The following is a 115,343-nucleotide window of genomic DNA, read 5'->3' as shown; positions in this document are numbered from 1 at the left end:
CGAGAAGACTACGTGATCGCCCACTTTGACTCGACCAGCGGTGATGCGACCGGTGATGATCCTGCGCGCATCGAACTTATAGACATCTTGTACCGGCAACCGGAGGGGCTGCTCCGAACGAGCGGCTTCCTTCTTGAAGGCACCGAGTGTGTCCAGGACGGTAGGGCCGCTGTACCATAACATCTGCTTGCTGCGATTGGCGATATTGTCGCCGAGTTTGGCGCTCACTGGGATGAACTGTGCCGGCACGGCTTTGAACTGTCCCAAAAATTCCCGATACTCTTTTTCGATCCCCTCAAACACGTCCTGCCGATAGCCGACCAGATCCATCTTGTTGACGACCACGGCAAACTGCCGGACACCCAGCAGCGACAAGAGATACCCGTGCTTCTTTGACTGCTCCTTGACCCCTTCCAACGCATCGATCAACAGCAAGGCTGCCTCAGCACGGGCCGCCCCGGAAATCATGTTCTTCAGAAACTCTTTGTGCCCTGGGGCATCGATGATGATGTACTGCCGGCCCTTCCACATGAAAAACGTTCGGGCCGTATCGATCGTTATCCCCTGCTCTTGCTCCTCCAGAAAAGCATCAAAGAGAAAGGCATACTCAAATTCCTTGCCCTGCTGCTTGCAGATAGCCTGCACCTTTTCCAGTTTGCCATCCGGCAATGAATTGGTATCGGCATACAACCGTCCCAGTAACGTCGACTTGCCATGATCCACATGGCCGACGATAACGATGTTCAAATTTTCCTCTGGCTTCGAGACTGCTCGCGCAGCCGCAGCCGTAATGGTCGTATTCCCCATTACATGTACCCGTCCTTCCTCAGCAATTCCATTCCGCGGCCTTCGTCCTGCGCTCGTCCCGAGCGTTCAGCTACGGTCGTATGCCGCAGTTCCTCGATAATGTCGTCCACGGTCTTGGCTGTGGATTTGATCGGTGTCGTACAGGGGGCGCAGCCGAGGCTGCGATAGCGCATTCCATCACCTTTGTCGAGATACAGATCGATGAAGGGAATGTTTTCGAGCTTGATGTATTCCCAGATGTTGATTTCCGTCCAATCCAGCAACGGGTGAATGCGAATGTGCGTGCCAGGCGGGAAGGTGGTCTTGTATTGGTCCCAGAGCTCCGGTGGCTGATCCCGAAAATCCCAGTCTCCATGCTTATCTCGTGGCGAGAAATAGCGCTCCTTAGCCCTTGTTCCTTCCTCATCGGCGCGGACTCCAAGGATGACCCCGGTGTATCCCTTGTTTTCCAGCAGTTGTTTGAGACCGTTCGTCTTTAACGCCGTGCAACAGACCACACGACCCATTGTGTGGTTCATACCCGCCGCCAACGCTTCTTTATTTTGACCGACAACCAAATCCAATCCCCACTCCCGCGCGAGACGGTCGCGATATTCGATCATCGCCGGAATCTTGTAGCTGGTATCGACATGAAGCAGTGGAAACGGTACGTGCCCGAAGAAGGCCTTTCGAGCGAGCCACAGGAGCACCGTGGAATCCTTGCCCATCGACCAGAGCATGGCGAGATTGTTGAAATGCTTGTAGGCTTCTCGCAGAATGTAGACGCTTTGATCTTCCAACTGACGCAGATGTTTCATGACCTCTGTTCTTTCCAGTTCTTGTTCTAGGCTGGCACCGACTGCTTCACGAGATCCTCCAGCTTACGAGCCGCAGCACCTCCCTCAATCGCGGCGCGAACCACCGGGAAACAGGCAGCAAACGATGTTCCTTTTCCTGAGGCATACAGTAGCATCGCCGCATTCATCAGCACCCAGTCCTTTTGACCGCCTTGCACACGATTCTGCAGTATTCCACGAAGGAGATCTGCTTCCTTCTCCCTCTGGTCCGGTTGAAATCCTGCCATCTCGCGGGAGGGAGCAAAGGCCAGGCCGAAATCCTTTGGCGCCACACCGATCGGGGTGATTCGCTCCTCGCGCAATTCCAATACTCTCGTTGCCATCGAGGCCGATAACTCAGGGTCGCCCTCGACTCCCCGCACAACCAGGGCATGGGGACAGCCAAGGATACGTAAGGCTTCGGCTGTCTTTTCAAAATGAGGGGGATGCGACAACCCCACCACTTGCACCTTCGCCCGAGCCGGATTGAGTAGTCTTGCAATCGGATGGAACACATTTCTGACGCCAAGCGTCTGGCGCATTTCCAGAAAACGATAGATCGGTGGGTGGTACAGTCCGATGTCTAAATACGCGAAGCGGTTTCGGTTCACCTCTTCGGCGACCTGCTTGGGTTCGGCATCCACCCGAATTCCTAGCGCTTTTAACACCCCGGCCGCACCAGGCCGTCCAGGGATTCCATCATAGCCGTGCATCAAAACTGTGGCCCCGGCTGCTGTCGCCACGATTGAGGCCGCGACAATCGCGTGAAAAGTGTCCTGTTTCCCGGCGTAGGTCGGCACATCCACGGCAGCCAACTCCCGTGAGACCGCGAGCGGTGGCACATATTGCCGAGCGGCGGCGGTCAATCCCGCCAATTCCGTGACGGACTCCATTTTGAATCGCATAGCGATGAGGAATGCCCCGACTTGAGCCGGGGTTGCTTCGCCCTCGACTAAGGCTTTCATCGATTGCTTACACTCGTCCCACGTCAGGTCTTTGGACGCTTTGGGGCCCTTGGCAATTTTTGCGAGAATTTCGTGAAATGGCATGTTACGACTTATGAAGCCCGCACTCGGTTTTGGCATTACCCTGCCAACGGCCGGATCGAGGATCTTGCCCCGGCATCACTGGTTTCGTGCAATGGGTGCAGCCAATGCTGGGGTAATTCTGATCATGCAGTGGGTTGTAGGGAACTTCGTAGATCTTGATGTAGGTCCAAACATCGGTCCAGCTCCATCGCGCCAGTGGGTTGACCTTGACCAACTTGAACTTGTCGTCCCATTCGATCAATCCAGCATTGGCTCTAGACGGGGCTTGATCGCGCCTAATTCCGGTGATCCATGCATCGTACCCCTGCAGCACACGAGTCAACGGCTCAACCTTTCTTAATTGACAGCACTGATCAGCTCCAGGCTTGGTTGCCCAAAGCGCTTCCCCATACTGCCTGGCCTGCTGCTCAGGCGTCAGCAACGATTTCCCTTGAATCACCTGTGCCGGCTTTAGTCGATACCTTTCGACAATCTGATCTCGCGTGGCATAGGTTTCAGGAAATAAAAAATCGGTATCGAGATAAAACAACGGAACCGAGGGATTGATGCGATGTACCATGTCGACAAGAACCACGTCCTCGGCCCCGAAGCTGCACGCGAGGACAATGTTCCCGTATCGCTCGATGGCAGCCGTCAGGACATCTTGGGGTTGCTTCGTCTCAAACGAGGCACCCCAGGCCTGAAGTTCTGCAAGCTGTTCGGATTGACCGCTCACTGTCACAGTTGACCTGTCTCCGTTACCCTTCGACCTTCTCAACCAGAATCCGATAGTGCGATGCTTCCGCCTCCAAGGCCTCTTGGATCAATACCTTATGTCCGTCGTTCTTGAGGCTCATCGGCACGTTCTTGATTGGCTCTCCCGCATCTAACCAGACTTCCAGTTTCTCTCCCGCATCCATCATTTCGAGCTTCAGCTTGGTCTTCACATAGTTCATTGGACAGGCGACGCCACGGAGGTCGTAGACCGGCGCACCGGTCGGAGCCGGAGTCGCCGGCTTCACCTCGGTGGCGATTGGAGTTACCGCTGCGGCGACTTCCTGTACAGGAACCGCCGTCTCCTGAACCGGGGCAAGCTTCAAATCTTTCCCCATCTGTTCCGTTGCGGCACGGCAGGCCTCGACGAAGCCTTTGGCAAATGCCATCTTCTCACGTGCCGATTCACCAGACGTGTCTTTTGGCCCGAGATCGCCGACCTTTTTATTGAGTTCGCGATACTGCGCAGGGATGACCCCTTTCTGCGCAATCCGACTGTCAAATTCAATGAAGGTTTCTGAGTCAGTCGACGGTTCAAGCCCCTCGGTCACCAACATCGCCTTGGCGGCAGCCAACACGGCGCGATACGATTTATTGACCGACACAGAATACTGATGCTTTTCGACCAGTAACTTGGCTTGATACAGCTCTTGATCCGCCTCCAGAATGCCGTTTTCAATCATCTCCAGTGCGCCGCCGGCACATTCACCAGGGCCGAGGTCCTCAAGAATAAACTCATCTTCCCCTTCCCAGTCGTAATAGAAGGTGGCATCCGCTTCGTAAGACGGGACGATCGTGTAGGGAATCAATTCGTCCTTCAGCTTGATCTTTCCCGCACGGGCAATGAATTTCGGTAGGCCTTCATTCGCCTGACGATCACGCCGATACACGTCGATCAAATGGGAGAGCGCCGCTGGAACCGCTTTTGCCGGCAGCTTCACGATCATCTGACCAATCCTGGCCGCGCCATTGACCGACCCGCCGAGGTGCAATTCATAGTGCGGCGCGACATGTTCACCGATTCGCTTACCAACTCCATGCAACCCGATCGTGGAGATATGGTGCTGAGCGCAGGAATTGTGGCAACCACTGATTTTGATATCCACCCCCGCCAAATCTTCCGGTACCCGCCCGGCAGGAAACACCTCGGCTAATGCTCTCGCCAACCCTTTGGATGACGTGATGCCCAGCCCACACGTATCGGTTCCCGGACAGGCAATGATGTCTTCTACGAGTTCAGCGCCTGGATCAGCCAATCCGCGAGACGCCAGGTCCTCATAGAGGTGTGGGATCTGATCGGCGGAAATCCAGCGGATCACCAGGTTCTGATTAATCGTGGTGCGAAGATTCCCGTTGGAGTACCGTTCAGCCAGATCCGCGACAAATAAGAGTTGCTGCGAAGTAATATCACCCATGAAGAGCTTGATCGCCGCCGTTACATACCCATCCTGCTTTTGCCGGACCACATTGGTCCGCTTCCACATCTCAAATGGGGTTTCTTGGCCGACCGGATGCGTTCCATTCCCGTTCCCATTTCCATTGGCGACACCGTTGCGAGTCGGCATGATGAGGGCTGGAGGCGCATCCTCATAGGGCAGTAAAGCGATAGCGCCGTTTTTCGGAAGTGCGTGCCCCATTGAAGCGTAGGCGGCCTCCCATCGTCGCTTGAATTCATCAAAACCTAGTTTATCGATCACAAACTTCATGCGGGCTTTGTTCCGGTTCTTCCGGTTGCCGAGGGTATCGAAGACCTTGATGACCGCCTCGATGCTTGGAATCAGTTCCTCCATCGGGGTGAAGTCTCTGAGCAGCTGGGCAATCCGAGGCGTGGAACCCAGGCCTCCACCGGCCACCATACGAAAGCCGATGATACCGTCCGCTCGCTTCACCGCCAGTAAACCGATGTCATGGATCGGCGTGAGGGCACAATCGTGGGCACAGCCGGAAAAGGCGATTTTAAACTTTCGCGGCAAACTTTGGTTTAATGGGTTACGCAGTAAATGGTACGCAACCGTCTTTGCATACGGCGTCACGTCGAAGACTTCGCCTTGGCACACACCCGCCAGATGACATGCGGTCACATTTCGTACGGTATTCGCACAGGCCTCGCGAGTGGTCAGGCCGACTTCAGCCAGACCGCGCATGATGGTCGGCACATCTTTGAGCTCGACAAAGTGCAGCTGAATGTCTTGCCTGGTTGTGACATGACCAACGCCCGTCGCGTAGCGGTCTGCTAGTTCTGCCACTCGGCGGAGTTGGTTCGCCGTAATTCCACCGAACGGAATCTTGACCCGCACCATCTGGACCCCCGGCTGGCGTTGACCATAGATGCCATATTGAAGCCGGAAGGGTTTAAACAGGTCCGTCGAAATGTCTCCTGCCAACGTCCGCATCGCCTCGGTTTCAAAGGTTTCGATTTCCTCCAGGATGGCAGGCGGGATGGGTTTCGTTTCAATGTGCGGAATGGTAAGAGAATCGACCCGATTCATAGCTCTACTCCTTCGTCACCGATTAGGAATCAGCTTCTCCAATCAAATGTGGTACATGGGATTGCGTTGAGCATCGATAGACCGTTGGTTCGTAGCCAGCTGTTCGATCGTGACGCTTTCCAGAACTTTTCGCTCTGCCTCTTGCACCTTCTCCCACACGTCATCCAGCAGAAGTTCAGGCCTTGTCACATGCCGGTTTCGTGCTCGCGGATCGCCAAGGGTTCGATGAAAAACAGGCCCTTCCAAGGATTCGAATATGTCGGCAAGTGAGATGGCTGCCGGCTCGCGCGACAGAAGATAGCCTCCTTGTGCCCCTCGATGGCTTTCTACAAGACCGGCGTTCTTCATGGCATGAAGAACCTGCTCAAGAAAGCGAAGTGGGATCCCCTGACGTCGTGAGACAGCCCTCGCTTGAATGGGCGCCTCAGTGGCATTGATTGCAATATCAACAGCTGCCAAAATCCCATAGGTTGCGCGCTTGGACATCTTCATTCTTTACAATTCCTGTAGGAATTAGAGCTCGACACTCTACCTGCCTGGTCAGGGAGCTGTCAAGGCTGATCCCTTCACATCGGCCTCGTGAACGACCTGCATTGTAAGTATTTCTACCTTTCGACCTTGCGTGATAACCGCCTCCCACTTCCATGCCTATGCCGATCTCCAACCCCGCAGTAACTTGACCGTTCTCCACACATCACGTCTTTCTCGACGCTGTCCGGCAGAAGGCCCTGGCCGAAAATCAGATTGACATCGATTATGCCCCGGGCAATAATCCGCGCTCTTCTTCTCCATGGTGTCTTCATGCCAACATCACCAGCGACTTACAATATCGTATTGCTTACGACGGACACGTCCGTCCATGCGCAGGTTCAACAAATTTTTATGAACTCCTCCATCAGCATGTTCCCTGATGCCGCCACCTTTCACAGCGCAGCATCGAACCATCAGCAGATGGATGTCCTCATTGAGGAAGTATCCGACACCCAAGGACCTGTCGCTCCAAAACCCGATCACCTTGATTTCACTCGTACCCTTTTCATTCAGGGTTCACGCGCCGTCTTACGACAAACCTTGACGATGATCCAAACCATGCTCACATCAACCAACCCTGAGGTGAGCAAAACCCGTGACGGGTCTCTCGAAAATTATTTGGAAGTGAAAATGGGCGAATTCGTCAAAGGGATGCGCAACGGGGCCGCAAGAAACCTTCACCCCATCCTCATCTCCGCCGTGGAGCGCCCGCTCATCACATCGGCACTACAAGAAACGCGAGGCAACCAGATTCAGGCGGCCGAGTTGCTTGGACTGAACCGGAACACGTTGCGAAAAAAGATCGTGAATCTGCATATCCCGCTGAAACAGACCAAGTTGAGGGCAAGTCGTAGTGCGTGAGTGTGCCAATGCAGTGTCACCGCAGTCATTTTCTCCATTTCTTCACTACCCATTAAGGAGGGACATGATGACAAAGGAAGAGCTGATCGCGAAGATGGCCGCTTCGGCTGGAATTACCAAAGTCGCGGCGGGAACTGCCCTTGAAGCATTCACCGGTGCAGTCACCTCCTCACTGAAGAAGGGGCAACGTGTCTCCCTCGTCAATTTTGGCACCTTTACGATTTCCAAGCGAAAAGCACGCATGGGAAGAAACCCGAGAACAGGCGCGTCACTTCGGATACCGGCGGCGAAAGTACCAAAGTTTTCAGCCGGAAAAGAGCTGCGCATCGCAGTAAAGTAGATTTTCCCGGGGGTGCCGACGATAGGAGAAAGAGAAGGTAGTGGCTCCTTCAGTTCCCTGAAGGGCGACTGTCTTCTCTTTCGTTTTCTTGACAGTGTCCTTGGGGCTATATTAGCATGCCTCCTCTTCTTGATAGGCGCGTAGCTCAGGGGGAGAGCGCTACCTTGACACGGTAGAGGTCGACGGTTCAAGACCGTCCGCGCCTACCATAGTTGAAATGAACGATTCGACGTGTCGTAACCGACGCTCAGCGTCTGTGTTTTTCCTCGTGCTCTCGGTTGTGTATTAGACTCGATGAAGATCGCGCTCAAGGACGGCCACAGTACCGATACGAAAGCGGGCGACACCGCAGCAACTGCCCTTTCTGCGTTGGGGGTGTCGGGACCGGATGTGCTCGCAGCCAAGGTTGACGGGGCCGTTGTGGACCTGTCGCGACCTCTTGCTGGTGGTGGATTGATCGAGCCGCTTCGGTTTGATAGCGCAGAAGGTCGGGAGGTCTACCGCCACAGCAGTACCCACGTCATGGCTCAAGCGGTGAAAGAGCTGTTCCCTTCGGCTCAACTGACGATCGGTCCCGCGTTGGACGATAGTTTCTACTATGACTTCGCCTTCGACCGTCCCTTCACGCCGGAAGATCTGGAAAAGATCGAAGCTCGTGCAGCGGACATCATTCAACGGAACCTCCCCATTACACGGAGAGAATTCTCCAAGCAAGAGGCCATCGATTTTTTCACTGCTCGTGGTGAGCAGTATAAGGTAGAGTTGATTCAAGGCTTTCCCGATCACGAGCCGATCACCGCCTATACGCAGGGTGATTTCGTGGATCTTTGCCGAGGTCCCCATCTCCCAACGACAGGCCACATCGGTGCCCTCAAACTGCTCAATCTCGCCGGCGCCTACTGGCGCGGGGACGAGCGGAACCCGATGTTACAGCGAATCTATGGAACCTCTTTTCCGACGAAAGCCGAGGTCGATGCCTATCTCGCCAGGTTGGAAGAGATTAAGCGCCGTGACCACCGGAAAGTCGGGAAAGAACTGGATTTGATCAGTATTCAGGATGAAATCGGCCCTGGTCTCGTGCTCTGGCATCCAAAGGGGGCGGTCGTCCGTCTGTTGATCGAAAACTTTTGGCGCGAGCAACATATTCGCGATGGGTACAACCTGGTCTATTCCCCGCATACGGCCCGTCTCGATCTTTGGAAAACCAGCGGACACCTCGATTACTATCGGGAAAACATGTTTCCCGCCATGAAGCTGGAGGGCAGCGAGTACCAACTCAAGCCGATGAATTGCCCGTACCACATCATGATCTATCAATCTCACCTACGAAGCTATCGAGATCTCCCCATTCGATATGGCGAGCTTGGCACCGTCTACCGGTACGAACGAACCGGAGTCCTCCACGGCCTCATGCGAGTGCGCGGATTCACGCAGGATGATGCGCACCTCTTCTGCAGACCCGATCAAATGGAAGCTGAGGTCAGCCGGGTACTGGACTTTACGTTTTTTGTGCTTCAGACATTTGGATTTACTGAATTCGAAGTGTTTCTCTCCACAAGACCGAAGGAATCGGTCGGCGGAGATGAGCATTGGACATTGGCCACCAACGCCTTGGAAGCCGCACTGAAGAGCCGTCTGATTGCCTTTCAATTGGATCCGGGAGGTGGGGCGTTTTATGGCCCCAAGATCGACATTAAGATAAAAGACGCATTAGGCCGTTCATGGCAATGCTCCACAGTCCAGGTGGATTTCAACAATCCCGAGCGGTTTGACTTGAGCTATATCGGAGAAGACGGGAAAGCCCATCGCCCGATCATGATCCATCGTGCCCTGATGGGATCGATTGAACGATTTTTCGGCATTCTGATTGAGCATTATGGCGGCGCCTTTCCGACATGGTTGGCACCCGTACAGGCAGTGGTCATCAACATCACTGATCAGCAACAGGACTATGTCAGTGCCGTGACGGCGCAATTAAAAGCAGCCGGCTTCCGAGCCGAAGCGGATCTTCGAAATGAAAAGATTGGGTTCAAGATCCGGGAAGCTGAAAAAGCGAAAACCCCCTTTATGCTGGTGGCAGGGAATCGAGAAGTCCAGAATGGAACGCTCTCGGTTCGTGGCCGAAGTGGAGCCACGTTAGGCAATATGACCGTGACTGAGATCGTGAATCTGTTGCAATCTGAACTCAAGCAGACGCAACATGAGCTTCAACACACTCAATAAGAGAGAGGTGGCCTATCGTCCCCAAATTACGCGTGAACCGTGAAATTCGAGTCCGAGAAGTTCGTGTCATTGGCCCAGAGGGAGAACAGCTCGGTATCCTTCAGACGGCGGATGCCTTTCGTCAGGCCCAAGAGACCGGCCACGATTTGGTGGAAGTCGCTCCTACTTCGGTCCCCCCGGTCTGTAGAATTATGGACTTTGGGAAGTACAAGTATGAGCTGAGCAAGAAGGATCATCAAAACCGTCGTCACCAAAAGTCCACGCAGGTGAAGGAAATCAAGTTGCGCCCACGGACCGATAAGCATGATCTTGAAATTAAAGTCCGACAGATGAAAACGTTCCTTGAAGAGGGCAACAAGACCAAAGTCACCCTCACGTATCGTGGACGAGAAATGGCGAACCAAGAGATGGGCCGTGCTGTGATGAATTCCGTCATTGAACAGTTGGCTCAAGCCGGCACGATCGAGTATGCTCCTCGGATGGAAGGCCGTAGTTTGATCATGATTGTCGCTCCAAAACATTGACAGACAACTAGCTCAACAAAAGGAATTTCGATATGAAAATGAAGACGCACTCAGGGACGAGCAAACGATTCAGCAAGACGGGAAGCGGCAAGATTGTCCGCCGCAAGGCAGGGAAGCGGCACATACTGACCAGCAAACGGCACGATCGGAAGCGACGCCTGAGCGGAACTGCAGTGGTGGATTCCACGGTTGTTTTGACATTGAATCGACTCTTGCCGTACGCATAAACGGCGATTGTGCAGTGTTGTGAATTTTAAGACCCCAAAGGAGTACTGAACCATGCCTCGCGCAAAAGGTGGACCAAAAACAAGAGCTCGACGAAAGAAGCGGATCAAGCTAGCATCAGGCCAGTACGGCGGGAAAAGCCGATTGTTTCGTTCAGCCACGGAAAGCGTTGATAAAGGCTTAACCTATGCCTACACCGGTCGCAAGAACCGGAAGCGGGATTTCCGGCAATTGTGGATCGCCCGCATCAGTGCCGCTGTACGAAATCACGGACTGACCTATAACCGGTTTATTAACGCCCTCAAGAAAGCCAATGTGCTGTTGGATCGTAAGGTTCTCTCAGACATGGCCATCAAGGACGCGACCGGGTTTGAGAAATTGGTCGGCGTAGCAAAGCAACACGTGCCCGCAGCGGCATAAACCAGCCTTTCAATCTCGACCAGAAACAGAACAAGGGGGAGCAACATCCGGTTGCTCCCCCTTGTTAATTTTCCAGTGTCTAAGATTCGGATGAGGCTCAGCCGATCGATGTCTGCTCTCCGCTGATCATCTTTGACCGATCAGCTGCGAGAGGTTGAGATCGAAGGCTACAACCGGCATGGCGATCTGCCAACGCTCGAGCACTTCTGGATGGACCTCACCGATAATGCCGATGGGCTTATCCTCAATCAGGATACGCCCTGCGCGCCCCTCCAGGAACGAGGGATGCGGGACCGGCTCCAACCGATACTCCTTCCCCAGGTGATAAAACAGCGTATCCAAGCATGAATGAATTTCCGAAAAATGCGCGGAGGCATGGGCAATCACTGCCCCTAAGACGGTCTCGGTTCGAGACCCCACCTCGTGAGTAGGGTCCGGAATAGCAACATCGCCGGCCTCAAAGAGGCGGTGAGGATAGAAGGCGCGGCTCGAAGCGGCTTCGATGCGCAACAGCGAGGGTAACATCCACTGTCGTAGGCAAGAGAAGCTCAACGTCATCACATTGTCGACCGTCACTGCCTGCCCCCATTCCGTCTCATCAATTCGCATATGCCCAGAATACTGTTCTGGTGAACCAAGGATATTAGAAATAATCTCCTGAAAGCCTAACCCTACCATCAACTCTCGGGCGCGATCCGAGACTTGTTCAATACGAGATAACCCACCGACGGTAAACTGTGCCGGCATGACGGGTGTAAATTCGGCATAGCCACGGCTCATCGCGACGTCCTCTACCACATCCATCGTGTGCATCAGATCCTGACGATAGGGCGGTAGTTTGACCCGAACCGAGCCCTTCCCAGCCGACACCTCATACCCGTAGTCCTCAAGTGCTTTCTTGACGACCTTGAGGCCAAGTTCTTGGCCAAGCGCATGCTCAATCGTCGGAATTGGAATCGTCTTGCTCCTCCTCAAATCCTGTGGCGTGGTCACGCGTTTGCCCATCGAGGTACCCTTGGAGTACTCCACAATGATCGGCTCGATCGTCGCCCCGCGGTCGGCAAGGTTGGTCGCAAAAATGTTCAAGGTCAACACCACCATCGGCAGGTCCGTCCCGGTGACTTCGACGAACAGCTGATCGTCACCCACCTGCACTTCACCGACTTCCCGGCTATTAATGATGGGAGGGAAGGACAGCGGTTGGTTGGCCGCGTCCCGCAAGATCGGAACCAGACTCGCTCCCGCCAGGATGCCCCCATATTCCACCCCCTTTGGATGGACCATGAGCATCTCCGCCAGGGTCATCACGGTCTCCATTCCCAAGGGAGTAAAGCGAGTCTCACCGGGTTTCACCAATTCATAGGTCACAGGGAAGGTAATCTTGGGCAGTTGGTAGATGCCGATGGAAACTGTTTTGCGTTTATGGCCGAAGATTTCGGCCAATTTTTCCTGTGTTTGAATCAACTGGGCCAACCCTTGCGACGTCACCTGATACCCCCTGGCTGCACAGGCGGCCACATAGGGACGAACCTGTTCCATACCAGGCTTCACGATGACCTTTGCTTTGGGCTTTACCTTCCCGGTCAAGAAGGGATATGGCGTACTCTTTCCCTGCTGCTTGATCCGAATCTGCCGTGCGATACCCTCACAGCACCACAAATCCGGTCGATTACTGTCTTGCAGCTCGACGCGCAATTCTCCGGTCTCAGGATTGTGGCCCTTGAGTTCACCCTTGACGAGCATCAACCACTCTTCCACCTGCTCAATCGAGACCGGGCGATTTGTGGCACGAGTTCCCTTCAACAGGGATTCGAAATCGTCTTTAAAAATGCTGATCGTGGGCATGGCGGCAACTAGAACAATCCTCGGGTGGTCCGAATCAACTCTAAATTATCCGTGAAAAGCTCTCGAATATCATGAATCCCGAGAGCCACCATCGCCATCCGATCCAGCCCGAGTCCCCAGGCAATCACTGGTGCCGTGACGCCAAGCGGTACGGTCACTTCCGGTCGGAATAGCCCGGCTCCCCCTAGTTCCATCCAACCCAAACGCGGGTGGCGAACGTGGAGCTCAACAGATGGCTCGGTAAAAGGGAAGTACGCAGGCAAGAACTTGACCTCTTTCGCTTGCGCCACCTCATGGGCGAACAAATTGAGCAGTCCCAAGAGCGTACGGAAGTTGATGTCCTCCCCAAGCACGATCCCTTCCACCTGGAAAAAGTCCGTCGCGTGGGTGGCATCCACTTGGTCATAACGAAAACATCGGGCGATCGAAAAATACTTCCCTGGGATGTTGGGCGAGGCCGCCAACGTACGCGCTGAAACCGCCGTCCCCTGACTGCGCAACACCAGCCGTTTGGCGCGCTGCAGATCAAACCCATAGCCCCACCCGGAGGAACCCGTCTTGCCACCGTTTTCATGTACCTTGCCGACTTTCGACAGAATCGATTCATCAGCCATAGCCGCATGGGTCGGCTGTTTCACGAAATACACGTCATGAATGTCGCGAGCCGGGTGGAATTGCGGCATGAACAGCGCGTCCATGTTCCAAAACTCAGTCTCTACTAATGCTCCGCGCATCTCTTGGAAGCCCATGCTCACAAGCTTCGCCTTGACGGTATCGAGAAACTCTCGATACGGATGCTTTTTCCCAGTTCCGACACGTGGCGCTCGAAGGCTGATGGTGTACTTCCGGAATCGCTTCTGACGCCAACTGCCGTCCTTGAGCAGTTCGGGGCTCAGTTGGGAGACTTCCTCCACCAGTCCTTGGTTCATCAATTGCTCAACGGCGCTGGTCCCGGAAGGGGACAAGACAAAGGAGCGTGTCACACGTTCATCGACGCGGAAAGGCTCCTTGGCGTTCCCACGCTTCACCGAATAGTCTTCGATCAGTTGTTGACGCTCGGGTGAAAAGCTCGTCAGTTCGCGAGAGGACCCATGAACCTCCTCCAAGAGGGGCCGAAGCGCTTCAGTAGTCGGGCTCGAACGTCCTGTCGTCTCGATGCACCCGCCCTGAATGATCAGCAAGACTCCTTCCTTTTTCAGCCGCCCCACGGCTTTGCTGACATCAGAGGATTCCAATCCCGGTTGAGCTTGAAGATCGCCGATCGTGAGTCGCTTTCCTGTGCCGGCTGCATCGCGTGCGGCCGCCAAAATGCGTTCGATCGGAGCGGCCGTTTGATAGTACTCTTCCCCGATCTTTGTCAGCGAGACGACCGGCGTGACGATCTCGGCTTGGATCTCGATCAAGGCTTTCGCCAAGAGCCACTCAACCGCCATACTAAGTTGAGACGGCTCCAATTCGGCGGCAACGGCTAATTCTTCGCTCTTGAACGCGACGGCAGGCTGACGCGCACCCAAAGTCATCAAGACTTTGATCTCGAGGGGATGCAGGCTGTCGATGATGTTGGAGATTTCCACGCTGAATGACCTATCGATTGACTGCCGTAGGCAGCGTGGAGGGACCGGCTGTCTGGGCGGCCGCCCGCAGGGCTGCGATCGTCGCCTTATAGTCGTGCTGGGAGAAAATCGCTGACCCTGCGACCAACGTCGTTGCGCCGGCCGCCACGATCTCCCTCGTATTATCCACCTTCACTCCGCCGTCGACTTCGAGCAGTGCGTGGCTGTTGATCCGATCCAGCATGGTCCGTGCGTCGGCAATTTTCTTGAGGACCGACGGGATGAATTTCTGCCCGCCGAACCCCGGATTGACGGACATGACCAAGACGAGATCCACATCGCCCAGGATATCGTGCAGGAAGGAAATGGGAGTGGCTGGATTCAGGGTCACCCCAGCCTTGATCCCCCGCTCCTTGATCGACTGAATCGTGCGATGGAGGTGCGGACAGGCCTCAACATGCACGGTCAGATAGTCAGCCCCGGCGTCTACAAATTCAGGAATGAAGGCATCCGCATTGGTGATCATGAGATGGACATCAAGCGGGAGCTTCGTGACTTTCTTCAGGCTTTCAATGATGGGGGGCCCCACTGTCAGATTGGGCACGAAATGGCCATCCATCACATCCACATGCAAGAGATCGGCGCCGGCCTGTTCCACGGCGGCGATTTCTTCCGCCAGTCTGGCGAAATCGGCTGAGAGTATCGATGGAGCGATAAGGATCGGTTGCGCCATTAGCTCATATTCCTCAACCGAACGGCATAGAATCCGTCCATTCCAACGCGATTACACATGGTGGAGAGCGCCCCCTGTTCCGTCACGAAAGGAAGCGCAGCGGGAGGCAGCCAGGGAGCCACAGATTCACGTATCCATCTTGGATAGGCCTTGCAAAACCGGCTCACGACCTCTTCGGTTTCTTCAGGTTCGTTTGAACACGTACTATAGACTAGCACCCCGCCGGGCCGCAAGCAGAGAGCGACCGATTCAAGAATCTGACTCTGTAATATCTGATGTCGAGCGAGTGTGGATTCCTGTCGCTGACCTTTCGAGTCTGGATGACGACGCAAGACGCCAAGCCCACTGCACGGGGCATCGACCAGAATACGGTCGAAGATGGGTAATCCTGCATGACGAGACACCGTACGTTCAATCGGCCAGTCGGATGGTCGCCTCGCGTCACCTACGATCGGGACAATACAGTGCAACCCCAGCCTTCGACAATTGTCCCGGAGCAGTTCCAGCCGCGAGGGCTTGAGATCTAATGCGACAATCGCTCCCCGATCCCCCATAAGCTCAGCAAGATGAGTGGCCTTCCCTCCGGGAGCGGCACAAACATCTAAAATCGACTCACCGGGCTGCGGGGCAAGGATCGATGGAATCAGTTGTGCGGCTTCATCTTCGACATAGTAGTCACCGGCTTCAAATCCCGGGAGCGAGGAAACATCCTGCCCCTTGTCCAGCTTGACTCCCACTGAGCTGATAGCCGTTGGATGGGCTGTGATTCCTGCTTTCACGAGCTGCTCCAAGAGACTCTCCCTCGTCTGTCGAATCCGGTTAGCCCGGAGAGTAATTGAGGGGATCGCGCTCGCGGCCTGACAAGCGCACTCTGCCTCTGTATATTCCAGGCGTGTCAGCCACCGCTGACTCAGCCACAGCGGGATGCCGTAGCTGATCGACAGATGCTCCGCCGGATGGATAGCTGGATCAGGAAGGTTTGGTACGGGCAACCGAATGAGGTTGCGCAAGACCGCGTTCACGAGCGCACTCCAATCCCGTCCCAGCTGTTGTGTCGAGACCTTGGCCAGCTCAACGGTTTCATGAACCGCAGCCGACGCGGGGATACGATCGAGAAAGAGAAGTTGATAGGCGCCGATCCGAAGCAGCATCTGGAGCAAGACCGGAAGCCGAGGAAGCGGCTTGGTGAGCACTGCGCTCAGTCGCCAATCGAGAGTTTCCTGCCTTCGAAGTACCCCATAGACGAGCTCCATGATCAGCGAACGATCACGCGGGTCCGACACCGACTTCACCCGTTGATCCATCACCTCATCAAGAGCACGATCTTGTCGCTGACTTGCGAGAAGGATGGACAGTACGACAGACCGTGGTGAAGATTTAGCGGAATTCAATGGCTTGCTGGTGCCTGGCATAGGATGTGGACGAAGTCGAGTCGAGGGAAAGCTTATCCGAGCGGGGGCGTTGGTGAGGAGCCCAACTGTTGTCCGACCACCACCCGATGGCCCGCCAGAAATTGGGCTACCGCCATACGTTTCGAATTGGCCGTCTGGATTTCGCGGATCTCAAGAAGCCCCTCGCCCGTCGCCACCAAGATTGACTGTTTATGGACCGCGACGATCATCCCTGGTGTATCAGTGGTCGCACTCACCTGTGTGACCGCCTTCCAAATGTTCCACCGCTCATCACCCAGAAATGTATAAGCCCCAGGCCAGGGAGACAGTCCTCGCACCCGATTGGCCAGCGACGTAGCACTCAGCGTCCAATTGATGAGCCCGTCTTCTTTTTTGAGGAGCGGGGCCATCGTCGCCTGCTGGTCGTCTTGTTTTGTCGGCACCAATATTCCGCCTTTTAACTGTGTGAGCGTTTCGATGAGCAGACGTCCACCCAGCGCAGCCAGGCGTGGGGCCAATGTGCCGGCCGTATCCTCTGGCAGAATCTCCAACTTCTCCTGGAGCAACATGGCACCGGTATCCATGCCTTCGTCCATGAGCATCGTCGTAATACCCGTCTCGGTCTCCCCATTGATGACGGCCCATTGCACCGGAGCAGCTCCGCGATATTTCGGCAAGAGCGACCCATGCACGTTCACACAACCCATGGGAGGGAGCTGAAGAATCGGCGCGTGCAAAATGCGACCATACGCAGCAACCGCAATCACATCCGGCTGCCAGGATGCCAAGGATTGTAAGAACTCCGGCGTCCGAATCTTGAGCGGCTGCAGCACAGGAATCCCGGCACGTTCTGCCACCAGTTTCACAGGCGGCGCGACCAGCTGATGCCCCCGCCCTTTGGGACGATCCGGCTGACACACGACCCCTACGACCTGATCGCTTGAGCTCAGGAGTGCTTCAAGCGACGGGACCGCGAACTCTGGTGTGCCCATGAAGACGATACGCATGCTATGGCTTTAACATCGTGGTTCTAGGAATGCAATCAGGCAGCAGCTTGACCCGCATTATTCATGGCGGTTCATCACGAAACCGACAAGACGCCTTGCAAGACGGTCAGGCAGAGGGACGAGCCTGGCCGCTGCACACGCGCGCCAGCCTTACCGCAGCAGCGTCTTGGCGGGTGCAGTAGAAGTGTTCATGAATAATGCGGGTGAACTTGACTTGTCATTCAACGCTTTGTTAGTCTCCCTTCGCGGGGTGGAGCAGCCTGGTAGCTCGTTGGGCTCATAACCCAAAGGTCAGAGGTTCAAATCCTCTCCCCGCAACCAAATCTTACCCTGTTCTCTTTATCCTGATTCAAGATCAGCTGCCAAAGCAAAGCCGAAGAATTCTTCCGTTCAAATCTCGCTATGCAAAAAAGTAGCGGGCGGGTTCGGATTGGAAGATACAGGTGCGTCCTTTCTCCGTGACGCTTTTCCGGGGAAATATTGAAGCCGCGCGAACCGAGGAGAAAGCCGATTCATCGGGAGCGCCACCTGCGGCCTCGGCGCGGACTATAGCGTAGGGATTCGCGAAAGGGAAACAGGGAAGAAAAGATGGGTAATACGGCGCAAAAATCTACTTCCCACGATATGGTGTCTCGGAAGTAAGCACTTCCGCATTGACAGTGTGCTCCCGGAGGAGAAGTTCGACGGCTCTTTTTCGATCCACCTTATCTGAATGAGGGCCAACTATGACGCGGCGTATTGGTAAGGCATCCAACTTCTGATCCTCAAACAGGTGAATACAAGGCACCGACACACCGTTTCGAATGTAGCTCCACACTTTACGATAAGGCCGTCCACTTTGACTCTGGATATCCTGACCCATATTAAGAGAAGGTTCCCTGACTACTATTCGAACCTCCTTCTCTTCTTCAAAACCTCTGTGTTTGCAGAGCATCGACAACTTGCACACATTCTCAGCAGCGTCCGCATAATCTATGCGCTGATTCCTTAATTGGGCATATACAGTCTTCTGCAAATCAACAATACACTTCCTGGTTTGTACCGACTTTATGTCTGAAAACTGGGCAAGGTTGTATTCAACCTCAGTCTCATTCAGTTGTTCCTCATAATATAGCTTGCCTTCAGCTATGAGTAAGGAATGCAACTTCTCAGCATCGAATACGATGGCGTATCCCCCATCCTCCCCATACGCTCGCCACTGACTAAGAAGCCCATTCCGGGAAATCCAATCATTAGTTGTGGTGCAAAAAGAGGTCACGAAGTAATCTTGTGCCCTTGCCAATTCCTTAAGTCTTTCAATCCATGTTTTCACTGTATAATCGATCAAGTCTATTCCTAGCCGACTCGCATTTTTGACGTTCCCAGAAAAATCCCCAGAGTCGATGACTAATTGCTCAAGCTCCTGCTTTAGAAGCATTGGAAGAACACGGTTATAAAAGCCCAGTATTTCCTCTGTGTCATTCATAAATGATGTATGGCTAGCCCAAAGTGTCCTGCTTGAAATTATTCCATGCAGGCCACCCGCACCGGTGTAGTGCATCAGCTCTTTGTGCTCTTCCAGCGCTTCACTCATATCACTCATCAAAAGCTAGATGGATTCAACAATTCGCCTTTCGCAAATGCAATTCATATTCTTCCAACGTGGAGAAGCTACGGAAGAAAGGAAGCTAAGTGACAGAAACTTCCGTGCTTCCGGCACCTGAGAGAGATGATGTTGCAACGCGAGCCTCGGCACAGAAACCATCTCTCCCCTGTGGGCCCAGACTTGCCCTTTTGTTCGTAGCCTTCTAGACTGTGCCACCCTGCGAGGGATCCTCATGTTCATCACTATTGTTTGGTCGCTGCTCGCCTTCATTTTCTTGAATTGTGTTCCAGCCCATGCAGAGTGGCGTCCGATTAGTTACGCCGCAGGCTCTGGAGGCTTTTCGATCTACATCGACCCTGCCGCGGTTGTTCGTCAAGGAGACCTTGTGAAGATGTTGGTGCTGTATGACTTCAGGTTTGTACAAACCATTAAAAACAAATCATATTTATCTTCCACATGGCAGCAGCAGTTCAACTGCGCAGAACACCGCTCCCGTCAGCTTTCCTTTAGGTATCACTCAGACAACATGGGAAATGGGAAGGTCATGCTCGCAGGTGATGACGAAAGCAACAAGTGGAGTCCGGTTGCACCAAAAAGCACCGCTGCCATTCTATGGAACATTGCATGCAGCAAAGATGAACGGCCCATCTGAGTCTTAAGCTATAGCTCGATGAAACCCAATCAGCCTGAACACCTTTCGGTCTGGGCTTGATCCTCTTGGGATTGACCGTGAAAGAGTAAGGTCTTCACTCCGTCAACGCGATGGTCACCGAAGGGTTAAATCGTGGCCGAATCGCCTCCCCGCAACCAACCAAGCTTTCTGAGTCCATCCCATCAAAACTCCACACCACCCATCGTCCAGAGTGTGTTCGTTACTCCAGTATCGCATGGTCCACAAACGACACGGCCCGGCACCCCTTGAGGAGTGCCGGGCCGCTCGATCCGACTGAATCCTTCTCGCTTAGTACACGCTCTTGGCGCTGGCGCTCTGCACCTGGGCCGGGAACGGATCCAAGATGCTCTTCGGGGCGTTGTTCCAGATCACGTCCGCCAGATTCGACATCCGGCTCACGATCTGCGCCGCCACGCCGCCCGCTGCGCCGAACAACCCGCACCAACCCAACGTCACAAAGCCCCAGTGCAACGGCGCCGCAAACAGCTCATCCACAAACCAGAACGCATGGCCCCACTCGTTGAGCCCCACGTTCGGTAGAATGAACATCGGCCCCACCACCGCCGCCACCAACGGGAATGACGTCGCTTGGCTATACAGCGGCAACCGCGTCTGCGCATACAGGTAGCTCGACACGCCGCACGTAATGTACAGCGGGAACGTCCCGTAGAACGCCACGATGTGGCTCGCCGTAAAGCTCGTGTCCCGGATGATCACTTGATGCCACGCCGCATCCTGCTCCAACGTGTAGCTCCCCGCGTAGTACACGCCCCAGATGTAGCACACCAACCAGCCCATCCAGTAAAAATACCGCTTCAGCTCCAGCTTCGGGTCCAGGTTCGTCAGGTTCCGATCCCGCGTCACCCAGATCCACCCGATCGAGACGGCAAAGAAGATGGCGTTGGCCAAAATGTTAAACCGCCACAGCCCCATCCACACCGACTCAAACTCCGGGGTCATGGAATCCAGCCCATGCGAATACCCGAAGGTTCGCTGGTACAGGACCCAAAACACCCCGATCGCCAACATCGCAAACCAGCCGATCTTCACCGGCTTTGAATCGTACCACTGCGAGACGTCATACCCTCGCTCACTTGATGCTGCCATGATGATACCTCCTTGTTAGACGCACTTCTCCGCAGACTAGTTTAGGCACGACTGGAAGCCCACCAGCTTCTGAGTCGCGTTGATTTTGAGACCTCATAGCCGATCACGATGAGCAGCAGGAGTACGGTCAAAGGTCCAATCGCTGTTTTTGCCACATTTGCATAATCAATCTGCTGGACTCGTAATAGATACGACGAGGGGCTGAACCCTTCTGGCGTGATGATTACCCGATAGAGCCCCTTGGCTAATTTGGCTTCTCCTCGTAGGACTCCGTCCGGATGGATCCTGGGTGGCCAGTAGGCAACGGTCGCCTCCTCTGTGGCCTCACTCATTCCCTTGATCACCCGCACTCCTATTGGGAGATTTCGCAGGATCGGATCGACGAGATCCAGCACGAGAAAGGTGTCCCCTTCAGCCGGGATGTCGGTACAATACTGAGCCTTTGCGGCATGTTGCGGCTGATAGGCGTTGAAATGGACGAGATTCCCCCCGACGCGTTGAACACAAACATCTTCCTCTAGAGTCACATTGCCATGCGCACCAGCCAGACCGGGTGACATCAGTGGAAAAACCACGAGTACGCTACACAGTTTTTGGAATTGTGTTACTCGTTTGAGTTTGATGGGGACAAGAGTGACGGTCGGCCGATATATGATCGCGGTGATAATGCTCAGAGCAACAATTGCAATGAAGATCGTCAGCATCGATTTTCACCTCCTTCCACACCTACTCGTGAAGCATACCCTTCACAAGATGAAGGCCCCCTTAGATTCTCATGAAGAATTCTTCATGAGCATGGGTTCAAGCTGAATCTATTTTACGGTGGCAGCCCGCTTCACCTATCGCTCTGGGTGTCTCATTAATCGGACGATCACGCTCTTGTAATAGCGACGTCTGAGCAGATCGAAATCTATTGCATAACTGCTGACACCAGAGCATTTGGTGGCCCCCCCCCTGCATTTCGTCAGTTAAGCCACACCAGTTTTCATAATGAGGAATGTCTGGATGTATTACTATCACGATGTCCATGGTTTGTCAAGTTTATAATTGACAAACCATGGACACTAAGGTTATCTTGGGAAGCATCCCAGTTGCTAACCATAGATAAGGAGGCCTTCACCATGCCGATCTACTCAAAAGTTCTCTTTGCCCTCTCCGGCCTCGTCCTGCTCGAACTTGGATTCATCGCACTGTCCACCTCGCAAACCTACGCACTGGAGAAACAACCCCTTGCGCCCTCACGCACCGGTGCCACGATGGCACCTCTATATGGATTTCGCCTCCCGGACATTGATGGCCAACCCGTCGATCTCAAGACATTCAAGGGTAAGGTGCTGCTCATCGTGAATACCGCGAGCATGTGCGGCAATACGCCGCAGTACGCCGGCCTCCAGGAAATGTATGAGCGATATCAGGAGCGGGGGTTCGAAGTCCTCGCATTTCCGGCGAATGATTTTGGGCAGCAGGAGCCGGGGACTAATCAAGAAATCAAAGGATTCTGCTACACACGATACAGCGTCAGTTTCCCCCTGTTCTCAAAAATCAGCGTGGTTGGGAAAGATAAACATCCACTCTACCGCTACCTGACCGAGCAAAGCGCCTTCCCTGGCCGTGTGACGTGGAACTTTCAAAAATACTTGGTCGATCGCTCAGGCAACGTCATCGGGAAATATGACCCAGGAATGAATCCCTTGTCGCCCACCATTCTGGCCGATCTCGAAAAAGCCTTGGCGGCAAGCTAACGTTCTGCACCCATAAGGGAAAATGCATGCGGATGAATCAGCGACATCTCTTAATTGGTCTTAGCCTCGGCTTCTTTCTCTGTCAGGCACCAGTTGCTGGCTTAGCAGCGGATGAATGGGTGCGAGTGGGGGGAACCCATAAATACGACCGCTACGTGAATATGACCAGTATTGGAGTGTGGGGCCCAACGGTTACCCTCTGGACGCTTCGGGACTTTCGTGTGCAGCGAGCTATCCCAGGCGGTCCCTACCGGTCAGTGAAGATCAAACGTCAATACCATTGCGACCAGAGAAAAAGCCGACCGCTCCATGTTCGGTACTACCCGCAAGCTTTGGCACAAGGCCCGGTCCTCTACGCGGCGCCGGCCACGCGTGAGTGGTCACGGGTGGTTCCCGGCAGCGACGATGCTACAGAAATGCAGGTTGCCTGTCGTACGGTTCCGTCGACGCTGCATTCAAATAACAGGGGGTAATATGCAACGACTATTGATGCTGATCGCGCTCTCTTGTGGGATGATGACCGCCTGTACGGGAAGTGAGACGCCGTCCGCTTCCTCACCCAGTGCCGCAGCGGAATGGACGAAGATCGGAGAGACGGAAACCTACCTCTATTATGCGGATCACGGCAGTATTCGGAAGGCAGACGAGACCGTCATGATGTCGGATCTCTTCGACTATAAGACGACTCAGGCGGAAGCTGGCAACTCAGCACTCTCAAAAATCACACTGCGAGAATATGACTGTCAGAACCGCAAAAGCCAACCGGTGAAAACCACTTGGTATGCGGAGCATATGGGTTCAGGAGCTGCAGGGCGCACTACCGGAGCAACAGGCCAATTGACAACGTCGGCCACCGGCACGGCTACTGCCGCGCTCATGACAATCGCCTGCGGGCGTTGAAGAGTTACGCAAGACTTTGGATCAGAATCCACGGAGGCTCCGGCTGCTGATCAGATACACCAAGGAAACACCGACCGTTCAAGTCACGACAAGCCGAAATCAGCCAGTATGGCTTCCGCCGCTTTCCGTCCCGACAGCAGGGCGCCATCGAGTGTCCCACTTTCCCGGTAATCCCCACAAAGATACAGCCCTGCAGCCAGGCGCGGTGAGGTGGTGCGGTTCCCGGTTGATAGTACGTCGAGTGGGGGCAGCGCACGTTGAATGCAATCCGTTCGTAGATGACGCCACTCGTTGACTTGCGAGCCAAACCAGGATTGAAGATGTTGTCGTACCGCTTGAGAAATATCACCCTGCGCACCAACCTGTTCAGTCGCAGTCACTGAGATCAAGGCTCGCCCAGGCGGCGCGTATGATGGCGCTGCCTCACTCAGAACACAGACAGTCCGGGCCACCCCATCGTTTTCCCCATTCACCATCAACCAAGGTCCGCGTTGTGGAGCAGCCGGCGCATCAAAATAGAGCGTCACCGAGCCGCGAGCTAGGGCGTTTGATCCATTCTCTCCACGCAATCGTGCGGCGGTCGCGTCATCAGTCGCCAATACCAACACATCGGTCCGGAGCGACTCCCCGGACTCCAATACCACGCTCGCAGCATGAATCTGTTGGACGGCGTGGTTCAGGCGAATCGTCCCAGGCGGTAACGTACCCGCGAGTTGTTGTGCGATAGCGCCCATACCGTCTCGTGGTACAGCAGTGACTCCTCGGCAGAACGCCCCCCAGACCAGTTCAAAAATCCAGCAAGGGGTTTTTAATTCTGTCTCCAAGAACACACCACTGAGAAACGGTCGGAAGAAATGCATCACCATGGCGTCAGAAAACTCATAGGCCTGCAGCACAGCACGAGTCGGCCCTGTGGGGTCCTTCATCACAGCACAGAGATGCTGCCGCAGGGTGTCCCGTCGCATACGCAGCATCCTGAACTTGTCGGCAAGCGTGCCGATGGGACTGAGCATCATCTGTGGAACGTCTTGCGGCCGGCGAAAGGGATCGCTCATCACATGAAAGCGTCCCGCGTGACGAATGAGCGCTCCGGCATGAAACGGCATGAGCGCCAACGCAGGATAGTTGAGCGTTTCCCGCGCTTCCGGATATCCGGCAAGGAAGACCTGAAATCCGCGATCGAGTTGAAATCCTTCGACACGATCCGTGCGGACACGCCCCCCAATGCCGTCGGACGCTTCAAGGACCGTGCACGCGAGACCAGCGTTCGTCAGGCGACGCGCACAGGCCAATCCGGCAAGGCCGGCACCGACAATCAGCACATTGGGAGTTGCAGCCATGATGAGTTATTTCACCTTTTGAGCCGTTGCGGACATGAAGTCTCCTAGGCCGTCACCCTCGCCCTGCTTTACCACAGAAGTTCATATCATGCCCATCTCCTTAGCTGCTCTGATAGGGTCTTTGCGATCAGCTGCAAATCGAACGGCCACGCATAGCGCAGTTCAACAGCGGGATACAGCGGTCGCAAGTGGTCCAAGATCTCCGGTATCTCGACCTCCGAATGAGAGCCACCCGGCGTGAACATCGTCGTCAGGACGGTGATGGATGTCACGCCTTGTTTCACCAAATCCTCCACGGCTTCTTCCAATGTCGGCGCGCAGAATTCATTGTAGGCCATGGCAAACAACGCCCCATTCAGGTGTGGACGCAACATGGCCCCCACGGCTTCCAGGCCCGATTGGTAGGGATCGGTCTCTTTGGTTCGTGGCCAACGACGGATCTTCTGATCCAATTCAAGTTCTTCCTGGGACGGCTGCTGTTTGGCCGCACGCCGTTGAGCTTCCAATCGTTTCAATTTCGTTACCAGATCTTGCGGGCAGTCCTTTGGGATGCCACCATGACCTACGAGGACAACCCCCTTCATTGAATCATTCATGAGTTTCTTCTCCTATAGCTAGTACGCACGGCGTCTCGTGGCCGCGCAATTGTGGGAGGACTGACCGATTCTGTACCACACACGTCAACGCGTCTTTTGGAGAGGCACATCATCACAATAGGTCACGGCATCGGATTTCGCCCAGAGCCCGACACGCCCTTTGGCAAACGTGTGATCACAGAGTCTAAAGACGGCTTGCTCGTCAAACCATACACGAACATCGCACCCGCGCATCTGGACGCGGAGGCGCGTGCCACTGGCGGATGTCGATCACATGGTCAAAGTTTTGGATCATATGCCTCACACCGTTGACCACCTGATAAATCCTGATGTGCTGCCCTAAATGATACGGAAAGCCATGCTCCCTACCCAAAGCAGATGTGTGCATCACGCTCATCACTGATGACTTCCAGTGAACCATATTTCAATGCCGTCTTGGGCAACCAACACCGGTTCTCACAATTACCCTGGCCATTCTTACCAGGTTCCGATCTATCGAGGCTACGTCTTCACGCTTTGGGAGAGTCCATCATCGTTAAGTATTCCTGGAGATTTGTCTTTCCATAGCGACTCTCCGGATAGACGGTTCGGATAAACCTGGCTACGAGGGCCATCACCTTCTTGACTCCCGGAGTTTTTTCAGGATCGGTCGCGGGCAGCAACCGAACGGTGATAGCCTTGTCGTGTAACTTGAGCTGGACAAAGAAATTGCTCGACGTGCCTTGCTCGATCGCCACACACTCGAGCAAGGCATCCTTCCCGTTTCTGGACATGTAGAATTCCTGAATTTTGAGTATCTCGGCTCCCGTCCGCTGAAGCGTCGGTGTGAAGTTCTGATACAACGCCTGAAGTTCTCCGGTTTCTTCGATGACAACGTGCGGCATGTGCGTCCCTTTCTACACGTGATTCCGTAACATCAGTTCCTTGGGATGTGGGTTGAGATACACCTGGTCACGGATGTAACTCATGTCGAATACATGGACATAGTGCTTGATAAGCGTCAGCGGGACGATTAACGGAGTCAGCCCTTGATGATAATCATTGATCACGCCCATCAGCTCGGCCTTCTCACATGGGTTCATCAGCTTTTTGAAGTGGCCCACGATATGTTGCAAGACATTCACGTGTTTAGAGACTGTCGCTCTCACGGCCAACGTCTTCATGAAGAGATCCGCATATTTCACCGTCAGGTCCTTGGGTCGATACCGTTCGGCCTGAGCGACGAGCTGTCCCAGCGTCTTGTAATGTTGTGGACTATGGGACAACAGCAAGTACTTATGGATGGTGTGAAAGCGAATGAGCTCCTGCCTGTTGAGCCCACTCTGCAGGAGGTCCTGCAGCCGACGATAACAAAACACTCGCTCGATAAAGTTCTCTCGAAGTGACGGGTCACAGAGTCGGCCTTCTTCCTCGACAGGAATCAACGCAAATTCCGCCATAAAGGCTTTTGCAAAAATTCCGATGCCGCTGTGACTCGGCATTCCTTGTGCCGTGTACACACGCACCCGTTCAACCCCGCAACTGGGAGAGCCTCGCTTGAAGACAAAGCCGGAGAGATCCAATTCGCCGAGCGACTTGAGACGCTCGTCAATCATGGTCTCCATGGCTGAGGTGTGATCGTCCTTGCTCGTAATGGTCATGAGTCGCGGGTGCCGCGGATCCCCGACTAGCCGCATGGCTTCCCGAGGGATACCCAATCCTGCCTCGACCTCAGGACAAACCGGCACCCATTCGACGTAGCGGCCCAATACATCGGTCAAGAATCGGTCCTGCTTATGCCCTCCGTCAAAGCGGACTTCATCACCAAGGAGGCAACGGCTGATACCGAGGCGAAGCAGGGAGGTTGTCATCTTGTTGTCTCCTGCCGTCCGAGGTTGAGATATTCCTGACGCGCAAGTTGATGATCCACCACCGGTGACGGATACTCTATCCCGATTCTGCAATGTGCCTGTTCTTGCTCCTCAGGAGTCATGAGATGTGGCTCATGAATCCTTTTCGACGAGACCGAAGCAAGTTCAGGGACATATCGACGAATGTAGCCCCCATCAGGATCAAACTTCCTACTCTGAAGCGCAGGATTAAAAATCCGATAGCCCGGCATGCTGTCTGTGCCGGTTGAGGCACACCACTGCCAATTCCCGTTATTGGCCGCCACATCAGCATCGAGCAGGTGGCGCATGAAGTACTGCTCACCACTCCGCCAGTCGATCCGAAGATCCTTGATGAGAAAGGACGCCACGATCATGCGGACGCGATTGTGCATCCATCCTGTCTGATTGAGCTGCCGCATACCGGCGTCGACAATCGGATACCCCGTCCGTCCACTGCACCACGCTTGGAACAAGACATCACGCTCCGCGCTATGGTCTCGCGGCGGAGGCACGGCTGTCCGACGGAATGGTCCCTCAACGACATGCGGAAATGCCGCTAAGACTTGCTGAAAGAATTCACGCCAGATCAATTCATCGATCCAGGTAAACACGTCTGTTCGAGAGACCGGACCTCTCTGGGAGAGACTGTGTAGCGCTGTCTGTACAGTCTCCCTCGGGGAGAGGGTTCCGAACCGCAAGTGAGGAGACAACTTTGCGCTCCCATCGATCGCAGGACGATTCCGACCATCGGCATACCGGTGAATGGGGCTCTCGATGAACCACTGCAATTGTTTGCGGGCATGACGCTCTCCCGGTGCAACCCACGGAACGAGATGCTCGTAGCCCAGCTCCTCGGCGGTTGGAAGGACCGATGGAGATAACCGGACGGCTTTCCTTGTCGTTATTGAGGGATGTGGGATGGCACGGACTGTCGGTTTGACCGCATGCCACTTGGCCCACCAGCGAGCACGATACGCGCTATAGCGCTGCATCGGCTCTCCAGTGGCGCTCCGCACTTCCTCTGCCTCAAACACCACGTGGTCTTTGAAGCTCTTGGCAACGATACCTTCCCGAGCCAATCGCTCCTGCATCCCTTGATCTCGTATGAGCGCACGCGGCTCATAATCTCGGTTCCAATACACGGCATCAGCTTCCCATTCGAGCGCCGCTCGTAACACTTCGTCGACTTGGACCCCACGCCGCCACTGCAACACCAGTCCGAGCTCCGCAAGCGATGATTGAAGCTCCTCCAAACACCCCAGCATGAAGTTCACGCAGGCCGCCCCGAACTCATGCGATTGCAGTAACGGCTCATCGAACACGAACAGTGGAATGACCTCGTCACATTCTTCACAGGCCGCGATGAATGCCGATTGGTCGGCAAGGCGAAGATCTCTTCTGAACCAGACGATTCCACGCATGTGCTGTCCTACTTCCCTATGTGGTTACCGTGCAGGGTTTCCGTGCGTTCCGGCTGGTCCTTTCGGTAGCTTGTCGCCGGCCACACGCGTGATCGACAGCTCACGAAGACCGTTTTCCCCCTTTACGCCGACTTTCACAGCGGTTCCTGGCTCTCCTCGAATCATGCCAACCACCTCTTCATACCGTTTTCCTTTCACCGATGCCCCATCAACACTCACCACCTCATCCCCATGTCCAAGCCCCGCCTGCTGAGCTGGTCCCTCAGGATGAACCATGCCGACATACAGGATGGCCGGATCGCCGATTCGCTCTGCCCCTACCTGGAGAGAAATGCCGATGACACCGTGAGGAAGTTTTACATCGTCTTTGTACCCGTGATGAGCCTGGCTCGTGTGTTGGTCGGCCATGGCTATACCGGAGACGATAAGGCTCATCACCAATCCTAACGCGATAAGAATGCTTGGGATTCGCATACGCGTACCTCCTATTTATTATGCTGCCGATCGCATGAGCACATCCCGCAATGCTTCTTCTAACGTTGGATATTTGAAGCAATACCCTCCCGCCACGGCTTTCGCCGGAATGACTCGTTGTCCGGTTGTCATCAATGTGCCTAACTCGCCAAGAAGTACATGTAACGCAAACATCGGAACAGGAAGCCAAGACGGTCGGTGAAGCACCTGTCCAAGAACTTCACAGAACGTCTTCATCATCACGGGCTCTGGAGCCACGGCATTGATCGGACCAGAAACCGTCGGTGTACTGAGCGCCCACTGGATCAGACCAACATGATCATAGCGGTGAATCCAGGAGACCCACTGATTCCCCGGCATGATGGGACCTCCGGCAAAGAATCGGAAGGGCAACAGCATCTTGGGCAAAGCCCCTCCGTCTTGCTCCAGCACCATTCCAGTGCGTAGCATGACGACCCGCGCCCCACATTCTGCAGCCTGCAACGCCTCTGATTCCCATGCAAGACAGAGATCGGCCAAGAAGCCATCGCCTCGCGCCGCACCTTCATCCAGGCGGCGATCGTCGGTGGCACCGTAATATCCGATGCCGGATGCGCTGATGAAGATAGTGGGTTTCGACGACCAGCGTGACAGCGCCCGAACCAGTAAACGGGTGGTCAGGATTCGGCTATCGGTAATGAGTTGCTTGCGCACATCCGTCCAGCGCGTGTCGGCGATGGATGCACCGGCTAGGTTGATGACCGCATCGACTCCTTCAAGGACCTGCTCCCAGGGGCCTGAGTCCCGTGCGTTCCATTCGACAGCTTGCACCGGCAGCTCACGACGAGAATGGACCCGGCTTGCTTGCCTAGTCAAAATCGTAACCCTATGGCCTCCCTGGTTAAGCGCGGCATACAGAGCTCGACCAATGAATCCTGTACCTCCAGCGATAACAATCTTCATGGGTTTATCCTTCGGTACTACTCTCCTTCAACATTGTCGATATTTCAGACATGTGCGCAACCGAGTCCGATCCGTAGCCCTCTTATCTCATTTGTGCGTAGCCGATTTATTGTGACTCACCTATCGTGCGAACTTCCTTTGTTTCGGGCCTTCGAGGGCCTGAGGCGCCGGCTTCAGTCGATTCGCCAGTACCATCTGATCGATGAATTCTCCACAATTGGTGCAGCGTAATTCTTTGAACATAACCCCGCCTGCATGGCCCTGCAAATCCACATAGTGCGCGACAACCATCAGCCCGTCGCACCGCGCACATATATCGTGCCTCGTCGGATCAGAGAGAGCCGATACCTTGTTTGGCTTCCCGATGATCTCCATGGGAACCCCCGATAGGGATAACATGACACTCGGGCATTTCTTACTTCCGCGTGGACCTTCTGTCTTTCTCCCGCCGAATCACTGCCGCGCTCAGAGTCTGAAAGAGCCCGGCCACCAGTGCACAGGTCAAGAATCCCATGGCAACCAAAAAGACAACGCTCATATCCATGATGCACTCCTTTCACCTGTCGAAAACGGAAACTGCCCTTTATAGAGCTTCCAGCTCGCCAAGGAGGCAGGCCCCTCTATCACGAGGGGACCTGCCTGCCTCAGCGGGTGACGCCGTGCGGAGTTCAGCGTCACCTGAACAGAATATGAGACCGGCCTCCGGCAATCTGTTGCGTCTAGTCCAATCCCTTGCAGCGCCATGCGGGAGATTTGAGACAAATGGAAGCATCCCATGGTCGTCATTGCTTCGACTCCCTGCTTCCTTCAATCGCGTGGGTCGTATGGATGCGCACTTGTTTGACGAGTGACGCCACCCGACCGGTGTCCCCCTGGTTGACCTCTTCTTGGGCCTGAGTAATAAGCGTGCGCGCCTGGTGCAAGTGCTCTTCGATCTCGGCCTGCAGCTTGGGGGAGGCTACCGTTCCCCCCAGAGCCGCCCGGTGATACACCTCCCACGCATGATCTACCTCGTGTTCCACTTCGTGAACCAGGCGAAACGTGCTCTGATCAGAATGGTCTGGGATGTCGATGGGACCAGCCTGCAGAAATGAGGCTGTCAGGAGTATGCTGAGCAGGAGGATCCCCAGGCGTAGCGTCATCTTAGTGGTGACTCCAGAAGGCTTCTGACTTGCGTGGTTGAGAGTACCGGGAGATTTGGAATGATCCGCTGATTGAGTATCGCTCGAAATTCCGTATGAACGGCCGATCCTAGACTGAATACGCCTGTTGTCGATGGCGCCTACTTCGCGCAAGGCAGCTCGTGCGATCCCACGTATCATCCCGTTGAATACGAATTCGTGGGGGACATAGAGGGAGTACCAATAAAGTTGCCCTTTCAGTCCCACCGGATCAAAGATCGCCGTTTGGCGGATCTGGGTGACTGAGCCGAGCTCAGTCACCTCAAACTCCAACCAAGCCCGTCCCGGCAGTGCCATCTCGGATTTCAGCCGCAGGCGGCGATTCGGCTCAATCGCCTCAACCCGGAAGGTGTCGACCGTATCGCCGACGCGGAGAGACGAGGCCGATGGCCGTCCGCGTCTCATGCCCACCCCCCCTTGAAGCAGATCGATAAAGCCACGAAGATGCCACAGCCAGTTCCATGCGTACCAACCATGGTCCCCGCCAAGCCTTTCAATACACTTGAACACCGCTGATGCAGGTGCATGAACGGTGAGGGTCCGTGAATCAACAATGCGTGTACCGAATCGAACTCCTCCCCACGATGGCAACCGCCCCGATGATGAGATAGCGTCTGACCAGCGCGTAGCCGAAAAATGTTTTTCTTCCTGGGCAAGGGCTCGGCGAATCGCCTCATCAATGCCCATCGGTCGCACAGGAAAAGTCGTCAGCGCAGTACGGTCCCGCACCACCGTGACATGGACGATGCTTGCAATGATCGCTCTTCCGATTCGAGCGTAGAGCGGCGTGACCAGTCCAAGCCAGAGCGCAGACAACCACGGTGTGAGGACTGGAACTGGGATGATCAGAGGACTGAGGCCACGTTGACGACCATATGCACGCATCATGTCCGCATAGGATACTTGGTCGGCACCGCCCACCTCATAGATCCGGTATTCGGCGACGGGAATCCGAAGCGCTTCCATCAGGTAGTCCAACAGATCATCGATGGCGATCGGCTGCGCCTTTCCCTTGACCCACTTGGGCGTGAGCATGATCGGGAGACGCTCGACCAGGCCACGAATCAGCTCAAACGAGGCGCTGCCGGAGCCTATGACCGCCGATGCACGAAATTCACATACAGGCAATCCTGACTGCCTCAGGATGTCCCCCACCTCATGCCGACTGCGCAAATGAGCCGAAAGTTGTTCATCGTCTCGTCCAAGGCCACCAACATAAATGAGGCCCTTGACCCCCGCCGCTTTCGCAACCTCACCGAAGTTTCTAGCAGCCCTCCGATCCGTGTCTTCAAAAGAACCGATTGAGCTCATGGAGTGGACCATGTAGTACGCCACGTCCACCCCGCGCAATGCATGCTCCAGACTCGCTCGATCAAGAACATCACCCGCGACAACTTCCGTAGAGGGGCCGACTCTCGGTTTCAGAATCTCGGGATGTCTCGCCAAACAGCGTAAGCGATATCCCTGTTGCTCTAACGACGGCAGGAGACGTCCACCTATGTAGCCGCTGGCTCCCGTCAGAAGGATGAGGGAGGCTCTGGGAGTCGCCGCTGGGCTCTCATTCGACTGTCCTCTGTCCACGGTGCTGCCTGTATTCACTTGAGCCCCCCCCATCACGCCTGCCGACTGAACGATACGGCACCAACTTCTGCCCTCGCCTGTCGTCTACTTTTTGCTGAGACTTTTATTGATGAGTTCTTTGGTGGCCAGATATTCCGGGTTGCCGGGATCAGCCGCCAAGGCCTTGTCGATGGCCGCGAGGGCTTCGGCATGCTTTTCCGCCCCCATCGCGACGAGCGCCTGGATGAAGGCCTCCCGGCCCGATTGCACCGCTTCGTCCGAGATGCTTACGACCGACTTCGCACAGCGGAACCCCAATCCGACCCCATAGGAGTTGTTGTCCGGCTGATTCCAGAAGCGATGGCTCGTATGCAGGGAGGTCTCCGGGGCCAGCCACGACCCGCCCCGCAGGACCTTCACAGGCCCTTGATTGGCGAAGTTGTAGCCCTTCTCCGCCCCGCGGGGATTGAGCGCCGGACTGTCCTTGTAGTAGGTCAGGTCATACCAATCCTCGACCCACTCGAAGACGTTGCCGGCCATGTTGTACACCCCAAACCCGCTCACCCCTTCCGGATATGAATCGACCGGCATCGTACGGCCCACGTTCTGGCCATAGTTGGCTTTCTTCGGGTCCAGCTTGTGGCCCCAGGGATAGTGATTGTCCCCGTCGGGGCCTTTGGCCGCATGTTCCCACTCGGCCTCCGTGGGCAGGCGCTTGCCGTCCCACTTGCAGAAGGCATGGGCGTCGGTCCAGCTGACGCCGACGACCGGCTGGGTGGGCTTACTCAGACGGGGATCGTCCCAATAGGCGGGGGCGGGATGACTGGTGGCCTTCATAAACTCTTTGTACCGGGCATTGGAGGCTTCATACTTGTCGATGAGATAGGCGTCGAGGACGACCTGATGCTTGGCTTCATCCGCATGTTCGCTGCTCCCCATGGTGAACTCGCCCTTCGGGATGAGCACCATATCCTTGTCGCTGGTCGGTAGGTCGGCGGCTGTGGCCAAAGTGATCGTCCCGGCCGTAAGGACGACCCCCACGGCTAATTGTCTGAGCGCTGGTCTCCGCATGATGGCCCCCTTCTGTGAAATGTCACCAGGCTAATCCTGGTAGAGCAAAGATGTTATTTGATCGCTTCAGAATGTCCACTGTGTGTCCAATGTATGTCTACCGTATAAGCAAATATGTCCAATCTGTCAAGTGTTATTTTCTAAATCAATTGACAAACATTGAACATCTTATTGTATGATTGAGTCACTGAGTATTAATCTTCATATAATTCATGTAGTTAGAAAACTTGCGTCATCTTAAGAGATTTAGTTCCAGTATGGGAGTGGCGGTTTGAGATCCTCAAATCAACGAGAACAACCAATCGTTACAGTAATTACTCTGCTGAAGATGTCGCGTTGCTGCGGTTCTTCAAGCAGCAGCTGAATACCGGAGCCTCCATTGGAGAGCGGTCAAAATTGGCTCGAGAGGAGTTGTTAATTCCTACTCCCGGCATAGGTGGGGCAGCTCTGGCATGATGGTCATCCAGCATTGCGTCATAAGGTACATTCAATAAAAAATTCTCTTGGTCATGAATCAGGGCCCTTGATAATTTCTCCGAGTTGGATCACAGGCTGGATCAATTGATGAGGCAAACCGCCTCTCGCCGCTGACGCAATGAGATCGATCAGATGGCATCCTACCCACTCACAGTATTTTTCGATGGAGCGTGTCCTATTTGCGATCGAGAAATCGCCCTCATGAGGCGACTAGACAGACACCAGCGGCTGATATTTTGCGACTTCTCCCGGCCGGACTATGATCCAGCATCCATAGCCATATCCCCCACTGAACTTGGGAGAATCATTCATGCCCGTTGGACTGATGGAACCGTCATTACCGGCGTGGATGTTTTCCGCGCCATGTGGGAGGCTGTGGGCCTGGGATTCCTGGCGAAGGTCACTCGTTTTTCTTTCGTCGAACCGATGGTCGTGAGGGCCTACACGTGGTTCGCACGCAACCGCCTGAGGCTCACCGGTCGCTCATACCCCTGTGCTGGAGACGCATGCAGATCAGAGCGGCACAGTCCGTGAGTTTTTTGCGCCCTATGTCTCATGGTCGAGAAATGATACGGTCGGAACGGGCAGGGTTACGTTCACCTACCCGTTCGTCGAAACCAGCCTTCTCTTAAAGGCGTTCATCCTTCACTTGCCTTGAGAGAGATGTGCGACGGCAGCTTCGGCATGTTTTGTAGCTACGTCAGGATGACCAGCCTTACCCTGCTCAATCGCCGCTTTTAGATTCGCAATCGCTTCTGCCACATGCGGGTCCCGCCCTCCCGTCACCGCCTGCTGCAGCGAGGCCTCCGCAGAAGTTACAAGCTTCTCAGTATGCCCCTGCTTGCCATGGTCCACCGCTTCCATCGCATGCTTGAGAATGTCTTTGACGGTTTGTTCTTGCCGTACGGTATCCCGCCGTGCGCCCCCTTCGCCGAAGGTCGGCTGAAGAGGCAGGGTGGCGGTAAAGAGCATGACGAGTGCTCCTGTCAGCGCCGCAGCTCGTCGTGGGTTCTGGTGTGTCATATCCATTCCTCCTTTAGTTAAAGCCGTTAGAAAATACTCTAGGAGGACACCCCATGAGGTGTCGTCATGGTCATCGTTGCTGATTCACCGCGTCAATTTGCCGGGTATGTCAGTCTTCCTCTTTTGAGTCCTTTGTTTCTCTCAATATCATGACGCCCTGCGCTTTACTGGCGTTGAGGTCCATCTCCGGCACCTTTTTATGCACAAGGTTCTGATGGCAATCGATACAGGTGGCACCCTCTGTTTCCATCTTCTTGTGGGTGGCTTTTGCCGATACACCAGGCGGCTTGGTATTCTTGTGGCACTCCCGGCACGTGACGCTGTCCCAATTTTTGAGCGACATGCGCGCATAGTGGGCCATGATCTGCCGCCGCTCGTCGAATTTCTCGATCGTCGAGTAGTCATACTTCATCTCTGCGAGCACAGCCCGTGTTCCATCATAGACGTGGGTCCACACAGCCAAGTGGAAGTTCCCCAAACCCTGAGGCACGTGGCAGTCCTTACAGCCAGGATCAGCTCCCAGTGCGCCATAGTGGGAAGACTTTTTCAGCTCTTCATAAGGATAGGTTTGGGAGTGGCAGCTGACACAAAACTCGGTTCTGGAGAGCGCATGTTCCCCGCCGAAGACCACAATGATCACTCCGGCCATAAGTAGGGCGCCGATCAGCAGAGACCCTCTGGACAGGTTGAGATAGTGCGGCAATTTGCCTGCCATGATTCCTCCTCACTCGGCTCTGCCGACCAGAACGGAGATAGGAATCCTTGCCAGCATGGGCTGGCCAAATTAGACGGCGATGGCAGAGCCACGATCTCATTAGGGATTCCTTGCACACCTAAACCCGCTATTGAAGTTGCGGTACGCCGGTGAATCATAGTCGGTGGTCGTAGGGATGTTGAGGTCCCTCTGTACTGAGCGCAGCCGTTCTGGGGCGAGGTCCCAGGAGCCACCTCGAATGACCTTAAATTTTCCATTTGCCGGCCCCTGCGGGTTTCGCGATGGGCTGGCCGCATAGTAGTCGGGGTCATACCAGTCGTTCACCCATTCCCAAACATTTCCCGCCAGATCATAGACCCCGTATGGGCTTTTTCCCTCTTTCATTTGCCCCACCGGCACGAGCGCCTCATGGTTGTTCCACTTGTCCCGCTCCTTGCCGAAATTTGCTCGGGCTGGACTGGGTGGATCATTACCCCAAGGATAGAGCCGCCCGTCCGTCCCCCGCGCAGCCTTCTCCCATTCCGCTTCCGTCGGCAGCCGTTTGCCGGCCCACTTGCAATAGTTGCTCGCATCCTTCCAATCGACATTGACAACAGGGCGGTTCTCATAAGACGGCTGGGCCATGGTCGTCCATAGAGGGGGAGGGTCGAAACTGTTCACGTCCAAGAATTCTCCGTATTGTCCGATCGTCACTTCGTGCTTATCGATGTAGTAGGCATCAAGATAAACTTGGTGCGCCGGTTTTTCATCGACATTGCCTTCATTGCTTCCCATGAGGAATTCCCCAGCCGGTACGAGGACCATTGGAGCCGGATCCTTGATGGTGACTTTCTTCGGTCGTGACTCTGCCTTAAACTCCGTATGTTGGGAGGGTTTCCCTTTATGCGAAAAGGTATGGACGAACGCGATCACTTTCCAGATCTGATCCTCCGAGAGGAGCGCTTTCCAGGGCACCATAGGTGTTTTAGGAATCCCCTCCGCCACTCGCCAATACCAGTAGCTGTCTGAAAAACGGCTGGTGTGTTTCTGGTCTCGGAGTCCCCCTCCACTATTGACGGGGCGTCCATCTTGACCATGGCACGAATTACAAGCGACAAGTGGATGGACATCCCCAAAATAAATATCTTTGCCCTCCTTGATGATTTTGAGATCCGTCCACCAGCCGGTGGGCATGCGCTTGTCTGCATAGTCGGGAGGAACCGGATCCAGCGGCATGAGTTGCTCCGACTGGGCCGATGGCTCAGCGAGCGTGAGGCTCAATACGATCACCAGGAAGAGTGGCCCAATTGTGCTTCTGTTCATTTACTATCCCCTCCCCCGATGGCGAGGCCTACCCACGACGTGCTGCCTCATGTTCACACTCCCCATCGCACGGTTGATGGCCGGTAGTGCTATGGACACGGTACTGGGGGTCATACGGGCCTCCCTCTCACAAGCTGCACACGTGGTATCGATGATGTGCTAGCCAACAGGGCTCCTCCTCAAGCGAACCTGCCTGCCTTCACCGGCCGTTGAAATCTTCGTATCGCGCGAGAGACCTCCTACTTCTTCTGACTTTCTGTCTCGAGGCTACGGGCGCAGCGAAATCCGGTGCCATGGGTCTGGAGCGCAAATCCACCCCGCCCACGAGCGGTGGTCGTCAGATCGGAGACCGGACTGTGCCAGGACCCGCCACGAATGGACCGCACCACACCTTTCTTGTCCGGCCCCAGCGGATTGCGTGGTGGCGCGTCCTTGTAGTAGTCCGCGTCATACCAGTCCGCCACCCACTCTCGGGCATTGCCGGCCATATCCTTCACGCCATACGGAGAATCCCCGTCAGGCAGTGAACCGACGGCGTGCAGCGTGCGCTCCTCGTCCCATTCTCGATCAAAGTTTGCATGCCTCGCCGTGGGAGGGTCATTCCCCCAAGGATATACTCGCCCATCAGTCCCCCGTGCCGCCTTTTCCCATTCCGCCTCGGTCGGCAATCGCTTCTTCGCCCATGTGCAGTAGGCCTTGGCGTCGTACCAGGTCGTCTGCACCACTGGAAGATGCTCAATGCCGGTGAGCAATGTAAGGGGGCCGGTGCCGTACGGATTCGGAGGTGTGCGATGGCCGGTGGATTTCACAAAGGCCATATACCGTTCATTCGTCACTTCGACTTGGTCGATGCCAAACGCATCAAGATACACGGCTCGTTGTGGGTGCTCATCGGCCCGGCCCTGTCCTTCCGGAGAGCCCATCAAGAACTCCCCGGCTGAGATGGCGATCATCGCCACGGGATCGACTTCTTTCGGTGCGGACATCGCCTCCGTAGAGAACCATGGGGTGATGGCCACAAGGGCAACCATTGATATGGTCATGGGTGCTAGTTGAGTTCGGCGGTTCCACAACGCGGTCTTCATTGCTTTGACTCCTTGCTCCCTTCAATGGCGTGGATCGTATGGGTCCGCACTTGCTTGACGAGACGCTCTACTTGGTCGGTGTCGCCTTGATCAGCGGCCTCCTGAGCCTGGGTAATGAGCGTACGTGCCTGATGCAAATGCTCTTCGATCTTGGCCTGCAGTTTCGGGGATGCCACCGTCCCTCCGAGAGCCGCCCGGTGATACACCTCCCATGCATGGTCCACCTCATGTTCTGCTTCGTGAACGGCCGACACACTTTCTTCGTGTGGGTGATCAGTTGATTCAAGAGGGCCAGCCTGGGTCCCCTCGGCCATCAGTAGCGCACTGAAGGAGATACCAAGGATATAAAGAGTGTAAGATCTCATGTCCGCCTCCATTACTGATAACTGCGCCAGGCCCTTCAAGGTTTCTTCGCCCGCTCAATCATCAATCGTAGCTCCTGCAATTCAGCATGTTTCGGATCAATCGATAATCCTCGGGCTACCGCCTCCTGAGCTTCGACAAAGTGTTCCCGCCCCATTTCCATAAGGGCCGTGGTATGAGCCTGTCTGATTTGAAGTTCGATTTCAGACGGAGCACTCTTGGCACAACGAAATCCAAGACCGACGCCGTAGCTGTTGTTGCTTGGATGATTCCAGAATCGATGGGTGGCTCTCAGTGTAGCTTCAGGGGCGATCCACGAGCCGCCACGGATTACCCGCTTTTCATCCAGCGTCAGAAAATCCACATAGGTTCCCGTGCCTCCGATCCATACAGGTTTCGGTGGCCCCGTGGGGTTCACCATCGGTTCCAACCGGCTGTAGAAACGAGGATCGTACCAATCTGAGACCCATTCGAATACGTTCCCTGCCATGTGGTGGAGACCATAAAAACTGACCCCGTCAGGATACGAGTCCACCGGCATGGTTGCCTCGTGGGTCTTTCCGAAATTGGCCCTGGCCGGATCAAAATCATTCCCCCAGGGATAGAGGTTGCCGTGTGGCCCTCTGGCCGCCTTCTCCCACTCGGCTTCCGTCGGGAGTCGTTTGCTTACGTACTCACAATAGGTTCTTGCGTCGTTCCAGCTGACTCCGACCACGGGCAGTTCCGGACGATTCAGGCGGGGATCATCCCAATAGGCTGGGGCGGAATGCCCCGTCAACTTGATGAAGTCTTTGTAATTCTTGTTCGAGACTTCGTACTTGTCGATGAGGTACGGGTCTAGAAACACCATATGAGCCGGACTCTCGTCATGAAATGTGCTCGCAGGCGTCCTATTGCGTTGAGAGTACGCCGCAGAACTATTGCTGGCTGTCGCCGGCTCCCCTCCGTCGAGACCCATCACCGACGGGACATAGCCTATGTACACCATATTCGCCGGGATCAGGGAATCATCCGCCTGTGCCGTTATGGTGATCGACAGACATCCTACTATCAGCATGAATCCTATCGCCGCCTTGGCTCTTCTCATACTGTCCTCCACGAATAGTGGTTCGCTGGACGCAAACGGCAACCCGGTTTTTCCAGCGGATCGAGAGACTATTTTTTCTTCAGACTTTTATTGATGAGTTCTTTGGTGGCCAGATATTCCGGGTTGCCGGGATCAGCCGCCAAGGCCTTGTCGATGGCCGCGAGGGCTTCGGCATGCTTTTCCGCCCCCATCGCGACGAGCGCCTGGATGAAGGCCTCCCGGCCCGATTGCACCGCTTCGTCCGAGATGCTTACGACCGACTTCGCACAGCGGAACCCCAATCCGACCCCATAGGAGTTGTTGTCCGGCTGATTCCAGAAGCGATGGCTCGTATGCAGGGAGGTCTCCGGGGCCAGCCACGACCCGCCCCGCAGGACCTTCACAGGCCCTTGATTGGCGAAGTTGTAGCCCTTCTCCGCCCCGCGGGGATTGAGCGCCGGACTGTCCTTGTAGTAGGTCAGGTCATACCAATCCTCGACCCACTCGAAGACGTTGCCGGCCATGTTGTACACCCCAAACCCGCTCACCCCTTCCGGATATGAATCGACCGGCATCGTACGGCCCACGTTCTGGCCATAGTTGGCTTTCTTCGGGTCCAGCTTGTGGCCCCAGGGATAGTGATTGTCCCCGTCGGGGCCTTTGGCCGCATGTTCCCACTCGGCCTCCGTGGGCAGGCGCTTGCCGTCCCACTTGCAGAAGGCATGGGCGTCGGTCCAGCTGACGCCGACGACCGGCTGGGTGGGCTTACTCAGACGGGGATCGTCCCAATAGGCGGGGGCGGGATGACTGGTGGCCTTCATAAACTCTTTGTACCGGGCATTGGAGGCTTCATACTTGTCGATGAGATAGGCGTCGAGGACGACCTGATGCTTGGCTTCATCCGCATGTTCGCTGCTCCCCATGGTGAACTCGCCCTTCGGGATGAGCACCATATCCTTGTCGCTGGTCGGTAGGTCGGCGGCTGTGGCCAAAGTGATCGTCCCGGCCGTAAGGACGACCCCCACGGCTAATTGTCTGAGCGCTGGTCTCCGCATTTTTACCCTCCTTGGTTATCCCATTACCCAGGTAATAACGTTTCAGGCTGCGACTCGAGGCTCCAGTTCAGAAACTGCTGTTGCCGTTGATGGAAGAGAGTTTGAAACGACTCCGATCCGTCGATTCCTCAATATGACCCCGTCAATGACATCACCACACTGCACACAGCGTCTTGCGCCTTCGTCGTGCTTACTTGCGACGCTCCAGAGCTCAATAAACATTTCGCCCACCATGAGGCCGCCACACCTCGTGCAGGTGTGTTGCGACGTGACTCGGGAACTCTGGAATGCGGCGGTGTGGCTATTTGTACTCGTGCTCGTGATAATCATGACGTCCTCCCCACTCCACATGTCTAATGTATGACTCATGCTATGTCCAATGTATAGCCTAATATGTCCAATGTGTCAACTGTTATAGGTTATAATATTTGACAAACATTGGACAGTGATCTAAATTATGAATCGATATGAATAAACATAGAATTCATAGAGTTGCGAAACTCACGGGACTTTCGAAGGATGTGATCAGGGTTTGGGAACGGAGGTATAGCCTCGTCAAACCTTCACGAAGCGCCAATCGCTATCGAGAATACACCGATGAGGACGTTTCTCTCTTCCGTTTCCTGAAAGAGGAGTTGGATCGCGGTCAGACAATCGGCGGGCTTGCGATGGAGGGACGAGACTCGCTCCTTCAGCGAATGCACGTCAGTGCAATCCCAAAACAGCAGGAGCTTGTCCCTCACCGCTCGCTGCTCGATGAGCTGATCTCTCGCCTTGATCCGCTTGATAAAAGTCGATTTGAACAGCAACTGAACGCAGCGATCGCGGTAATCCCGTTCGAAGAGGCCGTACAGCGGATTCTTCTCCCCCTACAGCGACGAGTGGGAGAACTGTGGCATGAAGGACGGGTGAATATCGCGGTAGAACATTACGTGACGAAGGTCATCCAGCAGAAATTATTCTCTGTGATGAACCAACTGCCGGTTAATGAGTTTGGCCCCCGCGTAGTAGTGGCTTGTCCCGAAGGCGAGTATCATGAAATCGGCGCGCAGGCCGCCACCTACCTCGCTGCCGCTCGCGGCTGCCATGTGTACTACCTAGGCCCCAATCTCCCGCTGGCGGATTTGGAGACGCTATGCGAACGCGTGCGTCCTGACCTCATTCTCTTGTCCGTAACTGAAACAAAACCAGAGGGAGGAGTACATCACTTGCTCCATGGCTTACGAACGCTCTCTCAACGCTGGCCTGTCGCCGTGGGTGGTCAGGGGGCCTGTGCAATAAAGCACTTCTTGGAGGATACAAGCATCGAGCTGCTTGATGATCTCGGAGCACTTCACACCCGTCTCGCAAATCTTCTCTCAACCCACCAGCGCGCGTTTCATTGATTCTTTGCCATCTCCGTTTGATGCGAAACCACAGGCGATGGTCTTCCCTACGCTGTTCGCATCACTCAGACACAACGCCCCGAAGACCGACGAGGCACACAGGGGCAACGGAGTTCGGGAATGAGAGTGACCCGGATCTAACGGAGAAACTCAAGCGGCTGTGGAGAGGCCTCGACTGGCTCGTGCGGAGCTGGTTCATGATCCAGCCAGACATCACCGTCAGATTGATCGGTCGCCGTTGAGGTCAATGAAGCAAAATCAAAGAGGCGCGAATCCATCAGGAGTGACGGCGCAACATTAGAAATAGCCGCCGCGATGCTGTCGGAGCAACCGGGTGACTCCTGTTCCCATTGCCGGAGAAACGCCTTCACTTTTTTTCGTTTCAAATCTTCCTGTGACCCACAGAGATCGCAAGGAATGATCGGAAAGGCCCGCAACTCCGCATATCGAGCCAGATCCGCTTCTTTGACGAAAGCCAATGGGCGAATGACGAGATGTCGGCCGTCCTTCGAGCGCAGCTTCGGTGGAATGGCCTTCAGCTTGCCGGTATAAAAGAGATTCAAGAACAGGGTTTCAACGATGTCGTCCCGGTGATGGCCTAACGCAATCTTCGTGGCGCCGAGTTCCGTTGCGATGCGATAGAGATGGCCTCGCCGGAGGCGGGAACAGAGTGAACAAGTCGTCTCCCCTTCGGGAATAAGCCGCTTGACGATCGAATAGGTATCGCGTGCTTCAATATGGAAGGGGATTTCTCGGCTGGTGAGATACTGTGGAAGCACGTGTTCCGGAAAGCCGGGTTGACGTTGGTCCAAATTCACTGCGATCAGGTCGAACCGAATCGGCGCCCGTTGCTGGAGAATGATCAGGATATCCAGCAACCCATAACTGTCTTTTCCACCGGACAAGCACACCATCACCTTATCGCCTTCCTCAATGAGGCGATAGTCGGCAATGGCCTGTCCGACCAGTCGGCACAGGCGTGTTTGCATCTTCTCCGTCGCTTCGTCTAGTTTAGGGACAGCTTTTGAAACCAGTGGTATGCTCATCCGTCAATTGTACCGGTCCCGTTGCAGTGCTGTCGACTCCTCAACTCCTGGAGAGGTAAACAGATCATCTATGGCCCCATCGATTCTCTTCGTCTGTACCGGTAATGTCTTCCGAAGCGTGGCCGCCGAATATGCGTTGCGAGCTCAACTCGGTCAAACATCCGGCTATCACGTCAAATCAGCGGGCATCGACGCCAAGGCCCAAAAGATTCATCCCGTGATTCTCAACCGGCTGCGCCTCAAAGGCACCGATGCATCCGCCCATGTCCCCCAAATACTGACAAAGGAATTGATTCAACGGAGTGATCTCGTGATCGCCATGGGTCTGGGCCATCGCGAATTTATTCAGGCCAAGTTTGGGGTGAATGCCCCGCTGTTTAATGAGATCGCTTTCGGCGAAGACTCGCCGATTCTCGACCTCCACGAAGCCCTGCCGAACTGGGAACGGGATATCGTCGAAGCGCGGGAATATGTGGAGTCGGTCATCGACCACATCTGGGACTCCACACCGGCTCTGATGGCTCGGCTCTCCCAATTCCCCTAACAGGAATATCCTCGCGAGCCGTCGCCCCGGTTCAAACTGGTACGTCTTCGGACAATTTCTTCCTCTTTTCACGCTTCCTCAGACCCCGACAGGACAATCATCGTTGGCCCAGCGGCTGATTACTATAGTTTTTCGTGCAGTCTACCGACAGGCCATAATGGAAGGCTTTTCGTATGGACCGCATGATATCCGACATACTCAAGACTCCGGTCACCAGCCATGATGAAGCCCCGTGGGCATCATGGGCCGACGAGGCGCTCTTGGATCTGCCGATGTGTGATTTACAGATCGGGCTGAAGGGCAGTTTTGTCGAGCAACCGATCGCAGAGCTGATCCAAGAACTGGGACAGCGTGGACTTCAATTCCGCCCTCACTTTTGGCTGTCGAATGAGTGGTTTACCCCCGACGGAGTGCCCGGCATTGCCGTTCCCTTTTACCTCGCTCATCCGCGATTGGCGAAACTTGAACAAACACAGATGTTGGAAGTGGAAGGCGGGACAACCGAGTGGTGTTTGCGGATTCTCCGCCATGAAGCCGGACACGCCATCGAGAACGCCTACAAGATCCGCCGCCGGAAAACCAGGCAGGATATGTTTGGAAAGTCCTCGCAACGGTATCCGCTCTATTACTCGCCACGGCCCTACAGCCGCAGTTTCGTCCGTCATCTCGATTTGTGGTACGCACAAAGCCATCCCGATGAGGATTTCGCTGAGACCTTCGCCGTCTGGTTGACGCCGGACTCGCTCTGGGAGGAGCGCTATCGAGGATGGCCGGTCCTGAAAAAACTTCGATATGTGGACGGGCTCATGAAGGAGATCGCCGACGCGCCGCCCTGTGTGACCACGCAAGAAGAAGTAGATGCGCTGCCCACCATCAAGAAGACACTGAGAGAGCATTACGAACGCAAACGGAGACATTATGGAGTCGATCGGCATCTCCAATATGACCCCGATCTCAAACGACTCTTCTCCACCTTACCGAATCATGCCCATAAGATGAGCGCCGCCACCTTTCTCAACCGCTTCCGCCGAGAGGTACGAAAAAAAGTTGCGAGCTGGACCGGCGAATATCAATACACCATCGATCAAGTGCTGGAGGATATGATTCGACGTTGTCGAGAACTCAACCTTCGAGTCCCCATGGCGGAAGAACAGGCCAAACTCGATTTTACGATTTTACTGACGGTCCATACCATGAACTTTCTCCGAAGTGGACGACATCGGGTGGCCTTGTGAAGCGACTGCGCGTACTCGTCCTGATGCATGAGGATCTCGTCCCACCCGAGCAGGTGAGTGGGCACGATCTCCAGTCGGTTGCCTGGCGAACGGAATATGATGTCGTCACGACGTTGAAGAAACTGGGCCATGATGTATATCCACTCGGCGTCAAGAGCGATCTCAGTGTGATCCAGGCTGCCATTGATCAGTGGAAACCGGATATCGCCTTCAATCTACTGGAGGAGTTTGACGGCGTGGCGGTCTATGATCAGCACGTGGTGTCGTACCTGGAACTGCTGCACATGCCGTACACCGGTTGTAACCCCCGGGGCCTCATGCTGGCACGGGACAAGGTCCTGACTAAGAAAGTATTGGCCTTCCATCGGATCCCCTACCCCGACTTCATGGATGTCCCACAAGGACGGGTCGCCAAACGACCAAAACAGCTGACCTTCCCACTAATCGTCAAATCAGTCAGCGAAGAAGCCTCGTTGGGGATTTCTCAAGCCTCCATCGTGGAAGACGACGACAAGCTGAGTGAGCGCGTTGCCTTCATCCATAACAGCGTAGGGAGTGGGGCCTTGGTGGAACGCTATATCGAAGGTCGTGAGCTGTACGTGGGCATCATCGGTAACGGACATCTCCAAGTGTTGCCTGTATGGGAATTGATCATGGACAAGCTACCAGAGGACGCCAAACGCATTGCAACCGAGCGGGTGAAATGGAGTCCGAAGTATCAGGAGAAGTATGGCATTACCTCACGAGAAGCCGCCCACCTGCCGGATGGCAAAGCTCAGGAAATTCAAGATTTGACCAAGCGAGTCTACCGTGCGCTTGGATTGAGCGGCTATGCTCGAATTGATATGAGAATGGACGCCGAGGGGCAACTCTATGTCCTGGAAGCCAATCCGAATCCTCAAATTGCAGAAGACGAAGACTTCGCCGATTCGGCCAAGGAGACAGGCTACGCCTACACTGAACTGCTGCAAGAACTCCTGAACGTCGGACTCCGCTGGCGCCCTGCCAAAGCGGCATGATCTCCCCACCAAATCTGACTGTTGAAAACCATGCCCTGGTGAGATTCACACAGGACTGTAGCTGCGCCCGGTTCTCGTCCGATTCAGCATGTCCATTTCCCTCACTTCCTTGAGCATTCCAGCTCTCTATGAAATAGTGACAGCAGAGTACAGATTGCTTCCCACTTGAGCCAACTCCCATCCCTTTTTCCCCTGGAGGCACACCGAATGATACCAGCGCTCATAACTTGCCGACCTACCCTGTGGCTCCCTGCTCTACTGATCCTGGCAACCAGCTGCGCACAGACCGTCTCACCAGCACAGTCATCACAGGAATATCTGGGATTGGGGATTGTGTCTGGAACGTTGGGTGAACAAAAACGTCAAGGGCTATCGACTCGGGAGCTGTCGTCCACATCGGTGGTCGGCCAAGTCCAGTCCGTGGAAGGTGCGGCCTACTTGATTCGAGATACCCATGGAAGAGAACTCCGGATTCCGCACGATGAAAACACCAGAATTGACCGCCCAGCCCATGTAGGTGATCAGATTCAATCCTGGCTCGATCATCACGGCCGCGCCGTCCTCATTCGGAGTCTTGATGGAAACGGACGATACTAACCATTCGGACTCATGCTTGTCGACATCGCCTCCATCGAAACCACATCACCATCACGCAAAGTTTGGCGATTCGGCATTATTCACTGACCAGTTCCCTCCCTTCCTGTCACTCCACAAAAACGAGTTTGTCTAAATCCGGCATTTACGCTGAGGCCAGACGTATTCCACGGGGCAGCACAGAACTTCAGAACCGCGACTACAGACCCACAGCCCGATGGGTCTCGTACGTCATCACGCCTAAAAAGCCCGCGAGCAGCAGATAGTAGGCGGCATAGCTCCACCGCGTCGACGGTGAGACATCGTAATACCGTTCAGGCATCGCTGAACCAGTCCGTCGGAACGTTGAGAGCAGGTGGGGAATCGACAGAAGCGCCAGGAGCAAGAGCATGGGACTGTGGTTCCAAAGAAAAAGGGCCACGATCAAGGGTGCTCCAATCCACCATGTTTTTGGCGAAATGATCGACGTAATGCGCCCGCCGTCCAGCGGAGCGAGCGGGATCAGATTGAAGAGATTCAGCATGAACCCCGCATAAGCCAGAGCCCGGAGAAGCGGACTCTGTAAGAAATCAGCGGCATAGTAGCACCCCATGGCCGCAATGGTTCCGACCACCGGTCCAGCCATGGCCACATAGGCTTCTGTTTCCACATCCATCGGTTGTTCTTTCAGCTGAATCCAGGCTCCGACGAATGGGATGAAGGTCGGAGCCCCGACATCCAATCCACGTTGTCGAGCTGCAATAAAATGCCCCATTTCATGACAAAAGATCAGTCCAACGAAGCCTGCGGCATACCACCACCCATAGATGAAGCTATAGGTAATGACCGACAAGAGCATCGTGCCGGAGGTCAGCAACACCTTACCGAACTTCGCTCCAGCCAGCAGGGCAAGCAGGGTCTTCATCTCGCCTCCATCAGGCCGATGGCCTTGGAGTAGAGCGGCCCTTCACGATCTTCCACACCCAACCCACCACAGCCACTCCCGCAAGAAGAATGACCTTTTTGAATGCAATGATGAGCAAGAGTAGCTTCGCAAACAATCCAGACTTAAAGGCGGCACCGGCCACGAGTGCAGCCAACCCAACCGCCGCCACCTTGTCGGTCGTACTGTCGAAATCTACGTACCGCTTGCCTTGCACAAAGTTCAGATTTGATAAGAGGTTCGCCGCATGGGGTTTGAGTGTAGGCAACTGAGCCAAATTGGCTACAAGATTCATACTCATGTATCCATGACGGCCAAGGGCGAGGGTATTGTAATTGACTGTCGTCCCTTGGCCACCTTCGGCCGAAATGGCCCACACTACTTTGTTGGTGGCCTTATCGTAATGCGGTTTCTCTTCCCAGCCACGAATATTGAGGGTCGGCATTCCCATCTCACGCCGTTTCGCATTGGCTTCTTCAGTTCCTTCTTTAATGGACGTCAGCATCTCATCAGCGTCCCAGTTTGAGGCATCACCATCCTCGACATACCCTGCATCAATGAATCGAATCACGACAAACCACTCACTGTCCCCTGAGCCCCCGGTTACCAGTCCTAGCTCAGCACCCGAGGGGAAATTCCCCATCTCTTTCAACAACCGTTGAGTATCCTGTGGCCCCAAGAACCGATAGTCGGCCGACAGCGTGAGCGTCGCTTGTTCTCCAAGCGGCGCGTCGAGCGGCCCCTGTTGCCACGCGTACGAACGTTCGGTGGACTGAGCCCAGACGGGCCCCCCTATCCCCAGTACCGCAACCACGCTAAGCAGACAGATGCGAAGAATCATGAATGTCATACATCCTCCCAGATACGGAGTTGTAACACGAGGCGACACAAAGCCCACCATAAAATGGTGCATGAGACGAGACTGACGCGTTGACGATATCTTACCAGCAAGGAATGGGCCGTGAGAAAACCACAATTGTGCCTCACCCTATCGCGGATTGTGCAGCATCATAAGGGGAAAGGACCTCGCCAGTGTATCTAATTGGATTCTAGAGAGATCCCAATTGATTCACTGTACAGATGTACGTAGCACGTTCTGGCACTGGCCTTCTCGTTAAAGAGGTTATCGCGATCGGCCTGGTGGTGGGAATCTAGGCTAACGTTCAGAGCAAGAACAACGCTCAAACTTTTACTATGAGGATTATTTCTGCTGGAGAGGGTCCTCCCAGCGGAGACTTGGGAACCGTGCAAAGTCACGATCAGCGGAGCAGAGCGTCAGCCCATGCTCGATCGCCAGTGCCGCTAGGTGCGCGTCTGGGACCAGGTTCGAGCGAGTGAGCGTATCGGTCAGTAAGGATCCTAAAACCTCTCGGTGGCGTTCAGTAGGCTCGGGAATCCACACGACCGAACAGGCCAACAACTCTTCAATTACCAGGCGTCAGAAATCGGCAGCGGCTGAACGCAGAATGAAGATAAAGACTCCCGATAATCATCTCGAAGGCTCCTCTCTTGAAGAGTAGAGTCGTTGCTAACGCGACGGGCTCATCCACTTTAACCGAGGAGGTTGCGATGATGTGTTATGCGGGCATTGATCTCCATGCCACGAATAGTGTGCTGGTCGTGATTGATGAAGCGGATCGAGTGCTGTATCAGAAACGCCTCCGCAATGACCTGGCCGTGATCTTCACGGCCTTAACACCGTATCAGACCACGCTGCAGGGCGTGGTCGTTGAGTCCACCTATAATTGGTACTGGTTAGTCGACGGGCTCATGGAAGCAGGGTACCGGGTCCACCTCGCTCATGCACCAGCCCTGCCGCAGTATAGTGGGCTCAAGCATGTTGACGATCAACACGATGCGCAGTGGTTAGCCCATTTACTCCGGCTAGGTTTGCTCCCTACCGGGTACATTTACCCCAAAGCGGAACGGGCCGTGCGGGACTTGTTGCGGAAGCGCAGTCAGTTGGTTCGGCACAAGACCATGGTCGTGCTGAGCCTACAAAGCCTGCTGACACGACTGACTGGCAATCGGCTCTCCCTCCCTCGGCTTCGACAGCTCACCCCAGAGGGCATTCAGGCACTTGTGCCATTTCCCGAACATGTGCAATCGGTCAGCAGTTCGTTGGCTGTGCTGCAATGTCTGGAGCACGAGATTCACACGATTGAGGGCACGGTTCGGGAAGCGGGGCGGACTCAGCCGGGCTATGTGCTCTTACAGACCGTCCCCGGAATCGGGCCGATCTTGGCGGGCACCATTCTCCTGGAAGCCGGTGACCTGCGGCGGTTTGCGACCGTGGGACACTTCGCCTCCTACTGTCGCTGTGTCGGCAGCGAACATGTGAGTAACGGCAAACGCAAAGGGGCTGGCAACACGAAGAACGGCAACAAGTATTTAAGCTGGGCGTTCATCGAGGCGGCGCACTTCGCCATTCGCTATGAGGCCGTGATTCGCACGTATTATCAGCGCAAGCAGGCACGGACGCATCCCCTTGTGGCGCTGAAGGCCGTGGCCCATAAATTGGCGCGGGCCTGCTATCACATGCTCCGTGCGCAGGTGCCATTCGATCTGTCCCGCGCTTTTGGCTAGGCGCGGCAGAGCTGGGGGGAGCTGGGAGCTCGCAAAGGGGTTGAGGCCACACCTCGCACTCCCGATTAGCCCCGGTCTTCCCCCTTCAACTCCCTCGCCACTGGCGTGGGGACTGAGACGCCTCGACCGTGAGCCATGATGGGGTTGGCGCCAGCCCGCTGGTAGCCAGACGTCCTGTGCGTAGGTATGCTGGACACGGCCGGGAACCGACGGTTGTCTGGGGCACGAGGTGCCAGGGGCTGGAGTGGATCCCCGACGGGGCTCGCTCCCACGCCTTGATCCTGATGGGTGACTGGTGCGGCTCAAATCCGAGCTGACACTGCTGACGACGACAACCGGGATGCGACGGAGTCACGCGACCACCATGGCGAGGGAAGACGTCGTCGGAGACCTCGCCCCGTTTGTAGGATACGGAGGGCATGATCGGCTGTGCCCTCTTGACCGGAGCCTTCGAGATGGGCGACCCCTTACTATTGTCAAGACTCAATCTTGGATCGATCACCGTGCCCGTGCCGTGATCATCCTCAGCTTCAATGGATATGGGTGATCGCAGTCTCCACTAAGCCAATAATACTGCCAGCCCCCAAGATCCATTCATCAGGGAGCAGTATGCCCCAATTGATGTGTTCAAGAATATCGTGAAGCGGAGAACTATAGCCTAACCGTTGGGTTGGTTAGTTACCAACTTGAACTGTGTTGCTTTGTGTCGTACACCATTAATAGGCCCAAAGATAGGGAAGTGCCGGAGACAGTTCTTGAATCGATGAAGAACCAAGAAGTTCAAGAGGGAGGATGGCAATAAGATCCAAGAGCAGATAATCCCAACTGATATTGCGTCATTATTGTACAAATTCAGGATGTTCTCAGAAAAATAAAAGGCTGATACTGACATCAACACAAGATTAAGCAGCGCCATGCGGGTAACCAACCGGGTCCGATGGAGGAGAATGGTAACTGTTTCTACATCAAGCAACCTACCCGTCAGCGAATCTGTTGGTAAAAAGAGAAAGTATTCATCCCGTAAGATGATCTGATCCCCATCTCGCTTAATGAAGGATTGCACAGGTCGATATCCTGCCTGCTCCCCCAGCTCGGCATGCGCCCCTCGCAGCACCGTCACGCTATCTACCCCGGCATGTTTGAGCGTGGCTGTCAGAGCTTCTGCGTTGGCTCTCGTCTCTTGTACCGTGGTATCCGGGGTGGCTCTCCGCATGATCTTGGGTATCCGACCAGTCCGCAGGTATTTTGCTATAGCAGCAGGAAGCTTAAACAGCCCTTGGTCACTGCGTGGAGGCTTGGATAAAAACTCGGCGAGTAATGAATCTTCCAATTCCACGCTTTCTGCATCCGAATCGTGCCTGCTCCCTAGTTGGCCATGTTCCATGGCCAACTGTAGCGGCACCGTCTTACCCGCAAACTCGAAGATGCTCAACAAGAGTTTTGAGACAAGAGCCCGTACTTGCCTTAATTCAGACGGAGACATTGAACTGGCTAAGTGCAAGCGGAGCCATATGGGCATGCTCCCCTCGCGAAACCAAGGCAGCATCGCGAGCAGCAGCAAGCGTTTGGGACCAATCAAGGGGACACCGTCATCCCCTTTCAGCGTGGAGCCAATATACAGGGTCAAATTCCAGTTCAACTCAGGATAGACAGAACATGCAGCCAGCCATCGATAACCGTCTAGGGTCAATGCTGACCGAGCTGCCACTTCCATCGCTCTAAGACTGTTTTCTGCAGGACGACTCGATGATAACCAAAGGTTGCGTCGATCCTCTAGCAAGTCTGCTAATCTGTTTAGATCCTCACGTCGTTCCGAAGAAGCAGGTGGCTCCCAAACTTTATGTGATAGATCCACTTGGTCACTCGTGAGCATTTGAACTACTAACTCCATACTCTCGGGAAGAAGAGGTAAAATTGCAATTTCAAGTAAAGTCGAAATGGAAGCCTCTCGGTAGCCCCACAGCCCAGGAGAAGTGGGGGTCAGACAGATCCGTCTTTCAAACTGTGCCACCGCGGCCGCCCATTCCCAAACCTTGCCTGACACAGGATCAATTAGCCCATTGCCGTTAGTAATCAGAATGAGACGGTGCGCACGATAGCGTCCAACCAGTTCCTCAATTGCGATTCTCGGGCTGTCGCTACTGCGGAAGACGCGCCGGAAATCACCCTCGAAATAAAAAACATCGGAATAGGCTTGAGATCTCTTCAGGACTGATACAAGGGATTCTGCATATCGCGCGACGTGGTCTTCTCGACTGTTACGCTCCACAAGGATTAGATACTCGGGTGCAACAGGATGCCGCGCATAGGCTGGTGTAAACATGCCAGCATTTCGTAGCGTAGCATCCAGCGTGAGGTCAACGTCTAGATCTTCAGATTCCACCTTTCTAGGACGACGCAAACCCTGTATGGTGCGGTGTACGTTAGCTTGGTCGAATGGGTTATACATTGGGGCAGAAAGAAGCAGATTCTTCAGTTCAGCAGTCCCTTCGGTCTTTCTGCGATTGACAAACGCATCCTTGCGTCGTGATGGGATGGCCGCCCACAGGGCAAGCACGGCGAAGGGGAGGAATGTCAGAGCTAGCATGCCTGTCCCGATCCAAGACTCCGGTGGCGGGATGCTGGAGACGTCCATCTTTAATGGAGAAAGCCATCCCTGAGCGTTCCCACCAAAGACCGATCCCGATGACTTGTGCTGTGACGATTTAGAATCCCCAGGAGGCATTGGCTTTAAAGGTCCCCTACCTTCGTCCAGAGGGGATGATGTGATGATATTGTCTATTAGAAAGAACATTGCCACGTGCGGCAGAATCACGAGCAACAGCGCTGTTGCAATCATTGCGACGAGCATCTTTGCCCGAAACAGTCTGGCGTCGTACTCAGTTTCTCGGCGTATTGTCTTTATACGCGCTTTCGCAATCTGAGCGTTATCAGCCCCCAAGCTTAAATCGGTCAACCAGACTGCTTCAGCGTGGCTTGTCTTTGCTGACGTTATGGCTCCAAAACAATGATGAAATCTTTGACGGAAGTACCTCTGCTGCTCATCATTGGTTGATAGAACTGAACTGAGCATATTGCAGAGGGACATCTGAGACTCAGGAAACGCATCGGCTGCATGAAGTTGTAGCAGCAAGTGGTTAACACGCATCTGTTCCGACACTCCCACGGTAAACCCATGAGCGCGAAGATCAGCATAGAAAGCGTGCAACAGTTCGTACTTAAACATTCCTCAAGACATATTCACTTTTTCAACCACTGTCTAAAATCATCCCTTAGACGCCCCTGGTCCTCGACTAGCTTCGATAGGGCAGAAAGAGTGGCTTCTACTGTGCGGTACTGAGGCCGTAATGACGTGTTTGGATCACAGCCAAACTCCAACATTGCGACCAACCAATTCAATAGCTCAGCCGTCCCGGGTTTTTTCCTGAACCCGCTATCCGGATGTCGCAGCTCAAGAAAGAACTCGAGTGCCTCTTGGAGCAACGGAGCTCCTTTTTCAACTTTCCCGATCAGACGGGAAAAGACAATCTCTTCGAGGCGCTCAGGATCAGGGAATGGAATACTGTAAAAGATACAGCGCCGGAGAAACGCCTCAGGTAAAGCCTTTTCGGAGTTGCTAGTCATGATGACGATTGGTTTAAAGTCGGCAGGGGCAGAAATTATCCTGCCACCGGCCTCAGGTACTCGAAAAAAGAACCGCTCCACTTCATTCAGTATATCGTTAGGAAAATCTCGTGGAGCTTTGTCAATTTCATCAATCAGCACAACAGAACGCCGCTGCTCAAAGTGGGTGTATCCCCCGGGTAAGAATTCTTGCACCTGTTCCTGCGGATTAGCCAGAAGGATAGCTCTACCCAGTGCGTTGAAGGAGATAAACTCAGCCACCGGCAATTCTGTTGCCGTCGTTTGGGCTGCCCGAAAACGACCAATGTTATCGAACGTATAGAACAAGTCACGTGCCACCGATGTTGACTTAGTTTCGAAAGTCAAAGGGGGAGCTAGTCCGAGCTGGTACGCAACACTGAAGGCAAGTTGCGACTTGCCTGTCCCAGGCTCACCCGTTACAAGCAGTGGCTGACGGAGAAGGAGGGCTACATTAACCGCATCGACCAACCCGCGATCTGCTAGATATCCCGCTGGATCGTCTGTTCCACCGAGTATTGGAGGTGCTAACTCCTTGTAGGTTGGCCTTGATGCTGGAGGCGATTCCGAGTACGGCAGTTCAGTCATTTAGATGCTCCTCAATATATCTTCCGCTCGTAGCAGAGTCTTCATCAGTGGTGCAAGAGGCCCTATGGGTAATCGCCCTGAACGACCACGGCTGAGAAATACATCCTCAAGGAGGGTCAAAATCTTGTCTTCCATTTTATGCCCGAGCAGTTCCCGAATACGTTGCTCTGCATCGTTGCGTGATCCTGAAAAGACCGCTCGCACTATACGGAGAACGTCATCCGTATCATTAGGCTGCATAATCTCGCGCACCCACTCTTCGATATCTGATTGTGAGAGACTTGTAAGCTCTGGCAGGACCGTCACCGATATAGCGGTTTCACTTGGAAGCACCAGGCCTCGCAGCTTCTGAGCAACGGGGGAGTCAGGCTTTACATTTCGCAAGCGTTCAAACAAAGATGGAGTGTGCGAAGGATAGGAAATGGCAAGGAGGATGATAATAGGTTGCGAAGGCGCAGGCACATCGGATAAAGCAGACCACAGGCGCACGACCTCCTCAATCAAGTTACCCTCGTAGAGCTGCCAGGCATCACTGCCCAAGTTACTCCAGAACAAAACGGGCCTCCGAATTGCACCAATGCGCTGCGTAACTTTTTGATGTGGCGCACTTAGTGGCAGCTCCAATCGATTGAGCACTCCCCGCCAGTATAGTTGGGCCCGTATTGTGGATGTCTGGGCGGCAGGAGAATAATCGGGCCAACGCACAGATTTGCATTCGAGTTGGTCTGACCTTTTTATCGGCTTCAGCTGCCTAGGGATAGAGTACTTACATAGACGTTCGACAAACATGTCACAACAATGCGATTCCTCCCCGTGAATTATGAAAAGAATGGGACGGTGCGGTGTTTGTTCAAGATGTTGCTCTAGCCGTTTTTGAATGAGAGCTTCCTGCTGATCTCGATCTGCGAGATATGGCATCAGGCCGCTGCTGATTTTTGGCTTTTCACGCGACCCTGCTGCAGACGTCTGAACCTCATCATTGCTGATAGCGACACCGTGGTACCTTAGCGTCTTAAGTAATCTGTATACCCACTCCTCATTCTCTTCTTCAGTGGCGGAAATATACTGCCTAGAGAGAAGTCGATACCTAAAACCAGGGGGGAAGGACAGTTCGGTCTCCAAGAACAACGGGATAATAGGTACTTTTTCATTGTCCGCCAACGCAAGTTCTTTCTTGACTTCCTCGCTCCCCAGCGCACTTTCACTGGCCATTAAAAGAAATACCTTGCTATTGCTGATTGCTGTCTCAATAAAGCTAGCAAAGTCTTCACCTCCTGGAATCTCTGCATCGGGTGCAAACCAGTAAGGAATGCCGCGCGATTTCAGCAGCTGTAGACGTTTCCGTACCGCATTCTCATCCACGCTCGAGTATGATACGAACACTTCATGCATGACACTTTACCCTTGTCGACCGAGACGTGGGCTCACATAAAAGGCTGTGTCCATCTGACAATAAAAGTGTACGCCACACGTGCTGCCAACGCCACGCAAGCAATCCTCGCAAGGTGAGCCCAGACCGGATTCAGTTGCCAGTAACGCGCACTTCGCCATACCCCAGGGATAACGAAGCAGTTAAACACAACTACCAACGCAATGTAGAAGCGAATAAGGAAAGTGCTCTTGGTGAGCCCAATTAGCGTGACGCCAATCTTATCGACGAGCACAAGATTGGCAAATATGCAGCCGCCCCAGAAGGCAACTGGCAAATCAATTTCCCCTCTCCAGTAGAGTCGAAGTATCAGCACAGCACAACTCAACTAAGTGCTAAATAAGATCCTTATAGGAAACTGTCGCTGTATCCGAGCGAACGGCATCAGCTACCTGGGGTTTGCTCCAGTTGTTCCATCCAGGTCCTTGCCCATACTCGTTGGGATGTAAGTCACTCGACCTGATCAGCGGATAGAGCCACACAAAACCACCGACATAAGGAATAAGGCCGACGAGACAAAATATAATGAAGGTTCCAAGAGACTCACCGAAATCATGGAACCGCTTGAACGTGATTGCGAAGTTTGCCCAAACCACCACTACCGCTCCGAGAATGAAACCTACAACCTTTGCAGAATCAGACCAGCCGCCAGAGGATTCCCCAGAACTAAACGGCTCCGAAATCGTTATTAGACCAGAATCGATAAAGGAGGGAATAACGAAATATGTGAAAAGGATGATACCGTAAAGGAGGAAAGTGGACAAGAAGTATGGGGCGCGAGCCAATCTACCTTTAAACGAGAAGAGCAGCCATCCCAACTGCTTCGCCAGTTCGCTTAATGAACGAGAAACGCGATCTGCGGTATTGACATCTACAACCTCAGTGTTAGTTTCTGCATGATTCATCTGGAATGCCTCTTTGTGAGTTCAGTATCAAACAACGTTATTTTTCAAATTGACCGGAGAATTACTCCATGCCCCCTTCGTCGTCTTGTCACCTTTCACCGTTGCCAATACCATCTCAGCCCCAAAGTTGTGCCTGAATTCCCACGCGTTTGTTTAATCGCGCTACCCCCTTCGATGAAGCCAGTCTTCAACTTATAGCCATGACCGAGTTCCAAAATCCCTCTCTCTGCTCCAGCTATTCCATCCAGGCCCTTCCCCATATTTGTTGGCATGCGAGTCGCCCGGATTGAGAAGCAAATAGAAAAATGCTAATCCGCTAGCACCAGGGATCAAGCTGATAACGGCTATGACCATGAAGGTTCCAGTGGACTTTCCAAAATCATGAAGCCGCTTGAACGTAGTAGCTAGGCTTGCCCAAGCCCACACTGCAGCTGCTGGAATAAATGCCACCGAAGTTAGCCATTCGTCAGCTGACCTATTTGAATTAAATGGGTCTGATATGGTGGTAATACCAGAACCAGCAAAGGAGATAAAACCGAAATATCCCAATAAAGGGACGCCCGAGACAAAAAATATGGACAAGAAATACTGGCGACGACCCAGTCTGCCCTCAATTGAAAATAGCAGCCATGCCAATTGGATTGCCAGCTCACGTGATGAACGCGAAATGCGATCCCCGGTATTGATGTCAGCCTCTCCGATGTCAGCATTCATTTGAGTCAGCGAGATGCCTCTTTATGAGTTTGGTGTCAGGCCCGGCTATTGACTTCACTCGCACCATTCCTCACAGTTTGTAACGAATCTACTAGGGGCAAAGCTTAATTATTGAGTTTTGCCCCTAACGGAGTGATCTTACCCCATGCCCTCACCCCGAAACCCTTCATGCAGAAATGCCGAAGGATCCGACCGCCGAAGTGAGGCAACGACGACCGATACATTGTCTATCTCAGCCCATGACAGCAGCACCAGCTCCGGTTCAGCGGTGAACGATTGGAGCGGTAAGATCACACTGGTAACACGGCAATGATGGCGGGTCAGATCATCGATAGAGCACCAAGCACAAGGACCATCATGAACACTGCTAACATTTGCTGACCGAGGAGAGTTTTGACTGTCATCATAAGCCCTCCCTCGCTAGAGTGCCCTACTGAGACGTCTGTCAGAATGCGAAGAGTGCCATTACTCCATGCATTGATGCATTCCGCGATCGTAATCGCCTCGCAACTAATGGACCAGAGCCATTCATCTCTACCAGCTCATTGTGCCGCCAGCTTCCTTCTCGTGTAGGAAATGTACTTAGCAAAGAACAGACCATAAAAGATCCGGGGAGGATGCCGCGAATTTCGAAGGATTGGACCGCTACCAGCCCAGTACCAGCCCAAGAAGGCGAATCTTTTTCGATACAGTGAATCTGATTGGATTCAGTGGAGGGAACGTTCACAAACTTGAGTCACAATATATTTGAGGTCAGACATGAGCATTGACTTACGGTCGCTGAGAAACACAGGCTTACCTCGCCCGTCTCATCCGATTCAAAACTCCGCGTTGGCGTTCCTGCTCTCCCCGGAATCCACCCTTTCGGGCGGTACGCTCAACCGATAAACCCGCCGCCCAAGCTCATCACGAGAGCATCGTCGGAACACCGGGGCGACGGAGAGAGGCAACGACGACCGGCATATTTTCAATCTCAGTCCACACCAGCATCACAACCTCTGGCTCGGCACTCAACCATTGGATCACCAGAAGGACACCAAGGAAAACAGCGATAACGGCGGGCCAAATCATCGCGAGCGCTCCAAGCACAAACACGAACGTGATGGCTTCCACCGTCAGGTGGCCGAACCGGCTCTTGGCTGTGATCATCAGACCCTCCTTCCGCGTGCGCCTTACGTGCACGCTTACGTATGGCTGATTGAATGAGTTTGACCATATTGCATAATAAGGTCTCCTAAACAACTAGGAACTCTACTAGACAGTAACGAATCAGCTTAGAGCGATTCTACACAAAGACTGTGCCGCATTGAATCCTGAAAAAGTCCTCAGATTTTAAGGATGACATTTTCGATCATCTACATGGGAGGCAGAAAAGAGCGTATCTTTTTCGATTCAGTGAATCCAATACGATTCAGCGGGGATGCCGCATACATCCTCAAGCTAACGTGAACCGTCTAGGCCGATCATTGGTGGGGATACCAACTGGTCTGATCGCTTCGTCATGACCCACTCAAAATATTCCCGCTTCTTCTCAATCCGAATCCACAGTCTCCCTCTCCATCCCTACATGTAGTGTGACCGGTCTTCGTATGTACTATTACTTTTTAGGTACTGCTTCTAGCACGAGTGCCACGTGCTTTCTCTTGCCCAACTCCCCTGCAACCCTTACAGGGCGCGCACTCACCTCACTATTCACCAGTTGCAAACGGGCACAAGAGAGCGTATAGGACATAGTAGCGTTTCCTCGCACCATCCAAATTTCGCGAGCCTGTATTTCGTACCAGATCCCGTGCTGTGGCTGGATCGCTTTTTTCTGTTTCGGTGTCGGCATAGGCCGTGTGAACAGGACAAGGGGATGCTCCAGGTATTGGGTGTTCATATTTTGAAACTGGATTTTTTCGGATTGCCGACTTTTATCATTTTGTGAGGTGGGTCATGATAAGGACAACGAAAATTCTCTCTTGTGCCTTTCTCGTCGCCCTTGCGGTGAATGGACATGTGTCGAGCCTGGCGGCAGCCACTCATTCCTTGGAGGAGAGGCAGCCGGCTGATGTTCGATCGGATGGTGGGCAGCCCTCTCTTCTCGCCACGCTCGTGACCCTTGTGATGCCGGGAGACGCACCTCCTGGGCAGCAAGACGGCCAGAAGACATCCTCTGCTCAACAAGTTGCCTCTTCTGATGACCCTGCCCTTGTGTCGGCCATTACCCCCATGACGTCCATTACCATCGATGTACCCCCCCAGAGTCAACCGGAGGAAGCGGAGGCCGCGGCGGCAAAAGAGAAGGAAAAGGCTGACGCGGACATCGAGCAGGAAAAAGCTCGCCTTGAACTGCTCCTGCAACAGCTGACGGCTAAGGAAAAGGAACTGTCTCTTCTACGAGAAAAGACCACCGCAGCAGCCACTCAGTTGAATGCGGAAAAAACCCGTGCGGAGGCCTTGGAAGCGCAACTCAATCAGAAAGAGCAGGAACTCTCGGGAATCTGCACGCAGCGAGACACCCACCAACAGATGTCTCAGGAGCTGAACCGGACCAAGAGCAGTCTGGAGTTGGCCAGGCAACAGGTCGCCGATATCGATCGCCAATTTTCGATCAGCAACGACCAGCTTGATGTTGCCATGCAGCGTATCGCAGACCTCGACCTGCAGTTGGTGGCCAAGGACCAAGAGTTGAAAACGGAACTCGCCAGCCGCGACTCGCAACTCGTCCAGGCCAAGCGCATCTTGGCAAGCGTGGGGAAGAGCCTGCCGAAACCGGCTAAGATAACGCCCTCTATGAAGAATGCCTTTCCACAACAGGCCGTTGCGCGCCTCTCACCTGGGCTCACCAAGGTTAATGAACAGTTGACGGCTGCCCTCAAGGAGGAACTGAAACGAGGCACCGTGGTGATGGAGCAACGCGGTGACAAGCTTACGCTCGCATTGGCTTCAGGAGAACTCTTCGGCGTAGGACGAGTGACCATGACGACGGCAGGCGCCTCCTTGGTCAAGCGCATCGGTGTAGCCTTGCGTAAATTCCGTCCTGAGAGCATCGAAGTGGCCGGGCATACCGACAGTATCCCCGTCAAATATAATCCTAAGCGTCCGTTTAAGGATAACGCTGAGCTGTCCCAGTTTCGCGCTGAAAACGCCAGCCGCGCGTTGATCAAAGGTGGACTGGGTGCCGATCGCGTCAGGGCCATCGGCTATGCTGACTCCAAACCCGTTGCGACGAACGATACGGAGGAAGGCCGGACCAAGAACCGGCGCGTTGAGATCATCGTGACTCAATCAGGCCCGCCGATCGCCTCCTCAGACGAGCAGCCTTCCGGAACCCGAGCTGCCGCCCCATTAGGGGCCGTGGTTCAAAAAGTCGCAACTCGCTGAATTCGCAACATGTCCCCTCCCGGCCATTTGATGAGTCGGGAGGGCTGAGTTACATTCCTCTCCATAGCTTCTCCGCGTTTCTTCGGCCAAATTCTCCCCATTGCACCAATTCATGCGACCAATTGCTCGCTGGCATAGGGTTCGCATTTCTTGGATCCGGATATTGCTCCGGCCTCTAGAGACTAGGTATTCAACTTCATCGATATCGGATGGATCCATCTACAGGCTTTCCGGCACCGCTTGAGGAGGAAATATCTGGTGCAGTATGCTGTCCAAAAGCTATGACATCAGCAGAAGCCGCGACGGCACTATTCAAGACGATCCCTCCCCCCATTACTCCCTCACAGCTGGGGGAATATGGTATCGAGGTCGCTGAGTCCCAAGTCCCCCACATCGCCAGAGAGATTCTCTCCCTGAATCTCTACTGGGTCCTCGCGGCGATCGACGCCCATATCCTTTCCAAGTACAGAGCCCTCATCACCGAAGACCTGTTCGAGTCTATCCAGGCTCAGTGGTGGCCTTCAGGTCAGCTAGGGACAGGCACGTGGGTAGAGTATCAACCGGAATTGACTCAACGGCGTGAACGCTATGCGCATCTGGTGGATCAGGAAGGGATCAACCCCACGGGAATCTGTGCCGAGACAGCAGGCCTCATAGAAGACCTGGGCCTAATTGAATCAGGAGATCGCGAGAAGCTGCTTGTGTTATTGATCGACTATGCGCCTGCTGCGGAGTACGGCAGACTGCTGGACCAGAGTGGATAGCTACCTAAGAATTCGACTCAGTCTTCCCACGTTTGAAGTGTTGAGCGATTGAATCGGCTAGACACACGAGCAAAGCGAAAACCCACTACCCACGCTAGCCGGCCTCGTAACATGTTGAGAGGAAAAGCCCTACCAACACGACCTGCCATCATCTGCGGTACTCTGAGCTCCACACAACTCTCAATGCTGCTCTGCGGCTCTGTTACAGATACCGATGCGACAAGACCTTACCGCTCTCATCAAGCTCGTACAACAGCGGCACTCCAGTCGGAATATTCAGCTCCAAGACCGCTTCTTTCGAGAGTTGATCCAGCTGCATGACCAACGCGCGTAGACTGTTACCATGCGCAGCAATGATGATCGTCTCGCCCTTCGAGAGGTGCGGCTTGATCATCGTTTCATAATAGGGCAAGGCTCGTTCTGCCGTATCTTTCAAACTCTCCCCGCCAGGCGGCCTGACGTCATAACTCCGCCGCCAGATTTTTACCTGCGCATCGCCGTACTTTTGGGCCGTTTCTGCCTTATTCAGTCCCTGGAGCTCCCCGTACATCCGTTCATTCAAGGCTTTGTCCTTTTCTATGGGGATCTGTGTCTGGCCGATCGTCTCCAATACAATCCGCAGGGTCTCATTGGCCCTCATGAGGACCGAGGTAAAGGCGCGATGAAAGGTAAATCCCCGAAGCTTTTCACCGGCTTGCTTGGCCTCCTCCACTCCCTTTTGAGAGAGCGGCACGTCCACCCACCCCGTAAACCGATTTTCCAAATTCCATTGCGATTCCCCGTGACGCAGCAAGACTAATCGAGCCATCGTAATTCCTCTCTTACATCAAGGTGACCACTGGATACTCACGGTCCTTGAAGGTCATGCTTGTGGCGATAGAACCGCGTGCTTTGCCGGCCGACCAGGTGGCTGGTCAGTATCAGGTGGCCCTTCCTGAACCATTTTGACCAATGTCGCCAGGAAAATGAGATAGAAGACGACACCGACCCAAATGACGTAGGGTTGCACGCCGCCGGATTCTTTCAGCGCGGTGTCTTGAGCCACAGGGTCCATCCGACCCGTTTGCTTTATTTCCCCGATATGTTCCCGGCAATGCCAATAGTAGAGATAGTTGGCCGTCGCGCCCGCCATGACGCTCCAGATGATCCCGGCTGACACATCCCCCGTGAGATAGGTTGAGACCATCGGGCCGACGGCATAGACGAACGCGTGGAGATACATCTTCCGATACAGAAACCAAAGAAACGAGATATAGAGAAACGCCGGCCAGTTCCATGACAGGGCAAACCGCGGTTGCCCGTTCAACGAAAATTTCTTGAAGACTCTTAAATAATAATCGGCATTGGGTCCGATAAATCGACGCCAGCGCGTCTCTTCGTCCTGAATCGGTTGAGCCGTGGTACTCCCAGCGGCTGTCTCGTCGGAGGAGGCCCTCACGTCCATCAACTTCGCGCCACACTGATGGCAGAAGTTGGCATCATCGGGATTCTGCTGCTGACACTGCCCACACATCGTCATGGCATGGCAGCTTACCACACTCCGAAATGGAAGAGAGGATGATTTGAAACGATGTTGCGCTCCCAGCTTGAGTACCGACCCTACCGCTCTTTTGAGGCCCTCTACTTCCCTGCTCACTTATTGCTCTTCCTACTGACCCTGTGCTAGCTTTCCTTTCTTTATAAGGGGATACGTCATATGCCGACTGAAGAATTGAAAGACGACGCGGCCAAATATCTGATGCAGACGTACAACCGCCAACCACTCTCGATCGTGAGGGGGCGAGGTACGAAAGTCTATGATCTGGAGGGGCGCGAGTACCTGGATTTTGTGGCTGGAATCGCAGTGAATATTCTCGGGTATGGGCATCCGGATCTTGTCCAGGCGATCCAACGCCAAGCCGCTCAGCTCATCCATACCTCGAATCTTTATTACACCGAACCTCAAGTGAAGTTGGCCCGCTTGCTGGTCGACCATTCATTCGCAGACCGCGCATTCTTCTGTAACAGCGGCGCCGAAGCCAACGAAGCCGCGATCAAGTTGGCCCGCCGCTACGGACATGAGCGCTATGGCGCTGCTCGTTTTGAAATTATCACGATGAAGAATTCATTCCACGGACGAACCCTCGCCATGGTCACAGCGACCGGTCAAGAAAAGGTTCAAAAGGGCTTTGAACCTTTGATGCCCGGATTCGCCTACGCTCCGTTCAATGACTTCACGGCCATCGAGTCTCTCGTTACTGAGAGAACAGCGGCCATCATGCTGGAGCCGATCCAAGCGGAAGGCGGGGTCCATGTTGCCGATCGAGAGTATTTAAGAAACCTCAGGCAGCTTTGTACTCAAAAAGACATCCTCCTGATTTTTGATGAGATTCAAACCGGCATGGGACGAACCGGAACCCTCTTCGCCTATGAGCAACTTGGGGTCCAACCCGACATCATGACCTTGGCCAAGGGTCTCGCTGGAGGAGTCCCGATCGGCGCATGCCTCGCCAAAGACGCGGTGGCGGCGGCATTCACCCCTGGCTCCCATGCTTCAACCTTCGGCGGGAATCCACTGGCTTGTGCAGCCGCGCTCGCCGTCTGCCACGTGCTGCTTGAAGGACCTGTCTTGGAGAACGCGAAGCGGATGGGAGAATATTTGGCCAAGGGGTTAGCCGACTGTAAGAACCGGTTTCGAGTCGTCCAAGAGGTGCGAGGGCTTGGCCTGTTGCAAGGCATGGAATTGACGGTGGATGCCAGGACGGTGGTGGCCGATGCGCTGGCGCGTGGCGTGCTATTGAATGCCGCGAATGAGCATGTGCTGCGTATGGTCCCACCCTTGATCATGACACAGCCGGAGATCGACCGACTCTTGGATCTCCTCGCAGCCCTCTTTACCCAACGCCAGACTGCGGAAAAAGATTCTCATCACTGATGAGCGGACGAACACAACATCCACGCGGTACCAAAGGATACGCCAAAGATCTGCTTGACGTGGCCACCATGCCACGGATGCAAGTCCTTGCGCTCTTACGACTGGCAAGCACCCTGAAGAAGAAGCAGCACCAGGGTATCCCACATCGGTTGCTTCGCGGGAAGACGCTGGGGCTTCTCTTCCAAAAGCCATCGACGAGAACTCGCGTGTCCTTTGAGGCAGGCATGAACCAACTCGGCGGCCACGCCCTGGCACTGCCGATGAGCGACATTCAACTGTCTCGCGGAGAGACGGTTGCAGACACGGCCCGCGTCATATCCCGGTATCTCGACGGCATTGTCATCCGTACCTATGACCATGCGATCGTCGAGGAATGGGCGACGGAAGCCACCATGCCGGTCATCAATGGGCTTACCGATCACAGTCACCCCTGTCAGGCCTTGTCCGATCTGATGACAATTCAAGAACTCAAGGGACGGCTCAAGGGACTCCGTCTGGCCTACATCGGAGACGGCAACAACGTCGCCAACTCACTCATCGAAGCAGGTGCTAAGGTAGGGATGCACGTGGTCATTGGATGTCCCTCCGGCTATCAGCCGGATCAGCGTGTCATCGACCGTGCCAGGATGGATGGACAGGCTACCGGAGCCGCCGTTGAGGTGGTAGAGAATCCACTTGTGGCCGTGAAGGAAGCGGATGTCGTCTACACCGATGTATGGATCAGTATGGGGCGCGAGCGGGAACAAGCCAGACGGTTACGCATCCTGTCCCCCTACCAACTCAATCAGCGACTCCTGCAACGGGCCAAACCCGATGCGATCGTCATGCACTGCTTGCCGGCCCATCGAGGAGAGGAGATTAGCGCCGATGTGTTGGATGGCCCGCAGTCTGTTGTCATCGATCAAGCAGAGAATCGGCTGCATATGCAAAAAGCGATTTTGACTCAACTTCTTACCCGCAAGAAAGGCGCTCGATAGCGATTTCACCATGAGACCCACATCACTCAAGAAAATCGTCTTGGCTTACTCCGGAGGACTCGACACCTCGGTCATCCTCAAGTGGCTTCAGGAAACCTATCATGCCGAGATCATCGCCTTTTGTGCCGATCTTGGGCAGGGAGAAGATCTGAAAGCCGTGAAGGCCAAGGCCCAAGCGCTCGGCGTCAAGAAAGTCTACGTGGAGGATCTACGAGAGACCTTTGTCAAAGATTATGTCTTCCCGATGTTGCGCGGCAATGCCCTGTATGAAGGCTGTTATCTCCTCGGGACATCGATCGCTCGCCCGTTGATTGCCCGCCGACAAGCCGAGATCGCGCTAAAAGAAGGCGCCGAAGCCGTATCGCACGGAGCCACGGGAAAAGGCAACGACCAGGTGCGCTTTGAGCTCACTTACATGGCACTCGCCCCGCAGCTCAAGATCATCGCTCCCTGGCGTGAGTGGACCATGCGGTCTCGCCGTGAACTCATTGAGTATGCCGAACAGCACGGCATCCCTGTGACCGCAACCAAGGCTAAACCGTACAGCACCGACCCCAATCTGTTCCATATCAGCTATGAGGGCGGTATTCTCGAGGACCCCTGGGAGTCGCCACCGGACGAAATCTTCCAATTGACCGTCTCTCCGGAAAAAGCGCCGAATAAGCCTCTGGAAATCGAGATCGAATATCAAGCGGGCAATCCGGTTGCCGTCGATGGAAAGAAGATGCGTCCCGCAGCCTTACTTGCCCATCTCAATACGGTGGGTGGCGCACACGGAATTGGCCGCATTGATCTGGTAGAAAACCGCTATGTCGGGATGAAATCGCGCGGAGTGTACGAAACACCGGGAGGCACGATTCTCCATGTGGCGCATCGAGGAATCGAGTCCTTGACGATGGACCGTGAGGTCCTGCATTTCCGCGATAGTTTGATCCCACGGTTTGCCGGCTTGATCTACAACGGCTATTGGTTCAGTCCGGAGCGTGAGATGCTGCAAGCCGCGATCGATGACGCCCAGAAAGACGTCAGCGGTATTGCACGGGTCAAGCTCTATAAGGGGAGTTGTACATTGGCGGGGCGCAAATCGAAGCGGTCACTGTACCGATTGGACATCGCCACCTTCGAGGAAGATGATGTCTATAACCAGAAGGATGCCGAAGGGTTCATCCGATTGAACGCATTGCGGCTCAAGATCCGCGCGCAACGAAAGAAAGCCTCGTCCTGATGGCCAAACGCAAACAACCTCCGAAGGCCCCTGACCAGGCAGGGAAAGCCTGGGATGGTCGGTTTCGGGAGAAGACTCATCGCTTGGTAGAGACCTTTACACGCTCGGTGACGGTGGACGGTCGGCTCTATGCCGAGGATATTGCCGGAAGCATTGCACACTGTAAAACCCTTGCAAAAGCAAAGGTCCTGACAGAAACAGAAGCCCGAAAAATCATTCGTGGGCTGGACACTGTGAAAAGAGAGCTGGACCGTGGTCAGTTTGCCTTTACTGCGCACGACGAAGATATTCACATGGCGATCGAGCGGCGATTAACGGAGATCATCGGCCCCTTGGGAGGGAAATTGCACACCGGTCGAAGCCGGAATGATCAGGTTGCGTTGGACATTCGGCTGTATTTACGCGCCCATTTGGACACACTCCACTCACGGCTGCTCGATCTGCAACGTGCATTGGTTGAAAAGGCTGCGGAGAACCGTACGGTGGTGATGCCTGGCTATACCCATCTCCAACGAGCTCAACCGGTCTTGTTCGCTCACCACCTATTAGCCTATGTCGAGATGCTCGAACGGGACAAGGGGCGATTGCATGACGCAAGACGCCGACTCAATGTCATGCCGCTGGGATCCGGTGCCCTGGCCGGCACGAATTATCCGATTAATCGGCGGTATACGGCGGAGTTATTAGATTTCCCTGCCGTTACCGCGAACAGTATGGACGCCGTGTCTGATCGCGATTTCATGATTGAAGTGGCCTCGGCCCTTTCCATCGTAATGATGCATTTGTCACGGCTCAGTGAAGAATTGATCCTGTGGGCCTCGCAAGAGTTCCAATTCGTCGATTTGCCCGATGCCTTCTGCACGGGAAGCAGTATGATGCCGCAGAAAAAGAACCCGGATATCCCCGAGCTGGTTCGCGGAAAGACAGGTCGTGTATACGGGCACTTGCTCAACCTGTTGACCGTACTGAAAGCCCTGCCTCTTACCTATAATCGGGACTTACAGGAAGATAAACCCGCCCTTTTTGACGCCCTGGATACGGTAGCTTCCTCGCTTGAGGTGATGGCCGAATTGATGCGCCATATACAAGTCAACCGAGAAAGGCTCATAAGCGCATTGCAAGGGGGCGGACTGCTGGCCACCGAGCTGGCTGACTACTTGGTCATGAAGGGCGTGCCGTTTCGTGAGGCACACGGCATTACGGGACGGATCGTTCGAGCGGCTCTCGATCGAAGCTGTGAGGTGACCGATCTCTCGCTTGAAGAGTTACGAGGATTTTCCGGGCGAATCACACAGGACGTGTTCGCCCGATTGACTACCGTGGCTGCGATCGATCACAAAGGGCAAGTTGGCGGTACCGCCCGAGCTCGAGTGGAGCAACGGATCAAAGAGCTGGAGAAGCACCTCTCATGAGAGCACTGGTGATTCTGATCTCTACAGGGCTGTTGAGCGCCTGTGGCGCCGTGGGGTCCCCTGTTCCTCCTGAGTATGTGGGCGTTGCCCCTACCATTGAAAAGCAAAAGAAACAACATGCCCTCCAGGCAGAACACGAGGCAGTAGAGACAGGAGCTCCTGACCTGTCTATGGACGCGCACGACATGGGCCTTCCATCTTCGCAACCAGTGGGGACTCGGTGATGCTGAGCGGACGAACCTCCATTTGAGTAAGGATTGAGACGATGAATAGCTTTGAGTATCAACAGGGCGAACTATACTGCGAGCGAGTGCCCGTCAGCCGGATCGCGAAAGAACTGGGCACTCCTTGTTATATCTACAGCCACGAGACTCTCATCCGTCATTTTCATGCTTATGACAGCGCGTTCAAGGATATCCCGCATGTCATCGCCTTTGCGATGAAGGCCAACTCCAATCTCGCCATTCTGCGGCTGATGGCACGAGAAGGGAGCGGAGTGGATATTGTATCTGGCGGTGAACTGTTCAGAGCCATGAAGGCCGGCGTACCTGCATCCAAAATCGTCTTTGCCGGTGTCGGCAAGTCACCGGACGAAATTCGTGACGCGCTCAAGGCAAATATCCTCATGTTCAACGTCGAGTCGGCGGCTGAAATCCGTGCGATCAACGACGTGGCCGCTTCGGTCGGCATGAAGGCTCGAATCGCATTGCGAATCAATCCCGATGTGGACCCTAAGACACATCCGTATATTTCAACAGGGATGAAGAAAAGTAAGTTCGGGATCGCAGCCGATCGTGCGTTGGAAGAATACAAAATAGCATCTTCGATGAGCCACATCGACGTCGTTGGAGTTCATGCTCATATCGGCTCACAGTTGACGGATGTGACGCCGTTCGTCGATTCGTTGCGGAAGGTCGTGGCTCTGATTGACACGCTAAAAAGCCATGACATCAACATTCGTTATCTGAATATCGGCGGCGGACTTGGCATCACCTATTCCGATGAGAAGCCGCCGTTGCCTCAAGATCTGGCTCACGCGATTTCGCCCCTCGTCAAAGGGTTGGGGCTAACACTGGTCATGGAACCGGGCCGTGTCATCGTCGGCAACGCAGGGATCCTGGTGACCAAGGCGTTGTACGAGAAGGCTGGTGAGACAAAGCACTTCGTCATCGTCGACGCGGCCATGAACGATCTTATTCGCCCCAGTTTGTATGGTGCGTACCACGAGATTCGGCCGGTGAACGAAGCAGCGGCCCATCGCCCTAAACAGCTGGTGGATATTGTTGGACCCGTGTGTGAGTCAGGAGATTTCCTGGCCAAAGATCGCTCGTTGCCGAACATACAACCCGATGACTTGTTGGCGGTCATGAGTGCCGGAGCCTACGGTTTTGTGATGGCTTCAAACTACAACTCTCGACCGAGGGTCCCGGAAGTACTCGTCAAAGGTGGAGAATTCCACGTCATTCGTGACCGTGAAACGTACGATGATCTTGTCAAAGGGGAAATAATCCCCTCGTTCCTGAATGAAACGGAGTGAACATGTTTACAGGATCTCTTGTCGCAATCGTGACACCATTTCGAAAGGGCAAGGTCGATGAACGGGCTCTGGCTGACCTGATTGAATGGCAGATTGCCAATGGGACGAACGGTATTGTCCCGTGCGGAACGACCGGGGAGTCCGCCACTCTTTCTCATGATGAGCATAATCGAGTGATTGAGCTAACGGTGGAGGTTGCCCGACGTCGTGTCCCAGTGGTTGCCGGCACCGGATCAAATAGTACGGACGAAGCTATTGCCCTCACAAAACATGCGAAGCAGGCCGGCGCCGATGGGTCATTATTGATCACTCCCTACTACAATAAACCCACACAAGAAGGCCTGTACCGCCATTACCGAGCCGTTGCCGAGGCTGTCGACCTTCCCTTGGTCCTGTACAACATTCCCGGTCGTACCGGAGTGAACATGCTCCCGGCCACGATTGCCCGTCTCACCGCTCTTCCGACCATTGTTGGTGTCAAGGAAGGGAGTGGATCCGTCCAGCAAGCCTCGGACATCGTACAGATGTGTGGCGACCGCCTCACTGTGCTAGCCGGTGATGATGCTCTCACCCTCCCGATGATGGCGGTCGGTGGGAAGGGTGTCATTACTGTGACGGCAAACATCGTCCCCGCCGAAATGGCCGGGCTTGTAAAGACCTTTGCCGAAGGAAAAATCGCGGACGCTCGACGTATTCATTTTAAACTCTCTCCTCTCTTTGCCGCGCTGTTCTTCGAGACGAATCCGATTCCAGTGAAGGAAGCATTGAGCTTGATGGGCAAAATCGACCCAGAGCTGCGCCTGCCACTCTGCCCAATGGCGCAAGACACACGCGAGAAGCTGATTCAGGCCCTTAAGGAGGCCTCATTGATCGCACATTAACGATACTGATGGTGGGAAAAAGATGATCAAAGTCGTTGTAGCCGGAGCGGCCGGACGAATGGGATGCAGGTTGGTATCACTAGTCAGGGATTCCACCGCATTGATGCTGGCAGGCGCACTAGAGGGGAAAGGCCACCCAGCATTGGGAGAGGATGCGGGTGAATTCGCTGGATCAGGACGCGCGGGTATCCCAATCACGGATGATCTATCGGCCTTGATGGAGCGAGGGGAGGTCGTAATTGACTTTTCTTCTCCCGGGGCGACCCTTGATCACATGCAGACGGTCGTTCGTTCACGTCGCGCAGCGGTCATTGGAACAACCGGATTCTCAACCAGCCAGCTCGATGAACTTAAAGCGCTCACCCAGCACATTCCCTGTGTGTTTTCTCCAAACATGAGCGTCGGTATCAACCTCCTCTACAAAGTCATCAGTGAGATGGCTAAGACCCTTGGAGACGACTACGATATCGAAGTGATTGAGGCCCACCACAGGTTGAAGAAAGACGCTCCAAGCGGCACAGCCCTCAAGATTGCCGAAGTCCTTGCACGTTCCGTAAGCCGTGACCTGAATCAAGTCGGTGTCTATGCTCGTAAAGGATTGATCGGGGAACGGACCAAAGGGGAAATTGGAATCCAAACCATTCGCGCCGGTGATATCGTTGGAGACCACACTGTTCTGTTTGGTGGCATGGGCGAACGCATAGAGGTGACACATCGAGCCAGTAGCCGCGATACCTTTGCCCGTGGAGCTCTCCGTGCTGCACGATGGGTCGTCCGCCAGCCACCCGGTCTGTACGATATGATGGATGTCTTAAGTCTTCGCTAGTGATCCACTACAGAAAGCATTGCTTCCGACTGAATTCTGAGGGGCTTATTATTTCTCTCCAGATGTCGAATGGTCTATCGCTTTCCATATTGGACAAGCCAGATCAGACTAAAGAGCGCAGAATTCCTTGAAAATAAGGCGCACAGCTTGGAGCTTGCACCTGATCACTTCAGAATAGGGAACCTGCTCCTTATTGTTTCTTGGTCTTGAGGCTGTGTTCTTACCACTGGCCAGGTGAAATGAGAGGGAGCTCCTCTCAGAGGCGAGGAGTCAATAGGCGTAACCGGACAAGGCACGTGGACCGACCCATTGCCTCCCGATATGCTCACCCAGCACCGTGTAGTAGTTTGGAGACAGGAAGAATTAGTGTCGCGCCGTGATCGGCCGAGGTTCCTGATCCGCTGCTTTCCGACGACCACAGTTTAAGCACGCAAATACCGTGATCGCCAGTCCAGCATCCAAATCCACTGCTCGTTCTGGAAGCATCGCTCCATGGCATTTATCGCAGGTCTTCATAGGTGCGCACTTTAGCATCATGAGATAGGGAAAACCAGTCCTCCTGAAGTACTGTATGACACCATAAGGCGAGCCCCAATAAGACCTACTCAAAATAGACCAAATGAACTTGTTAGGCGAACAGTGGTATACAATCGAAGACTGGTGGTGGTCACCTTGACAGGTAACGCTGACCCTCCTTAGGATTGTGGGCCAGCTAGTAGTAGACCACTATGTATAGACTCATTCTTGTCAGTTTGCTCCTCACCATTCTTTACTACCTACTACGACGCATGTTTCGTGGCTTCAAGACTCCACTTCAGAATGGTCATGGAAATTCATCCACACAGAGTCAAGATGACGTACAGGATCAGATGATCCAAGACCCTGTCTGTCAGATATTCGTCCCGAGGCGAATAGCCCTAATCGAACAGATCGGAGGACGGGAATATTGTTTCTGTAGCAAGGAATGCGCAGGAAAGTTCAGGGATGAGCACCCTGTCTAGACGTCGAGCCTAGCCCTAGGGTAATCCAGCTCCACACAGTTTCAGAGAAGGCATCCTAAATAGAGTTCCAGCTAGCACCCTGAAGAGTAACTGTAGTCGGAGAGTTTTTCATTCTTGTCAAACTTGAGAGTGATCTGACATTCGTTGGGTTTAAAGTTGAATAGTGGCGGGCCTGATTTCCCTCCAGCAATACTGTAGTATGTCCAAGTCTCTCCCCCAAAAAACCGGGACGCTTTCCCAGTGGGAGCCCCCCAATTTTTCTCAAACCAGGCTTTATCCTTCCCTTGAAGCTCAGCCGGCTTCAGCGACGCTTCCAGATAAGGATTACTCCCTCCGCAGGCGGTCACCAAGCTACAAACACACAACAGATAAATTAGTTGTCGCATCATAATTTCTCCAGTACGTGATGGAGTGAAAAAACCGTAAAAATCCTAACGTCCTGTGCAACTTCTGTCAAACTTTTGAACTGATTAAGTTGCACTGCGACTGAGTTCCTCATAAAATGACCGATAGGTAAGTAGAATTGATATCCGTCCACTGTTTCTTCGTGAGGAAAGGGACAATCATGAAGATTTATCTCGATACCGCCAACGTGAAGGAAATCCAGGAGGCCGCCAGCTTCGGGCTGCTTGATGGTGTCACAACAAATCCCTCCTTGGTCGTGAAGGAAGGTCGTAGTTTTCGAGAAATGCTGCAAGAGGTGTGCAAGATTGTCGATGGGCCGATCAGCGCCGAGGTTGTAAGTATAGAAGCAGACGCCATGGTCAAGGAAGGCAAAGAGCTGGCCAAGATTCATCAGAATATTGTGGTGAAATGTCCCTTGATCCCGGAGGGGTTGAAGGCCACAAAGCGGTTAGCCGCCGAGGGCATCAAGGTGAACGTGACCCTCTGCTTTTCCCCGACTCAGGCCATGTTAGCGGCGAAAGCCGGAGCTTGGTGCGTATCACCTTTCATTGGACGACTCGATGATATCAGCTCAAATGGTATGGAGCTTATCCGACAGATCCTGACGATCTATAAGAACTATGATTACAAGACACTAGTATTGGTGGCAAGCGTTCGTCATCCACAGCACGTCGTGGAAGCAGCCTTAGCCGGTGGCCATATCTGCACGATGCCCTACAACATATTCCAGGCACTTTTTAAACACCCACTCACCGATTCCGGCCTCAAGAGGTTCCTCGACGACTGGAAGGCAAAGGGGCAGCAGTAGCCCTGTGATGACTCGCAGGTAGTGCACAAGACATGAGTTTGGTGAGGTGTGTTGGGCTAGGGCGGAACGGTTAAAGCCGACTTCGGAGTCCGTCTATTTCTTTCCTCGCCCCCTGAAATACTGCGTGGAACATCGGCCGGGTCAATTTCCCTGTAAACGTGTTTTGTTGGCTTGGGTGATAGGAACCTATCAGAGTTACTCCCCAGGGAAGTCGGTAGACAGCGCCATGTCCAAACTTGGGAGCTGGTACTGGAATCATGCGACCTTGAGAACGACAGGTCTTGAGATAGTGGTCGAAAGCAATTTTCCCTAAGGCAACCACGACACGATGATTCTTCAGTAAGCGAATTTCTGCCTGCAAGTACTGGCGACAGCTCAAAAACTCGTCCGGCGTGGGTTTGTTCCCCGGTGGCGCACAACGAACTGTCGCCCCGATGTAACAGTCCTTCAATGACAAGCCGTCATCTCGATGGTGCGATGTGGGTTGGTTGGCAAACCCATGTCGATAGAGTGCCTCATACAGCCAATCTCCACTTCGGTCACCGGTAAATACTCGCCCAGTCCGATTCCCTCCATGCGCCGCTGGAGCAAGGCCAAGCACATAGAGCCTGGCTCGGGAATCTCCAAAGCCAGGTACCGGCCGACCCCAATAGTCCCAATCCAGAAATTGCTTCCGCTTCTGCTGTGCTATCGCTTGCCGATAGGTGACCAGCCGAGGACAGACTGTACAGTCTGTGATAGCTTTATTCAAAATACTCAGAGCCCGCATAGGAGGCGCAGTGTACCATGAACCAGAACTCTATTCTGCTTGCCCGTACGTGGGTGAGCTGTTAGCATAACTTCGCACTTCGTGATGCCCCCTGTCTCAACTCCACAGAGGAGTCTGTGAATGATCATCCGTACGATGCAACCGTTGTGTATTGTGCTCGCCATCAGTGCCGTGATCGTCCTACAGAGCGCTCCGGTGCCGGCTACCACGACGCCAGCTGACAACAACGATCCAAAGACCGAAAACGAGAAGGAGCTTCTCTTGCCCGAAGTGCTGGATGGCCAACCAGAGCCGGAGGATCGGCTGGTGATCTTGCCGGAGATTAAGCGCGAGGGAGAACGATTCTTTCTGAGCTCGTTCAAGCTGCCGGACAAGATTACCTTTGCCGGAGTTCAGGTTCCTCTGGATAACTGGCAAGTAAGGGAACGGATTGAGTATGAGTTCTATCAATTTTTAGAAGATCAAGGCGAGAGCATCATCCTTGCCAAACGGACCGGGCGTTGTTTCCCTCCGGCCGAAAGGCAGTTGGCAGAAACGGGATTACCGGACGATCTCAAGTATATGTTGCTGGTCGAGAGCAAATGCATTTCTGCCGCATACTCGAAGGCGAAGGCTTCAGGCCCCTGGCAATTCATCCCTTCTACGGGGCGACGCTACCGGCTCAAGAGTGACGCCGTCCGAGATGAACGCCGCAATCTCGAAATGTCGACCGAAGCGGCGGTGAAGTACCTCAAATACCTCAAAGACTTCCAGGACAATGATTGGTTCCTGGCGATGGCTTCCTACAACGCCGGCGAAGAACGTATACGCAAGCTGCTCAAGGAACAAAAAATTACCGATTATTGGAAGATGCACGGACCTCGTGAGACCATGCGATACGTCCCTCGCATCATCGCGGCGAAGGAAATCTACTCCCAGCCGGAGAAATATCTTGGACTGACCAAGAAAGATCTCTACATGCCGTTGGAGACGGAAACCATCACCGTGAATGTAAAGGAATCTCAACGCGCGTTGGCATCCGTTGCTGAGGAATTCGGCACGTACCTCCTCGAGATCAAAATGTTGAATCCGGAGTTTAAGAAGGATATGCTCCCTCGGGGCTCCTATCAAATCCGAGTTCCTCGCCAGACCTGTCCTAATCGATGCTTCAAGCAGGACCCGACCCCCTAGCATGTGTCTCTATGTTGCTTCGTCTCCCCTCGTCTCCGGCACGACCTTTCCTCCACAAGCTTCTTAATGCAGGCCTTGAGGCTGCGGATCCCTATCAGGCCCTGATCAAAACTGTGTCTCTCAACGGAGCTTCCCTACGAGTGGGACAACGAACATTTGATCTTTCCCACACCAAAAGAGTGGTTGCAGTCGGGGCCGGTAAGGCATCCGCAAGAATGGCGCAAGCATTAGAGGTAGTGCTGGGAGAACGACTAGAAGATGGACTTGTAATCGTGAAGACGGGACATTCGCTCACTACACGACGAACGACCGTCCTCGAGGCCAGCCATCCAATCCCTAATCGCGCAGGAGTTGTTGCGACTCAACACCTATTGCACTTAGCACAGGGGCTATCCTCAAAAGATCTATTGATCGTTCTTTTGTCCGGAGGAGCATCCAGCCTATTACCAGCTCCCGTCTCAACCGTGACCCTTGCCGATAAACGGCGTACAACACAGCTCCTGCTTCGCTGTGGCGCCACAATCAATGAGGTCAATGTCGTCCGAAAACATCTCTCGTTGATTAAGGGCGGCAGACTTGCCGCCTCCACGACCGCAAGGATCATCACCCTTGTCCTTTCTGATGTTATCGGCGATGACCTTGGGTCCATCGGCTCCGGCCCCACAGCCGTTGATCCTTCTACATTTGCCGAGGCTATCGAGGTATTGCAGCGTTACCGAATCTGGTCTGCAGTTCCACCGACGGTCCGCCGCTACTTACAGAGGGGACAAAAAGGAGCAGTACCCGAAACCTTGAAACCTGGTTCCCCTCGCGGACGGGCAGTCCACCACCACATTATCGGCAGTAATCACATCATGCTGGAAGCTGTGGCACGGATCGCACGGGAGGCAGGCCTCTTCACCAAACTCGTCTCCTCCCCCCTCACAGGAGAAGTGCGCATTGCGGCCAAGCAGTTGGTCGACCTGGGCAAAGCAGTCAGGGCCGGACGTGGCCGCGTGAGGCGTCCCTACTGTGTGGTGGCAGGAGGGGAAACCACGGTGACGGTCACAGGTCATGGGAAAGGAGGACGTGCTCAGGAATTTGCAGCGGCAGCCGCATTCGAAATCTCTGGGCTCTCCAATGCGTGGGTCATCGCGCTAGGAAGTGACGGCACCGATGGGCCAACCGACGCAGCAGGAGCTCTCGTCGGTAGCGAAACCGTCTCACGAGCAAAACGACTCAAGGTTGACCTCTCCGCTGCATTGAAGCGGCACAATACCTACCCAGCCTTCAAGAAGCTTGGATGCCATATTCACACCGGACCAACCGGCACCAATGTCAATGACCTTTACCTCTTCCTCCAGCTCTAGCTACTATGCTGGCGTATGGCGCCTTCCTTTATCCTCCCACTCTCGAGCTGTCACGATCTGAGTCTCGTGGGTGGAAAGGCTTTCGGACTCTGTCGACTAATTGAGGCTGGATTCCCAGTCCCATCGGGGCTCTGTGTGACAACCGTGGCCTATACTGATCACCTACATAATTTAGGTTTTCATGACCAGGATGAGTGGCGCCGGATCGTCGGATTGTCGGACCCTGACCGGCTTTCGTCATTAGCTGTTTGTCAGCTACGAATCAACCAAATCGAGATTCCCCAGCTCACCACAGACGGCCTAACAGCATCATTGCAAGCGCTGGGGCATCCGCCGGCCATACTCTGGGCGGTCCGCTCTTCAGCCACTACCGAGGACGCCTCTGATGCGAGTTCTGCCGGTCTCTATCGCACTCACCTTGGCCTCACACTTCCAGAAGTTGCGCGCGCCATCAAAGATCTCTGGGCCTCACTGTGGGAGATGCAAGTTGTCAGCTACCTCACTCGGCAAAACCTGGGGATGATGCCGCCAAGGATGGCTGTCGTGATCCAACCGATGATCGATGCGCAGGCGGCAGGGGTGGCATACTCCATTCACCCTGTGACGGGACGACGCTCGGAAGTCATGATTAATGCGGTCCCTGGTCTGGCTGCTCCGCTGGTCGATGGCACCGTGGTCCCGGACCAGTATGTGGTTGAAGTACCCGCTGAGGGAAAACCTGTCCAGATTCGTACCCGTCTCTTAGCATCAAAGACTGAGTGCTTGCGCGTCTCGAATGCCGGCCTTCATCGAGCTTCGCTCGAAGAGGACGCACAGAGCCGATCCTCACTCACGGATAGGCAGCTCGCATCTCTTGCCGAAACTGCCAAGGAGGTTGAACGCGCCTTGGGACAGCCGATCGATATCGAATGGGCCTTTGACTCAAGACAACTGTGGATCCTGCAGGCTCGCCCGATCAGCACCGTTCAACCAACTGCCGACCTCACGAACGACGACTGCGAGTGGTCACGAACCAATTTTAAGGAGACGCTCCCGGAACTTCCCAGCCCGTTGAGCCTTTCGTTCCTTGAGCAGTTTATGGACCGCTACATTCTCGAGCATTACCGCCGGCTCGGGTGCCGAATTCCTGAAGGACTGACGTCGGTCCGAATCTTTCGTGGACGCCCATACCTGAACGTTACCCTCTTTCACCTGCTGGTTGCGCAGCTCGGCGGGGATCCTTCATTGAATTCTGAACAGATGGGCGGCGAACCACTGCAAATTCCGCCACAAGTCCAACCACTCGGAGGAATGGCGTCTCTTCGTGCCGGATGGTTGATGCTGAGGGAAATGCGCCGAGTCGAACGAGTTGGGCCACATGTCTTTGTCGAGATGAAGAGGTTAGCCGTTACCTATCAACGCGAATCTGTACTGAGCTTATCACCCAAAGAGCTCATGTCGGAGCTCGATAAGCTTGATCCGTGGCTTGAGAGCCGGGAAGTCACGTTTGGCATTGCTGGAGGAGTCGGACAGTGTCTTCAGTTTTTCAGTAAGGTGCTGCCTGGGTGGCTGGGCCCTGACTGGCGAGTTCTGCTGAACGCCGCGCTTCAAGGACAAGGGACCGTCATTAGCGCCCAACAGATTCTTCGACTGGCTGAGCTCGCCGACATCGCCAAAGGAGACCCACATACCCATACTGTCCTCACTTCAGCATCGTGGGACCCAACGACATTCCGAACGACTCTGGTCGGTACTGAATTTCTGTACGCCTTCGACAAATACCTTGAGGATTATGGTCATCGTGGAGTTGGCGAATCGGATGTGATGTCACCGCGCCTCGCCGACAACCCCGCAGCCATTCTTTCGATTCTACGCGCTCAAGTGATCTCCAATAGGCTTTCTCAGGACGCCGTTCGGTTGCGCCAAGGCGACAGGCAAACCAACGCGCTCGCCGAGATCAGGCAGCGCATGGGCTGGCGATTGGACCGATGGGCCATCTTCCTCTGGTGTTATCGACGATTGTGCCGATTGTTTTCGCTCCGAGAAGCCAATCGACACCACTTGATGTATTACTCAGCAGCCATCCGAACCCTCCTGCTTCGACTTGGAGAACGCCTCGTCGAGCAGGGATTACTTCAGCGGGTAAATGACATTTTTTTCTTAACCATCGCCGATCGCATAAACCTGGTAGCCGGAAGTACCAGAGACTGGAAGGCGGTGATCGCCGCCCGGAGAACCGAACGAGAGCATCACCTCACCGCCAAGGTACCCGACACCATTCGTGACTGGACAGGTGCACGCCAACAGACCATGACAGAAGGTCACACTGATGGAGATTGCGTCTTATCTGGCATGCCAATCAGTGTTGGAACCGTCACTGGTCCGGTTCGCCTCCTTCGATCAGCGGCAGACTGGAGCAAGGTGAGGTCAGGAGAGATTCTGGTGGTATCGGTGATCGACCCAGGCTTGGCCCCCCTCTTCGGTCTCGCAGGAGGTTTGATCGCCGAAATGGGCGGTACCCTCTCTCACGGAGCAATCATTGCTCGGGAATATGGACTGCCGACGATCGCAAATGTGGAGTCGGCCATGGTACGATTTTCTGATGGGCTCCCCGTTACCATCGATGCTGGATCCGGGACCATTCGTATAGGGCCATCTCCATCGATGAAGTCTAGTTAGAGCTAATTGATCCCGGGCCGTCTGCTTCTTGACCTTTTTCAATACCTTGCGTAATCTTCCAACGATTCCTTATTGAACACGCTATATATAGCGGCTCAATCATGTAGGCATTGTTGCGTAAGATATGGATCAATTTTTAACAGGTCTGGCTCCGAGTAACCTGATAGGGTTTGTGACCGGGCTGTTCCTTGGCGGTGTGGTGATAGGGCTGTGGGTCACGAGCCGCCTACGACCTCTTGCGCAACGAGCCGAAGCGACTGCGGACGAGCTACGAAAACAGGTGGACCAAGAACGAACTGTGACATTCTCGATCCGTCAAGAGTTGGCAGCGGTTCAACAGGCTCGGGTCGCCGCTGAAACCAGAATAGAAGACGCCGCGCGACAGCTGGTGGAACAGCGGGCCTTGATCGATCATACCCGCCACGAACTCATCGGATCGTTTCAAGCGTTGTCCGGCGAAGCGTTGAAGCAAAACAATGAAGCGTTCTTGAAACTCGCCGCCGTGTCCTTCGAAAGCCTGCATGTCAAAGCAGATGGTGATCTCGCTCAACGACAACAGGCCATTGATGGATTGGTTCGCCCCCTTCAAGATTCCCTTCACCGCTACAATGAAGAGTTACGGTTACTCGAACAGTCTCGCCAGTCAGCCTACGGTGGATTGGATCAGCATCTGAGATCACTGGCCGACTCCCAGCACCGGTTGCAACAAGAGACAGGCAACTTGGTCAAGGCTCTGCGCGCTCCGGCGATACGAGGCCAGTGGGGTGAGCTCACGTTGAAACGTGTTGCCGAGCTCGCCGGCATGGTGGACCACTGCGATTTTGTGGAGCAACTCTCCGTCACCGGCGACGAGGGGCGACTCCGTCCGGACATGGTGGTTCAGCTGCCGGGAGGGCGACAAATCATCGTCGACGCCAAAACAGTTCTTTCTGCGTACCTCGACGCCCATGAGGCGCAGAATGAGGCGCAACAAGCCGACGCCTTGCGCCGTCACGCCGCCCAGGTCAAGAGCCGTATGGATGAATTGTCGTTGAAGGCTTATTGGACGCAGTTTGACCGAACCCCTGAATTCGTTGTGCTCTTCCTGCCCGGCGAGCAATTTCTCGGCGCCGCGTTGGATCAGAACCCCAGACTCATTGAAGAAGGGTTCGCAAATGGGATCGTCTTGGCCACCCCCTCGACCCTCATTGCGTTGCTCCGTGCGGTGGCCTACGGCTGGCGCCAGGAACGAATGACCGCCCATGCTGAAGAAGCAGGTCGTCTCGGGAAAGAGCTCTACGAACGGATGGCGGTGTTGGCCGGGCATATGAACGATGTCGGTCAATCACTCGGGAAAAGCGTCTCGTCCTACAATCGCGCCATTGGTTCATTAGAAACACGCATTCTCCCGGCAGCACGCAGATTTAAAGAATTGGGTGTCTCCTCCGATCGGGAGATCCCCGTCCTTGAACCGACGGAAGTGGTCCCACGGAAAACGTTACCGCTAGAGATGGAATGAAGGAGCACAATGATCAGCGAACAGGCCATGGTGGAAGCATTTCACAGCAAGTTTGAGATTTTGATACAGACCGCCCCCACGAATGTGAATGAGGACACGAAGCGCCTTCGAGTCCGACTGATTCAGGAAGAATTCGACGAATTGAAAGAGGCCATGGCCACTGGAGACCTGGCTGCCGTGGCGAAAGAAATGGCGGACCTGCTCTATGTGACCTACGGCACCGCTGTGTCATATGGAATTGATATGGAACCGGTCTTCCAGGAAGTGCATCGGTCGAATCTAAGTAAAGTCGGTGGATACAAGCGGGCGGATGGGAAATGGGTGAAACCCCCCACCTACTCACCCGCTGATATCGTGTCAATTCTTGAGGCACAGCAGGAGCACGCGTCGGCGGAGCAGCCATGTGATCATGAAGCTGTCGCCGGTGCTCCTCGGAGTTCATGAAAGATCTACACTGTCCGAATTGCGGAACACCCTTCGTTCGAGTGATCCCCGACGAAGGCGCCATAGGGCGGGTCCTCACTCGCTTGAACTACTTTCCATTCCGATGCCAGCTGTGCACGACACACTTTCGCGCCTTCCGCAATCAGGTCCAGACTGCGACCTCCCCCACCGATCGCCGTCAATATGAACGCCTTCCGGTGTCGCTTCGTGCCAATCTACTCGCGGACAACGCAGTCCGGATCGACAATCGGGTGACGGATATCTCCATGGGTGGCTGCACCCTCGAAACCACAAGGACCCTCCCGCAGGGGACATTCGTCGAGCTTGTCATCAAGCCGGCCTCCGACGAGGAACCGATTAAGATCGGGACAGCCGTGGTCTGCTCATCACGACCAGAATCGATGGGCATTCGATTCATGGAGATGGTGACGGACGATAAGAATCGCCTCAGTCAAGTGATCCTCAGTCTGCTGGTAGGACAAAGCCTCCATCAGAACCTTTTCACATAACAGCGATTCCCATTAGAAGAGACTGCTCAGGCAATCCGTTTTGGATTGTCCGATCGACCAATGGGAGAAGCTCAGGAGCCCCCACCACCCGGATCTTTCCAGCACAAACGGAGATCGATGAATTGCTACGTAGGGTATAGCCTAAGAAGCTCGGCGAGGAGCACTGACCAGGAGGTTATCGATCAAGCGAACGGAGCCAAGACGTACGGCACCAAGCAGTACCACTCGCGAGGTCACGGAAGATACAGGCTCGAGTGTGCGAGGGTCACACACCGTGAGATAGTCGGTCGTGATGGTTGATTCCTGGCTGACAACCTGCGCCATCGCCAACCCGACGGTCTTTGCGTCTCTGCCTCCTGCTCTGATCACTTCGGCACCAGCTTGAAGACTCTTGTACAGCGTCACTGCTCGACGTCGTTCATCCGGTGAGAGGTAGACATTTCGGGAACTCATGGCCAGCCCATCCTGCTCACGCACGGTCGGACGGACCGCAATATCAACACCGAGATTGAGATCCTTCACCAGCTGCTGAACCAGTACGGATTGCTGAAAGTCCTTTTGTCCAAACAGTGCCTGATGTGGTCGAACAATTCCAAGCAGTTTGGTGACGACGGTTGCAACGCCGGCGAAATGATGCGGGCGGACCTCACCTTCCCATCGACGGGCGATTGCCGGAACCGTCACCGTCGTTTGAAAGCCAGTTGGATACATGGCCTCTGCGGTCGGCTCGAAGCAGACATCAACGCCTTCCTGTCGACAGATCGCTCGGTCGTGCGAAATGGGGCGGGGATACTTGGCCAGATCCTCCCGAGGACCGAACTGGGTCGGATTCACGAAGATACTCACCACGAGTGCGTCACATCGTAGCCGTGCCTCATGAATCAACGTTCGATGCCCCTCATGCAGCGCACCCATCGTCGGGACAAACCCGACCGTGACACCTTCGCGCCTGAGCGCTTCACTCCAGGCGGTCATGGCTGCGGGTGAGCGAATGATCTTCATGAACCGGGAGGGACGTGACAGGTCGGGCGCGACCCGTATCTGGTGGAAGGCTGAGGGAACAAGAGTTGGGCATGAGACTCGTCTGAGACTTCCGTCAAGAGGTGTGCCACTGATCGCCTGAACGTAGGATGGACCCACTGCGGATCCAGCTCGTTCATCGGCATGAGAACAAATCGACGTTGATGGAGCCGAGGATGAGGAATAGTCAACCCTGGTTCTTTGATGACGCACTCGCCGTAAAAGAGGATGTCAAGATCGATCGTGCGAGGCCCCGACCGGTCATCATCGTCCCTCCCGAGAGCGCGTTCGATCTCCTGCAGCGTCGTGAGGAGGCTACGTGGCTTAATATCCGTTTCTAGCTGCACCACTCCATTTAAAAACCAGCCATCCCCTGGATCGGTCCGGCCACGCACTGGTTCCGTCTCATAGAGCAAGGACACGCCCCGCAATCGAGAATGAGGCAGAAGACTGAGCAGCGTCACCGCCCGATCGCAATAGTCCACCCGATCTCCGACATTCGATCCGAATCCGATGAAGACCGTCTCCATAAATCAGTTAGGCCTGAGGGGTAAGGAGTGAAGGGACCGCTCTTGGCATTTCCCTTTCACCCCTGACCGTTCACTGTTCGCCGTTCAGAATCCCACCTTTTTGATTCGCTCAACTGCTTCAGCTAACCGCTCTTTGGTCGTGCAGACAGTCATGCGGACATAGCCTTCACCCGGTGCGCCGAAGCCGTTGCCCGGCGTCGTCACGATCCCGGCCTTTTCTAATAGGTGTGCGGTAAACGATGCTGATGTATAGCCCTTGGGGACCGTCACCCAGACATAGAATGCTGCGGGAGGAGGATCAACTTCCAGGCCGAGTTGCTTCAGACCAGGGACCAGTGTGTCCCGCCGGTCTTGATACGTCTTTCTCAGATCATCCGTCACAGCATCGTCAAGACCGAGTGCCGTAATCCCCGCCTCTTGAACCGCCTCAAAACAACCCGAGTCCAGATTGCTCTTCACCTTACCAAGGCCACCCAAGACATCTTTGTTGCCCACGACAAAGCCGAGGCGCCATCCCGTCATGTTATAGGTCTTCGAGAGTGAGTGGAATTCGACTCCAACATCCTTGGCACCATCGACTTCCATAAAACTCGCAGGCCGTTGCCCGTCATAGTAGATCTCGGAATAGGCCGCATCGTGACACACAATCACTTGATGTTCCTGCGCAAAGTCCACGAGCCGCTTGAAATAGTCCTTCGTCATGATGACGGATGTCGGATTGTTTGGTGAGTTGAGCCACATCAGCTTGGCCTTCTTTGCCACATCCTTTGGGATCGCCGTGAGGTCCGGCAGGAAACCGTTGGCCTTGGTCAGCGGCATGATGTGAGACTGCCCCCCGCAGAAGCTGGTCCCTACCGGGTAGACCGGATAGCCGGGGCTTGGAACCAAGACAATATCTCCAGGATCGACAAAGGCCAAATGAATGTGGCCGATGCCTTCCTTCGAGCCGATCAGGGTCAGCACTTCATTGGCTGGATCCAACGTGACATTGAAGCGGCGCTTGTACCAACCGGCGACGGCCTTTCTGAACGAAAGCATGCCCTCATACGAAGGATATTGATGATGTTTGGGATCTTTAGCGGCCTTCGCGAGGCTTTCGATGATCGGCATCGGCGTCGGCAAATCGGGATCGCCGATCCCCAGATTGATAATATCCACTCCCCGTGCAATTGCCTCTTGCTTCATTTTATCGATAGCCGCGAATAAATACGGCGGCAATGTCTTGATACGTGTTGCGACTTCGATCGGAAAACCACCCATGGTCGAACAAGCTCCTTTCATGAATAACACCCAGCCTTCAGCCATCGGCTCACCGAAGTGCTCTCAGGGCCGACGCCTTCAAGGTTGTGTAGAGTACTTCAGAGCAGCGGCCGCAATCAATGCGTACGAGTCAGCAGGTGGCCAATCAACCGATCAGCCATGGAGTGAAGTTGCGGAAGCTGGGGCAAGGCCATTGCCTTCACCTGTTGTGCGATGAGGCCCGCTTTCGTCACATCCGGCGCACATTCACGGCACAGAGAATCAATCCCATTCGCCTCCATTTCCAAATGGAAAAGAAGGCCATAGGCCCACTCGCCATAGCGAAATGCCTGCAACGGCGCAATGTCGGAACCGGCCAATGGCACGCAATTGCTTGGCAAGTCAAAGATCTCTCCGTGCCACTCGAACACGTCGAACGTATTCGGGCAAGCCTCAAACACCGGGTCTGCTTTCCCCGCATCAGTGAGGCGAACCGAGGTCATGCCGATTTCGAGCGCCGTACCCGATCGTACTGTGCCACCAAGCGCCTTGGCCATGAATTGACTCCCAAGGCACACGCCAACCACCGGCTTATTGGCCAGAAGTACAGACCGAATGAACGTGGTTTCCTCCGGAATCCATGGATCAGGATCGTTGACCGACATCGGCCCTCCCATGACGATCAGGAGATCACCTGCATCTTTCGGGAGTCCATCTTTTGGAACGAGGTGCGATTCGAGACTGACCCCTCGCTTGGTCAAGGCCTTCGCAAAGGCACCAGGACCTTCAAAGGGAACGTGTTGCAGACATACCGCCCTCATACGTTCTTTACTGGCATAGCCACCTGACTCACGTCAAGATCCAGAACTTCTCAAGACCTCCCTTCAGGAGATGACATGAGCCTGTATCTATCCACTGGCCGTCAGAACACCTCTCCCCCTCCGTATGACTTCCATTTTTGCTTCCTCTTCCGTAGAGTAGCCGGCCCATATGGCCATAATGGATCCGTTGATTCGTGGGATTGATCGCATCCTCATCCACACACAGGACGTCGAGCGGGTATTTGCTCGATTTCGTCATGAATTCGGCTTACCCATCGCCTGGCCAGTCGCCGACTGTGGCCTGCTCGTTTCAGGTGGACTGTACGCTGGCAACATGACGGTCGAAATCGGTCGGTTCAGAGGGCTTCAACTCCCAGGAACCTGGCTCTACGGCCTCGGTTTCGCACCATGGGAACCGACCTGGAAGACGGTTGAAGGACTATCGTCTCGAAAGGTATTGTACGCGTCGCCGCTGACGCTCTCCTACGACTCGCCTCTTGTGATGCAGTCCACCCTCACCTTCTTGCGCAACCTCTTGGATGGGCAGCCGAATGCCGCGCTGTGGCTTAGTCAGCCAGGCGGAAGGAATACTCGAGTCGGTCGAGCACTCTCGACCCTCCGGACTTGGATGGCCGGCACCGAGGTAGGCTCTAAAACATTTTCAATGTTGTTAGGTAGTTCCCTGGTTTTCATGTGCGACAACCAGAGCCATCTTCATCAGGAACGAATCGCTGCGTTAAGAGCTGCCTGGCGGAAGACTCGCCAGAATGGGCCTTATGGAATCACCGGAGTTGCCGGGATCGATATCGAGATGGCAACTAATCTCCCCGTCTGGAGACGATTACTGGATCGACCCGACTTGACCAGTAGCTCAACCCATTCATTCGGCGCGGGGCCTCTGCTTCGATTTCATCCCGGCGCGGAGAATCGACTCCTCGGGATTGAGTTCGCCTGTGCCGATCTTCCATCGATCACCCAGCAGCTCCGTGCACAGTGCTCACTGGTGCCCACGGATGAAAAGAGAGTTACCCTTTCTCCAGATCGAATGGATGGATTGGCAATCGGATTCAGTCAGTCTCCAACGACAACACTGGACAAGGGTTAGGCTGATCTCCTGACCGAAGTCCTGCCGGTCAGCTTAGTTCCTACCCTGGCGACTGAGTGTCAGCCTATCCGCGAGGTGATCGTTTACGACCTCTCTCCCAATGATCTTGGCCGTACAAGCAATACCTTGTCGGATCCGTCGATTACGCCTCCCACGTTCATTGTTTCTACCTTTAGGCTTAGGCCTAATCGACCGACAAGTAGATGTCATGGCTCTTCCCGCAACTGACATGGACCACGCCTCACTCATCGCTCCTCCAAGCCATCAGAGAGCGGAAGCCCCTTCGCCCTGTTCGTTTCGGGAGAGAGTCCGCTCCCGCTATCACGCCTTCTGGTACCACCTTGGAGAACGAGTAGCCTGGTCACGTGGGATCTATCGGGAACGGCCGGCACAGGAACTCGAGGATCTGAGCGGAGTTCAGTATGAGCGGATCACATCACTTCAACGCCGATTTCGCGTACGGTTTGAGCAACACGCAAGCCAGTCAACGGCCTTACGACAGTACGATTATCTCGACCTGCTCGACCAAGGGTGGTCGGCGCTCAGATTGCCCCGCCTAGCTGGTGGCACCGTACAGGATATCGGGTCGAGTAACTTTTGGTACGCTCCCGTCTTACACACTTTTTTTCGACCAACCGCACTCATTGGCGTCGAGGTAGAAGGCCATCGGATGTATATCAATGGCTATAGTCGCCACGATTATGCGAAAGGCTATATCCAAGACCTTCCAAACACAGAGTTCCATATCCAGGACTATCGCCGGTATAGTTCTCCGGCCAGCATCATCACCGCCTGGTATCCCTTTGTGACACCGGCTCCGGTATTGGCCTGGCGACTACCACTTTCTCTTCTGGCGCCGCACGACCTATTCGCGCAAGTGATACGCAACCTCCAGCCACACGGGTTGTTTCTCATGATCAACCACGGAAGGGACGAAGCAAGCATTGCCGCGTCATGGTGTCGTAAGGTCGGCTTGGCCCATTACGGATCCTGCGAGTTGAGATCGAACGTACGCCCGAGACTCCCTCCTCCCGTCCTCTCCTGTTGGATGCGCGCGCCGGTCTAGCTCTACGTCCTGGCCTACGCTACAATTGTCTCGTGAACCGCACCATCAAACATACAGAAGACCTTCGATGGCTGATCGGCCATACCGGCGGGTTTCGCGCCGGTTATGTCACGGAGGTGCAGATCTTGAAGCGTCGGCTCTTCGATGAAAAGTCGACGCGTGATGTCCCAGCCGGAACCACGATTGCCGTGACCATTCACTACGAGATTCGCGGTCTTGCTCGAGTCGCCAAATTGACCATGACCGGCGTCACGGACTTTTCGGTCTTTGAACAGGACGGAATAGACTGCTCCTCGCTCAGCGTCATTCAGACGGAACTCAATGCGGGAAAGCTACGCTTCTGGTTTGACCCGCAGGGCGAGCTGTATGTGGTCTGTGACGAGGCTCATCTGGAAGAGCTCACCTTGCCGATGGTGACTGCCCAACAAGCTGCAGAATTGGCCCGATGGACCTTCCAAGGGCTCGAGACCGACGGCCCCAGCATTCAGTGGCTATTAGGCGAGTTGAATCAGGCCGGCCTACCCTGCACCTGGCATGACACGGAACGATCTGATGCGATTCATCCTGCTGTACAGTGGGAAGGGAACCTGAGACCGGCAGATGATTTCTCAGTGGATGAGAGTAACTTAGTCCATGCAATGGCCTACAGTCCACCGGAGGGACAGGGCTTTGGCCTACTGCTGAGAGTATTCGGCATGCAGGATAGAAGGCTGAGTCGAATTCTGGAAGTCCTCGCGGATCGGATCACCCAACACTTCTCAGGCAACTGCCTGGTCGGCACGACGATCATCCCAGGTCGAGAATGGGAGCGTTGGTTGATTCGCGAACACCGATCACGGCCTGAACGCTGAGAAGGACTTCGACTACGGCTTAGTGCGCGTGCTCTGGGGAATAGTGCCCATTCCCGTTGGAGTAGGCAGCGGTTCCGTTACCCCTCGCATAACCCGAAGCAGCGTGTGCTGTCCCATTCACCTGCTGCCCCTTGCCGTTGATACATTCCACCAGGGCCCAGAGTCGCAAGGGATTCACCCGTTGATTCCTGGCAATATGGAGCGACGTGCCTTCCAGCACAGTCGTGAGGGACAAATCCGTACGCCACCCTAAATGTTTGGTCAATGGGGAAAGCACTTTTTCAACGGCTGCAATCACCTTGTTGCCGTTGCTGAAGTGATTCAGCATGATAATCCGTCCGCCAGGACGGCAGACCCGAATCATCTCGTTGACGACCTTTCGATAGTCCGGCACCGCGGTCACGACATAGGCCGCGACGACTGTATCGAAGCTGTCATCATTGAATTGCATCGCGCCGGCATCCATGCGATGCAGCTCGACGTGATCAAGCTGATGAGCCGCCGCCTTCTCTTTTGCCCTAGCCAGCATCCCTTCGGAGACATCGATCCCAACGATGCGGCAATGACGAGGGTACATGGGAAGGGCTAATCCCGTCCCAACCCCGACTTCGAGAATCTGTTCATTCGGCTGCACATTCAAATTTCGAATGGCCGATTCACGGCCCTCATGGAACACTTTGCCAAACACTCGGTCATAAAACCCCGCATAGGAGGTATACACACGCTCAATCTTGTCGGGATCCATGTTTGCCTCCACAATCCGTACGATCCGGTCTCTGCGCACTGCAACCCTGCAGAGGAAGATACCGTCAATGGTGACGCGGGGAAAATCAATATTGAGGCGGGAAATTCAGGTAGCCTATAGCCCGCCGGAAACATTGCCCGGCGTACTGTAGCCAAACTCCTCCGCATGAGTCAACAAGCTTTTCGCATGCCGGAGCAAAAGCTCTGGTATGAACCGGAGCGTTCACCACCGGCGTATGCCCATCCTGCCAGCCTTGATTCGTCTCGCTTTTCTATGTGATAGCTACACCCATGCTCCTCGCAGGTTTCTTTGCCGGTGCACTTTTTCTAGGACTGCTCGTTGGGGATTGGGTCTATTTTATCCGCCTCACTCCGGATGCCGTGCGGTATGGCTGTCGTGTGGCCACTCGCCCTGATCAGTGGCCTGGGGTAACCCTGGATACCGTCCGCGAACGTTTCGGTCCTGATGGAATCTTGATGCTGCCGCATGGCGTAGCGTGGTGGTACCCCGACCTGTCCCAAATTGCCATTCGCCCACAATACCGCCTCTTCTCCAGAAAATTCAGGACGGCATGGCCGGTCAAAGGCCTCATTCATGTGTCTCCTCACGAAACGGCGCTGGTAACGCACTGCGTCAAGCGCATTCCCTGGTCATCAGCCCTCATTACCGTGATCTGGTTTGCCGTGGTCTTGTTGGGATCGCTCACCTTTGTGGTGCAATACGCGCTGGAAGGCGGGTTCACGACCCTCGGCGCAGCGTTCTTGGGCATCGGCATTACCGGACTTGCCGGCATGGTCGCGCTGTTTGGAATCGTGACGGTCACCTTGTCCTATCGCTTGGAAGACAGCCGTCTCATGCAGGTGTACGACGAACTGCGTGCAGTCATGACACCACCCAGTTCTTCCTGAGCGGGCCACTCATCCGCGGAAGAAATTCAAGAAGTGATCGTACTCAACCGGCAAGTTCACAACAGCGCGATGACGAACCAGGCCGGTAATGATCCCGCGATGTTTCTTCACCAACCCCGACGTTTCAAACGCGTGGCGGAACTGCTGCCATTGCAACGCAGGATCGGCTACAATTTTGACTTGTTCGTCTTGGGGAAGCGCATGCACGATGGTCGTCAAGGTGCGAACGGCCTTCTCCACGCTCTCGTAAGGGGGCGCCAGATTGAGTCGGGCGTAGAACGTCTCCAGATGCCGACGGAATTCCTCCTTCAGCACCTGAGCCGGATCTGACATAAGGGGGCGCGCTTCTGCCATACTCGTTTCAGGGATGATACGGTAGGACAAGGGTACGGAACAACTATCAAGGGAGGACAGTATGAATCGGATACTATCTGGGCTTTTCGGTGTACTCGCTATGGTGGCCTTGGCCGGATGTTCATCGCATCACCATCACCACGGCATGATGAGTGGGGGCAAGAGCGACGCCTACTGGCAGAAAGGCCAGCAAGACATGGAGGGATTAGTCAATCGGACCGTGACGGATCCTGACAAGGCGAAGCAAGTCAATGCCTACGTCGGCCAAATCATTAACGAACTCAAAGAAGGCCGTGAGCAGGAGCGAGCGTACCACCGACAACTCTATACCTTGAACGCCAGCTATGACGCGACTCCGGAGGAGTTTTCCAAAATTCTCAACGAGGCGAACATTCAACGGATGCAGCACTCGGCCAGCGTCCTGAGCCTGCGGTTCAAGATGAAGAACCTCATGACGGCCGATGAGTGGAAGACACTTTCGGACAAGATGATCTCCTACAGTGGCCGCTACTCACACGGTAGCACCGGAGCCAAGACCGGGTATTAAGCGCCTGTAGGTCGCATTACGTTGATTAGGAGTGGCGTGTTCCTGGTTTCAAGTTTCGGGAGTCCAAATTCTCTACACTCGAAACATGGAACTCAGAGTCGAGAGGCGAACGACGCGGAAGGTTTGAATTACGACTGGGCCGGTGCTGCCTTCAACGGCACCGGCACCCAGGTTGCGCCGGCATCGGTAGAACGGTAGAGGCCACTGCCGTTTGTGCCGGCGTAGAGCACTTGAGCGTTTTTGGGATCCATGGCCAGGGCGCGAATGTTCAACGTCGCAAGCCCTCGGTTCGTCACCTGCCAGGTCTTTCCTCCATCTACTGTTTTCCAAATCCCGGCTGGGCCACCGATATACAGCTGCGACGATTCCTTCGGATGGAGGACCAAGCTGCTGATAAAGGGATCGGAGATGGACTGACCGATCCGCTCCCACTGCTCGCCTTTGTTCATCGTGCGAAACAGTCCTTTCGTCGTGCCGGCATAGACGATATCGGGATTTGTCCGATCGATCTCAATGGCATTGACCCCAAGAGCCATGGCCGCCATCAGTTCCGTCTCGGGGATCAGCCCACTGTTGATCTTCTTCCAGGTCGCCGCCCCATCATCTGACCGATAGACCCCGCCCGTCGTCCCGCCATAGAGCACCGCCGGCTCCTTGGGATTGATGGCGATCGACGTCACAATGTGAACTTCCTTCATCCCGTTCATCCGCTCGACCCACTCACGGCCCGCATCTTTTGAAGAAAAAGCGCCGACTGTGGTTGCCGCATAAACCTGTTCGCTGGCCGCCGGGTGAAACACGAACTGATTGATAAATGAGACGTGCTCTTTCAGTCCGACATTGTGCGGCAGCCAATGTTGCCCCCCATCCGGACTCTTATAGACCGCATCCCCCATCGTGCCGGCATAGATCGCCGCCGGCAGGAGCGGATCAATCGCAAGCGTCGTCACCCGGCGTGCACTGAAACTGGGAAAGCGTTCCCAGGTCCCTCCCCCATCGCGAGACTTATAGACCGCATCGTTCGTGGCGACGTAGAGGATGTCGGCATTCTTGGGATGCAAGGCGATCGACACGACCGACTCGCTGTCTTTTTGACAGCCAAGCAGACTTAGCCCAATGAGGAGGAGACCAATGAGCGGCAACCGAAAGTGGGTGAGAAATAGCATGGTGGCCGCAGACCTAACCACAGGGGTTCAATAGGAGTCAAGCAGGAGGGAGAAACGCCGACGTTGGTGAGGTGAAGAAGTGCCTAGGCGGCGATGCCGATAAGGCTTTCCAGGGGGATGTGTAACTCGCGGTGGAGTCGGCGTATCATCTCGAGCGAGAGATTGCGCTTCCTCGTTAGGATTTCCGACACACGCCCGCGCCCACCTAGCATCATCTCTAAGTCTTTCCTCGTCATGCCAAGTTGATCCATCCGAAATGTGATCGCGTCGATCGGGTCAGGCGGACATATCGCATAGTGCTTGGCTTCATACGCCTCAACGAGTGTCGTGAGCACGTCCAGCTCATCACCAGCTTTCGTGCCTGGTTTAGCGTTCATCAATTGTTCGATGCGTCGCAGCGCTCGGTCATAATCCCGTGCTGTTTTGATCGGAGCGATAGTCATGATATCTCCTTGCCCGTTAAATGCTCGTCACATCGATCGCATCGTACACAGCATGCGTCCCGATGAATCGGATATACACTACTCGGTACGGATAATTAATCTTCACGACAAGCCGATATTGATTCCCCGCCATGTTAAAAACAACCTGATTGCCCGGCAAAACACTGGCTGAACGAAAGTGCGCCTTGACCGCCGATGGGGATGCCCAATCGGCGTGCGCGACCTCCTGATGCCAAGCTTCCAAAGGACCCTTGGCCTTTGGGTACCGTTTCCAGAAATTACGCAGCGCCCGCCTAGCAATGATGCGCACAGGTCACTATAGCACGCTCCCAAATTGGGAGCAATGAGGCCTGTAGCATTAGGAAGATCCCTTAAACCATTGAGCAGCAGAGATGTGACTGAACTTGCCTTTTATACGCCACCAGCGTACGGTTCATCTTCATTCACATCATTAAAGTCATACTGGGATGGACAACAAGTTGAGCAGCAAAGCGCTCGCCGACTTCGAGGCAACGCGCGATATCTGGCAAGAGGTCTTGGACGGTGTACGGGAAATCAAAGCCGGAAGAGGGAAACGGACAAAGGTTGAATCCAAGTCATACATTGTTCGCGTACGGTTGAAGAGTGGGCTCTCGCAGGCCAAGTTTGCCACAGCCCTCGGTGTGTCGAAACGCACCTTGGAGCAATGGGAACAAGGTCGCCGCAAACCGTCCGGCGCCGCGAAACAACTCTTGAAGATTGCAGAGCGCCACCTCAAGGTTCTCCTTGAAGTAGCGGCATAATTGGCATGGGTGATCTGCATCCTGCCTGACCAGGACGTTGTGGGGATTCCATGATGAGGTGGAATCATGAAAACCGTCGTGCTTGACGTTCGCTCCCCCAAGGAAGCAATGGCTGATTTTACCCGGGTCTGGAAAACCCGAAAGGGAGAAAGAGGTGCGCGCATCAGTTTTGCGACACCGGAACTTCTCTGGAAAGTGTTGACGGCCAAGCGCTGGGAATTACTGAAGGCCATGTGCGGAGCCGGCCCTCTGTCGATCCGCGAAGCAGCGCGCCGTGTGGGTCGCGATGTGAAGGCTGTACACACAGACGTGACGGCACTGTTGAACGCCGGAGTGCTCGATCGTGGCAAGGATGGTCGAGTGATTCTCCCGTTCGACGCCGTGAAAGTAGAGTTCCTCCTCCACGCCGCATAGATCTTCGTGCTTCAGAGCGCTACGCGTTGTGTCAGAGGTGCTCCGACCGTTGGAGGCATTCAGGATGAGGAAGAAGCTTACTGGTAAAGCACTCGCTGACTTCGAGGCCAACGGGATATGTGGCAAGAAGTCCTAGCCGGCGGAGGAGAGCGCGACAAAAGTTGAAGCCAAGTCATACGTTCTTCGCGTGCGATTCACCATGCAATTGGAATCTTCCCCCTATTCCTAGATAGACGTTAGATGCATGAAAACTATCCTGTTCCCACTGGTAATGGTACTGACACTCCTAATCGGAGCAGTCTGGTACATGGAGAACACTGAGCAACAAGAATCACATTTTGAAACATATCAAACACTGCAAGCCTCTGAACTAATTACTAAGGGCTGGGTTCCCGATATTATTCCACGAAGCGCATACGACATCTATGAAGAGCATCGAGTGGATCAGGACAGAGTACATGTCCGGTTTCGTTTTTTGGCTGGTGATACCGCCAGCATTGAAAAAGGTTGTAAAAAACAAGAAGGCAACAGTGCCAAGATTGCCATTTATCAGTGCCCGCATGGAAATGGCGTAGTTTCCGTCAGGCTACAACAGGACGGCACAGGAGAAATGGTCAGTGACTAGAGCGATCCTGCCGCCGGACACATGAGTAGTGCTCGCGAAGTTCACGCGTGATATCAGGCGCCTATCGAAACACACTGTGAGGCCTTCCGGGTAGACCAGCAACGATCGACAATCTGGTCACATCGGGCATCGGTCCCGAGGCACAACGAGCTAGGGACACCAGCCAATCGCTCGAGCAGACACGCCCTGATCTCGTGGATACATCGCACGGCATGCCGGTGTATGGACCAGAGTTTTTTCAGCAACTGAGCAAGAACTTGTACGGGTAGGTGGATTAGGGTCAGACATGAGCACTGACTTATTTGGGCCATGAAATCGAAGCATACCCTGACATCTCGCTCACAGGTTGACTTATTCACTCGAGGACGGAAATAACTCTCCCCATGCCTCGGAAACACAATACAATCAATCAACCACGCCTTCCCTCCGCCCCTCGCTCGATCCAGAAAGGCAGCTCACTCGCGGATTTGCTCGACCGGGAAGCGATCGAATGTCTGACGCACAATATCCGTCTCGTCTATCCCAATTTTGACGGCGAGGCTTTCCAGCGATCGGCGTTAAAAGGCTTGAAACCACTCAGCATCATGCAGCGCGGGCATCATCTGGCGAAGGCCCTGCATGAGCATCTGCCGGCACGCTATGACCAGGCCGTTCGGATTCTGCTCAAGTCACTCACTCCGCCGCAGACAAGTACGGAGGATCTGGGACTAGCCGTGTTTTTCTATCTACCGCATGTGAGCTTTGTCGCGACTTATGGACTGGATTCGGCACATAACGACGGGCATGATCCGTTTGAAACCTCAATGATGGCCCAATACGAACTCACGAAGCGCTTCAGCGCGGAATTCTCCATCCGCCCCTTTCTCATTCGATGGCCGGAGCGCACGCTGGCGATATTGATGGAATGGACCGAGGACCCAGATCCCCATGTACGGCGGCTCTGTTCGGAAGGAACACGCCCGCGTCTCCCCTGGGCGACCAGGATCCCGGCCTTTATCAAAGACCCTCGTCCGGTGCTACCGATTCTTGAAACGCTCAGGGATGATCCCGATCTCTATGTCCGGCGCAGTGTGGCCAATCACCTCGGCGACATTGCCAAGGACCATCCCAGCCTGGCATTCAAACTCTGCGAACGATGGCTTGAGGGCGCACCGAAGGAGCGAAAGTGGTTGCTGCGCCATGCCGTGCGCCATCCTGCCAAGAAAGGAGTGACGGCGGCACTACGAATACGAAAGCTGGCGAAATGCCCCCCGGAACATTCCCAATAAGACACCTGGGTGCCAGCGACTTGCGCAATTCTTGATCAGCACGTAACAGCATAAGGAGCCGCTCGACTGCGCTCGCAGCCGAACCGGCAACCCCGCCACTGTAGGATGTTATGATCGTAGACCTTGGAGAGTGCGCCATCGAGTGAGTCCGAACCCAACGAGCCCCGTCAAGAGTAGGAATACCGTGCCAGGCTCGGGAACTGCGGCTGCTGCGCTGGTACGCACATCGAAAAATAAGGCCGGTGCATCACCGATAAGTTGGAAAGGACCTGCGGGATGGTTCTGCGTTCCCCAATCGGATCCATAAACCACGCGAACCTGACTTGTACCAAATGTCACAGCGGGATCCAGTACCGGCTCTGCGCCGGTCGGATTATTGATAGGGTCAAAAAAGAAATCCCGATAGCCACCGCCATTGGGGTTGAATACGACATTACGGATCGTCTCCCCTCCTGCAAAGGTCAAGTTCTTCAACGTAAGGTCAACGGAAAAAGTGGTAGGGTCTAGAGTGGTATCGACATTCTCAATCCGCACGACAAAGGTATCTTGATCGAACCAGTTGACATACACCGTAAACATGCCCTGTTCGTCGTGAACAAAATCACCGCTTCCAAAGCTTTGCCCGATATGTTGACCGGCATCAATTTCCACGCCAGACACCGGTGTTCCGATAACGGTTCCCTGGATTTGAAATTTTCCGGTAATCGACGTTGCCTGTGCCTCACCAACCGATAAGGAAATGGCAGCACCCAGCACAGCCGCCAAACCTGTGAACGCCAACAAGGTTTTTTGAAGATAGTGCGCACAGAAGAGAGAGGGCATGGGGTCCTCCTATGTAATGGTGGCTAACAGGGGGAGGAGTATAGGCTACGTATTCTTACATTTTCAATGGATGACTGGGGAGGGCATCTGCACTACCGATCATGGCTTCGCTGATACGACCTCGTGGGGGTAGCGCTACATCTTCAAACGCTCAGCATACCCGGTTAACTCGACGTAGCCTTGGCCCTTTATGGGCCGACCTTGCTTGCTCCCTGTCACCGCCACCGCTCCCTCCCAATAGGAGACTCGGCTGCTGCGCGACGTGCGCAACTCCTGATCGGCAAGCAGCGGAACAACGTTCAGTACGACGTCAAGAGATGGGAATTTCACCTGCCATTTAGCCGGATACGTCGCGTTGCTCTCGACGCTGGTCCAGGTGCCGCTCGATTCGATCTGAAAGTCCGCCACGTCCATATGACGACTCCGTCCGTCAGAGAAGACGACCGTGCCGCTCGATGCCAGATCGGACGATCCATCTTTCAACCGCATGCGGTAGAGCATGAGCTCGGTGTTGTCTTCTAACTGAATACTGAACCAATCCCAGCCGACTTGATCGGCCCCAAGGTCCCCTGACCCGAACTCATGATCCATCCAACTGAGACCGGTGACATCGAAGGATTCTCCATCGATCGTCAACCTCCCATTCGTGATGAGCCTCGTGAACGAATAGTAGTGAGAGGCCTGGCCTACCTCTTTCCCCTTCCGACTGATGCCAGCCGCACCGTGTGCAACCAGAGGCTTAGCTGGTTGCAGCGTCAGCTCAAGGGTCTGTGTTGCATCTTTGGCGACCAGAGTGTGAGCCCCTAACTGATCCGTCGCGGCCTCGGCTCGCCAATCATCGATCCAAACTCTGAGTTTCGATTCGTCGGCCCCCGCCTTCCCCAGGCCCTCACGACTGAGCTTCTCCGAGTAATGAAATCGCTTGCCCTTGATGTCGGTCACCGCAAAATGGGCCAGATATAGATCCTTCACCGACCATTTGGAGGGGAGCGTGGTTACATCCTCAGGCGGAATACCGCGTCGAAAAAACGTCAATTCGAAGCCAAATGACCGGCCGTCCTGAGCATGCAGGTGACCGGTGTAGTACCACCATTCGGTCCGATAGGTCGGATGCGAGCCATGGTCCCTTGGAAAGGTGTACTGGTATCCGGCCGTCGCCGGCTGGAAAGGGGTAGGCGCGGCACTTGCGCCAACTACCAGCGCGACCGCGACACTCAGCCAGGCCCCAACTATTCCGATCCGCCAAGAATTGATCACACCCTGCCTCGCCTCCTAGTCCACGGTCAAGTCTTTCGCGTGACGGGAGCCCCCATCCGCTCCGGTTATACCACGCGTCGAGTCCATGAACCAATCGGCAGTCTGAGAGCGGTGTTTCGCATTTCATTCCACATCAGTGGCCAAGCACCAGCGTTGACAATTTTCACAAGCGTCAGCTATCGTGGCCCATGCAAACTGATCATGAGCGGGGGCCGTCTGGTCGAAGCTCGTCCAAAACCATTGAACCGTTTCCTATTCCCGATCGGCTTCCTGTGTTTCCGTTACCGAATGTGGTCTTTTTCCCGAAAACCTATCTCCCACTCCACATTTTTGAACCTCGGTATCGCCAGATGGTGGCTGATGTCACGGTGGGCGGCCAATGTATCGCCATGGCGCTCCTGAAGGAAGGGTGGGAGCCCGACTATTATGGCAACCCGGCTATCTTTCCTGCGCTCTGTGTCGGACGAATCGTCAGCGTACAGCCCTTACCGGATGGTCGCTCCAACATCTTACTGCAAGGCCTGGAACGGTGCGAGCTCACCAATGAGCACTTCGATAAACCCTATCGCGAAGCCACAATTCGGATCACGCCCATGTGCACCGAAGAAGGGTTGACCACGAATGTACGGAAGGCGTTGATTGACGTGCTCGGACGATACCTGCAACAACGAGAGGACAGTGCGGCGTGGCAAGGATTCTTCCGCGAAGAAGTCAGTGATGAAGTCTTGGTGAACACTCTATCAACCTATTTGGACTGTACCCCATTGGAAAAACAATTTCTGCTGGAAGCCGAGGGGCTGCACCAGCGCGCTCGCCGATTGAACGATCTCGTTCAATTCATGCTACACGAGCATCAAGGCCTAACGGGTTGGGACTAAAGGGATCGTACGATGGCTCTCAACGTCAACCATCTCCGTACATCCGATTTAGCCTCTACTCCGTTGGAAAAACAATTTCTACTGGAGGCCGAGGGGCTGCACCGGCGCGCTCGTCGATTGAACAATCTCGTTCAATTCATACTGCACGAGCATCATGGCCTAACGGGTTGGGACTAACTGGATCGTACGATGGCTCTCAACGTCAACCACCTCCGTACATCCGATTTAGCCTCTACTCCGTTGGAAAAACAATTTCTGCTGGAGGCCGAGGGGCTGCACCAGCGCGCTCGTCGATTGAACAATCTCGTTCAATTCATACTGCACGAGCGTCATGGCATAAAAGGCTGGGACTAAATGGACCGTATGATCGCGATCGACGTCAACCGTCTCTGTAAAACCTATGACAGCCATAAAGCTGTCGATGACCTCTCGTTCCAGGTCTACGCCGGAGAAATTTTCGGCTTACTGGGGCCGAACGGCGCGGGCAAGAGCACAACCCTGCGTACGCTGATCACGCTGCTGCACCCCACATCGGGGACGGCCACCGTGATGGGGCACGACACCGTGCGTGAAGCGGATACGGTCCGGACCCTTATCGGGTATGTCCCGCAAGAACGGGCGATCGATCGCTTTCTGACCGGTCGTGAACACCTGCAGCTCCTGGGTGCGCTCTATCATTTGACAAAAGACGAAGCCACGAGGCGCATCAACGAACTCCTGAAATTAGTGGACTTGGAAGACCATGCCGACAGACCAGCCAAAACCTATTCCGGCGGCATGAAGCGCAAACTCGACATCGCCTGTGGTCTATTGCCTAACCCAAAGATTTTGTTTCTCGACGAACCCACTCTAGGGCTCGACGTCCAGAGTCGACTCCGCATTTGGGAATATGTCCGGATGCTCAAAGCCCGTGGCATGACGGTCGTCATGACGACCAACTATCTGGATGAGGCCGATCAACTGTGTGATCGGCTGGCGATCATCGACGGCGGCAAGATTAAAACGCTCGGGTCTCCGGTCGAGCTCAAGATCGCGCTTGGAGGGGACATCGTATCCCTGACCCTCAAGGAACTGGATCGGATCCCATCACTGGAGACCGATTTGAAAGGCCGTCCGGCGATCACATCCGTCCGCACGACCACCAAAGGCCTGGACATCAGGGTGGAGTCGCCCGAGAAGGCGCTGCCCGCCATTCTCGAAGCAGCCAATCGATTAGGCTGCAGCATTGAATTCATTCAATACAACCGACCGCGCCTGGACGATGTGTTCATCGCCCATACGGGCCGAGCCATTACCGAATCGACCCCCGAAGCCGAGTCGGCGTCATAATTAAGGAGTCACGTGGAGCACTATTGGCAAGAAATCAACGCATTGACCATGCGATGGGTCCGTCGGCTCAGCCGAGAAAAATTCAGCATGCTGTTCACCCTGGTGCAGCCGATGTTGTTTTGGCTCATCTTCTTCGGCAATCTCTTTCAGCGGGCTGCGGACACCCAGGTGATGCAGGCGCCCAACTACATCAGCTTCCTTGCTGCCGGTGTCGTCATCATGACGGTCCTGAACAACGGCTTGGCCGGTGGGGTCGATCTGCTGTTTGATAAGGAAAACGGTTTCCTCGAACGATTGATGTCCACGCCGATCCATCGCACCTCCGTCATTCTCAGCCGGTTCATCTTCGTCATGGCGATTACGTCCATGCAGGTCCTCGTGATTCTCGGTGTGTCGTACCTGTTCGGTGTCCATCCGGCAACCGGGATCCTTGGCGTCGCGACTATTCTGTTGATCGGCATGATGTTCGGCGTCGGCTTGACGGCCATTTCCATGGCCATGGCCTTCTCCGTGAAGAGTCACGGGGATTTCTTTTCCGTCCTAGGATTTCTGTCGCTGCCCATGATTTTCCTCAGCTCTGCGCTGGTGCCGCTCAACGCCATGCCCGGCTGGATGAGCTTTCTTGCCCAATTCAACCCGATGACCTGGGCGATCGATGCCGTACGCCCGTTGATCTTGTCAGGCTGGACCGAAGCCTTGCCGCACGTCGGTATGGTGATTCTGGTCATGCTCGTATTCGATGCCCTCTGTCTCTATGGCGGAGCCAAAGCGTTCCGGCGAGCCATGGGATAATCCCACCGATGATGCCCTGATCTCTTGACTGACGCCGTAATCCGTCGGATGATAACGGTATCGGTGTCAGTCGGCAGGGCTGTGACCGACTCTATGCGTGACATGATGATCCCGGAAAGTCAGATACGTGCCTTGATTCGCCTTCTCTCTGATGAGGACGACCGCATCGTCCGCACCATCAGCGGAAGACTAATTGATATCGGTCCTTCAGCCGTCCCGCTTCTCCAAGAAGCGGAAATTGAACAGCCTGAAATGGCTGACCGCATTGCCTCCGTTCTCGAGGAAATTCGAGGAAGCAAGCTGGAGGAAGAACTGACGGAGCTGGCTGCCCTGCCGGATGAGGCCATGAGTCTTGAAACTGGTGCGTTTCTGATCGCACGCTACGCCTATCCGGCGCTTGACGTAGCTCGCTATCATGACCAATTGGATACCATGGCTGCTGAAGTTCGGGCCCGTATCGGCCAGCGGGCCTCCGGGGAAGAGGCCGTCAACGCTCTTAACCGCTATCTGTTCACAGAGCAAGGATTTAAAGGCAACACCAAGAACTATTATGAGGTTGAAAACAGCTATCTCAATTGCGTCATGGACCGACGAGTCGGGATCCCGATCAGTCTGTCGGTTGTGTACCTGCTCATCGGGAAACGGCTCGCCTTTCCGCTCTTCGGCATCGGTATGCCGGGACATTTTTTGGTGAAGTACGAGTCCGACCGGTACAACATCTTCATCGACTGCTTCAACGGTGGAGCCCTGCTGACGGAAAAAAACTGCGCTCGGTTCCTCACTGAGGCGGGGTACGGGTTTGAAGAGAAATATCTCGAAAAAAGTCAGGTTCGGGCGATTTTGTCACGCATGCTCAAAAACCTCTTGGCTATTTACGCCAAGGCCGACGACTCCGTGAAGATCACTCGGTTGACCAAGTTCATTGAGATCCTTGGCGGCGCACCCCGCGAAGAAGGCCTCTAACAGACTGCTGAAAAATTCCCCCGCTACGTTCTTGCTCAGCAACTCACCGCATTGAAGCCTACGCCTCGCCACTAGACTCGCTGCCGTCTTGCTGGACAGCCTTTTTTGAACAGTCAGTAGGAAACACTCGTCTGACATTCAGATAAGCTAATCAGGCCATCCCAGCACACCCAGAAAGCTTTCCACCAACCTGCTAAAGCTTAATCGTGAGGAGATCCTTTCCCTTCCAAATCTTGCCGTGGTACTCCTCACCGGCCTGAGCTTTGACATCGTAGCGGTCCGCAATCGGGTAAAAATGCGAGAGGACGAGTTGCCCCACTCCGGCCTCCTTCGCCACCTGTCCGCACTGTCCGGCGTGCAGATGAGCGGCCCCTGGGCGATTAGCTGGGAACGAGCAATCGAGCACGGCAAGATCGGCATCTTTACAGAGTGAGATCACGGCATCACAGTACTGCGTATCTCCCGAATAGACGACTGATTTCCCACGGTATTCGATTCGATACCCGACCGCCGTGAGATCCGGCACATGGTCCATGAGTTTGGGAGTGATGCGAGTGCTCCCGATCGAGAAGGGTTTCGTAGAGACTTCCTTGAAAGTGACGGTGAAGGGTGCCGATGAAAAGCTGGGAAAGCTCTGCATGATCGTCCGTAAGAGTCGGATCGTGCCCTTAGGACCGATCAGGGTCATCCCAGGCCGATGCCCACCTCCATATTTGGCATAGATGACCGCGTCGAAAAAGAAAGTGATGAAGTCGGAGAAGTGGTCGGCGTGAAAATGGGAGAACAAGATGTGGGTGATCTTGTGCCGGTTCACCCCGGATTTGATCAGATTCATCAACGTGCGCGGGCCGAAATCAAGAATGAGTGATTGATCCGTGCGCACCAGATACCCGGCTGCGGCACGCGTAGGATGGACGTTGGTTCCAGAACCAAGAATCGTCAAGCGCATCGGTCAGCACTCCGTTACGATAAGCTGCCAAGGAGAGCGCGTGCATCAGTGAGGTCTGGGTTCGCACCGTGCTGTCCAAACCTGGAATAGACCGAGCTGAGCGTACGTCGAGCCAGATCACGCTGGTTCTGTTTCTTCAACAGTTTTGCCAGACTTGTGGCCGCGCGGAGTTCCAGCATCAGTGCATGTTGGATCTGAGCAATCTCCATGGCCTTCATAAAACACTGTTCCGCTTGAGCGATCAGGCAGTCTGATTGGGCAAGAAGGAGCTCACCTTTCAGCCGAAGGAGTTCCGCGTGCCAACAGGCTTCCCCTTGAGCGTGAACCAGTGCGAGGGCTTCTTCAATCACCCTTACTCCCTCGTCGATCTGCTGTTTCCGCACATACACGTCGGCAAGCATCGCCAATGCCTGCGTATGGCTCAGTGATGCCTTGGCTTCACGTGCGGCGGCAATTCCCTTGAGGAGCCTCACCAGACCGTCCTCGTTTCCCATCTCGAACATGGCCCATCCCTGACACGATGTCGCCCAGGCCAAAAGGACTTCAAACGAGCCCTTCCTGGAAACCACAGTGGCTTCCTCAGCCAAGCTGAATGTTCGAGCTGCGTCACGCAGGGTTGCATAGACCCAGGACGCAGCCGTGAGAGTAAACGCCAGGGTGAAGGGGTGTGCCAATTTCCTCGCCATCTCGATGGCCTCTTGCGCCAGCACTTCAACCTCATCGACCTCGCCCAGGATCCACGATGTCTTTGCCAGGATCGTTCGTGCCGTGATGCCGACCTCCAGAGAGTAGGGCATTTTTGGTGAATCATGTTGAGTGATGACCGTGCGCAAATGATTCCTTGCCTCAACGAGTTTGCCGAGGAAAGATGCGGTCAACCCGACATTGGAATGAGCCCGAACGAGCACTTCCGGATCTGGGTGGCGCTGAGCCCACGCAAAGAGATCGTCGGCCATATCGCGCGCGGTGAGGAGTGGCCCCCTGACAAGATGAAAGCTCCATAAGGACGACATGGTGACGAAGTGTTGCACCGAGTCAGGATTCTCCTGTGACAACTCCTTCGCTCTGAGAAAATTGTGTTTCACCTCATCCGACGCATAGCCTTTAGACGTAATTATGGTGCGGCCACGCCCGAGAAGGAGGTCCAATTCCGATGCTTTTCGCTCGGGAGCAAGCGGCATCTGCGCCAGGAGGTCCAACGCTTTATCAAAGTAGAGAATCGCCTCGACATTAGCCGACCGTTCCTCAGCCCGTCGAGCCGCAAGCGCGGAATACTTGATGGCCGGACCAATCATGCCAGCCTGTTCGTAGTGATGCGCCAGCAACTCCGGCTCTCTCGCCGTCCGCTCTATAAATTTGCTCTCAAGCGTTTGCGCAATACGTAGATGGAGCGTGCGCCGAGCGGCCTTGGGCAGGATGCCGTAGGCCGCATCCTGGATCAATGCATGCCGAAACACGTACTTGGCAAGCGGAATCTCCCCCTCCTGCACCATAAGCCCCGAGGCACAGAGCGTCTGGAGGCCATCCTCTAACTCCCGTTCAGCGACATCGACCAGTTCCCGGATCAGTTCATATCCAAACTCCCGCCCAAGCGCGGCGCCGATTTGGGCGATCTCTTTGGCCAGACCGAGTCGGTCGATCCGTTCCGTCAGCAGGGCCTGCAGCGAGTCCGGGATGGTGAAGTCTTTGAGTGGGGCCTTCAACCGGAAGGCCTGCGGCTCCTCGATCAGCAGTCGTGACTTGATCACACTGTCCGTGAGTTCTTCGACATAGAGCGGAACGCCCTCGGTCTTGGCGAGAATCATCTGCTCGACTTCGAGCGGAAGCGCTTTTCCGCCTGCCGTAGAGACAAGGAGCTCGGCGCTCTGTCGACGGGAGAGCCGACTAAGTGTCAGGGCCATCACCTGATTTAACTCGGACCACGTGGAGTTGAAGTCCGGGCGAGCGGTGATCACCAGCAAGGCCGGTATCCGCTGAATAGCGCCGATGGCGCGTGTCAGCAACTCCATGCTCGTCGGGTCAATCCAATGGACATCCTCCACGATACACAAGGTCGGGCACTGCACCGCCCGGCTCTGCAAGAGTTGCAGGAGCGCCTCCAGCATCAGCTCTTTGCGCTTGTCGGGCGAGAGCATGACCGGAGCGCGCTGGTCGCCGACAGGAATGGAGAGAAGATTCCCAAGGAGTGTCACCGTAAGGGGGTCATGCAGGCCGCTGGTGGCGGCGAAGGTCTCGAGTTTCTGCCACTGCGTGGCGGGACGATCCTCGCCGGTGACGCCGATGACCCGTCGAAGATGATTGATCACGGGATAGAGCGCGGTCTTGGTATGGTGCGGTGAGCATTGCAAGGTGATGATGTAATGACGCGCGTCCCTCAGCTGCTCACCGAGACGCCAGACCAGCTTGGACTTTCCAATGCCGGCCTCGCCGGACAATAACACTACCCGCCCTTCCCCCTCGACGGCCTCGCGCCAGCGAGTAAGCAACAGCGCGAGTTCGCTTTCTCGACCGATAAAATGGGTTTGCCGACCTGAGCGATAGGATTCGAATCGACTGGCCGAGACATGCCTCCCAACGACCTGCCAGGCCTGAATCGGCTGGTCGAATCCTTTGAGCGCGACGGCACCGCAGTCCGCACACGCAAACTCGTTGCCGACGAGACTTCTCGTGGTTGCGTCAATGATCACGTGATTGGGCGCTGCCAGCGACTGAAGCCGTGCGGCGAGATTGGGCGTTTCCCCGAACACCGATCGTTCCTGAGCCGTGTCGGTGCCGATCAGCTCCCCCACGAGCACCTGACCGGTCGCAATCCCGATGCGAACCGCAAGGTCCTGCCCCTGCGCCCCATCACGGGAAAGGGTCTTCACCAGATCCAGTACGGCCAGTCCGGCATGGATCGCCCGCTCCGCATCGTGCTCATGGGCCTGCGGGTAGCCAAAATAGACCAACAGGCCATCCCCCATGTATTTCGCGATATAGCCATGAAATCGACTGACCGCGTGGCTACAGGTTTCCAAAAACTGCCGGATGATCGGTTGAACCTCTTCGGGGTCCAATCGACTGGCCAAGGCCGTGGACCCCACGAGGTCACAAAACATGACGGTCAATTGGCGCCGTTCGGCTAACTCTCGACCAGACACAGGCGGAGGAAATGGAGAAGCGGTTGGAGTGGGTTGAGCCGTCGCATGACCGCTGTCTCCCTGTTGGACCAGTTCTGCGATGGCGCGCCGGAGCTTCTTGCGATGGCCAAGCAGCACCCCTAACGACGTCAAATCCTCGTCGGTCAGTTCGGGCAAGACGTCCCAGGTGATGGCGTGCTGCGCAAACGCCTCGTGATAGTGCGCAAGACCGAGACTGTCGAGCCAGACTGAGACGCGATCATTCATAGCGATCTGCGCCCACGAGCGATGGCCACTGCTGTATCGTCATGTGGATCGGCACCTCGTTCACGTACTGCAAATAGTCGTTCAGACTCGTGATGAACCATACCGACGACAATCACTCCCCGAGTATGACCACAGCCACAGACTCTGTCAATTTCACACCGATGCCCTCACCCGCCACCAGGCACGAGTCGATTCGTTGACGACGAATCGATCGTGCCCGTATGATCGTTTACCCATGATCAAAGCACGGCATCACGAAACGGGACAAGTCAATCCGGCGCTGCTCGTCCCCGTTGTCATCCTGCTCATCACGGCAGTCTGGATCTGGAAACGGCTCACACCGGACCAGCAAGACTACCTGGTCGATCAAGCCGTGCCGATGGTGGCGATCGGGATCGTGATGGCCCTCCTCCTCTTCATTCCGCTCAACACGTTTCGTCGCCGACGTGCCAGATCGCAGGAACGCACTCGCCTGCTGGCCTTATTTGAACGTGCCCCGGGACAGGAGAAGCGGCTGGATCTGGCTTTTGCCCTGCTGGAAAACAATAATTACCAAATCGATGGATTGGATTCAGCGGTTCCCGCGCTGAAGGAACTCTTTGCCACCACCTTACAGCGTGCCCTAGGCGACAAGCAGCATCGCATCAGAGGCATGGCAGCCAGTCACCTTGGCGCGTTACAAGATCGGTCCGTGATCCCGCTGCTCGTGAAGGCACTAGAGGATGACCATGCCTACGTGCGCTCCTGCGCGGCCTTGGGGCTCGGACGACTCCGCGCGACCGAAGCCCGCGAACGGTTGAAGACAGCCATGGAACACGATTGGGACCAAACTGTCAGGAGCCGTGCCAGAGAAGCACTGGAACGGCTGCGTGACGAGACATCACGCCAACAGACCTGATTATGCCGAGGCTCATCGCTCTCCCCCTCCCCTGAATATTCTTCTCACCATGAGCGCCTCCTCGATCCGCAGCAAGACTCTTTCTCTTGCAGCCGGTCATCAGACATCTCGCTTACTCACATACATGTTCTTGTTCAACACCCCTGTTGCTCCTCTCTTGCTCAATCTTCCCGCACATCCTTTTAGATACGTCTCCATATCTTTTTGGATATGCCTTTTGTAAAGCGGCGGGTTGAAATCGGCGCGCGTCCTTGCGCACCGATCGTCCTATCTCGTTGAAGCGCTGGATAATTTCCCCTGTTCTCTGGTCGTGAATCCAGCCTGGCACTGATGTTGCCATAATCCTCTGCATCGGGCGGCTGGAGCCCACCGGACTCGCCGCTCCTCCGGAGCCACTCAACCCGGGAGAGCGATTGGCAAGGAGGAGCGGGAGGGAGGTGGCACAGTCCAACCGGAAATGAAGCAGGAGTCTCGCGTCTATTGCGCGGGACTCGCAAACAGAAACAACACGGAGACGAAAGGACAATGATCATGCACGACACGGACATCATCGCAATCTGGCTTTGCTCAGTGAGTGCGGGAATGCTGCTCACGCTCCTGATAACACAGATCGCCTCGGCACCAAACCGAAGAAGCCACATGTACCACGCAGCACCTGCTCAGCTTACGCAGGACACGAGTGACGAACTGAGAGGGGGCGTGGTCCAGACAGCGCACGACCCGGCCCTCACCCTCGTGTCGACGCCATCAGCAAGGGACACCCCGCGTGCCGTGCCAGACCACAGAGCACGCGATCAGGACCAAGCCGCCTGATGCACAGGGTCGGAGACCGGGCACCGAGGGCAGGAGCGCGTAGCTGGACACAGCGAACTCGGAATAACACAGGAGGGAGCCTGAGATCTCAAGAGAGACCAGCTCCCCCGCAACCACCACACATCCGGGCCGGCATGAGCCGGCCCGGCAAACAACAAAGATCAAGGAGTACACATCATGGCAAACATCATTGGCACGAACAGCAATAATACCCTCAACGGCACCACCAGTGCGGACACCATCATTGGCCGGGCGGGCAACGATACGTTGAATGGCTCAGGCGGAAATGACCGCCTGAATGGAGGCACGGGCACCGACATCTTGAACGGCGGCACCGGCATCGACACCGCTGACTATAGCAACCTCGTCATCAACGGCACGACCTACATCGGCGCCACCGCCGGCGTGACCGTCAACCTCGGGCTGACCGGCGCCCAGAACACCGGCGGCGCTGGGACCGATACGCTCACAAGCATGGAGAACGTGATTGGGACAAATTTCGCCGATCGCCTCACGGGGAACAGTGCGAACAACGTGCTCTCAGGCTTGGCGGGCAACGATACGTTAGTCGGTGGGAGTGGAAATGACCAGCTGAACGGAGGCAGTGGCAACGACCGTGTGGATGGTGGCACTGGCATTGACACGGCTGACTACAGCACGGCCACGGCTGCCGTCACGGTGAATCTCGGGAACATCGGGGCACAAAATACGGGAGGCGCCGGGAGCGACACCCTCGTGAGTATTGAGAACCTGATCGGCTCGAACGTGGCCGACAACCTCTTTGGCAATACCGGCAACAACGTGCTCATCGGCCTGTCAGGAAACGACCAGCTCTATGGGGATACCGGCGATGACCGTCTGTCAGGAGGCGCGGGCGACGATAGTCTCGACGGAGGGCTTGGCCTTGACACGGCGGACTACAGCACGGCGACTGCTGCCGTGACAGTGAACCTTGGGGTGACGAACTATCAGAACACCGGTGGAGCTGGGACTGACCTGGTGGTCGATATCGAAAACCTGCTCGGTTCGAACTTCAACGACGTCCTCACCGGCAATACCGGGGCCAATGTGCTCACCGGCGGAGCGGGGAACGACACATTGGACGGAGGCGTCGGCGCCGACGTCATGCAAGGCGGCACAGGGAACGATATCTATCATGTGGACACCCCGGGGGATGCGGTGGTGGAGGCCACGGACGATGCCGCTGGCGGACGGGACACGGTGTATTCGTCCATCACCTCGACGCTCGGGTTCGGCATTGAGCAGCTCGTCCTCGCCGGCACCGCCGCCATTAACGGCACGGGCAACGCGAAGAACAATGACCTCTTCGGCAATGACGCCAAGAATACGCTCTCAGGCCTAGAGGGCAATGATGCCATCTATGGCCAAGGGGGCGAGGACCGCCTCTTTGGGGGTGGGGGCGATGACCAACTCGCCGGCGGCGCCGGCAGCGACATCGTGCATGGGGAAAGCGGTCGCGATCAGCTCTTCGGGGGGAGCGGGGCCGACGTTCTAGACGGAGGAGCTGGGGCTGACACCATGACCGGCGGCCTCGACGACGATGAATATATCGTGGATGACCTGGGCGATGTGGTGGTGGAGACCCGTGACGATCTGGCGGGCGGAGCCGATGAGGTGTATTCGTCCGTAACTCATACGCTGGGCTTCGGCATTGAAACCCTCATCTTAACCGGCACGGCCGCCATCAACGGTACAGGCAACACAAAGGGCAATCCCTTGAATGGCAACAACGCTAACAACGTCCTCTCAGGTTTGGATGGTAGGGATTTTCTTTATGGCGAGGGAGGCGCTGATCAGCTCAACGGTGGCAACGGGGATGACTTTCTGAACGGTGGGCTCGGGGCGGATCGCCTGAGCGGCGGTGCAGGGAACGATCTGTTCAACTATGAAGGCATCCCCGATAGCCCGTCTGGCACAGGCCGGGATACCATCCTCGATTTTACCGGAGCTGGGGCGGCTGTGGGCGACGTGATCAATCTGCAAGTGATCGATGCGAATACCTTGCTAGCTGGCAACCAGGCCTTCACCTACATTGGGAGTGGAGCATTTACGGCGGCGGGACAGCTCCGCTATAGCGGCGGCGTGTTGCAGGGCGATGTCGATGGGAATGGCGTCGCGGATATCGAAATTCAGTTGCTCGGCAGCCCGGCGCTCTCTGTCAGTGGGACCGGCACGGACATCTTGTTGTAAAGCACGTGGTTTCACCCAGGGACCTGATCCTGAATTGAACCACAGGGACCGGCACCACGTAAGCCTCTCTCGTAAATAAGATGAAGACCCGGGTCGGGAAGAACCGGCCCGGAATACCAGACACATCAAGGAGATTCCATCATGGCAAACATAATCGGCACGAACAGCAACAATACGCTCAACGGCACCACCAGTGCGGACACCATCATTGGCCGGGCGGGTAACGATACCTTGAATGGCTCGGGCGGAAACGACCGCCTGAATGGAGGCACGGGCACCGACATCTTGAACGGCGGCACCGGGATCGATACCGCGGACTACAGCAACGTAGTGATCAACGGCACGACCTACATCGGCGCCACCGCCGGGGTGACCGTCAACCTTGGCCTAACAGGGGCCCAAAATACCGGCGGCGCCGGGACCGATACGCTCACCAGTATCGAAAACGCGATCGGCACCAACTTCGCCGACCGCCTCACGGGCAACAGTGCGAATAACGTGCTGACCGGCTTGGCAGGCAACGATACGTTAATCGGCGGTGGCGGGAACGATCAGCTCACAGGCGGAAGCGGCAATGACCGGCTAGATGGCGGCACCGGGAGTGACACCGCCGACTACAGCACCGCAACGGCAGGAGTGACCGTTGGCCTCAATCTGACCTTCGCTCAGGACACTGTCGGAGGGGGCGTTGATACCCTCCTGAATCTCGAAAACCTCATCGGTTCGAACTTCGCCGACAAGCTCTTCGGCGATGGCAGCAACAACGTGCTCTCAGGCCTGACGGGAAACGATACGCTCCATGGGAACGACGGTCGGGATACGCTCAATGGAGATGGCGGCGACGACACGCTCTTCGGCGGCACCGGAAGGGATACCTTACGTGGAGGGAGTGGTCTGGATAAGCTCTACGGGGGGAGTGAGGATGATGTCTTGGACGGGGGCTTCGGAGCTGACATCATGGACGGGGGTGATGGAAACGATATCTATTACGTGGACCACATAGGGGATGTGGCAGCAGAGGCGTTTGACGATGACGCGAGTGGGAACTTTGATAGAGTGCAGTCGTCCGTGACACATACCCTAGGTAAAGGAATTGAGGAGCTCTTCCTGACTGGCACAGACGCCATCGATGGTACCGGCAACGCGAAGAGCAATGACATTAAAGGAAGTCAGGCCAACAACGTGCTCTCTGGTCTTGCTGGCGACGACATCATAGAAGGAGGTGGGGGCATGGATCTCCTCGACGGCAACATCGGCGAGGATAGCTTGTATGGGGGAACCGGGGCCGATCTTTTGAGCGGCGGCTCCGGGAACGATGAGTTCTATTATTTCCAAGTTAGCGACAGCCCGGCTGGGACGGGCAAGGATACCATCCTCGACTTTGGCGGCGCCGGTGCAGCGATCGGCGACCATATCTTTCTGGAACCTGTCGATGCCAATAGCATGCTGGTTGGCGACCAAGCCTTCACTTACATCGGCAGCGGAGCCTTTTCGGCGGCGGGGCAGCTCCGCTATGCCGGCGGGCTCTTGCAGGGCGATGTTGATGGGAATGGGGTAGCGGACTTCGAGATTCAGCTGGTCGGCGCCCCGCCGCTATTCGTTGGGGGCGCATTGGGTACCGACATCTACCTGTAAGGGTGAGCCCTCCCCGCCGGACACTGCTCATCAGGAATGGCCAGCGGGGCACGATCCAAGGATTGTCACGACCTTGTCCTCTCTACCAGGCTGCCTGCTCACGAGCGTGCGCACCCTGGTAGTCCTCAGTTGCTCTCGACCTTCACAAGCACGATGATCGCCATGGCCGTGGGCAGGATCCATGGTGCTCAATGAAACCATCCACCGTCATTGCGCCTCAGGGGCTCACGCCTGATTGACATGGTCCGTCGTCGTGACAGCCCTCCGACAGGCCTAGCCGCCCTTTCACCCCCTCCCCTGAATTCCTTCATCACATACAGCGCCTCTTCCACCCGCATTTCTCTCCCGCTGCCAATCAGCAGCCCTCTCGCCAGAACCCGGGTGTACGTCGCATCGACTCCCCTATTTCCTCCCGCTCTTCTTCGCTCTTTCTCCCTATCCTTTCAGATACGTCTCCATATCTTTTCGGATATGCCTTTGGTGAGCCATCTGGATGGGATCGGCACGCGTTCTTGCGCACGGAGCATCACATCTCGTTGAAGTGCCGGAGAATTTCTCCTGTTCTCTGATGATGAATCATCATCTGGCACTGATGTTGCCATACCTCTCTGCATCGGGCGGCTGGAACCTACCGAAATCGCCGCTCCTCCGGATCCACTCAACCTGGGAAAGAGATTGGTGAGGAGAAGAAGGACGCCGGTGGCACAGCGCACATGGATATAAACCACGAGTCACGCGTCAAGAACGCATGACTCCAAAATAAGAACAGCACAGAGAAGAAAGGACAATGATCATGCACGACACGGACATCATCACCATCTGGTTTTGGTCGGTGAGTGCGGGAGTGCTCCTGACACTCCTGATGACACAGATGGCCTCAGCACCAGGCCGCAGGAGCCACGCTCACAACCCAGTGACCGCTCAACTCGAACAGGACGCGGGCAACGAACAAAGAGATGTGCTGGTGCACACAGCGCAGGAACCTGCCCTCACCCTTGTCTCAACATCATGGGCCTGGGGCATTCCACAGGCTGTCCCAGACCAGAGGGCACGCGATCAGGATCAGGCCGCCTGACACACACAGACCGACACAGGGCACCGAGGGCAGGAGCGAATGGCAGAACATCACGAACTTGGAATGACAGAGGAGGGAGTCTGAGATCTCAAGAGAGGCCAACTCCCTCGCAACCACCACACATCCAGGCCGGGATGAGCCGACCCGGAACACGACACTGAAGGAGGAGATTCCATCATGGCACTCATCAACGGGACACCACTCAATGACAGGCTGAACGGAACGACAGGAAGCGATGACATCTATGGGCTTGAGGGGAATGACGTGCTCCTCGGCAACGGCGGTGACGACTACCTCTATGGCGCGGCCGGTATTGACGTACTGCTTGGTGGAGAGGGTATCGACTGGCTAGAGGGTGGGGACGGTAACGACACGCTCGCTGGCGGGAATGGTGATGACCAGTTGGAAGGTCAATCCGGGAACGACAGACTGGAAGGTCACGCTGGTGACGACGTGTTATTGGGGGAAAGCGGCGATGACGTCCTAGGCGGAGGCGATGGCAATGACCACTTGGTTGGTGCCACCGGGGCCGACACGTTGTACGGCGGCAACGGCAACGATAATTACACCATAGAAGACATCGGCGATGTGGCGACAGAATACTCCAATGATGCGCTGGGCGGTGAGGACACCGTGTATGCGTCCATTAGTTACACCTTGGGTTTCGGGTTTGAGTATCTCACGCTAGTTGATCACGCCCCCATCACCGGCACAGGCAACGAGAATGCTAACGTGATCTGGGGCAACGCTGCCAATAATACACTGTTGGGCCTGGCTGGCGACGACAAGCTTTATGGCGGGGAAGGCAGCGACAACTTACAGGGCGGAACGGGGGCCGACTACCTGGACGGCGGGAGCGGGGCCGACCGCATGGAGGGGGGCACCGACGACGATACCTACGTGGTCGACGATCGCTTGGATGTGGTCATCGAGCAGGGGCTCAGCACCGACATCGACACCGTTCAGAGCAGCATCACCTATACCCTGGGCGGAACCGTTGAGCATCTGACCTTGACCGGGACCGCGGCGATCAATGGCACGGGCAATACGACGGCCAATATGCTCTTCGGCAACAGCGCCAACAACATCCTCTCTGGTCTGGCCGGCGATGATCAACTCTATGGTGAAGCCGGCGACGACGTACTGAACGGTGGGACCGGCGCCGACAGTATGGAGGGCGGCGCCGGCAACGACACCTATGTCGTCGACCACCTGCTCGATACCATAATCGACTTGGGCCCGAGTAGCGAGCGTGACACCGTACAGAGCAGCCTCAGCTATACCCTGGGCGGGACGATCGAACATCTCACCCTGACGGGCGCCTCGGCCATCAATGGTACCGGTAATGGGCTGAACAATACCCTCACCGGCAACAGCGCCAATAACGTGCTCTCCGGCCTGAATGGGAACGACGTGCTCCTAGGCGGGGCGGGGAACGATACGTTGCAGGGCGGGAATGGGAACGATGTCCTCACCGGTGGCAGTGGGCGCGATCAACTGAACGGAGGCGCGGGGAACGATCGCTTTGACTACAACGCCGTCAGCGAAAGTCCAACCAGCACAGGCCGCGATGTCATCACCGGGTTTGCCGGCGCGGGGACAGCGCTTGGGGACCAGATCGATCTACGCGATATCGATGCCAATGTGTTGGCGTCTGGCAACCAGGCCTTTACCTGGAGAGGCACCACCCCCGGCGGAGCGGGCACACTCTGGTACAGCGGCGGGGTCCTGTACGGCAACATCGATGGGGACTCGACCCCGGAATTCCAAATTCAGTTGGTGGGGACTCCAGCACTCTCTGTCGGAGGAGCAGGCACGGACATTCTGTTGTGAGCCACAGGGTTTCTGACAGGGCACGGCGACTGAGTCAGCAGGGAATGGCCTACAGGAGCGCCACTCACAACCAAAACGAACAACCCCGACCGGAGTGATCCCGGTCATGAACATACACAAGGGAGACGACCATGGCGATCATCAATGGAACACCTTTCAATGACAACCTGAACGGAACAGCGGGGAACGATGTGCTCAACGGCCTCGATGGCAATGACGTGCTCATCGGGGGCCTGGGCAACGACCAACTCCTCGGCGGCAATGGCCAAGACGCGCTCAGCGGGGATGCGGGCAACGATGTGCTGAACGGCGGAGCTGGGATAGATACCATGAATGGGGGCGCCGGCGATGACACCTACATCGTCGACAATCCTTTTGATG

Annotated in this window: 115 protein-coding genes and 2 tRNA genes (2 of these 117 running past the window's edge); 58 read left to right on the top strand and 59 right to left on the bottom strand. The window is 55.1% G+C overall.

Annotated elements, in window-relative coordinates:
- The 6 genes in view from COMA1_RS06845 to COMA1_RS06820 are tightly spaced (at most 42 nt apart) and all read right to left on the bottom strand, a layout consistent with a single transcriptional unit that may run on beyond the window.
- Positions 1-807: the 5' portion of a GTP-binding protein gene (locus tag COMA1_RS06845; protein WP_090745646.1), read on the bottom strand. Its footprint begins 1,065 nt before the window's first position; the window shows 807 of its 1,872 coding nt (coding positions 1-807); it begins with the start codon at positions 805-807; its stop codon lies off the left edge, out of view.
- A complete protein-coding gene (gene cysD, locus COMA1_RS06840) occupies positions 807-1,604 on the bottom strand; it encodes a sulfate adenylyltransferase subunit CysD (protein WP_090745643.1) in 798 nt (265 codons plus the stop codon). Before cysD ends, COMA1_RS06845 begins: the two co-directional genes overlap by 1 nt.
- A gap of 26 nt (positions 1,605-1,630) precedes the next feature.
- The gene (gene trpD / locus COMA1_RS06835) at positions 1,631-2,671 is read right to left on the bottom strand and encodes an anthranilate phosphoribosyltransferase (protein WP_176697896.1); all 1,041 of its coding nucleotides are present in this window, start codon (positions 2,669-2,671) and stop codon (positions 1,631-1,633) included.
- A 1-nt stretch (position 2,672) separates the two neighbouring features.
- Positions 2,673-3,392, bottom strand: a complete 720-nt coding sequence (locus COMA1_RS06830; protein ID WP_218055318.1) for a phosphoadenylyl-sulfate reductase — start codon at positions 3,390-3,392, stop codon at positions 2,673-2,675.
- A gap of 16 nt (positions 3,393-3,408) precedes the next feature.
- Positions 3,409-5,913, bottom strand: a complete 2,505-nt coding sequence (locus COMA1_RS06825) for a sulfurtransferase TusA family protein (protein ID WP_090745637.1) — start codon at positions 5,911-5,913, stop codon at positions 3,409-3,411.
- A 42-nt stretch (positions 5,914-5,955) separates the two neighbouring features.
- Complete coding sequence (locus COMA1_RS06820; RefSeq protein WP_090745634.1) at positions 5,956-6,405, bottom strand: RrF2 family transcriptional regulator; 450 nt, start codon at positions 6,403-6,405, stop codon at positions 5,956-5,958.
- A gap of 309 nt (positions 6,406-6,714) precedes the next feature.
- On the opposite strand from COMA1_RS06820, the gene COMA1_RS06815 reads away from it, so the two are divergent.
- The 7 genes from COMA1_RS06815 (at position 6,715) to rplT (ending at position 11,037) form a co-directional block, all read left to right on the top strand.
- Positions 6,715-7,305: a helix-turn-helix domain-containing protein gene (locus tag COMA1_RS06815; RefSeq protein WP_218055317.1), complete on the top strand. Its 591-nt coding sequence runs from the start codon at positions 6,715-6,717 to the stop codon at positions 7,303-7,305.
- 67 nt (positions 7,306-7,372) lie between these two features.
- A complete protein-coding gene (locus COMA1_RS06810; RefSeq protein ID WP_090745628.1) occupies positions 7,373-7,645 on the top strand; it encodes an HU family DNA-binding protein in 273 nt (90 codons plus the stop codon).
- Between the two features lie 134 nt (positions 7,646-7,779).
- Positions 7,780-7,854 (top strand) — tRNA-Val (locus COMA1_RS06805).
- A gap of 85 nt (positions 7,855-7,939) precedes the next feature.
- Entirely contained in the window at positions 7,940-9,868 is a 1,929-nt protein-coding gene (gene thrS / locus COMA1_RS06800) for a threonine--tRNA ligase (RefSeq protein ID WP_090745626.1), read from the top strand.
- Positions 9,869-9,900: 32 nt separating this feature from the next.
- The gene (gene infC / locus COMA1_RS06795) at positions 9,901-10,392 is read left to right on the top strand and encodes a translation initiation factor IF-3 (RefSeq protein ID WP_245630884.1); all 492 of its coding nucleotides are present in this window, start codon (positions 9,901-9,903) and stop codon (positions 10,390-10,392) included.
- A gap of 32 nt (positions 10,393-10,424) precedes the next feature.
- The gene (rpmI, locus tag COMA1_RS06790) at positions 10,425-10,619 is read left to right on the top strand and encodes a 50S ribosomal protein L35 (RefSeq protein WP_090745620.1); all 195 of its coding nucleotides are present in this window, start codon (positions 10,425-10,427) and stop codon (positions 10,617-10,619) included.
- Positions 10,620-10,671: 52 nt separating this feature from the next.
- Positions 10,672-11,037, top strand: a complete 366-nt coding sequence (gene rplT / locus COMA1_RS06785; RefSeq protein ID WP_090745617.1) for a 50S ribosomal protein L20 — start codon at positions 10,672-10,674, stop codon at positions 11,035-11,037.
- Between the two features lie 126 nt (positions 11,038-11,163).
- Here the strand turns inward: rplT and pheT are convergent, their stop codons facing one another.
- The 5 genes from pheT to fmt are packed head-to-tail and all read right to left on the bottom strand — an operon-like array spanning position 11,164 to position 17,566.
- On the bottom strand, positions 11,164-12,882 hold the full coding sequence (pheT, locus tag COMA1_RS06780; protein ID WP_090745614.1) for a phenylalanine--tRNA ligase subunit beta: 1,719 nt from the start codon (positions 12,880-12,882) through the stop codon (positions 11,164-11,166).
- Between the two features lie 8 nt (positions 12,883-12,890).
- Positions 12,891-14,456, bottom strand: coding sequence for a phenylalanine--tRNA ligase subunit alpha (pheS, locus tag COMA1_RS06775; protein ID WP_090745611.1), 1,566 nt, complete (start codon positions 14,454-14,456; stop codon positions 12,891-12,893).
- Between the two features lie 10 nt (positions 14,457-14,466).
- Positions 14,467-15,168 (bottom strand): ribulose-phosphate 3-epimerase, encoded by a 702-nt coding sequence (gene rpe / locus COMA1_RS06770; RefSeq protein WP_090745608.1) that lies wholly within the window; start codon positions 15,166-15,168, stop codon positions 14,467-14,469.
- Positions 15,168-16,580: a 16S rRNA (cytosine(967)-C(5))-methyltransferase RsmB gene (gene rsmB / locus COMA1_RS06765; RefSeq protein WP_090745605.1), complete on the bottom strand. Its 1,413-nt coding sequence runs from the start codon at positions 16,578-16,580 to the stop codon at positions 15,168-15,170. Before rsmB ends, rpe begins: the two co-directional genes overlap by 1 nt.
- 32 nt (positions 16,581-16,612) lie before the next feature.
- Positions 16,613-17,566, bottom strand: coding sequence for a methionyl-tRNA formyltransferase (gene fmt / locus COMA1_RS06760; RefSeq protein WP_090745602.1), 954 nt, complete (start codon positions 17,564-17,566; stop codon positions 16,613-16,615).
- Between the two features lie 244 nt (positions 17,567-17,810).
- Here fmt and COMA1_RS06755 point away from each other — a divergent pair.
- A tRNA-Met gene (locus COMA1_RS06755) sits at positions 17,811-17,887 on the top strand.
- A gap of 289 nt (positions 17,888-18,176) precedes the next feature.
- Here COMA1_RS06755 and COMA1_RS06750 read toward each other — a convergent pair.
- Positions 18,177-19,139, bottom strand: coding sequence for a DUF2971 domain-containing protein (locus tag COMA1_RS06750; protein WP_176697894.1), 963 nt, complete (start codon positions 19,137-19,139; stop codon positions 18,177-18,179).
- A 244-nt stretch (positions 19,140-19,383) separates the two neighbouring features.
- Between COMA1_RS06750 and COMA1_RS06745 the strand changes: the two genes are divergently transcribed.
- Positions 19,384-19,803 (top strand): surface-adhesin E family protein, encoded by a 420-nt coding sequence (locus COMA1_RS06745; protein WP_090745596.1) that lies wholly within the window; start codon positions 19,384-19,386, stop codon positions 19,801-19,803.
- A 309-nt stretch (positions 19,804-20,112) separates the two neighbouring features.
- Here COMA1_RS06745 and amoC read toward each other — a convergent pair whose 3' ends face one another.
- Together amoC and COMA1_RS06735 are read right to left on the bottom strand one after the other, a co-directional pair.
- The gene (gene amoC, locus COMA1_RS06740; protein ID WP_090745593.1) at positions 20,113-20,931 is read right to left on the bottom strand and encodes a bacterial ammonia monooxygenase, subunit AmoC; all 819 of its coding nucleotides are present in this window, start codon (positions 20,929-20,931) and stop codon (positions 20,113-20,115) included.
- A gap of 41 nt (positions 20,932-20,972) precedes the next feature.
- Entirely contained in the window at positions 20,973-21,635 is a 663-nt protein-coding gene (locus tag COMA1_RS06735) for a hypothetical protein (protein ID WP_218055316.1), read from the bottom strand.
- Between the two features lie 417 nt (positions 21,636-22,052).
- Here COMA1_RS06735 and COMA1_RS06730 point away from each other — a divergent pair, with 417 nt between their 5' ends.
- Genes COMA1_RS06730 through COMA1_RS06720 form a run of 3 tightly spaced genes read left to right on the top strand, consistent with a single transcriptional unit; the run spans position 22,053 to position 23,573 of the window.
- A complete protein-coding gene (locus COMA1_RS06730) occupies positions 22,053-22,673 on the top strand; it encodes a glutathione peroxidase (protein ID WP_245630882.1) in 621 nt (206 codons plus the stop codon).
- Between the two features lie 26 nt (positions 22,674-22,699).
- On the top strand, positions 22,700-23,146 hold the full coding sequence (locus COMA1_RS06725) for a surface-adhesin E family protein (RefSeq protein WP_090745590.1): 447 nt from the start codon (positions 22,700-22,702) through the stop codon (positions 23,144-23,146).
- 1 nt (position 23,147) lies between these two features.
- Positions 23,148-23,573 (top strand): surface-adhesin E family protein, encoded by a 426-nt coding sequence (locus tag COMA1_RS06720; protein ID WP_090745586.1) that lies wholly within the window; start codon positions 23,148-23,150, stop codon positions 23,571-23,573.
- An 83-nt stretch (positions 23,574-23,656) separates the two neighbouring features.
- Here the strand turns inward: COMA1_RS06720 and COMA1_RS06715 are convergent, their stop codons facing one another.
- From COMA1_RS06715 to COMA1_RS06670, 11 genes are all read right to left on the bottom strand, one after another.
- Positions 23,657-24,913: an NAD(P)/FAD-dependent oxidoreductase gene (locus COMA1_RS06715; RefSeq protein WP_090745584.1), complete on the bottom strand. Its 1,257-nt coding sequence runs from the start codon at positions 24,911-24,913 to the stop codon at positions 23,657-23,659.
- 86 nt (positions 24,914-24,999) lie between these two features.
- A complete protein-coding gene (locus COMA1_RS06710) occupies positions 25,000-25,509 on the bottom strand; it encodes a sirohydrochlorin chelatase (RefSeq protein WP_090745582.1) in 510 nt (169 codons plus the stop codon).
- Positions 25,510-26,018: 509 nt separating this feature from the next.
- A complete protein-coding gene (locus COMA1_RS06705) occupies positions 26,019-26,393 on the bottom strand; it encodes a hypothetical protein (protein ID WP_090745579.1) in 375 nt (124 codons plus the stop codon).
- A gap of 12 nt (positions 26,394-26,405) precedes the next feature.
- Positions 26,406-27,359 carry a YbgA family protein gene (locus COMA1_RS06700; protein WP_090745577.1) on the bottom strand — a complete coding sequence of 318 codons (954 nt, stop codon included), beginning with the start codon at positions 27,357-27,359 and terminating at the stop codon, positions 26,406-26,408.
- Entirely contained in the window at positions 27,356-28,801 is a 1,446-nt protein-coding gene (locus tag COMA1_RS06695) for a cryptochrome/photolyase family protein (protein WP_090745574.1), read from the bottom strand. The genes COMA1_RS06700 and COMA1_RS06695 overlap by 4 nt, the downstream gene beginning before the upstream one ends.
- A gap of 24 nt (positions 28,802-28,825) precedes the next feature.
- Positions 28,826-29,275: a PDZ domain-containing protein gene (locus COMA1_RS06690; RefSeq protein ID WP_090745571.1), complete on the bottom strand. Its 450-nt coding sequence runs from the start codon at positions 29,273-29,275 to the stop codon at positions 28,826-28,828.
- 18 nt (positions 29,276-29,293) lie between these two features.
- Positions 29,294-30,217 carry a TIGR01777 family oxidoreductase gene (locus COMA1_RS06685; RefSeq protein ID WP_090745567.1) on the bottom strand — a complete coding sequence of 308 codons (924 nt, stop codon included), beginning with the start codon at positions 30,215-30,217 and terminating at the stop codon, positions 29,294-29,296.
- 120 nt (positions 30,218-30,337) lie between these two features.
- On the bottom strand, positions 30,338-30,616 hold the full coding sequence (locus COMA1_RS06680) for a hypothetical protein (RefSeq protein WP_141654243.1): 279 nt from the start codon (positions 30,614-30,616) through the stop codon (positions 30,338-30,340).
- A gap of 16 nt (positions 30,617-30,632) precedes the next feature.
- Entirely contained in the window at positions 30,633-30,761 is a 129-nt protein-coding gene (locus tag COMA1_RS21800) for a hypothetical protein (protein ID WP_281176222.1), read from the bottom strand.
- Positions 30,762-30,999: 238 nt separating this feature from the next.
- Positions 31,000-33,012, bottom strand: coding sequence for an SDR family oxidoreductase (locus COMA1_RS06675; RefSeq protein WP_090745560.1), 2,013 nt, complete (start codon positions 33,010-33,012; stop codon positions 31,000-31,002).
- Positions 33,013-33,063: 51 nt separating this feature from the next.
- On the bottom strand, positions 33,064-34,029 hold the full coding sequence (locus COMA1_RS06670) for a formylglycine-generating enzyme family protein (protein WP_090745557.1): 966 nt from the start codon (positions 34,027-34,029) through the stop codon (positions 33,064-33,066).
- A 234-nt stretch (positions 34,030-34,263) separates the two neighbouring features.
- On the opposite strand from COMA1_RS06670, the gene COMA1_RS22140 reads away from it, so the two are divergent.
- Positions 34,264-34,485 carry a MerR family transcriptional regulator gene (locus tag COMA1_RS22140; protein WP_090745554.1) on the top strand — a complete coding sequence of 74 codons (222 nt, stop codon included), beginning with the start codon at positions 34,264-34,266 and terminating at the stop codon, positions 34,483-34,485.
- Between the two features lie 153 nt (positions 34,486-34,638).
- A complete protein-coding gene (locus COMA1_RS22135) occupies positions 34,639-35,040 on the top strand; it encodes a thiol-disulfide oxidoreductase DCC family protein (protein WP_090745552.1) in 402 nt (133 codons plus the stop codon).
- 111 nt (positions 35,041-35,151) lie between these two features.
- On the opposite strand, the gene smbP is transcribed toward COMA1_RS22135, so the two are convergent.
- The 7 genes from smbP to COMA1_RS06625 all read right to left on the bottom strand — a co-directional run bounded on the left by smbP (position 35,152) and on the right by COMA1_RS06625 (position 41,115).
- Positions 35,152-35,529 (bottom strand): small metal-binding protein SmbP, encoded by a 378-nt coding sequence (gene smbP / locus COMA1_RS06655; RefSeq protein WP_176697893.1) that lies wholly within the window; start codon positions 35,527-35,529, stop codon positions 35,152-35,154.
- A 109-nt stretch (positions 35,530-35,638) separates the two neighbouring features.
- Entirely contained in the window at positions 35,639-36,244 is a 606-nt protein-coding gene (locus COMA1_RS06650) for a NapC/NirT family cytochrome c (protein ID WP_090745546.1), read from the bottom strand.
- A 99-nt stretch (positions 36,245-36,343) separates the two neighbouring features.
- A complete protein-coding gene (locus tag COMA1_RS06645; protein ID WP_090745542.1) occupies positions 36,344-37,546 on the bottom strand; it encodes an SUMF1/EgtB/PvdO family nonheme iron enzyme in 1,203 nt (400 codons plus the stop codon).
- 239 nt (positions 37,547-37,785) lie between these two features.
- Positions 37,786-38,631 carry a formylglycine-generating enzyme family protein gene (locus COMA1_RS06640; protein WP_245630880.1) on the bottom strand — a complete coding sequence of 282 codons (846 nt, stop codon included), beginning with the start codon at positions 38,629-38,631 and terminating at the stop codon, positions 37,786-37,788.
- Positions 38,628-38,996 (bottom strand): hypothetical protein, encoded by a 369-nt coding sequence (locus COMA1_RS06635; protein ID WP_090745539.1) that lies wholly within the window; start codon positions 38,994-38,996, stop codon positions 38,628-38,630. Before COMA1_RS06635 ends, COMA1_RS06640 begins: the two co-directional genes overlap by 4 nt.
- Positions 38,997-39,031: 35 nt before the next feature.
- Entirely contained in the window at positions 39,032-40,081 is a 1,050-nt protein-coding gene (locus COMA1_RS06630; protein ID WP_090745537.1) for a formylglycine-generating enzyme family protein, read from the bottom strand.
- A gap of 68 nt (positions 40,082-40,149) precedes the next feature.
- Complete coding sequence (locus COMA1_RS06625; RefSeq protein WP_090745533.1) at positions 40,150-41,115, bottom strand: formylglycine-generating enzyme family protein; 966 nt, start codon at positions 41,113-41,115, stop codon at positions 40,150-40,152.
- A gap of 467 nt (positions 41,116-41,582) precedes the next feature.
- Here COMA1_RS06625 and COMA1_RS06620 point away from each other — a divergent pair, with 467 nt between their 5' ends.
- Complete coding sequence (locus tag COMA1_RS06620; protein ID WP_090745529.1) at positions 41,583-42,500, top strand: MerR family transcriptional regulator; 918 nt, start codon at positions 41,583-41,585, stop codon at positions 42,498-42,500.
- Positions 42,501-42,637: 137 nt separating this feature from the next.
- Here the strand turns inward: COMA1_RS06620 and ttcA are convergent, their stop codons facing one another.
- Positions 42,638-43,546: a tRNA 2-thiocytidine(32) synthetase TtcA gene (gene ttcA / locus COMA1_RS06615; protein ID WP_090745526.1), complete on the bottom strand. Its 909-nt coding sequence runs from the start codon at positions 43,544-43,546 to the stop codon at positions 42,638-42,640.
- Positions 43,547-43,616: 70 nt separating this feature from the next.
- Between ttcA and COMA1_RS06610 the strand changes: the two genes are divergently transcribed.
- From COMA1_RS06610 to COMA1_RS06595, 4 genes are all read left to right on the top strand, one after another.
- Complete coding sequence (locus COMA1_RS06610) at positions 43,617-44,090, top strand: arsenate reductase/protein-tyrosine-phosphatase family protein (protein ID WP_090745523.1); 474 nt, start codon at positions 43,617-43,619, stop codon at positions 44,088-44,090.
- 173 nt (positions 44,091-44,263) lie between these two features.
- Entirely contained in the window at positions 44,264-45,325 is a 1,062-nt protein-coding gene (locus COMA1_RS06605; protein ID WP_245630876.1) for a putative zinc-binding metallopeptidase, read from the top strand.
- Complete coding sequence (locus COMA1_RS06600) at positions 45,322-46,344, top strand: D-alanine--D-alanine ligase family protein (RefSeq protein WP_090745520.1); 1,023 nt, start codon at positions 45,322-45,324, stop codon at positions 46,342-46,344. Before COMA1_RS06605 ends, COMA1_RS06600 begins: the two co-directional genes overlap by 4 nt.
- A gap of 207 nt (positions 46,345-46,551) precedes the next feature.
- Positions 46,552-46,941, top strand: a complete 390-nt coding sequence (locus COMA1_RS06595; protein ID WP_090745516.1) for a hypothetical protein — start codon at positions 46,552-46,554, stop codon at positions 46,939-46,941.
- A gap of 196 nt (positions 46,942-47,137) precedes the next feature.
- Here COMA1_RS06595 and COMA1_RS06590 read toward each other — a convergent pair whose 3' ends face one another.
- From COMA1_RS06590 to COMA1_RS21980, 3 genes are all read right to left on the bottom strand, one after another.
- Positions 47,138-47,842, bottom strand: coding sequence for a site-2 protease family protein (locus COMA1_RS06590; protein WP_090745513.1), 705 nt, complete (start codon positions 47,840-47,842; stop codon positions 47,138-47,140).
- A 10-nt stretch (positions 47,843-47,852) separates the two neighbouring features.
- Positions 47,853-48,710: a DUF2167 domain-containing protein gene (locus COMA1_RS06585; protein WP_176697892.1), complete on the bottom strand. Its 858-nt coding sequence runs from the start codon at positions 48,708-48,710 to the stop codon at positions 47,853-47,855.
- Between the two features lie 351 nt (positions 48,711-49,061).
- The gene (locus tag COMA1_RS21980; protein WP_342672687.1) at positions 49,062-49,262 is read right to left on the bottom strand and encodes a PIN domain-containing protein; all 201 of its coding nucleotides are present in this window, start codon (positions 49,260-49,262) and stop codon (positions 49,062-49,064) included.
- Between the two features lie 167 nt (positions 49,263-49,429).
- On the opposite strand from COMA1_RS21980, the gene COMA1_RS06580 reads away from it, so the two are divergent.
- Complete coding sequence (locus COMA1_RS06580) at positions 49,430-50,446, top strand: IS110 family RNA-guided transposase (protein ID WP_090742717.1); 1,017 nt, start codon at positions 49,430-49,432, stop codon at positions 50,444-50,446.
- A gap of 295 nt (positions 50,447-50,741) precedes the next feature.
- On the top strand, positions 50,742-50,993 hold the full coding sequence (locus COMA1_RS06575; RefSeq protein ID WP_090745507.1) for a hypothetical protein: 252 nt from the start codon (positions 50,742-50,744) through the stop codon (positions 50,991-50,993).
- 111 nt (positions 50,994-51,104) lie between these two features.
- Here COMA1_RS06575 and COMA1_RS06570 read toward each other — a convergent pair whose 3' ends face one another.
- The 6 genes from COMA1_RS06570 to COMA1_RS06540 form a co-directional block, all read right to left on the bottom strand.
- Positions 51,105-53,672: a hypothetical protein gene (locus tag COMA1_RS06570; RefSeq protein ID WP_090745504.1), complete on the bottom strand. Its 2,568-nt coding sequence runs from the start codon at positions 53,670-53,672 to the stop codon at positions 51,105-51,107.
- Positions 53,673-53,686: 14 nt separating this feature from the next.
- Positions 53,687-54,676 (bottom strand): AAA family ATPase, encoded by a 990-nt coding sequence (locus COMA1_RS06565; RefSeq protein ID WP_090745501.1) that lies wholly within the window; start codon positions 54,674-54,676, stop codon positions 53,687-53,689.
- Entirely contained in the window at positions 54,677-56,068 is a 1,392-nt protein-coding gene (locus COMA1_RS06560; protein WP_090745498.1) for a TIR domain-containing protein, read from the bottom strand. It lies immediately after the preceding gene.
- A 372-nt stretch (positions 56,069-56,440) separates the two neighbouring features.
- Positions 56,441-57,010 (bottom strand): DUF805 domain-containing protein, encoded by a 570-nt coding sequence (locus COMA1_RS06550; protein WP_090745492.1) that lies wholly within the window; start codon positions 57,008-57,010, stop codon positions 56,441-56,443.
- A 192-nt stretch (positions 57,011-57,202) separates the two neighbouring features.
- Entirely contained in the window at positions 57,203-57,724 is a 522-nt protein-coding gene (locus COMA1_RS06545; protein WP_090745489.1) for a DUF805 domain-containing protein, read from the bottom strand.
- A gap of 906 nt (positions 57,725-58,630) precedes the next feature.
- On the bottom strand, positions 58,631-58,873 hold the full coding sequence (locus COMA1_RS06540) for a hypothetical protein (RefSeq protein WP_090745486.1): 243 nt from the start codon (positions 58,871-58,873) through the stop codon (positions 58,631-58,633).
- A 786-nt stretch (positions 58,874-59,659) separates the two neighbouring features.
- On the opposite strand from COMA1_RS06540, the gene COMA1_RS06530 reads away from it, so the two are divergent.
- Both COMA1_RS06530 and COMA1_RS06525 read left to right on the top strand, forming a co-directional pair.
- Positions 59,660-61,090, top strand: coding sequence for an OmpA family protein (locus tag COMA1_RS06530; RefSeq protein WP_090745478.1), 1,431 nt, complete (start codon positions 59,660-59,662; stop codon positions 61,088-61,090).
- A 281-nt stretch (positions 61,091-61,371) separates the two neighbouring features.
- A complete protein-coding gene (locus COMA1_RS06525) occupies positions 61,372-61,854 on the top strand; it encodes a hypothetical protein (protein ID WP_090745475.1) in 483 nt (160 codons plus the stop codon).
- A 202-nt stretch (positions 61,855-62,056) separates the two neighbouring features.
- Here COMA1_RS06525 and COMA1_RS06520 read toward each other — a convergent pair whose 3' ends face one another.
- Together COMA1_RS06520 and COMA1_RS06515 are read right to left on the bottom strand one after the other, a co-directional pair.
- Positions 62,057-62,662 (bottom strand): 2,3-bisphosphoglycerate-dependent phosphoglycerate mutase, encoded by a 606-nt coding sequence (locus tag COMA1_RS06520; RefSeq protein ID WP_090745471.1) that lies wholly within the window; start codon positions 62,660-62,662, stop codon positions 62,057-62,059.
- A gap of 54 nt (positions 62,663-62,716) precedes the next feature.
- A complete protein-coding gene (locus tag COMA1_RS06515; protein ID WP_090745468.1) occupies positions 62,717-63,373 on the bottom strand; it encodes a DUF2628 domain-containing protein in 657 nt (218 codons plus the stop codon).
- 177 nt (positions 63,374-63,550) lie between these two features.
- Here COMA1_RS06515 and COMA1_RS06510 point away from each other — a divergent pair, with 177 nt between their 5' ends.
- The 7 genes from COMA1_RS06510 (at position 63,551) to dapB (ending at position 71,626) form a co-directional block, all read left to right on the top strand.
- Positions 63,551-64,768 carry an acetylornithine transaminase gene (locus COMA1_RS06510; protein WP_090745465.1) on the top strand — a complete coding sequence of 406 codons (1,218 nt, stop codon included), beginning with the start codon at positions 63,551-63,553 and terminating at the stop codon, positions 64,766-64,768.
- Complete coding sequence (argF, locus tag COMA1_RS06505; RefSeq protein WP_090745462.1) at positions 64,768-65,745, top strand: ornithine carbamoyltransferase; 978 nt, start codon at positions 64,768-64,770, stop codon at positions 65,743-65,745. Before COMA1_RS06510 ends, argF begins: the two co-directional genes overlap by 1 nt.
- A 10-nt stretch (positions 65,746-65,755) precedes the next feature.
- Positions 65,756-66,970: an argininosuccinate synthase gene (locus COMA1_RS06500; protein WP_090745460.1), complete on the top strand. Its 1,215-nt coding sequence runs from the start codon at positions 65,756-65,758 to the stop codon at positions 66,968-66,970.
- Positions 66,970-68,382, top strand: a complete 1,413-nt coding sequence (argH, locus tag COMA1_RS06495; RefSeq protein ID WP_090745457.1) for an argininosuccinate lyase — start codon at positions 66,970-66,972, stop codon at positions 68,380-68,382. The genes COMA1_RS06500 and argH overlap by 1 nt, the downstream gene beginning before the upstream one ends.
- A gap of 265 nt (positions 68,383-68,647) precedes the next feature.
- The gene (lysA, locus tag COMA1_RS06485; RefSeq protein ID WP_090745451.1) at positions 68,648-69,919 is read left to right on the top strand and encodes a diaminopimelate decarboxylase; all 1,272 of its coding nucleotides are present in this window, start codon (positions 68,648-68,650) and stop codon (positions 69,917-69,919) included.
- A 2-nt stretch (positions 69,920-69,921) separates the two neighbouring features.
- On the top strand, positions 69,922-70,800 hold the full coding sequence (gene dapA, locus COMA1_RS06480) for a 4-hydroxy-tetrahydrodipicolinate synthase (RefSeq protein WP_090745449.1): 879 nt from the start codon (positions 69,922-69,924) through the stop codon (positions 70,798-70,800).
- Between the two features lie 22 nt (positions 70,801-70,822).
- Complete coding sequence (gene dapB / locus COMA1_RS06475; protein ID WP_090745446.1) at positions 70,823-71,626, top strand: 4-hydroxy-tetrahydrodipicolinate reductase; 804 nt, start codon at positions 70,823-70,825, stop codon at positions 71,624-71,626.
- Between the two features lie 1,072 nt (positions 71,627-72,698).
- Here dapB and COMA1_RS06465 read toward each other — a convergent pair.
- The gene (locus COMA1_RS06465) at positions 72,699-73,016 is read right to left on the bottom strand and encodes a hypothetical protein (protein ID WP_090745440.1); all 318 of its coding nucleotides are present in this window, start codon (positions 73,014-73,016) and stop codon (positions 72,699-72,701) included.
- A 176-nt stretch (positions 73,017-73,192) separates the two neighbouring features.
- Here COMA1_RS06465 and fsa point away from each other — a divergent pair, with 176 nt between their 5' ends.
- The gene (gene fsa, locus COMA1_RS06460) at positions 73,193-73,840 is read left to right on the top strand and encodes a fructose-6-phosphate aldolase (RefSeq protein ID WP_090745437.1); all 648 of its coding nucleotides are present in this window, start codon (positions 73,193-73,195) and stop codon (positions 73,838-73,840) included.
- Between the two features lie 70 nt (positions 73,841-73,910).
- Here fsa and COMA1_RS06455 read toward each other — a convergent pair whose 3' ends face one another.
- Positions 73,911-74,609, bottom strand: a complete 699-nt coding sequence (locus tag COMA1_RS06455; protein WP_090745434.1) for a uracil-DNA glycosylase — start codon at positions 74,607-74,609, stop codon at positions 73,911-73,913.
- Between the two features lie 120 nt (positions 74,610-74,729).
- Between COMA1_RS06455 and COMA1_RS06450 the strand changes: the two genes are divergently transcribed.
- The 6 genes from COMA1_RS06450 to COMA1_RS06425 all read left to right on the top strand — a co-directional run bounded on the left by COMA1_RS06450 (position 74,730) and on the right by COMA1_RS06425 (position 82,237).
- Positions 74,730-75,779 (top strand): lytic transglycosylase domain-containing protein, encoded by a 1,050-nt coding sequence (locus COMA1_RS06450; RefSeq protein ID WP_090745431.1) that lies wholly within the window; start codon positions 74,730-74,732, stop codon positions 75,777-75,779.
- 11 nt (positions 75,780-75,790) lie between these two features.
- Positions 75,791-77,128 carry a glycerate kinase type-2 family protein gene (locus tag COMA1_RS06445; protein ID WP_090745428.1) on the top strand — a complete coding sequence of 446 codons (1,338 nt, stop codon included), beginning with the start codon at positions 75,791-75,793 and terminating at the stop codon, positions 77,126-77,128.
- A gap of 15 nt (positions 77,129-77,143) precedes the next feature.
- On the top strand, positions 77,144-79,786 hold the full coding sequence (locus COMA1_RS06440) for a PEP/pyruvate-binding domain-containing protein (protein WP_090745424.1): 2,643 nt from the start codon (positions 77,144-77,146) through the stop codon (positions 79,784-79,786).
- Positions 79,787-79,910: 124 nt separating this feature from the next.
- Positions 79,911-81,284, top strand: a complete 1,374-nt coding sequence (locus tag COMA1_RS06435) for a DNA recombination protein RmuC (RefSeq protein WP_090745422.1) — start codon at positions 79,911-79,913, stop codon at positions 81,282-81,284.
- A gap of 9 nt (positions 81,285-81,293) precedes the next feature.
- Complete coding sequence (locus COMA1_RS06430; protein WP_090745420.1) at positions 81,294-81,728, top strand: pyrophosphohydrolase domain-containing protein; 435 nt, start codon at positions 81,294-81,296, stop codon at positions 81,726-81,728.
- Positions 81,725-82,237, top strand: coding sequence for a PilZ domain-containing protein (locus COMA1_RS06425; RefSeq protein ID WP_090745417.1), 513 nt, complete (start codon positions 81,725-81,727; stop codon positions 82,235-82,237). The genes COMA1_RS06430 and COMA1_RS06425 overlap by 4 nt, the downstream gene beginning before the upstream one ends.
- A 141-nt stretch (positions 82,238-82,378) precedes the next feature.
- On the opposite strand, the gene panC is transcribed toward COMA1_RS06425, so the two are convergent.
- The 4 genes from panC to COMA1_RS06405 all read right to left on the bottom strand — a co-directional run bounded on the left by panC (position 82,379) and on the right by COMA1_RS06405 (position 85,847).
- Positions 82,379-83,239 (bottom strand): pantoate--beta-alanine ligase, encoded by an 861-nt coding sequence (gene panC / locus COMA1_RS06420; RefSeq protein ID WP_090745414.1) that lies wholly within the window; start codon positions 83,237-83,239, stop codon positions 82,379-82,381.
- Entirely contained in the window at positions 83,236-83,787 is a 552-nt protein-coding gene (gene folK / locus COMA1_RS06415; protein WP_090745412.1) for a 2-amino-4-hydroxy-6-hydroxymethyldihydropteridine diphosphokinase, read from the bottom strand. Before folK ends, panC begins: the two co-directional genes overlap by 4 nt.
- An 84-nt stretch (positions 83,788-83,871) precedes the next feature.
- Positions 83,872-85,047 carry an LL-diaminopimelate aminotransferase gene (locus COMA1_RS06410; protein ID WP_090745409.1) on the bottom strand — a complete coding sequence of 392 codons (1,176 nt, stop codon included), beginning with the start codon at positions 85,045-85,047 and terminating at the stop codon, positions 83,872-83,874.
- Between the two features lie 116 nt (positions 85,048-85,163).
- Positions 85,164-85,847: a type 1 glutamine amidotransferase gene (locus tag COMA1_RS06405; protein WP_090745406.1), complete on the bottom strand. Its 684-nt coding sequence runs from the start codon at positions 85,845-85,847 to the stop codon at positions 85,164-85,166.
- A 169-nt stretch (positions 85,848-86,016) separates the two neighbouring features.
- On the opposite strand from COMA1_RS06405, the gene COMA1_RS06400 reads away from it, so the two are divergent.
- The 3 genes from COMA1_RS06400 (at position 86,017) to COMA1_RS06390 (ending at position 88,869) form a co-directional block, all read left to right on the top strand.
- Positions 86,017-86,952 (top strand): hypothetical protein, encoded by a 936-nt coding sequence (locus COMA1_RS06400; RefSeq protein ID WP_141654242.1) that lies wholly within the window; start codon positions 86,017-86,019, stop codon positions 86,950-86,952.
- 208 nt (positions 86,953-87,160) lie between these two features.
- A complete protein-coding gene (locus COMA1_RS06395) occupies positions 87,161-88,018 on the top strand; it encodes a hypothetical protein (protein ID WP_090745400.1) in 858 nt (285 codons plus the stop codon).
- A 32-nt stretch (positions 88,019-88,050) separates the two neighbouring features.
- The gene (locus tag COMA1_RS06390) at positions 88,051-88,869 is read left to right on the top strand and encodes a hypothetical protein (RefSeq protein WP_090745397.1); all 819 of its coding nucleotides are present in this window, start codon (positions 88,051-88,053) and stop codon (positions 88,867-88,869) included.
- Positions 88,870-88,888: 19 nt separating this feature from the next.
- Here COMA1_RS06390 and COMA1_RS06385 read toward each other — a convergent pair whose 3' ends face one another.
- Positions 88,889-89,614 carry a class I SAM-dependent methyltransferase gene (locus COMA1_RS06385; protein ID WP_090745394.1) on the bottom strand — a complete coding sequence of 242 codons (726 nt, stop codon included), beginning with the start codon at positions 89,612-89,614 and terminating at the stop codon, positions 88,889-88,891.
- A gap of 290 nt (positions 89,615-89,904) precedes the next feature.
- Here COMA1_RS06385 and COMA1_RS06380 point away from each other — a divergent pair, with 290 nt between their 5' ends.
- A complete protein-coding gene (locus tag COMA1_RS06380) occupies positions 89,905-90,522 on the top strand; it encodes a hypothetical protein (protein WP_090745391.1) in 618 nt (205 codons plus the stop codon).
- A 9-nt stretch (positions 90,523-90,531) separates the two neighbouring features.
- Here the strand turns inward: COMA1_RS06380 and COMA1_RS06375 are convergent, their stop codons facing one another.
- A complete protein-coding gene (locus COMA1_RS06375) occupies positions 90,532-90,876 on the bottom strand; it encodes a hypothetical protein (RefSeq protein ID WP_141654241.1) in 345 nt (114 codons plus the stop codon).
- Between the two features lie 61 nt (positions 90,877-90,937).
- Here COMA1_RS06375 and COMA1_RS06370 point away from each other — a divergent pair, with 61 nt between their 5' ends.
- A complete protein-coding gene (locus COMA1_RS06370; RefSeq protein ID WP_090745385.1) occupies positions 90,938-91,423 on the top strand; it encodes a hypothetical protein in 486 nt (161 codons plus the stop codon).
- Positions 91,424-91,551: 128 nt separating this feature from the next.
- On the opposite strand, the gene COMA1_RS06365 is transcribed toward COMA1_RS06370, so the two are convergent.
- The 3 genes from COMA1_RS06365 to COMA1_RS06355 form a co-directional block, all read right to left on the bottom strand.
- On the bottom strand, positions 91,552-92,610 hold the full coding sequence (locus tag COMA1_RS06365) for a WD40/YVTN/BNR-like repeat-containing protein (protein WP_141654240.1): 1,059 nt from the start codon (positions 92,608-92,610) through the stop codon (positions 91,552-91,554).
- 62 nt (positions 92,611-92,672) lie between these two features.
- Positions 92,673-93,032 (bottom strand): helix-turn-helix domain-containing protein, encoded by a 360-nt coding sequence (locus COMA1_RS06360; protein ID WP_090745380.1) that lies wholly within the window; start codon positions 93,030-93,032, stop codon positions 92,673-92,675.
- Between the two features lie 16 nt (positions 93,033-93,048).
- Positions 93,049-93,342 (bottom strand): type II toxin-antitoxin system HigB family toxin, encoded by a 294-nt coding sequence (locus COMA1_RS06355; RefSeq protein ID WP_090745377.1) that lies wholly within the window; start codon positions 93,340-93,342, stop codon positions 93,049-93,051.
- Positions 93,343-93,499: 157 nt separating this feature from the next.
- Here COMA1_RS06355 and COMA1_RS06350 point away from each other — a divergent pair, with 157 nt between their 5' ends.
- The 4 genes from COMA1_RS06350 (at position 93,500) to COMA1_RS06335 (ending at position 96,121) form a co-directional block, all read left to right on the top strand.
- On the top strand, positions 93,500-93,814 hold the full coding sequence (locus COMA1_RS06350) for a helix-turn-helix domain-containing protein (RefSeq protein WP_090745374.1): 315 nt from the start codon (positions 93,500-93,502) through the stop codon (positions 93,812-93,814).
- Positions 93,815-93,880: 66 nt separating this feature from the next.
- Positions 93,881-94,228: an HVO_A0114 family putative DNA-binding protein gene (locus tag COMA1_RS06345; protein WP_090745371.1), complete on the top strand. Its 348-nt coding sequence runs from the start codon at positions 93,881-93,883 to the stop codon at positions 94,226-94,228.
- A gap of 307 nt (positions 94,229-94,535) precedes the next feature.
- A complete protein-coding gene (locus tag COMA1_RS06340; RefSeq protein ID WP_090745369.1) occupies positions 94,536-94,853 on the top strand; it encodes a YbbD-related protein in 318 nt (105 codons plus the stop codon).
- Positions 94,854-95,236: 383 nt separating this feature from the next.
- Positions 95,237-96,121: a DNA alkylation repair protein gene (locus COMA1_RS06335; protein ID WP_176697891.1), complete on the top strand. Its 885-nt coding sequence runs from the start codon at positions 95,237-95,239 to the stop codon at positions 96,119-96,121.
- A gap of 108 nt (positions 96,122-96,229) precedes the next feature.
- On the opposite strand, the gene COMA1_RS06330 is transcribed toward COMA1_RS06335, so the two are convergent.
- Positions 96,230-96,943 (bottom strand): PEP-CTERM sorting domain-containing protein, encoded by a 714-nt coding sequence (locus COMA1_RS06330; protein WP_090745366.1) that lies wholly within the window; start codon positions 96,941-96,943, stop codon positions 96,230-96,232.
- A gap of 135 nt (positions 96,944-97,078) precedes the next feature.
- Positions 97,079-98,200 (bottom strand): lipocalin-like domain-containing protein, encoded by a 1,122-nt coding sequence (locus COMA1_RS06325; protein WP_090745363.1) that lies wholly within the window; start codon positions 98,198-98,200, stop codon positions 97,079-97,081.
- Between the two features lie 188 nt (positions 98,201-98,388).
- Here COMA1_RS06325 and COMA1_RS06320 point away from each other — a divergent pair, with 188 nt between their 5' ends.
- From COMA1_RS06320 to COMA1_RS06305, 6 genes are all read left to right on the top strand, one after another.
- The gene (locus tag COMA1_RS06320; RefSeq protein ID WP_090745360.1) at positions 98,389-99,078 is read left to right on the top strand and encodes an LON peptidase substrate-binding domain-containing protein; all 690 of its coding nucleotides are present in this window, start codon (positions 98,389-98,391) and stop codon (positions 99,076-99,078) included.
- Between the two features lie 12 nt (positions 99,079-99,090).
- Positions 99,091-99,255 (top strand): hypothetical protein, encoded by a 165-nt coding sequence (locus COMA1_RS21025; RefSeq protein ID WP_176697890.1) that lies wholly within the window; start codon positions 99,091-99,093, stop codon positions 99,253-99,255.
- A 12-nt stretch (positions 99,256-99,267) separates the two neighbouring features.
- The gene (locus COMA1_RS21020; protein WP_176697889.1) at positions 99,268-99,432 is read left to right on the top strand and encodes a hypothetical protein; all 165 of its coding nucleotides are present in this window, start codon (positions 99,268-99,270) and stop codon (positions 99,430-99,432) included.
- On the top strand, positions 99,433-100,407 hold the full coding sequence (locus tag COMA1_RS06315) for an ATP-binding cassette domain-containing protein (protein ID WP_090745357.1): 975 nt from the start codon (positions 99,433-99,435) through the stop codon (positions 100,405-100,407). It begins immediately after the preceding gene.
- 12 nt (positions 100,408-100,419) lie between these two features.
- The gene (locus COMA1_RS06310; RefSeq protein WP_090745354.1) at positions 100,420-101,199 is read left to right on the top strand and encodes an ABC transporter permease; all 780 of its coding nucleotides are present in this window, start codon (positions 100,420-100,422) and stop codon (positions 101,197-101,199) included.
- A 93-nt stretch (positions 101,200-101,292) separates the two neighbouring features.
- Positions 101,293-102,162, top strand: coding sequence for a SirB1 family protein (locus COMA1_RS06305; RefSeq protein ID WP_176697888.1), 870 nt, complete (start codon positions 101,293-101,295; stop codon positions 102,160-102,162).
- 193 nt (positions 102,163-102,355) lie between these two features.
- Here COMA1_RS06305 and COMA1_RS06300 read toward each other — a convergent pair whose 3' ends face one another.
- On the bottom strand, positions 102,356-103,111 hold the full coding sequence (locus COMA1_RS06300) for an MBL fold metallo-hydrolase (protein ID WP_090745348.1): 756 nt from the start codon (positions 103,109-103,111) through the stop codon (positions 102,356-102,358).
- A 14-nt stretch (positions 103,112-103,125) separates the two neighbouring features.
- The gene (locus COMA1_RS06295) at positions 103,126-106,497 is read right to left on the bottom strand and encodes an ATP-binding protein (protein WP_090745345.1); all 3,372 of its coding nucleotides are present in this window, start codon (positions 106,495-106,497) and stop codon (positions 103,126-103,128) included.
- Positions 106,498-106,732: 235 nt separating this feature from the next.
- Between COMA1_RS06295 and COMA1_RS06290 the strand changes: the two genes are divergently transcribed.
- The 6 genes from COMA1_RS06290 to COMA1_RS06250 all read left to right on the top strand — a co-directional run.
- On the top strand, positions 106,733-107,395 hold the full coding sequence (locus tag COMA1_RS06290) for a HEAT repeat domain-containing protein (RefSeq protein WP_090745342.1): 663 nt from the start codon (positions 106,733-106,735) through the stop codon (positions 107,393-107,395).
- Between the two features lie 990 nt (positions 107,396-108,385).
- Entirely contained in the window at positions 108,386-110,419 is a 2,034-nt protein-coding gene (locus COMA1_RS06275) for a beta strand repeat-containing protein (RefSeq protein ID WP_090745332.1), read from the top strand.
- Positions 110,420-110,560: 141 nt separating this feature from the next.
- Positions 110,561-112,054 (top strand): calcium-binding protein, encoded by a 1,494-nt coding sequence (locus COMA1_RS06270; protein WP_090745329.1) that lies wholly within the window; start codon positions 110,561-110,563, stop codon positions 112,052-112,054.
- 793 nt (positions 112,055-112,847) lie between these two features.
- Positions 112,848-113,129: a hypothetical protein gene (locus tag COMA1_RS06265; RefSeq protein ID WP_090745325.1), complete on the top strand. Its 282-nt coding sequence runs from the start codon at positions 112,848-112,850 to the stop codon at positions 113,127-113,129.
- Positions 113,130-113,306: 177 nt separating this feature from the next.
- Positions 113,307-114,962, top strand: a complete 1,656-nt coding sequence (locus COMA1_RS21795) for a calcium-binding protein (protein ID WP_090745319.1) — start codon at positions 113,307-113,309, stop codon at positions 114,960-114,962.
- A 131-nt stretch (positions 114,963-115,093) separates the two neighbouring features.
- Positions 115,094-115,343, top strand: the 5' portion of a protein-coding gene (locus COMA1_RS06250) for a calcium-binding protein (RefSeq protein ID WP_141654238.1). It continues 1,583 nt past the right edge of the window; the window shows 250 of its 1,833 coding nt (coding positions 1-250); it begins with the start codon at positions 115,094-115,096; its stop codon lies beyond the right edge, outside the window.

It is taken from the genome of Candidatus Nitrospira nitrosa (genome assembly GCF_001458735.1).
In the GTDB taxonomy this organism is placed as follows: Bacteria; Nitrospirota; Nitrospiria; order Nitrospirales; family Nitrospiraceae; genus Nitrospira_D; species Nitrospira_D nitrosa.
Note: the sequence above shows the minus strand (reverse complement) of the source record. Positions and strands in the feature narration are given on the sequence as shown.

Coding starts and splice junctions, on each gene's coding strand:
- cysD (WP_090745643.1), bottom strand. CDS start 1,604: ATGAAACATCTGCGTCAGTTGGAAGATCAAAGCGTCTACATTCTGCGA.
- trpD (WP_176697896.1), bottom strand. CDS start 2,671: ATGCCATTTCACGAAATTCTCGCAAAAATTGCCAAGGGCCCCAAAGCG.
- COMA1_RS06825 (WP_090745637.1), bottom strand. CDS start 5,913: ATGAATCGGGTCGATTCTCTTACCATTCCGCACATTGAAACGAAACCC.
- COMA1_RS06820 (WP_090745634.1), bottom strand. CDS start 6,405: ATGAAGATGTCCAAGCGCGCAACCTATGGGATTTTGGCAGCTGTTGAT.
- COMA1_RS06815 (WP_218055317.1), top strand. CDS start 6,715: ATGCCAACATCACCAGCGACTTACAATATCGTATTGCTTACGACGGAC.
- COMA1_RS06810 (WP_090745628.1), top strand. CDS start 7,373: ATGACAAAGGAAGAGCTGATCGCGAAGATGGCCGCTTCGGCTGGAATT.
- thrS (WP_090745626.1), top strand. CDS start 7,940: ATGAAGATCGCGCTCAAGGACGGCCACAGTACCGATACGAAAGCGGGC.
- rpmI (WP_090745620.1), top strand. CDS start 10,425: ATGAAAATGAAGACGCACTCAGGGACGAGCAAACGATTCAGCAAGACG.
- rplT (WP_090745617.1), top strand. CDS start 10,672: ATGCCTCGCGCAAAAGGTGGACCAAAAACAAGAGCTCGACGAAAGAAG.
- pheT (WP_090745614.1), bottom strand. CDS start 12,882: ATGCCCACGATCAGCATTTTTAAAGACGATTTCGAATCCCTGTTGAAG.
- rpe (WP_090745608.1), bottom strand. CDS start 15,168: ATGGCGCAACCGATCCTTATCGCTCCATCGATACTCTCAGCCGATTTC.
- rsmB (WP_090745605.1), bottom strand. CDS start 16,580: ATGCCAGGCACCAGCAAGCCATTGAATTCCGCTAAATCTTCACCACGG.
- fmt (WP_090745602.1), bottom strand. CDS start 17,566: ATGCGTATCGTCTTCATGGGCACACCAGAGTTCGCGGTCCCGTCGCTT.
- COMA1_RS06750 (WP_176697894.1), bottom strand. CDS start 19,139: ATGAGTGAAGCGCTGGAAGAGCACAAAGAGCTGATGCACTACACCGGT.
- COMA1_RS06745 (WP_090745596.1), top strand. CDS start 19,384: ATGTTCATCACTATTGTTTGGTCGCTGCTCGCCTTCATTTTCTTGAAT.
- amoC (WP_090745593.1), bottom strand. CDS start 20,931: ATGGCAGCATCAAGTGAGCGAGGGTATGACGTCTCGCAGTGGTACGAT.
- COMA1_RS06735 (WP_218055316.1), bottom strand. CDS start 21,635: ATGCTGACGATCTTCATTGCAATTGTTGCTCTGAGCATTATCACCGCG.
- COMA1_RS06730 (WP_245630882.1), top strand. CDS start 22,053: ATGCCGATCTACTCAAAAGTTCTCTTTGCCCTCTCCGGCCTCGTCCTG.
- COMA1_RS06725 (WP_090745590.1), top strand. CDS start 22,700: ATGCGGATGAATCAGCGACATCTCTTAATTGGTCTTAGCCTCGGCTTC.
- COMA1_RS06720 (WP_090745586.1), top strand. CDS start 23,148: ATGCAACGACTATTGATGCTGATCGCGCTCTCTTGTGGGATGATGACC.
- COMA1_RS06715 (WP_090745584.1), bottom strand. CDS start 24,913: ATGGCTGCAACTCCCAATGTGCTGATTGTCGGTGCCGGCCTTGCCGGA.
- COMA1_RS06710 (WP_090745582.1), bottom strand. CDS start 25,509: ATGAATGATTCAATGAAGGGGGTTGTCCTCGTAGGTCATGGTGGCATC.
- COMA1_RS06705 (WP_090745579.1), bottom strand. CDS start 26,393: ATGCCGCACGTTGTCATCGAAGAAACCGGAGAACTTCAGGCGTTGTAT.
- COMA1_RS06700 (WP_090745577.1), bottom strand. CDS start 27,359: ATGACAACCTCCCTGCTTCGCCTCGGTATCAGCCGTTGCCTCCTTGGT.
- COMA1_RS06695 (WP_090745574.1), bottom strand. CDS start 28,801: ATGCGTGGAATCGTCTGGTTCAGAAGAGATCTTCGCCTTGCCGACCAA.
- COMA1_RS06690 (WP_090745571.1), bottom strand. CDS start 29,275: ATGCGAATCCCAAGCATTCTTATCGCGTTAGGATTGGTGATGAGCCTT.
- COMA1_RS06685 (WP_090745567.1), bottom strand. CDS start 30,217: ATGAAGATTGTTATCGCTGGAGGTACAGGATTCATTGGTCGAGCTCTG.
- COMA1_RS06680 (WP_141654243.1), bottom strand. CDS start 30,616: ATGTTATCCCTATCGGGGGTTCCCATGGAGATCATCGGGAAGCCAAAC.
- COMA1_RS21800 (WP_281176222.1), bottom strand. CDS start 30,761: ATGGATATGAGCGTTGTCTTTTTGGTTGCCATGGGATTCTTGACCTGT.
- COMA1_RS06675 (WP_090745560.1), bottom strand. CDS start 33,012: ATGGGGGGGGCTCAAGTGAATACAGGCAGCACCGTGGACAGAGGACAG.
- COMA1_RS06670 (WP_090745557.1), bottom strand. CDS start 34,029: ATGCGGAGACCAGCGCTCAGACAATTAGCCGTGGGGGTCGTCCTTACG.
- COMA1_RS22135 (WP_090745552.1), top strand. CDS start 34,639: ATGGCATCCTACCCACTCACAGTATTTTTCGATGGAGCGTGTCCTATT.
- smbP (WP_176697893.1), bottom strand. CDS start 35,529: ATGACACACCAGAACCCACGACGAGCTGCGGCGCTGACAGGAGCACTC.
- COMA1_RS06650 (WP_090745546.1), bottom strand. CDS start 36,244: ATGGCAGGCAAATTGCCGCACTATCTCAACCTGTCCAGAGGGTCTCTG.
- COMA1_RS06645 (WP_090745542.1), bottom strand. CDS start 37,546: ATGAACAGAAGCACAATTGGGCCACTCTTCCTGGTGATCGTATTGAGC.
- COMA1_RS06640 (WP_245630880.1), bottom strand. CDS start 38,631: ATGAAGACCGCGTTGTGGAACCGCCGAACTCAACTAGCACCCATGACC.
- COMA1_RS06635 (WP_090745539.1), bottom strand. CDS start 38,996: ATGAGATCTTACACTCTTTATATCCTTGGTATCTCCTTCAGTGCGCTA.
- COMA1_RS06630 (WP_090745537.1), bottom strand. CDS start 40,081: ATGAGAAGAGCCAAGGCGGCGATAGGATTCATGCTGATAGTAGGATGT.
- COMA1_RS06625 (WP_090745533.1), bottom strand. CDS start 41,115: ATGCGGAGACCAGCGCTCAGACAATTAGCCGTGGGGGTCGTCCTTACG.
- COMA1_RS06620 (WP_090745529.1), top strand. CDS start 41,583: ATGAATAAACATAGAATTCATAGAGTTGCGAAACTCACGGGACTTTCG.
- ttcA (WP_090745526.1), bottom strand. CDS start 43,546: ATGAGCATACCACTGGTTTCAAAAGCTGTCCCTAAACTAGACGAAGCG.
- COMA1_RS06610 (WP_090745523.1), top strand. CDS start 43,617: ATGGCCCCATCGATTCTCTTCGTCTGTACCGGTAATGTCTTCCGAAGC.
- COMA1_RS06605 (WP_245630876.1), top strand. CDS start 44,264: ATGGACCGCATGATATCCGACATACTCAAGACTCCGGTCACCAGCCAT.
- COMA1_RS06595 (WP_090745516.1), top strand. CDS start 46,552: ATGATACCAGCGCTCATAACTTGCCGACCTACCCTGTGGCTCCCTGCT.
- COMA1_RS06590 (WP_090745513.1), bottom strand. CDS start 47,842: ATGAAGACCCTGCTTGCCCTGCTGGCTGGAGCGAAGTTCGGTAAGGTG.
- COMA1_RS06585 (WP_176697892.1), bottom strand. CDS start 48,710: ATGACATTCATGATTCTTCGCATCTGTCTGCTTAGCGTGGTTGCGGTA.
- COMA1_RS06580 (WP_090742717.1), top strand. CDS start 49,430: ATGATGTGTTATGCGGGCATTGATCTCCATGCCACGAATAGTGTGCTG.
- COMA1_RS06570 (WP_090745504.1), bottom strand. CDS start 53,672: ATGTTTAAGTACGAACTGTTGCACGCTTTCTATGCTGATCTTCGCGCT.
- COMA1_RS06565 (WP_090745501.1), bottom strand. CDS start 54,676: ATGACTGAACTGCCGTACTCGGAATCGCCTCCAGCATCAAGGCCAACC.
- COMA1_RS06560 (WP_090745498.1), bottom strand. CDS start 56,068: ATGCATGAAGTGTTCGTATCATACTCGAGCGTGGATGAGAATGCGGTA.
- COMA1_RS06550 (WP_090745492.1), bottom strand. CDS start 57,010: ATGAATCATGCAGAAACTAACACTGAGGTTGTAGATGTCAATACCGCA.
- COMA1_RS06545 (WP_090745489.1), bottom strand. CDS start 57,724: ATGAATGCTGACATCGGAGAGGCTGACATCAATACCGGGGATCGCATT.
- COMA1_RS06540 (WP_090745486.1), bottom strand. CDS start 58,873: ATGATCACAGCCAAGAGCCGGTTCGGCCACCTGACGGTGGAAGCCATC.
- COMA1_RS06530 (WP_090745478.1), top strand. CDS start 59,660: ATGATAAGGACAACGAAAATTCTCTCTTGTGCCTTTCTCGTCGCCCTT.
- COMA1_RS06525 (WP_090745475.1), top strand. CDS start 61,372: ATGACATCAGCAGAAGCCGCGACGGCACTATTCAAGACGATCCCTCCC.
- COMA1_RS06520 (WP_090745471.1), bottom strand. CDS start 62,662: ATGGCTCGATTAGTCTTGCTGCGTCACGGGGAATCGCAATGGAATTTG.
- COMA1_RS06515 (WP_090745468.1), bottom strand. CDS start 63,373: ATGACGATGTGTGGGCAGTGTCAGCAGCAGAATCCCGATGATGCCAAC.
- COMA1_RS06510 (WP_090745465.1), top strand. CDS start 63,551: ATGCCGACTGAAGAATTGAAAGACGACGCGGCCAAATATCTGATGCAG.
- argF (WP_090745462.1), top strand. CDS start 64,768: ATGAGCGGACGAACACAACATCCACGCGGTACCAAAGGATACGCCAAA.
- COMA1_RS06500 (WP_090745460.1), top strand. CDS start 65,756: ATGAGACCCACATCACTCAAGAAAATCGTCTTGGCTTACTCCGGAGGA.
- argH (WP_090745457.1), top strand. CDS start 66,970: ATGGCCAAACGCAAACAACCTCCGAAGGCCCCTGACCAGGCAGGGAAA.
- lysA (WP_090745451.1), top strand. CDS start 68,648: ATGAATAGCTTTGAGTATCAACAGGGCGAACTATACTGCGAGCGAGTG.
- dapA (WP_090745449.1), top strand. CDS start 69,922: ATGTTTACAGGATCTCTTGTCGCAATCGTGACACCATTTCGAAAGGGC.
- dapB (WP_090745446.1), top strand. CDS start 70,823: ATGATCAAAGTCGTTGTAGCCGGAGCGGCCGGACGAATGGGATGCAGG.
- COMA1_RS06465 (WP_090745440.1), bottom strand. CDS start 73,016: ATGATGCGACAACTAATTTATCTGTTGTGTGTTTGTAGCTTGGTGACC.
- fsa (WP_090745437.1), top strand. CDS start 73,193: ATGAAGATTTATCTCGATACCGCCAACGTGAAGGAAATCCAGGAGGCC.
- COMA1_RS06455 (WP_090745434.1), bottom strand. CDS start 74,609: ATGCGGGCTCTGAGTATTTTGAATAAAGCTATCACAGACTGTACAGTC.
- COMA1_RS06450 (WP_090745431.1), top strand. CDS start 74,730: ATGATCATCCGTACGATGCAACCGTTGTGTATTGTGCTCGCCATCAGT.
- COMA1_RS06445 (WP_090745428.1), top strand. CDS start 75,791: ATGTTGCTTCGTCTCCCCTCGTCTCCGGCACGACCTTTCCTCCACAAG.
- COMA1_RS06440 (WP_090745424.1), top strand. CDS start 77,144: ATGGCGCCTTCCTTTATCCTCCCACTCTCGAGCTGTCACGATCTGAGT.
- COMA1_RS06435 (WP_090745422.1), top strand. CDS start 79,911: ATGGATCAATTTTTAACAGGTCTGGCTCCGAGTAACCTGATAGGGTTT.
- COMA1_RS06430 (WP_090745420.1), top strand. CDS start 81,294: ATGATCAGCGAACAGGCCATGGTGGAAGCATTTCACAGCAAGTTTGAG.
- COMA1_RS06425 (WP_090745417.1), top strand. CDS start 81,725: ATGAAAGATCTACACTGTCCGAATTGCGGAACACCCTTCGTTCGAGTG.
- panC (WP_090745414.1), bottom strand. CDS start 83,239: ATGAAGATCATTCGCTCACCCGCAGCCATGACCGCCTGGAGTGAAGCG.
- folK (WP_090745412.1), bottom strand. CDS start 83,787: ATGGAGACGGTCTTCATCGGATTCGGATCGAATGTCGGAGATCGGGTG.
- COMA1_RS06410 (WP_090745409.1), bottom strand. CDS start 85,047: ATGGGTGGTTTTCCGATCGAAGTCGCAACACGTATCAAGACATTGCCG.
- COMA1_RS06405 (WP_090745406.1), bottom strand. CDS start 85,847: ATGAGGGCGGTATGTCTGCAACACGTTCCCTTTGAAGGTCCTGGTGCC.
- COMA1_RS06400 (WP_141654242.1), top strand. CDS start 86,017: ATGGCCATAATGGATCCGTTGATTCGTGGGATTGATCGCATCCTCATC.
- COMA1_RS06395 (WP_090745400.1), top strand. CDS start 87,161: ATGGCTCTTCCCGCAACTGACATGGACCACGCCTCACTCATCGCTCCT.
- COMA1_RS06385 (WP_090745394.1), bottom strand. CDS start 89,614: ATGGATCCCGACAAGATTGAGCGTGTGTATACCTCCTATGCGGGGTTT.
- COMA1_RS06380 (WP_090745391.1), top strand. CDS start 89,905: ATGCTCCTCGCAGGTTTCTTTGCCGGTGCACTTTTTCTAGGACTGCTC.
- COMA1_RS06375 (WP_141654241.1), bottom strand. CDS start 90,876: ATGGCAGAAGCGCGCCCCCTTATGTCAGATCCGGCTCAGGTGCTGAAG.
- COMA1_RS06370 (WP_090745385.1), top strand. CDS start 90,938: ATGAATCGGATACTATCTGGGCTTTTCGGTGTACTCGCTATGGTGGCC.
- COMA1_RS06360 (WP_090745380.1), bottom strand. CDS start 93,032: ATGACTATCGCTCCGATCAAAACAGCACGGGATTATGACCGAGCGCTG.
- COMA1_RS06350 (WP_090745374.1), top strand. CDS start 93,500: ATGGACAACAAGTTGAGCAGCAAAGCGCTCGCCGACTTCGAGGCAACG.
- COMA1_RS06345 (WP_090745371.1), top strand. CDS start 93,881: ATGAAAACCGTCGTGCTTGACGTTCGCTCCCCCAAGGAAGCAATGGCT.
- COMA1_RS06340 (WP_090745369.1), top strand. CDS start 94,536: ATGGAGAACACTGAGCAACAAGAATCACATTTTGAAACATATCAAACA.
- COMA1_RS06335 (WP_176697891.1), top strand. CDS start 95,237: ATGCCTCGGAAACACAATACAATCAATCAACCACGCCTTCCCTCCGCC.
- COMA1_RS06330 (WP_090745366.1), bottom strand. CDS start 96,943: ATGCCCTCTCTCTTCTGTGCGCACTATCTTCAAAAAACCTTGTTGGCG.
- COMA1_RS06320 (WP_090745360.1), top strand. CDS start 98,389: ATGCAAACTGATCATGAGCGGGGGCCGTCTGGTCGAAGCTCGTCCAAA.
- COMA1_RS21025 (WP_176697890.1), top strand. CDS start 99,091: ATGGCTCTCAACGTCAACCATCTCCGTACATCCGATTTAGCCTCTACT.
- COMA1_RS21020 (WP_176697889.1), top strand. CDS start 99,268: ATGGCTCTCAACGTCAACCACCTCCGTACATCCGATTTAGCCTCTACT.
- COMA1_RS06315 (WP_090745357.1), top strand. CDS start 99,433: ATGGACCGTATGATCGCGATCGACGTCAACCGTCTCTGTAAAACCTAT.
- COMA1_RS06305 (WP_176697888.1), top strand. CDS start 101,293: ATGCGTGACATGATGATCCCGGAAAGTCAGATACGTGCCTTGATTCGC.
- COMA1_RS06300 (WP_090745348.1), bottom strand. CDS start 103,111: ATGCGCTTGACGATTCTTGGTTCTGGAACCAACGTCCATCCTACGCGT.
- COMA1_RS06295 (WP_090745345.1), bottom strand. CDS start 106,497: ATGAATGATCGCGTCTCAGTCTGGCTCGACAGTCTCGGTCTTGCGCAC.
- COMA1_RS06290 (WP_090745342.1), top strand. CDS start 106,733: ATGATCAAAGCACGGCATCACGAAACGGGACAAGTCAATCCGGCGCTG.
- COMA1_RS06275 (WP_090745332.1), top strand. CDS start 108,386: ATGGCAAACATCATTGGCACGAACAGCAATAATACCCTCAACGGCACC.
- COMA1_RS06270 (WP_090745329.1), top strand. CDS start 110,561: ATGGCAAACATAATCGGCACGAACAGCAACAATACGCTCAACGGCACC.
- COMA1_RS06265 (WP_090745325.1), top strand. CDS start 112,848: ATGCACGACACGGACATCATCACCATCTGGTTTTGGTCGGTGAGTGCG.
- COMA1_RS21795 (WP_090745319.1), top strand. CDS start 113,307: ATGGCACTCATCAACGGGACACCACTCAATGACAGGCTGAACGGAACG.